The organism is Marinobacter fuscus (assembly GCF_003007675.1).
In the GTDB taxonomy this organism is placed as follows: Bacteria; Pseudomonadota; Gammaproteobacteria; order Pseudomonadales; family Oleiphilaceae; genus Marinobacter; species Marinobacter fuscus.
Map to the genome: position 1 here is coordinate 1 of NZ_PXNP01000020.1, position 115,343 is coordinate 115,343.

Here is a 115,343-nt window from a genome sequence, read left to right on the forward strand (position 1 = left end):
TTGATCTCTTTGTGCAACAGCACCTCGCCTTGCTGGTCGAGGATGCAAACGTACAGGCTGCGGGCGTGCAGGTCGATTCCACAATAGTGACGGTGAGTGCTATGGTAAAAGTTCATGAGTCTTCTCCCTTGTAGTGCTTGGTCGCCTTCCAGCTTAGCGGGTAACCGCCGGGCTGGGGAGAAGGCTCAATCAGTATCAAGCGGCTGTTGTCGGACGCGCCTGCGCTGCGCTCCGGCATGCCGCAAAGCCGGGCTAAATCAGTAGTGGTACCGGAGTTGGGCGATAAGTAAAGCGTCACCCGTGACTTTGTAAACTATTCGGTGTTCTTCATTAATTCGGCGAGACCAGTACCCGGCGAGGCTGTGTTTGAGTGGCTCAGGTTTACCAACACCTTCGAAAGGCTCTCGCTTAGTCTCTTTGATCAGTTTGTTGATTCGGTAAAGAATCTTTTTGTCGGCTTTCTGCCAGTACAGATAGTCTTCCCAGGCGTTCTCGGAGAAGATGAGTTTCATTCAAGAAGTTCCTTTTCTTGACCGTTGCCTTGCTCCAGCTCGGCAACGGATTCCAGCAAGCGCCGGGCGTTTTTTGGTGCGCGCAGAAGGTATGCGGTTTCTTGCAGCGCCTCGTAGTCCTCCAGGGAGATCATTACCACTGACTGCGACTTGTTCCGTGTGATGATGACTGGGGAATGGTCTTCACAGACCTGCTCCATGGTTTTTGCGAGATTGGTTCGGGCGGCAGTGTAGCTAATGGCATCCATAAGGTTGCTCCTGTACAGGATGTTGTTCATGGTCAGGATACCGTACGTTATCGAATTTAACAATTGGCTGCACAGCGACCGCTTTTCCACTGATTTGCAGCTCCAAACCGGCGCGTGACCGGGCGTTATGTGAGATTGACACCTGATACCTCTGCAGAGAGCTGGCTTTCTCAGCAGTCCCTACCTTGTTTCCTGCATCATAGTTTTCGCGGTGCTGGCGTTGCTGCTCCCGAAACGGTTTCCGTCTATTCTCGGGGGTATCATGCGCTGGTTTTCAAAATGCTAGAATGCGTCTTTGCATTAACCGTTGATGGAGACCTCCAGCATGAATACAGCCCCCGCAGCCTATCCCATTGGCACTCCGGGTGAACCCTGGGGCGACGCTGAACGTGCCGAGTGGTTGTCACGCCAGGTTCGCCAGCGTAGCTATCAGGCAGAAGTGCTGATGGCCATCGAGCGCCTGGATTCGCGTTTTGATCTGGAGCGTTATGGCGAGCTCCGTTACGGCGCCGATCAGTACCCGCTGATGGCCATTCGCAGCCGTGACTGGCAGGAAGAGCTACCAGTGGTGCTGGTGACCGGTGGAGTCCACGGTTATGAAACCAGCGGCGTGCATGGCGCGCTGCAGTTTCTGGACGAACACGCGGCAGACTACGAGGGGCAGGTGAATTTGTTGGTGGCGCCCTGTGTCAGCCCCTGGGCCTATGAGCGCATTCACCGCTGGAATGCCCACGCAATCGACCCGAACCGTTCGTTCCGGGCCGACAGCCCGGCGGAGGAAGCCGCTGCGTTAATGCGCCTGGTAGCGCCGTTGCGCGACCGGATTCTGATGCATATCGACTTGCACGAAACCACCGATACCGACGAAACCGAGTTTCGCCCGGCGCTGGCGGCGCGGGATGGTGAGCCGTTCGAGCCCGGTGATATTCCCGATGGTTTCTATCTGGTCGACGACAGCGAACGCCCAAGCCCCGGGTTTCAGCAGGCCATCATTCAGGCGGTGGAGAAGATCACCCACATCGCACCGGCCGATGCCCAGGGCAAGATCATCGGCTCGCCGATGGTGGCGCCTGGAGTGATCGAGTATCCCCTGCAATCACTGGGGCTCTGTGCCGGAATGACCGGCGCGCCTTTCACCACCACCACCGAGGTTTATCCCGACAGCCCTCGGGCCACACCCGAGCAGTGCAATGCAGCCCAGACGGCTGCGGTGTGTGCTGCCATCGATTACGCGCTGGCAAACGGCTAAAGACTGGAGGCATCGCCATGTCGAGCATTCACATTGGTTGTTTCACCACGCCTTGGGGCGAGATGCTTCTGGGCTCCTACGAGCAACAGCTGTGCCTGTGTGACTGGCGGGGCCGGGCAAAACGCCAGGCCGTTGATGCCCGGCTGATGAAAGGGCTGGGTGCCAGCTATGTGGAGCAGGAGGACGACCTGCTGAACCGGGCCCGGCAGCAACTGAATGAATACTTTGCGGGCCAGCGCAGAACCTTTGATCTTCCGCTGATGCTGGTGGGTACGCCGTTCCAGAAGCAAGTCTGGAGTGCCTTGCAGCAAATCCCCTACGGTACCACCGCCAGCTACCGGCAACTGGCGGAGCTCCTGGGCGAGCCCAAGGCGGTGCGGGCGGTGGCCGGTGCCAACGGTGCCAATGCCCTGTCGATTTTTGTGCCCTGTCATCGGGTGATTGGCAGTGATGGTAGACTGACGGGTTATGCCGGAGGTTTGGCCGCTAAAACTGCGCTGCTGAGCCTTGAGACTGAAATTGTTAACTGATTTAGAGGTGACTGATTATGACAAACCCCATCCGGGTGGGCATTGCCGGCTACGGCAATCTGGGCCGTGGTGTTGAAGCGGCGCTGTCGCAGAATCCCGATATGCAGTTGGTGGGGGTATTCAGCCGCCGCGATCCTGCCACGGTTGAACTGCTGGATAGCTCGGTACCGGTGTATGCCATGGCCGAGGTTGAAGGATTCCAGGACAAGGTAGACGTGATGATTTTGTGTGGAGGGTCGAAATCCGACTTGCCGGAACAGGGCCCCTACATGGCCCGTTTTTTCAATACCGTGGACAGCTTTGATACCCACGCCAAGGTGAACGAGTACCACGCTGCACTGGATGCACCGGCCCGTGAATCCGGCCACCTGGCCATGTTGTCCGGCGGCTGGGATCCGGGGCTGTTTTCCCTGAATCGGGTGTATGGCGAAACCATTTTGCCGGAAGGCGAAACCTATACCTTCTGGGGCAAGGGCCTGAGCCAGGGGCACTCCGATGCGGTGCGTCGGGTGCCAGGCGTGCAGCGCGGTGTGCAGTACACCCTGCCATCGGAGACCGCGATTGCCCGGGTTCGCAGTGGCGAGCAGCCGGAGCTGAGCACCCGCGAGAAACACACTCGGGAATGTTACGTGGTACTGGAAGCGGATGCCGATGCCGACACGGTGCGCCACAGCATTGTCACCATGCCGGATTATTTTGCGGACTACGACACCCAGGTGCATTTCATTGATGAAGCCACTTTCGAGCGGGATCATCAGAGCATGCCCCACGGTGGGTTTGTGATTCGCAGTGGCCTGACCGGCAACAATAACACCCAGACCATCGAGTATTCGCTGGCGCTTAACAGCAACCCGGAGTTTACCGCCAGTGTCCTGGTGGCCTACGCGCGGGCGGTGCATCGCCTGGCCGAGGCGGGCGAGGTGGGTGCCCGCACGGTGTTTGATATTGCCCCGGGGTTGCTGTCGCCCAAAGATCCGGCGCAGCTGCGTAAAGAGCTGCTCTGATTGACCACGGCCGGGCAGCTAGCCTGTCCGGCGTTGGGCCTGAAAGTTGGTTATTGTATAACCAATCGGTCTTAATGTTACGGGTGCCGCTGTCGTTAACTGATCTACCACTGTTTGCGTAGAGGAGAACGCCATGGTTAACCCCATTATTGGTCGCGGGCCGGATGTGCCCAACCGGGTGGCGGTCGGAACACCGGAAACCCGGCCTGCAGCCAGGGCTGCAGAGGCGTCGTCTGCCGGTGCTCAGGCCAGCATTCGCACCCCGGCTGATGCCATTAATATAATGCGTACCCGCCTGGAACAGCGGGTGCAGCAGGCCATGGGCGGACCAGCCAAACCGGCGGGGGCGTCCGAGCAATACGCCGCTCAGGCTCAGCCACCTACCGCGTCGGACGTGGCCAACACCATTCTCGGTTTTGTGCAGAACCGCTTGCAGCAGGAAGCCGACGCCGGTGCCGATGTGGAGCGGCTGACGGAACTGATGCAGCAGGCCCGTGCCGGTATTGAGCAGGGGTATGCCGAAGCCCGGGAGCAGATTGAGGCTCTGGGGATGATGAACGAGACCCTGTCGGCGGACATTGATGATGGTTTCAACCTGATTCAGGATGGCCTTCTGGAGTTTGAGCGGCTGTTTCTGGGGCAGGAACAGGAGCCGCAGCCTAAGCCGGAGTAACGCCCGGTTAGCGTACTTCGCCCGCATACCGTTTACGCTCGGCAGCCAACCCGGCTGCCAGCGCCACCCGTGTGATGACCGCGAGAAATACCCCCGCCACCTGTCAGTTTGAAATCGGACTTTGGTTTCTGTAGTCTTTATATTGATTGAACGTTCAATCAATAATGTTTCAGGGTGAGTGAACCGGCATGCCAAAAGTGGGAATGAAAGACGCCCGTCGTCAGCAACTGATTGATGCCACGATGGACTCCATCGCCGAACTGGGGATGCAAAACACCACGATTGTCAGCATCAGTAAGCGGGCGGGTATGTCTTCTGGAATCATCAGCCATTATTTCGGTGGCAAACAGGGCTTGATTGAAGCCGCCCTGCGCCATTTGCTGGACTTGCTGGGCACCGAGTTGCGTGAGCGCATGGCCCGCACCGGAAGCTCCCCGGCGCAAAGGCTGGATTGCATCATCGAGGCTAATTTCTCCGATTTCCAGCGCTCTGCACTGGCTGCCAAAACCTGGCTGAGTTTCTGGGCCCGCTCCATGCATGAGCCCGGTTTGCAGCGTTTGCAGCAAATCAACAAAGCCCGCCTTTACAGCAACCTGCGTTATTCCTTTGCTGAGGTGCTCCCGGCGTCACAGGCCACCACCGCCGCCCATCAGGCCGCCGCGATGATCGACGGTTTCTGGTTGCGCAGCGCCCTGAGCCAGGATCCGGCGGCCAGCTTCGAGGCCAGCGAGCATTTCTGCAAAGACTTTGTCCACAAGGTGCTGGCGGGCGCCAGCACCTGACCATCAATTCATTTCCGGCTATAAGGCCCGACACGATCATTCGAGGTGAATCACGCTTATGTCTGCAACTGTTCCTGTGGTTCAGAACTTTATCCACGGCCGCTTTTTGGCCAACGGCACCGGGCAAACCTTTCCGGTGGTCAATCCTGCCACCGGCCAGGTGATCTACCAGGTGGAGGTGGCGGATGCCTCGGTTCAACAGGCTGCCATCGAAAGCGCCCGGGCCGGTTTCCGCCAGTGGTCGGCCACCCCGATGATCGAACGCAGCCGGATTCTGCTCAAAGCGGTGGGGCTGTTACGCGAACGCAACGACGAGCTGGCGGCAATTGAAGTGCGCGATACCGGTAAACCCTGGCAGGAAGCCGAAGCGGTGGATGTGGTTACGGGCGCCGATGCCATCGAATTCTTTGCCGGGCTGGCACCGTCCATTGAAGGCAACCAGCAGGACCTGGGGGGTGACTTTTACTACACCCGCCGGGAACCGCTGGGTATCTGTGCCGGAATCGGCGCCTGGAACTATCCGCTCCAGATTGCCTGCTGGAAGTCAGCGCCAGCTTTGGCCTGCGGCAACGCCATGATTTTCAAGCCGTCGGAAGAAACCCCCATGGGCGCGGTGAAGCTGGCAGAAATCTTTATCGAAGCCGGGGTGCCCGCGGGCGTGTTCAACGTGGTGCAGGGTGCCGCCGAGGTAGGCCAGTGGCTGACCGGTCATCCGGCGATTGCCAAGGTGTCGTTCACCGGCGAGGTGGGCACCGGTAAGAAGGTGATGGCGGCGGCGGCTTCCAGCCTGAAAGATGTCACCATGGAGCTGGGCGGCAAATCCCCGCTGATTATCTTTGACGATGCCGACCTGGAGAACGCCATTTCTGCGGCCATGGTGGGCAATTTCTACACTCAGGGTGAAATCTGCACCAACGGCACCCGGGTGTTTGTTCACGAAGATCTGTACCCGGCGTTCATCGAACGCCTGTTGGAGCGCACCCGCAACAACATCAAAGCCGGGAACCCGATGCTCCCGGACACCAACTTCGGCGCGCTGATCTCGAAAAAGCATCAGGATCTGGTGCTGGACTACATCGCAAAAGGATTGGCCGAGGGCGCCACCCTCAGCCACGGCGGCCGGGCGTTCGAGCCGGAGAATTGCAAGGGTGGTTACTTTGTAGAACCGACCATCTTCACCGACTGCACCGACGACATGACCATCGTGCGGGAAGAGATTTTCGGCCCGGTGATGTCGGTACTGACCTTCCGCGACGAAGACGAAGTCATTGCCCGGGCCAACAACACCGAGACCGGCCTGGCCGCAGGCGTGTTCACCAACGATATCCGCCGGGCCCACCGGGTGATTCATCAGATTCAGGCGGGCATCTGCTGGATCAACAGTTATGGGGCTTCCCCGGCGGAAATGCCGGTAGGCGGGTACAAGCTGTCTGGCATTGGCCGGGAGAACGGCAGGGTAACCCTGGACTACTACACCCAGATCAAGTCGGTGTATGTCGGCATGCAGGATCTCGACGCCCCGTTCTGAGTGCGCTGTCCACAGAGGAGATATGGTATGAGCGATAACCGTTACGATTATATTATTGTGGGCGCGGGCTCGGCAGGTTGTGTACTGGCCAACCGGCTGACCGAAGATGGCCAGTACAAGGTGCTGTTGCTGGAAACCGGTGGCAGCGACAAGAGCATCTTTATCCAGATGCCCACGGCCCTGTCCATTCCCATGAACACCAAAAAATACGCCTGGCAGTTCGAAACCGAACCGGAGCCGTTCCTGGATAATCGCCGCATGCATTGCCCCCGAGGCAAGGTGCTCGGCGGTTCTTCGTCCATCAACGGTATGGTGTATGTGCGCGGCCACGCCCGGGATTTTGATGAGTGGGAATCGGAAGGTGCCGAGGGCTGGAACTATCAGCAGGTGCTGCCGTACTTCAAGAAGGCCGAAACCTGGGTCTTTGGTGGCGATGATTACCGGGGCGATTCCGGCCCGCTGGGCGTAAACAACGGCAATAACATGCGCAACCCGCTGTACAAGGCGTTTATCCGGGCCGGTGTGGATGCGGGCTACATGGAAACGGGCGATTACAATGGCGCGCAGCAGGAAGGCTTTGGTGCCATGCACATGACGGTGAAAAACGGCCGCCGCTGGTCCACCGCCAACGCCTACCTGCGCCCGGCCATGGCCCGGAGCAATCTGACGGTGGTCACCCATGCCCTGGTGCACAAGGTATTGATGGACGGCAAAACCGCCACCGGCGTGCGTTACGAGCAAAGTGGCAAGGTGAAGGAAGTGGCAGCCAGCCGCGAGGTGATTCTTGCTGCCGGTTCCATCGGTTCACCCCATCTGTTGCAGTTGTCTGGCATTGGCCGGCGCGATTTGCTGGAGAACGCGGGTATCGAGGTCAAACATGAACTGCCCGGCGTCGGCGAGAATCTGCAGGATCATCTGGAGTTCTATTTCCAGTTCCGCTGCAATCAGCCGGTGTCGCTTAACCGTAAGCTGGACTGGTGGAACAAGCTGAAAATCGGCGTGCGCTGGATTCTGCGCAAAGACGGCCTGGGCGCCACCAACCACTTTGAATCTTGCGGTTTTATCCGTTCCAAGGCGGGTGTGGAATGGCCGGATCTGCAGTACCACTTCCTGCCCGCCGCCATGCGCTACGATGGTCGTGAAGCCTTTGATGGCGATGGCTTCCAGCTGCACATTGGCCACAATAAACCGAAAAGCCGGGGTTTTGTGCATGTACAATCGGCCGACCCGAAACAGCCGCCGCGCATTCGCTTCAATTACCTGGAACACGAAGCCGACCGCGAAGGCTTCCGGGATTGCGTGCGGCTGACCCGTGAAATCATCAACCAGCCTTCCATGGACGAATACCGGGGCGCAGAAATTCAGCCGGGGGTTGATGTCCAGAGCGATGAGCAGATCGATGCCTTCGTTCGCCAGGCGGTGGAAAGTGCTTATCATCCATCCTGCTCCTGCAAAATGGGCACCGATCCGCTGGCAGTGGTGGATCCGGAAACCCGGGTACACGGTGTTCGGAACCTGCGGGTGGTGGATTCGTCAATTTTCCCGACCATCCCCAACGGTAACCTGAATGCGCCCACCATCATGGTGGCAGAGCGGGCCGCCGACCTGATTCTTGGCAAACCGCCCCTGGCCGCCCCGGATGCGTCGGTGGTAATGGATGCGCAGTGGCAGGCCCGGCAGCGCCCGGGGCAGGCGAAACGGCCGATGGCCTGAATGGGCAGCCGGTTGATCCCGGGTTCCGGCCATTGAAGTTGCGGACAAAGGCCCCATACTGAACCAGAGCCGGGGCAGTGCGGGATGCACTGCCCCGGCTGGCATCGCCAATCCAGGGTTTGGTTATAGGCGTTTGCTATTGCACGGTTGTAAATAATCAATTTTCACCGAGCGTAGTGAGCGCCTAGTATGGACAGCGTCTTCACTAATTCAGTGACTTGAATCAACAGGAGTTATGCACAAATGGGTATCGTTAACAGCGAAATCAAACCGTTCAACGCCACCGCTTTCAAACAGGGTGAGTTTGTCGAAATTTCTGAAGCCGACGTTAAAGGCAAGTGGGCCATCTTCTTCTTCTACCCGGCTGACTTCACCTTCGTTTGCCCGACCGAGCTGGGCGACGTAGCCGACAAATACGAAGAGCTGCAGAAGCTGGGCGTAGAAGTGTTCTCTGTGTCTACCGACACTCACTTCACCCACAAGGCGTGGCACGACACGTCTGAGACTATCGGTAAGATCAACTACTACATGGTTGGCGACCAGACCGGCACCATCACCAATAACTTCGGTGTGATGCGTGAAGGCCAGGGCCTGGCAGATCGCGCAACCTTCCTGATCGATCCGGACGGAATCATTCAGGCGGTTGAAATCACTGCCGAAGGCATTGGCCGCGACGCAGACGACCTGATGCGTAAAGTGAAAGCCGCTCAGTACGTTCGCAACCATCCCGGCGAAGTATGCCCGGCCAAGTGGAAAGAAGGTGAAGAGACTCTGGCTCCGTCTCTGGATCTGGTTGGCAAGATCTAAGTTTCCCGCCCACGGTGAAACTTGTAAAAAGGCCCGCATTGCGGGCCTTTTTTGATTATTTAATCGGTTTTCTTTAATTTTATAGAAGAAACCTATCACTCGGGTTGTGGCAATCAATTTGAGGATTCGTTAGGCAGGCTTTATCTTAGTTTCAAGATTAATAGCGAATCACTACTGAGTGCAGGCGATCACTTATCTTACGCCCGGCTCAGTCAGTTTCACATGACACAGGGGAACCTTTTATGTTGGACGCCAATATCAAGCAACAACTCAATGCCTACATGGACAAGCTGCAGCAGCCGATCGAGCTGGTGGCAGCCTACGACGACAGCAAGAAATCCCAGGAGCTCAAAGAGTTGCTGGAAGAGCTGGCGGGTATGTCAGAGAAGATCAGCCTGCGTACTGACGACGCGGCAGACGTGCGTCGGCCGTCGTTCGCCATCAACCGTACAGGCACGGATATTGGTGTTCGCTTTGCGGGTATTCCCATGGGCCACGAGTTTACTTCGCTGGTATTGGCCCTGCTGCAGGTGGGTGGTCACCCCTCCAAGGCCGCCCAGGATCTGATCCAGCAGATTCAGGAGCTGGACGGTGAGTTCGAGTTCGAAACCTATTTTTCCCTGTCCTGCCAGAATTGCCCGGACGTGGTGCAGGCGCTGAACCTGATGAGCGTACTGAACCCGAAGATCAAGCATACCTCCATTGACGGTGCTCTGTTCCAGGATGAAGTTGAACAGCGGGAAGTGATGGCGGTACCGAGCGTGTACCTGAACGGCCAGCCCTGGGGCCAGGGCCGGATGACGCTGGAAGAGATTGTGGCGAAGCTCGACACCAAGTCTGCCGAGAAAGAGGCTGAGAAAATCAACCAGAAAGACGCCTTCGAGGTACTGGTGATCGGCGGTGGTCCGGCGGGTTCCGCAGCGGCTATCTATGCGGCTCGTAAGGGCATTGCCACGGGCATTGCGGCCGAGCGCTTTGGTGGCCAGGTGGCGGATACCATGGGTATCGAAAACCTGATTTCCGTGCCCTATACCGAAGGCCCCAAACTGGTGGCGGCCATGGAGCAGCACGTTAACGAATACGACGTGGACATCATGAACATGCAGCTGGCAGAGAAGCTGATCCCGGCGGCGGAGAAGGGCGGTTTGCATGAGGTTCGTCTGGCCAACGGTGCATCGCTGAAGTCCCGTACCGTGGTTCTGTCCACCGGTGCCCGCTGGCGCCAGCTGGGCGTGCCCGGTGAGGCTGAGTACCGCAACAAGGGCGTGGCCTATTGCCCGCACTGTGATGGCCCGTTGTTCAAAGGCAAGCATGTGGCGGTGATCGGTGGCGGTAACTCTGGCGTGGAAGCGGCCATCGACCTGGCCGGAATCGTGGGCCACGTGACGCTGATCGAGTTTGGTGCCGAGATGCGCGCCGACGAGGTGCTGCAGAAGAAGCTGCGCAGCCTCAACAACGTCGACATCATCACCTCTGGCCAGACCACCGAAATTACCGGCGAGAATGGCAAGGTGAATGGCCTGACCTACACCGATCGCAACAGCGGCGAATCCCGCCATGTGGCGCTGGAGGGGGTGTTTGTCCAGATCGGCCTGGTGCCGAACACCGAGTGGCTGAAGGGCGACATCGAACTGAGCCAGCACGGCGAGATCGTGATCAATGATCGCAACGAAACCTCGATTCCGGGTGTGTTTGCGGCGGGCGATGCCACCACCGTGCCTTACAAGCAGATTGTGATTTCCATGGGTGAAGGTTCCAAGGCGGCGCTGAGCGCCTTCGACTTCCTGATCCGCAACTCGGCAGAGTAACCCGCTACCGATGGCCTGACGTGTTCAGGCTGACCCCGAAAGCCGGTGACCGCAGGACGTGGTGCACCGGCTTTTTTCGTAATCAGGCTTTGCCTTCAAAGCCCTGCATTACATTGACCGCGTTCACGCCGATGGCATCGACATCGTAGCCGCCTTCCATGGTGAAGACGGTGGGAAGCCCCAGTTGCTCAAGGCGCCTGCCCAGGGTGAGATAATCCCCGGAGGCCAGTTTGAAAAATGAAATCGGGTCGTCCTCAAATGTATCCACACCCAGGGCCACGATCAGAGCATCCGGCTGGAACTCGCCGATGCGCTGGCAGGCGGTTTCCAGGCCCTGGCTCCAGACATGGTAGGGTGTGCCGGGCGGGAAGGTCAGGTTGAGGTTATAACCCTCGCCGTCACCTTCGCCGGTTTCGTCTTCAAAGCCCAGGAAGTGAGGAAACACCAGATCCGGATCGCCGTGCAGGCTGATGGTGAGTACGTCTGCCCGGTGATAGAAGATGGCCTGGGTGCCATTGCCATGATGGAAGTCCACATCCAGTACCGCGACCCTGCTATAGCCCTGATCCCGGAACGCCTGGGCCGCAATGGCAGCATTGTTGAAGAAACAGTAGCCACCAAACAGGTCGGCATGGGCGTGATGTCCGGGTGGACGACACAGGGCAAACGCGGCCCGTTCGCCTTCAGCCACCAGCTTCTGGGCGGTCAGGGCAACGTTGGCGGAGGCGCGGGCGGCCTCCCAGGTGCCTTCGGAAATTGAAGTTTCGGCCGCAAAACTGTAATAGCCAAGCCTGCCATCAATGTCTTTCGGAACCCGATGGCGCATGCCCCGGCCCGCCCAGACCGCAGGAATAGCTTCCCCTGGCTTGCCCTCGGCCAGCCAGTCCTGCCAGCAGGTTTCCAGAAAGGCCACATAGTCTGCTGTATGTACCCGCTGAACAGGCCCAAGGCCGAACTCTTCCGGTTCCAGAACGTCACCCAGGGCCTGATCTTTCACCCGGGCCAGAATGGTTTCTGCCCGGGAGGGTTTTTCATGCGGCTCGATCAGCAGTCCGCCGTCCAGTTCGGTCTTCACCTGACGTCGACTGTGCAACGGCGAAAAAACGGTTTTCATGGCAAGGTTCCTCGGTGGTAAGCGGTAATGTGCAGCCCGGAGGACATTGGCCCGAATATCTTTGGGCGAGTCTTAGCGGGCCAATTTCCCAATGGCTTGCGCTGGGCTATTGTTGATGGCCAACAGTGTATTACAAAAAAAACGGACGCGAATCCGGGGAGCAGGCAATGACGGTACAGCATGTGGATGTTCTGATTATCGGGGCCGGGGTGTCGGGCATTGGCATGGCCTGCCATCTAAAGCGGGAATGCCCGGGTAAATCCATGGCGATTCTGGAAGGCCGGCAGGCCCTGGGTGGTACCTGGGATCTGTTTCGATATCCCGGTATCCGCTCGGATTCCGACATGTTTACGTTTGGCTATAACTTCCGGCCCTGGACCGGAGCACAGGTACTGGCCGATGGCGCATCTATCAAGCAGTATGTTTCCGATACCGCCCGCGAACACGGCGTGGATAAGCACATCCGCTTCGGCCGATCCGTAACAACGGCCGCCTGGTCGAGCCCCGATAAACACTGGACGATCACCGCCGAAAACGGGCAAACCGGCAGCGTAGAAACCTGGACAGCGAGCTTTCTTGTGGGTTGCACCGGTTACTACAATTACGACCATGGCTATACCCCCGACTTTCCGGGTGTACAGGATTTTCGGGGGCAGATCGTGCACCCCCAGCACTGGCCTGAGGGTCTGGACTATCACAACAAGCGCATTGTGGTGATTGGTAGCGGTGCCACCGCCATTACCCTGGTGCCCACCCTTGCGGAGCACGCGGCCCAGGTAACCATGCTTCAGCGCTCCCCCACTTACCTGATGCCGCTGCCATCCACCGACCAGCTCACCTTGCTGACTCAGAAGCTGTTTTCTCCCGGGCTCGCGTACTGCATCACCCGTGCAAGGAACATCTCCGTTGCCCGCTGGCTGTATAACCGCTCCCGCAAGAGTCCGCGTTTTATGCGCTGGCTGTTTCTGGCCATCATCAGGCGCCAGCTAAAGGGCTCGGCAGACATGCGCCACTTCACGCCGGATTATAATCCCTGGGATCAGCGGCTCTGCGTGGTCAAAGACGGCGATCTTTTTGAGGCCGTCAAATCCGGCAAGGCCGCCATTAAAACCGATCATATTGAGCGATTTACCGAAGCCGGTATACGGCTGAAGTCCGGTGAGGAGTTATCGGCCGATATCATCGTGCCCGCCACCGGTCTGGAATTGCAAATGCTGGGAGGAATCCGGCCGGTGATTGACGGAAAGCCGATGACGCTGAACGATAGGGTGGTTTACAAGAGCGTGATGATCGAAAACATGCCGAACGCAGGCATGGTGTTTGGATATACCAATCTGTCGTGGACGCTGAAAGTCGATATTGCCAGTGAGTACTTGTGCCGGCTGCTCAACCACATGGACAAGCACGGATACCGGGTGGCAGTGCCCCGAGATCACGGGAACAGTAAAGCGGATGAGACGGTGCTGGGTTCGCTGGATGCCGGATATACCAAGCGGGCCGCAGACCATCTGCCGCGGCAGGGCACCCATGGCCCCTGGAAAGCCGAACAGGATTACATGAAGGATGTAAAAACATTGCGTTTCGAGCCTATCGAAGATGGCTACCTGGAGTTTGATGGCCAGCTGAGCCAGGTCAGTGAGCAGGCTTCCAGAGGTGTACGTCGCCCCTGGCGTTCGGCCCTGTTTGGCGCCTGAACGTCAGCTCAGCGTTGCGGGGGCTGGATCTTCTCCAGGCCCCGGGCCAGGGTGGCCCGCGAAAGTTCGCCAAAGTGGGTGTCTACCAGTTCACCGGTGGCATTATAAAACAGGGTGGTGGGCAGGCCCTGGCTACCCACTGCACTGGCCATGGCCCCCCGGTTATCCAGGTATAGATTCTCCAGGGAAAGGTTCTGATTCCGGATAAAGTCGATCACGGTTTCCGGCTGTTCCCGCTGGTTTGCGAACACGATCCGGATATCCGGATTCTCCTTCTGGGCGGCTTCCAGCACCGGCATTTCCCGAATGCAGGGCGGGCACCAGGTAGCCCACAGGTTCACCACCATGGGCTGGCCATCGGGAATCCCGGCCAGGGCTACTGCTTCTCCCGAGAGGGAGTGCAGGGCAATGTCCGGCAAGCCCCGAGCCTGCTGTTCAATCAATTGGATGGTTCCGGCCGCACCCGCCCAGAACAGGGTACCGGCCAGCACCGCCATGGCCAGCGGTTTACGTACTCTGGCTCGCCGCCAGAGCAGGAAAAAGGTAAAAGCAAGCGCCCCCAGCACGCCCCAGAGCACATCGAAACCACCGTCGCGAATGTCGAAGATGCCCAGCAGATTGTCGCGGTAATGTTCGAAATAGCCCACCACAAAGCCCACTCGGGCAGCCACCATGGCAAACACAAAGACATCGGCCACTGACCCGGCTACCGGCACCCGGTAGCGGCGCCCCAGCAGGCCACCAACAACCAGGGCCAGCGCAAAGGCCAGCATCAGCAAAAGGTGGCCAATGGAAAGGCTCAGCGGGCCCAGGTTCACACTCAACATAGTCACGTCCTGTCTGTGGATAATGGCCTGGTGTGACGGTATTCACCCCGGCAAGTTCCCGGTAGCCCGACGGAGCACCAGACAAACACTTATAGCTATTTGCCGGATGACCTGTTACCGTGCGCCCATCCTGCCTCTAGGGATTCCGCAGTTTTCGGCCAACAAGCCGCCTTGCGAACCATTTCATACGACCTGTCAGAGGACGTCACCCCGTATCCGGCGCGTGACTGTAGTCGTCTTTTATTCCATGACTGTCATGGCAACTGCCCTCTGTCACCGGTTTCGGTGTTCGCAGGTGCAGATTTCATCAAGAGTGCATCGTTTATGAGTTTTTCTTCCCTCGGTTTGTCCGAGCAGCTGGTCCGTGCTACCTCCGATCAGGGTTATGAAACCCCGTCGCCCATCCAGCAACAAGCCATTCCGGCGGTTTTGTCCGGTAAGGATGTGATGGCGGCGGCCCAGACCGGCACCGGTAAAACCGCTGGCTTCACCCTGCCGCTGCTGCAGCGCCTGGCCGAGAAGCCGCGCACCGGCAAAGGCCCCAGGGCATTGATTCTGGCGCCCACCCGCGAACTGGCGGCCCAGGTTCACGACAGCGTGGCGCTGTACAGCAAGTATCTGCCTACCCGTTCGGCTGTGGTCTTCGGTGGCGTCAAGATTAACCCCCAGATGATGAAGCTGCGTAAGGGGCTGGATGTTCTGGTGGCCACGCCCGGGCGTTTGCTGGATCTGCACCAGCAGAACGCAGTGCGCTTTGACGAAGTGGAAATTCTGGTGCTGGACGAAGCCGACCGCATGCTCGACATGGGCTTTATCCGCGACATCCGCAAGGTGCTGGCGATGCTGCCGGCGAAACGCCAGAACCTGCTGTTCTCGGCCACCTTCTCCAGTGAAATCCGCACCCTGGCCCAGGGCCTGCTGAACAACCCGGTGCAGGTGGAAGTGGCGGCCCGTAATACCACAGCTGAAACCGTCAAGCAGTCGGTGTACCCGGTGGATCAGAGTCAGAAATCCGCCCTGCTGAGCAAACTGGTGCAGGACAACAGCTGGGACCAGGTGCTGGTGTTTACCCGCACCAAGCACGGCGCCAACCGGCTGACCCAGAAGCTGGAGAAAGACGGCATTACCGCTGCGGCGATTCATGGTAACAAATCCCAGGGTGCCCGCACCCGGGCACTGGCTAATTTCAAGGCCGGTGAAGTGCGCGTGCTGGTGGCCACCGACATTGCCGCCCGTGGCCTGGACATCAAACAGCTACCCCAGGTGGTGAACTTCGAGCTGCCCAACGTGCCGGAAGACTATGTGCACCGTATTGGCCGTACCGGCCGGGCAGGCGAGCGTGGCCATGCGTTGTCTCTGGTGAGTGCCGACGAGGGCAAGTTGCTGGCGGGCATCGAAAAGCTGATCAAGAAGCAGTTGCCGCGCAAGGAAGTGGAAGGCTTTGAGCCGAAGAACAACTTGCCTTTGAAGCCGAAAGCCAAGGCCGGCCCGAGCAAGGCCCGCAACAAGCGGCCACAGAATGGCAGTGGCAACGGTCGCAGCTTTGGCCCGAAGCCGGCGGGCCGGAACGGCGGCGGCCGTGGTCGCGGTGGTCAGAGTCAGGGCCAGAGCCGGAGCGGCCGTTCAGGCCAGCGCCAGAGCGCATGAACTTCTGAGCCTGAAACAAAAAAAGCGGGGCCGAAGCCCCGCACAGGAGAACACCTTCCGGTAGCCGACAGACCAATGGCGCTACCGGGGGGGGCGATCAGAACTTGTAGGTGAAACCGACCATGTACACCATCGGGTCGATTTCCACTTTTGTGGTGGCTTCGGCGACTTTGGTGTCGCCGGCAAACGCAGACACGGTGGCATCGGTGTTGATGTCCGCCCACCAGACCGCTGCGTTCAGACCAAAGTTATCGTTGAGCATGTAGTCCATGCCGATTTCGACCGCTACGCCAATGCTGTCGTCCAGATCCAGCTTGGTGTCAGACACAGTACCCAGCGGCGTTCCGTAGGCCGCATTCGCGGTGCTGTCGACGTACCCGGTCAGGGTGGCGTTGGTTTTCGATTCAAAGAAGGTGGTGTAGTTTACGCCCACGCCCGCATACGGCTGGAAGGCAGAGCTGCTTGCCAGTGGGAAGTACTGCAGGGTAATCGTGGGTGGCAGATGCTTGGTTTCACCCAGTTTTCCTGCCGCGTACAGAGAGCTCTCACCTTTGATGTTGTGCTTGAAGGGCGTTGCGCCGAGCACGCCAAGACCAATGTTACCGGTGACCATATAGGTGGCGCGAATGCCAACCTGGGTATTCGCGTCTACACCAACTTCGGTACCCGCCAGCAGATCCTGCTTACCGTCCAGAGGCCCGAACCCGGTTACCAGCAGGGGGTCGCTGGAATCGCCCGGTGCTACATGCACTGCACCGGCCCGCAGAATAAAATCACCCGCCTCAAAAGCCTGAGCCACCGGGGCCGCTGCCATTACCGCTGCCGCCAGAACACCCAATTTGAAACCACGAGACATAGCCATCTCCTTATCCATGAAAGATCAATGGCGCTAATGTAACGAGCGTGGCGAAGAGAAAGTTGATTTAGCGCAAGAAAGTTAAGCGGCTGTTCGGTGCGAAAACCGCACCTTGATGTAACTCAAAAAACGCGGCGGAATGTGGCCATCGCTGATAGTCAGGATGTTTGTTCTTCGCCAGTGCTTTGATCTGGAACGAATACATCCCGGATGCCCAGGGCATAGCCTTCGGTATTCTGAACGATCACCGGGCGAATGGGTTGGCCTGTATCGCGATCCCGCAGGTCGAGTGGCTGACCATCCGGTGCAGGGTTCCACTTGTCTCCCCACTGGCGCAGGGCCACCACCACCGGAAACAGATCCCGGCCCTTGTCGGTGAGCCTGTACTCGAAGCGGGAACCATGCTCGCCCACGTCCACCTTCTTCAACACCTGATTGTCCACCAGTTTGCCCAAGCGGTCGCAGAGAATGTTCTTGGCGATGCCCAGCTGTTGCTGGAAGTCCACGAAGCGGCGGGTGCCGTACATGGCCTGCAATACAATCAGCAGGGACCACCAGTCCCCCACTTCATTCAGGGCGCGGGCGACGGAGCAATTGGAATCGTCAAAACGTTTTCTGGCCATGTCCGTAAGTGTACTAAATGGGGTTGCATCCTGAAACCGAATTTAATAGGGTTGCGTTACGAAACCAAATTAACGAGGTTGTCCACCCATGAGTATGAATCTTGGTTCCCTGTTTGAACCTTTCGAATTGCTGAATCTGAAGCTGCGCAACCGTGTGGCCATGGCCCCGATGACCCGGAATTTCTCCCCGGGTGGCGTGCCGGGCGACAACGTTGTGGATTATTACCGTCGCCGGGCCGAAGCGGGCGTTGGCCTGATCATTACCGAGGGCACAACGGTGAATCATCCGGGAGCCAACGGTTACCCGAATGTACCGGCCTTTCATGGTGATGACGCGCTGGCAGGCTGGAAGCGGGTAGTGGATGCTGTGCATGAAGCCGGTGGGGCCATCTTCCCGCAGTTATGGCACGTGGGTGCGGTACGTAAAGAAGGCACCGAGCCGGATCCGTCGGAACCGGGCTACAGCCCGTCAGGCCTGTTTGCGCCGGGCAAGCCCAACGGCAAGGCGATGACCAAAGATGACATTCAGGATGTGATCAAAGCTTTTGGTGATGCCGCACAGGATGCCAAGGCCCTGGGCTTTGACGGCGTCGAGATTCACGGGGCCCACGGTTACTTGCTGGATCAGTTCCTGTGGGAAGGCACCAATCAGCGGGACGATGAATACGGCGGCAGCCTGGAAAACCGCTTGCGGTTTGTGGTGGAAATCGTTGAAGAGGTACGCCACCGGGTAGGCCCAGATTTCCCGATCATGCTGCGCTTCTCCCAGTGGAAGCAACAGGACTACGAAGCTCGCCTGGTTGACAGCCCCGAGCAACTGGAGCAGTTCCTGAAACCGCTGGTTGCGGCCGGTGTGGATATTTTCCACGCCTCCACCCGCCGTTTCTGGGAGCCGGAATTCGAGGGTTCTACCTTGAACCTGGCGGGCTGGACCCAGAAGCTTACCGGTAAACCCACTATGTCGGTAGGCAGTGTCGGCCTCACCGAAGACTTCATCAGTGGCACCTTTGCCAGTAAGCAAGAGGCGGTAGAGCAATCCGGCATTGATGAGCTGGTGGAGCGGATGAACAATGGCGAATTTGAATTGATTGCCGTTGGCCGGGCCCTGCTGCAGGATCCGGAGTGGCTGGTGAAAGTAAAGGAAGGCCGGTTGGATGAGGTGGAAGCATTCGCCAAGAAGTCCCTGGCGAAGCTTTACTGAGTTGATCAGACCCTGCCGCCAAAGCGGCGGCGGGTGTTTACATTTGACCGCTGTCTTCGTATTGCTGGTGCCAGCTCAGCGCTTCATTCAGCAGGTGGGGAGTGTGCATGCCCCGGCCGCTGGCACAGGCGCGCTCGAAATAATCGAGCAGGCGCGGGCGGAAATCCGGATGCGCACACTTCTCGATAATGTTCAGTGCCCTCTGGCGGGGTGGCAGGCCACGCAGATCCGCCAGGCCCTGCTCGGTGACCACAATCTGAACATCGTGTTCGGTATGGTCCACATGGGAGACCATGGGCACGATGGTGGAAATAGCGCCGCCTTTGGCGGTGGACGGAGTCATGAACACCGACAGGTAGCCGTTGCGGGCAAAGTCGCCGGAGCCACCGATGCCGTTCATGATGCGGGTGCCCATCACATGGGTGGAATTCACGTTGCCGTAGATGTCTGCTTCGATCATACCATTCATGGCGATGATGCCCAGGCGACGGATGACTTCCGGGTGGTTGCTGATCTCCTGACTGCGCAGAATGATCCGCTCCCGGTAGAAGTCGATGTTGTCCGCCAGCTCCTGGTTGGCGTCCGGGCTCAGGGAGAAGGCCGTCGCGGAGGCATTGGCCAGCTTGCCGGACTTCAACATGGCCAGCATGCCGTCCTGCAGTACTTCGGTGTAGGCGGTCAGGTTATCGAACGGCCCCTCGTTCAGGCCAGCCATCACCGCGTTGGCGATGTTGCCCACGCCAGACTGCAGCGGCAGCAGGTTGGCGGGCAGGCGCTTCTTCTCTACTTCACTGGCGAAGAACTCGAGCAGATGGTCGGCAATGCGCCGGGAGTTTTCGTCCGGATCGCTGAACCGGGAGTTGCGGTCCGGGGCATTGGTTTCCACTACCGCAATTACCTTCTCGGTAGGGCAGATCAAGTATTTTTCTCCGAATCGCTCGTCGGCCTGGGTCATCGGAATCGGCTTGCGGCGTGGCGGTAGGGCGGTGCCGTAATAGATGTCGTGCATACCTTCCAGGCCTGGGCTCTGGGCGTGGTTCACTTCCAGAATGACCTTGTCGGCCTGATCGATCCAGGTCTTGTTGTTGCCGATGGACGAAGAAGGAATCAGCCGGCCATCTTCGGTAATGCCCACCACTTCGATCACCGCGATGTTCAGCTCGCCGAAGAAGCCGGACCAGGCATGTTGGGCCACGTGCGACAGGTGGATGTCGATGTATTCCATTTTGCCGTCGTTGATCTTCTGGCGGCAGATGGGGTCGCTCTGGTAGGGCAGGCGCAGCTCAATGCCGTCCACTTCCGCCAGGGCGCCGTCCAGTTCCGGGGCGGTGGAGGCGCCGGTCCAGACGCTGATGCGGTAATTTTCGCCCTCGCCGCGGCGTTCCCGGATGTGCTCGGCCAGCGCCTGGGGCACCGCTTTGGGATAGCCTGCGCCGGTAAAACCGCTCATGCCTACGTTGACGCCGGAGGGGATCAGGCTGGCGGCGTCTTTGGCGCTCATAATGCGCTTGCTAAGCATGGGGCAACGAATTCTGGACTCGGTCGACATGATCCACCTCTTGTGATGCGGTTAACCCCTCTTTGGCAGTCTTGAAAGCCCGGGGGCGAAAATAAAAGCGTCGCATTCTAACAGCGAACCATGATGGTTTGCTTAATGATGCTGGTAAAACTACTTAATGCTTTAGTCTAATATTGGTGTAAGTTCTAGATAATATTAGGATAGTTTTGAAGTCGTTTGTTGCCTACCGGTTGCCGTCACAGCCACCCGGTGGGATGATGCCCGCACACGACCGAGCGATATCCCATTTCCAGGCATCCGGCAGGGCTTCATGAACACCAGAACCTCCACCCGACTGAATAAATACATCAGCGAGAGCGGCATGTGCTCGCGCCGGGATGCCGACCGTTATATTGAGCAGGGCAATGTTCACATCAATGGCCGCCGAGCGCAGGTGGGGGATCAGGTGCTGCCGGGTGATGTGGTCAAGGTGAACGGGCAGGTGGTGGAGCCCCGGGATGAAGAAGATCTGGTCTTTATCGCCCTGAACAAGCCTGTGGGTATTGTCAGCACCACTGATAGCGCCGAACGTGACAATATTCAGCGCTTTGTTGGCCACAGCGAGCGGATTTTCCCCATTGGTCGTTTGGATAAAGATTCCCAGGGCTTGATTTTCCTGACTAGCAACGGCGATCTGGTGAACAAGATCCTGCGGGCCGGTAACAACCACGAAAAGGAATACCTGGTGACGGTGGATAAGCCGGTCACCCGGGAATTCGTGGAAGGCATGAGTAGCGGCGTGCCGATTCTGGGTACCGTCACCAAGCGCTGCAAGGTAGAGCGGGTGTCCCGGTTTGTGTTTCGCATCGTGCTGGTGCAGGGCCTGAATCGCCAGATCCGCCGTATGGCCGAGCATTTTGGTTATGAGGTCACCAGGCTGGAGCGGGTGCGTATCATGAACGTCAGCCTGCAGGGCCTGCCGGTGGGAGCCTGGCGGGATTTGACCGAGAAGGAACTGGCGGTGCTGTTCGATGCCATTCGGGGGTCATCGTCTGAAGCCGCGCAGCCTGCGGGCAGCAAGGTTCGAAAGAAGCCCGCAGGTGCCAGAACGGGGCGGTCGGGGGCGGATGGCAAGCCTGCCCGCTCTGGCGCAAAACCCGGTGGCAAGCCACCGACCGGTAAAGGGCGCAAAGGCCCCAGTGCCGGGCCTGGCAAGCGGCCCGTGGGTAAAGCCGGGGGCGGCCCCAAACCGGGTGGTAGAGGCCCGGGGTCAAAGGGCAAACCTTCGAAACCCGGCAAGTCCCGTAAGCCGTCGATCAAGAAGCGCTGACCCCCCATAGGTTCTCTTCCTTACGGTAAAAAAGCCTGTCGGGGGCTATGCTTACCGGCTTTAAACCTGTGCCGGATTTGCCCGAATGATTGAAACGTTTTTCTCCACCTATCTCAGCAGCACCATCCGTTTTCTGTTCCTGTTGGCGCCGTTTTTCGTGGTGACCATGTTTCTGGCGCTCACTCGGGGGTTACCCGCCGTAGAAAAGGCGTCGATTATCCGTCGTGCCTGTATCTCAGCCTTTATTCTGGGGGTGATTCTGTTTTTCGCCGGCCCGCTGCTGTTCAGTGCCATTGGCATTACTCTGAACTCGTTCCGGATTGGCGCGGGCAGCCTGCTCTTCCTTACGGCCATCAGCCTGGTGAACAGTGGTACCCGCAACCACGCCACGGGTTTGCCCGACGAAAACCGAGATGACATTGCCGTGGTACCTCTGGCGATTCCGGTGATGATCGGCCCGGCCACCATTGGTGCTATTCTCGTTTACGGTGCCGAACTCAAGGCGGTGCCGGAAGTGATGGGCGGTTTGCTGGGGCTGGTGTCCAGCCTGCTGGCGCTGGCGGTGTTGTTGCGCTTGTCCGGTTATCTGGAAAAAGCGCTGGGTAAGACCGGCTTGAATATCATGTCAAAAATCAGCGGCTTGATTCTGTCTGCCATGGCGGCGGAGATTGTGCTGACCGGCATTGCCGGTTTTATTGCCAGCACGTCTCTGGGCTGACAGACTGCCAGGCCGTTTGTCAGTAAGGTTTCCGTATGTCGGCCAACACCATTGAGCACAACCGTCGCCGGTTCGATTTCGACGGTGTCGACGCCATCTGGCTGTTCGGTTATGGCTCACTGATCTACAAGGTGGACTTTCCGTTTCTGGAACGGCGCCCGGCGTCGATTCAAGGCTGGGCACGGCGGTTCTGGCAGGGCTCTCACGATCATCGGGGTACGCCGGAAGCGCCGGGCCGGGTGGTCACGCTGATTGAGCAGCCAGGTGCCCTGTGCAAGGGCATGGCCTACCGGGTGTCGCCGAACGTATTTGAGTACCTGGATGTACGGGAAAAGAACGGTTACCTGCGGTTTCGCACGCCCATGACCTTCGACAACGGCAGCCACGCTGAGGGCCTGGTCTACATCGCCACGGCGGACAACGAGGCGTATCTGGGCGAGGCACCTGAGCCTGCCATTGCCGCTCAGATTGCCGCCTCATCGGGGCCCAGTGGCCCCAATTCGGAATATCTGCTTCGGTTGGCGGACTCGTTGCGTCAGCTCGAAGCGGACTGCCCGCACACCTTTGCTATTGAGGTCTGCCTTCGCGGCTCGGCATCTTCTTGATACGCGGCCTGTTCTGCTGCCTGCTGCGCAGCGGCGTCGGCTTCCCGATCCCGGTTGGCCGGGTTAAAGCCCCGGGCCGGTGAGCGGCGCCGATGCTGTAATCCCAGCAGAACCAGCGGCACGATGATCATCAGGCTGCCTGCCAGAAACCACAGATCCGGCGCTTCACTGAACCAGATCCAGCCGATGGCGACGGCCCAGATCAGGCCGGTGTATTCGGCACTGGTGACCTGGTTGGCGTCGACGTGGCGGTAGGCCATCAATACGGTAATGTTGTAGCACAGGATGAACAGTGCAGAGCCAGCTGCGGTCAGCAGCAGTTCCGGTTCTATGCTGGCTCCCTCCCAGAGAGCCAGGGCACCTGCCGCTGGCAGGATCAGCAGGTAGTTCAAAAACAGTTTGTGGACGGTGCTCTGTTCTTTGGGCAGTTTGCGCACCATGACGGCGTTGATGGCGAGCGACAGCGCCGAGACCAGTGCGGCGATGGCCGCCCAGTTGAATTCCACCGGCCGCAGGATGAGTACGATGCCGGTGAAGCCGCTGAAGACGGCGATCACGCTGAGCGGGGTGAGTTTTTCCCGGAAGAACCAGGCGGATAGCACCATCACCAGGATGGGGGCGGCGTAGAACATGGCGTTGGCGGTGGCCAGCGGCAGGTTGCTGAGGGCCACGACCATGCACAGGATACCGGCGAGGTGCACGTGGGCCCGGATGGCGTGTACCTTGAAACCGCTGAACAGGTGCTGGCGATTGAGCTTTTTCATCAGCGGCAGCAGGAACAGCAGGGTCAGGGAGCTGCGTACGAAGGCGAACTGGAAGACGGGGGCGCCGGGTTCCAGCATTTTGATCATGACGTCGGAGAGGATGGCCATGGCGTTGCCGATGACCAGCAGAAGTATGGCGCTGTTGACGGTTTTGCCTGACATTTGTGTGCTTGCCTCTTGATCCCCGTGTGTCTGTGGTAAGTCTACGGAAGTGTTACTATCCGATAAAATGATGATTATTCCTGATCCATTAGAAATTTAGATAGCAGATATGAAGCTTCCTCCCCTCAAAGCCTTGCCGGTGTTTGAAGCCGTGGCCCGGCTGAACAGTTTCTCACTGGCCGCCGAGGAGCTGGCCATCACCCAGAGTGCGGTCAGTCATCAGATCAAGCAGCTGGAGACGTATCTGGGTGAGCAGCTGTTCTGGCGATCTGGTCGGGCGGTGACTCTGACCGATGATGGCCGCCAGTATTTTGATGCCATCGGCTCGGCGCTGCTGCAGATCGAGCGGGCCAGTGAGCAGTTGCTGGGGCATGAGGAGTCGCGGTTGCGGCTGTCGGTGTTTAGTTCGTTTGCGGTGCGCTGGCTGGTACCCAGGTTGCCGGAGTTGCAACGGTTGCATCCGCAGATTGATCTGGCGTTGGAGATGAGCACCGAGAACCCGGCGTTGTCAGACCGGGTGGCGGACTGTTTTATTGCCATTCACCAGAGTTCGCGGGCGTACAGTTATGAGCTGCTGTATGAGGAGCGGCTGTTTCCGGTGTGCAGTCAGGATTACTGGCAGCGTATTCGCCGGGAGCTGGGGCGGGATGACCGGCCGGAGGCGGTGGACGAGGCACCGCTTTCGCCGGAGGAGGTGGCCCGGTTTCCGTTGTTGTCGACCTACAGTATCTACGACAAGGCGGCGGGTGACTGGGAGGCCTGGTATCGGGATGTGAACCGGGCGCTGCCCGCCAGTACCCGGATTCAGCATTTCAGCCATATGCTGCTGGCGCTGGAGGCGGCCAGGTACCATCAGGGGGTGGCGCTCACCAATGACTATATGTTGAGCACGCGCAAGGATTCCGAGGAGTTTGTGCGGTTGCCGTGTCACGCGCTGGTGACCGGGGACAAGTTCTATTTTGCCTGGAAAACCAGCCGGCGCCGGGAGCGGGGGATTCAGACTCTGCGGCGCTGGCTGGTGGATGAGGCCATTCGGGGTGGCTTGCGGGGCGAGTGACCGCCCTCGGGTTTATTCCTTGGCGGGCCGTTCCACCACTTTGCGTTTGCCGGTGGCGTTTTTGGCCAGCTCTTTCAGGCCGTCGGCATCGAAGGCGTCTACCCGGATGACGTCGTACAGCGCGGTCAGGGCTTCTTCCAGTTTCGGGCATTCATCTGCGGTGACCACGCCTTCGGCGCAGGCCCAGTCCATCAGTTCCTTGCGCTGGTGGCCCATCAGCAGGGCGATGGCGTCCAGTTCGTCTTCGTTGCGGCTGCGAATGGCGGTGTGCAGGCGCTGGCGCATGTCGGCGGTGTCGTTGGCCAGCCGGTAGGCGTTGAGCACCCGCCCCAGTGGGTCGTTCGGATCGGTGTTGATGTAAGTGCCACGGCTGATGCGTTCACGCACCGGGGTGTCTTCAACGATGCTGGCGGCAACCCGTGCGCCCAGTTTGTCGTCCGGGCCATTCAGGCCGGTGGCGCCCAGCGGGAACACCAGCAGGCGCAGTGGCCAGCGCAAGGCCGGTACCGGAAAGTTGATGATGGCGTCGCGCATGGCCTGCTGCAGATCCTTCAGGCAGGTTTGCAGGCACCATTCCACCAGGTCGCGCTGGTCTTCCGGGTAGCCCTCTTCGTGCCATAGCTTGATCACGGCGGTGGCGTAATACAGGTGCACCAGGGAATCGGCCATGCGGCCAGACAACCGCTGGCGGGCTTTCAGGCCGCCGCCGATGGTGAGCAGGGTAACGTCGGTCATCAGCGCAAAGGCGGCTGAGAAGCGGCTGAGCTGGCGGTAATGGTGTTGGATGTCGCCCTGTCGCGGCGCGGTTTCCAGCCAGCCTTTACTTAGCCCCAGTACCAGGGCGCGCAGGGCGTTGCGGGTGGTGTGGGCCAGGTGGCGGTAGAAGATGCCGTCGAATTTCTGCGCGGCTTTGTCTTCGTCGTCCATGCCAGCGGCTTCGATTTCATCGACGATGAACGGGTGGCAGCGGATGGCGCCCTGGCCAAACACCATCAGGCTGCGGGTGAGGATGTTGGCGCCTTCAACGGTAATGCCAATGGGCACCGCCTGATAGGCCCGGGCCAGGAAGTTGCGGGGCCCGGTGATGACGCCGCGCCCGGCCACCACGTCCATGGCATGGTTAATGACTTCGCGCATCAGGTCGGTGTTGCGGTATTTCAGAACCGCCGACGGCACCGAGGGCCGCACACCCCGATCCAGCATACCGGCCGTCAGCAGGCGGGCGGCATCCATCATGTAGGTGTAGCCTGCCACCGGTTCCAGCGCTTCCTGTACCCCTTCGAACTGACTGATGGAGCGGCCGAACTGCTCCCGGGTATAGGCGTAGGCGCCGGTGGCCAGGCAGGCCAGTTTGCCAGCACCGGTACCCAGTGCAGGCAGTGAAATGGAGCGGCCGATGGACAGGCATTCCAGCAGCATGGTCCAGCCTTTGCCGAGCATGTCCTGGCCGCCGATCACCTGTGCCATGGGGATGAACACGTCGTTGCCCCAGGTCGGCCCGTTCATGAATACCGTGTTCATCGGCAGATGCCGGGCACCGGCGTGAACGCCCTCGGTCTCCCGGGGCACCAGTACGCAGGTCACGCCGACTTCTTCGTTCTCGCCCAGCAGCTGGTCCGGGTCGTATACCTTGATGGCCAGGCCGATCAGGCTGGCGACCGGCGCCAGGGTGATGTAGCGCTTATTCCAGGTGACTTTCAGTCCCAGCACTTCCTCACCGTTCCACTGGCCTTTGCACACAATGCCCTTGTCGGGAATGGCGCCAGCATCGGAGCCTGCCACGGGAGAGGTCAGGGCAAAGCAGGGTATCTCTTCGCCTTTGGCAAGGCGCGGCAGATAGTGCTGTTTCTGGTCGTCGGTGCCGTAATGCATCAACAGTTCACCCGGGCCGAGGGAGTTGGGCACCATGACGGTGACCGCTGCCGACACGCTGCGGGTGGATATTTTCATCACGATTTCGGAGTGGGCGGTGTTGGAGAAGCCCAGGCCGCCGTCTTCTTTGGGGATCACCAGGCCGAAGAAACCCTGCTCACGGATAAAGGCCCAGACATTGTCCGGCAGGTCGTAGTGTTCGTGGGTAATCTGCCAGTCGTCGAGCATGGCACACAGTTCTTCCACCGGACCATCCAGAAACGCCTGTTCTTCGCTGGTGAGGTGGGCCGGGGCGGCATCCAGCAGTTTTTCCCATCCCGGCTGGCCGGAGAAGAGTTCGCCATCCCAGTCCACCGAGCCGGATTTCAGGGCTTCCTGCTCGGTATCCGATAGCTTTGGCAGGCGCCCCCGTACCCAGCCCAGCAGTGGGCGGCTGAGTTTGTCCAGGCGTAGGTCGCCGGGGAGTGTGATGATCAGGGCCAGCGCCAGCAATACGCCGCCCGCCAGAAAACTGACCAGGTGCCAGTCGTCTTGGGCGACCCCGATCAGAGTCGCCGCAGACATGACGATAGCCGCGGTTTTTCCGCCGATGTGAAAATAAATCAGTACCAGAGCACTGATGGCCAGAAGCAGGACACTCATGAGCAGATCTCCATATCGTCATCACCAATGAAAACGGGCAAAAGTGCCCTTAACCTTCGGTCAAAGTTGGGTTTGTTGCAAGCGCACAGAGTGAGCCGGGTCAAGCGTTTGCGAACTTTGCGCGGGTTTATAGTGACAGGCCGATGGCCAGTAGCGCGAGCGTTGCCAGAAGCACGGCGACGTTGATGCCAAGTACCCGGTTCAATTCGCCAGGATGATTCAGGCTGTTCGGTAAGCGCCAGCCGATCCAGAGTGCCAGTGGCAGGGGCGCGAGGGCGATTAGAGCGCCTACGGGCAAGGCGGCCAGAATTGCGCCAAGAAACAAGGCAACATAGCTGGCCAGCAACAGCAGCGTCACCAGGCGGGCAGCTTTTTGCGGCCCCAGGGTGATCACCAGGTGGCGCCGCCCGACCTGTCGGTCGGCTTCGGCATCGGGGATCTGGTTAATCAGCAGCAGTTCGCTCACCAGCAGCAGGGCGACCAGGGCAGCGAGCAGGGCAGGGGTGTCCAGTTTGCCGCCCAAAGCCAGCACTGAGCCCAGCACCATGACCGGGCCAAAGCCGATGCCGGGCGCCAGCAGGCAGATGATTGGTGAGCGGGTAATCCAGCGGGTGTAGGTGACCACCAGAACAATGCCCGCCGCACCCAGAACCAGCATGGGCAAACCACGAAGCCAGAGGAAATACAGGCCGATGGCTATGACCAGCGACAGGGTGCCTGCCCCGGCGATCAACACCCGCCGGGCGGCAGAGGGGGCGTCGGGCAGAGCACCGCTGCCACCGGAAAATGGCGTTCGGCGGGTGATCATATCCAGCCCGGAACGGAAATCGTCGTATTCGTTCAGCAAATTGACCGAGGCGTGGGCCAGTATCGCCCCAAGGAAAATCAGCAGAGTGTGCAGCAGCGCGGGTTCCTGCCCTTGCTGCCAGACCACGGCAAATCCCAGCCCGGCACAGAGCGGGGCCAGAATCAGAAAGTTCGGGCGTGAGGCGCGGACAACCGCAGCAGCTTCTGACATTTATCAATTCTCCGTAATGTCGGAAAGCTTACACGTAGCCTGCGGTAAACACCAAGCCCAGCACAACGGGCATCACCACCAGACTGCCCAGGTTGCTCAGCAGCACCAGCGACGCCACCGCATGGGGTTCCTGTTGATACTGCTCGGCCACCATGTAATTGAGCACGGCCGGTGGCAGCGCCGCGAATACCCACAAACAGGCCACCTGCAAAGCGGGCAGATCCAGCAGGGCAATCATCGGCCAGGCCAGAATCAGGCCGGAGACCGGGCAGGCAATGGCGCCGATCAGGCCGAGCTTCCAGTCGCTGAAATCCACATCCAGCATGCGTACCCCCAGGGCGAACAACATCAGCGGGATGCACACACCGCCCAGCATGTTCAGGGTTTCCAGCAGCCAGCCCGGCAGTGCGACACCGCTGAGGTTGACTGCCAGCCCGGCGATGCTGGCAAACACAATGGGCAGTCGCAGCCGTTTGATGATGGAAGTGTGAGGATCCAGCATGTACAGGCCCACCGAAAAGTGCAGCAGCATTTCCACGATGAACAACACCACCGCCGCAGGCAGGGCGGCTTCGCCAAAGGCCAGCACGAGCAGTGGAATGCCCATATTGCCGGAGTTGTTGAACATCATTGGCGGCAGGAAGGTTTTCAGGTTCAGGTTCAGCAGCCTGGCCACCGGATACAGCACCAGGCCCGAGCCCAGCACCACCACGGTGGCGGCCAGGGCCAGCCAGCCGTAATCCTGCAGGGGTGCCTGTTGATCGGCCAGCACCGCAAAGACCAGCATGGGCACGAACAATTCCATGTTCAGCACGTTCAGACCCTGAATATCGGGGGTCCGGTACCGGCCATAGAGTGCGCCGCAACCGGCAATCAGGAACACCGGCAGCATGGTGGAGAGAATCTGGCCAATCATGGGACTGCTCCGAACGAAAATTCTGGAAAAAGGTAATCGATTAGGTTCGCAAGTACTCGAGGGTGTGGGCAAGTGAAAAAGCGCCTTCTTCGACCAAAGACGAGTGCCCCACCCGGTGCATGCTTTGATTTTTGTCTCGTCCGGTAATTTTCCCGGGTTGGCTATTGGTTGCCATGGCCCACCGGTGTCAACACAATAGCGGGCAGTCTCATCCATCAGCCGGAGTTTTATCATGACTGGCCGTTTTGACCAATCGATTACCCGGGAGCATACCTGTTCCGTCAAATTCGACGCCCGCCAGGCGGTGTTTGGCCGCGATGACGTTATTCCGGCCTGGGTGGCAGACATGGACTTTGCCGCACCGGAGGCGGTTACTGAAGCCCTGATGGTCCGGGCTCAGCATCCGGTATACGGTTACACGCTGTTCCCGGACAGCCTGTATCAGGCCATGACCGACTGGTTTCAGGTGCGCCATGGCTGGTCTATCGAGCGCGACTGGATCGTGATGGCGCCAGGGGTGGTGCCTTCTCTGCATGCGGCGTGCCTGGCCTTTGCCGGGCAGGGTGAGGGGGTGATTATCCAGCCCCCGGTGTATCCGCCGTTTTTCAGTTCAGCCCGGGACACGGGGCGTCAAGTGATCGAAAATCCGCTGCTGGAAGATCCGTCGGCACCGGCAGGCTACCGCATGGATCTGGAGCACCTGGAGCAATGTGCGGCCCGGCCGGAGGCCCGGCTGTTGCTGCTGTGTTCGCCCCACAACCCGGTGGGCCGAATCTGGACTGAAGACGAACTGGCTGGCGTTCTGGGCATCGCCCGCCGCCATGGACTGGTGGTGTTGTCGGATGAAATCCACTGCGACCTGAGCTTCCCGGACGCATCGGCCCACAGCGTAATGGCCACTCTGGCAGAGCCCGGGGATGCGCTGATTACCGCGGTGGCGCCCAGCAAAACCTTCAATATGCCTGGCCTGGGGCTGTCAGCGCTGGTGATTCCGGATGCAGAACTGCGCAAGGCGATGCAGGCCCAATTCCAGCGCCTGCACCTGCCCCAGTGCAACCCGTTCAGTATTGCCGGGTTCGAGGCCGGTTACCGCCATGGTGAAGCCTGGCTGGATGAGCTGCGGATGTACCTGCAGGGCAACCGGGATTATCTGCTGGCACAGATTTCCCAGCGGTGGCCGGGCATTCAGGCAGAAGCCCCGCAGGGCACCTATCTGATGTGGCTGGATTGCCGGGGGCTGGGGCTTAAGGATGCCGAACTCAAGCGTTTCTTCATACGCCAGGCCGGAGTCGGGCTGAACCCCGGGGTCACCTTCGGCGGGCCGGGCACAGGCTTTATGCGGCTGAATATCGGTTGCCCGAGAGCGATGCTCGAGCAGATTGTACTGCGCGTGGAGCGGGCTCTGGCCGAACTGGCGCAGGGCGATCAGGCCCCCAGGGCGCAGTGATCCGTAACCAACTCCCAGCGTTCCGGTGAGCTTTGCCCTGGCATGTCTCCCCGGGTTGACTGTGTTGCCCGCCAGACTTTTCCGCCATGGCTGGCTTCACTGCCTGCGCTGTAGCGTTTGGCGAACAGCCATTGGTCGGGCTTTTCACAGATTGGGTTAGTGCGGCTGGCAATAAGATTATCGGTGTTGCTCGCGCTGGTTGTTGCCGGCCGGGTATCTACAGCGGTGGGCCGGTTAGCACAGTCGGGCGCCGCATCCAGTTGCTTCCAGTCGAAGGTAATGCCGGGGTCCAGCCCCTGATGCAGTTCGCGGGATTCGTACCAGCTGCCCTGATGGAAAATAACCGCGCCTTCCGGGTACACCTGGTTTGGATTCCATTGGGCGTTGTCGGGGTTGCAGGGAGCCGCAGCAACCTGGAGCGAGAGCGCAGCCAGGGCAAGCCCTAGCAGCCGGAATGAATGGATTGAGACAAAAGACACTCTGGCCATAAACGGTCTCCTTGCTGGCGTTGGTGTGAGGATGAATCCGGAGTAACAACAGGGTTACTCACCCGGGATCTGGGCTTCAGTGCCGATGTGATAGGCAGCAAAGCCCGCCATAACCACCTGATCTACCGCCATGCCAATCACCCGGCCATCGGCGCCCGCGCGGATCGGGTGCTGTTCGTTGGTGATCGGATCGGCCACGTAGCCCAGAATCTGACCTTCCGACACGGTGGCCCCCAGTTTTACGTCGCTGAACAGAATGCCGCCGTGCTGGGTTCGTATCCAGGTGGAGTCGTAGTAGATCGGCTCGGGGCTACCCCAGACAAACATCCGGGAAATCATGCCGTGTTTTTCCATCAGACTGTTCAGGCTGTTCACCCCGGCTTCAATCTGATGCTCCTGAATGCGCAGGGACTCCCCGGCTTCCAGTGTCACCGAGCGGATTCCGGCGTTGGTGGCGGCGGTGCGCAGCATGCCGGGTGAGCCGGTGCTGTGAACAACCGCCATGCGGTCGAAGCCACGGGTGAATTCGGCCACGTCCGGGTTGTTCATGTCGGCTCGCAGTTGCGGCAGGTTAGTGCGCTTCAGCGATCCGGTGTGTATATCTACCAGCATGTCGCAATGGCGGATCACGCTGTTGAACAGGGAGTGGGCAATCCGGTCGGCCAGGGAACCGTCGGGGCTGCCCGGAAAATGCCGGTTCAGATCCCGGCGATCTGGCAGATAGCGGGTGCCCTGCTGAAAACCGGTCAGGTTGACGATGGGCACGCCAATCACCCGGCCGCTGAGTTTTTCCGGGTTCAGGTCGTACATAGAGCGGCGGATGATCTCGATTCCGTTCAGCTCATCACCATGGACCGCGCCGGTCAGGCACAGAGTTGGGCCCTGGAACTTGCCGTTCACCACCAGAACCGGGGTAATCTGGGACAAGCCCGCTATCTGAATGCCCGGTGACCAGGCCAGCCGGGTTGAGGTGGCGGGCAGAATCTCTTTGCCCAAAAGGGTGAAACTCTGTGCGGCAACGGGGCCAGTGGTTTCCGGTAACGGCCCGGTTTTGGTGGCTGGCTCGCCCCCGGCATCCGGAGTGCCGGTACCGGTGCTGTCAGGTTCGGGCGCTTCGTCAGGGCTTTGCTCTTCGGTCGCATCCGGGGCTGGCTCGGGTTCCGGCAGTGGTGCGACCTCTTTCAGGTCAATGTTGGGTGCAATGGCGCGGGGCGTTTCGGTGTTCTCCGGCTCTGCCGGTGGCGTGGGTGGTTCAGCCCCGGGCTGCTCCGAAGGCGGGTTGTCGCTGTTACCGGTTGGCTGCGTTCCGATCCCGCTGGCGTGGCGTGGCTCGGACTGCTCGACGTCTTCGACGTTTTCATCTTCTGCCAGTTCGGCCACCAGCCGGTCATTGCTGTCGTCCGGAGCAACAGCGTCTTGAGCTGACGCCCGCCCGGTACCCAGCAACATCATTGATACGAGGGCAACTGCAGTGGATTTCCTGACCCTGAAAAACGACATAAATCCTCGGGCAATGGTTTGATTAGTGCCCAAGGATAAAGCCGACCCCCTGCTTTGCCTACCGCTGTGACAGAGGTTTAATGCCGGTGTCATAAAGCCCCGTTTCAGGCGCTGTTCAGTCCGGTTTTACCGTGTGCCAGAGGTCGTCGGCCTGGAAGGCCCGGTGCTCGACCTCCAGCTTTAGCAGATGAGCCAGTGCCGACCGGGAGGCGACCCCGTGCAGCGCCGTCGGTACGTCATCGTAGGCCCGGGCGGTCAGGTCTTTCAGGCTGATTGGTGCGCCCGCCTCCAGTACCCGCCAGATTTTGTGCTCCCGGGACAGCCGGTGAGTGACCAGATAGTCAATCACCACCGGCGGCTCGGCCATCAGGAAACCATGGGCCGGGGCGATAAAGCGCATGGATTCGGACAACAGGTCGTGCATGGAGTCGATGTAGGCCTTCATGTCGCCATCGGGTGGGTTAATCACCACGGTGGAGCCCTGCATGATGTGGTCACCGGAGAACAGCAGTTCCTGCTCCAGCAGCAGATAGCACAGGTGGTTGGATGCGTGGCCCGGGGTGTGCAGCACCTTGAGAATGCCCGCTTCAGTCACAATCAGGTCGCCGTGTTTCGGCTGGTCGTCCGGGGCGAATGTGCGATCCTGGCTGGGGCCGCCCGGCGCCGGTAAGCCAAACACCCGGCAGCCGGTGCGGGCTTTCAGCTCGGCGGTGGCCGGGGAGTGGTCGGGGTGAGTATGGGTAACCACCACCTGATCGACAATGCCGCCGGTGAGTTCCAGAATCCGTTCGATGTGGCGGGCCTCAGCGGGCCCGGGGTCGAGCACGGTAAAACGCTCGTGGCCAAGAATATAGGTGTTGGTGCCCGGGCCGGTCATCATGCCGGGGTTGGGGGCGGTCAGGCGGATGACGCCAGCGGCGATCTCCACCGGTTCTCCCGGGGTAATTTCGGCGCGCACAAAGCCTTCGCCCTCCGGGTCCAGCTTAACGGCTTCGTCGTAGGCTGGCGCATTGGGCTCCAGCACCACCGGCTGGCCTTTGCGCAGCGCAGGCCAGGGCTGATCCGGGAACACCTCGGGCGGGTTGGCGTGGGCGTAACGCATCAGCTCGGCGGTATGGTTAAAGTCACTCAATACCCGCAATGTGCGGATGGTGGGCAGGCCCAGCAGCATGTCACCGTCGCGGTGGGCGGCCAGTGCCCGGGCGGGCGAAATCCACACCTGATCAATGGTTTCGATGCCGTCGTGGCGGGCCACCTGGCCTTCCGGAGCCACGGCAACAAAGAACCGGGTATCAAACCGCCGGGCCAGCCCCGGGGGAGTGACCCAGTGGCTCAGATAGGCCAGCCGATCCAGCGGTACCGACAGCTTGTGCTGTTCGCACAGCGCGGCGAGAGACACCTGCTCCCGGAACAAGGCCATGCGTTCGTTGTGAACCGGATGGGCCTGGTCGATGAGGGTGCCGTTGCTATCCTGGGCCAGGAAAATACCGGCTTCTTCAAAGCATTCGCGCACCGCCGCCAACATGTAATCGGCGCCTCCGGCGGTCAGGCTCATGATCTGGCTGATGGCGGAATCCCGGATGCCCACCACATGGGCCTGGGCGTCGGTTTCTTCGGCATTCACCGAGCCGCCCGGAAACACGAAATAGCCGGGCATGAACACGGCGTCCCAGGTTCGTTGCAGCAGCAGAACTTCCAGGCCGTTCTCGGTATCCCGGGTCAGAACCAGAGTGGCAGCAGGGCGAATGTCCATAGGTCTCTCAATATCTTGTTGGTCTGGTCGCAAGACTTTCAAGATACCCGATCCGGGGCAGGGATGAGAAGGGACAAAGGTCGGGGTATGATGGCGGCTCGATATTGCCACCCACACCAAGGACTCTTCATGGCCAGAATCCAGCTCGAATTCCCCGAATCCGCTTTTACCTTTGAAACTCGCATTCCGGTGCGGGTAACGGACATCAACGGCGCCAACCATCTGGGCAACGATGCCCTGATTTCAATGCTGTCGGAGGCCCGGGCCCAGTTTTTGGTGGAATACGGGGTTGAGGAAATCACCAGCGAAGGCGTGGGGATTATCATCAGTGATCTGGCCACCATGTACCAGAACGAATCCTTCTATCCGGATCTGCTGAAATTTGAAATCGGCGTGATGGATTTCAACAAGTACGGCGGGGATTTTGTCTTTCGGGTGACCAAGACCGAGACTGGCCAGCCGGTGGCGCTGGCCAAATACGGTTTCGTTTTCTTCAACTATCACGCCCGCAAGGTGGCACCGGTACCCGAGTCGTTCAGGGCGCGCTTCGCGTAGTTCTGTTGTTGAGGATGTTAGCGAATGGCTACGGCCGTTGCCGTAGCCGCGCCATGCCCTGCCGATACAGGCCGTAGGCCATCAGCCCGGCCAACAGGTTGCCGATCAGGGCGCCGGTCATCAGGCCGGTCAGCCCGCCCATCTGGCTGCCAAGCCAGAGCAGCGGCAGGTAGCAGGCAAACAGGCGCAGGGTGGAAATCAGCAGGGCGCGCAGCGACATGCCCAGGGCGTTGTTCACCGACACCATCAGAATACACACCCCTAACCCGCTGTAACTCAGCGGTACCCGCACCAGGTAGCTGGCCAGCACCTTCTGTACGTCGGCATCCGGGCTGAACAGTTCGGACACCATGCCCGAGGCCACCAGCCAGATCAGCCCCACCGCCAACTGCCAGCCAAGAATGAAGCGCACCGCAATTCGGACCAGTTTGCGGATGGTTTCAATGTCGCCTTTCCCCAGCAAGCGGCCGACCATGGGGGGCATGGACATGGTCAGTGCCAGCACCACCACGATCGAGAAAAACTCCAGCCGGGTGCCCAGGCCCCAGGCTGCCACGGCAGATGAGCCAAACCCGGCCACCAGAGCCGTGGCGAGCATGGCCGAAACCGGTGGCATCAGCTGGCTGACCATGGCCGGGGCCATGATGCCGCTGAGCTGGCGGATGGCTTTGCCCAGTTGCAGTTGCAGCAGGTCAAAGCGTAGCCACTGGCGGCGAATCAGGGTGGGGTAGACAATCAGTGCGCCCACGCTAAAGGCGGTGATGGTGGCCCAGGCGGCGCCGGGCAGGCCCCAGTCGAAGACGAAGATGTACAGCGGGTCGAGTGCGATGTTGAGCAGGCTGGTGGTGATCATCATGTAGCCGGGCAGGCGGGTGTCGCCGTTGGCCCGGCAGGTGGCGTAGCTGAAGTAGACCATGGCACCGGTCCAGGCAGACAGCAGCCAGGGCGCCCAGTATTCGCGAATGACCGGGCGCAGGGTGTCGGCGGCGCCGAGCAGATCCAGGATGAGGTTCTGGAGCAGCCAGACCGAGACACACAGAGTCAGGGCCAGGCTGGCGCCAATGGTGATGACCAGCCCGCCAAGGCGCTGGGCCCGCAGGTCTTCGCCCTGGCCCAGAGTGCGAGAGATGATGGCGGTGGTGGCGATGCCCAGGCCAACGTACATGCCGCTGACCAGCTGTTGCATGGGTACGGTAAAGCCCAGGGCGGCGAGCGGGTCGCGGCCGAGCTGGCCAACGAAGATACTGTCGGTGAGCTGGAAGGTCATCAGTGAGAGCACGCCGAACAGCATGGGCCAGGTCATGTGGTAAAGCTGGCGGCCCAGGGAGGCGTTTTGCAGGGTGTTTTGCACGTTAGCTCGGGGTTGTGGTGTTGAGTGTGGCGGGGATTCTAGCACTGCAGAAGGCGGTCGGGTGAGATCCCCGACCGCCTCGGTGTTCTGGAACTCGCCTCGACGACTCGGACTAGTCGTCTATGGGCAAATGGCAGTCGCTTGCGCGGTTCAGAGCGAGTTTAACGCCGCATCATAGTCCGGCTCGTTTTTGATTTCGCTGACCAGTTCGCTGTGGATAACTTTGTTGTTCTCGTCCAGTACGATCACGGCGCGGGCGCAAAGGCCGGCCAGGGGGCCGTTCTGGATGGCGACGCCGTAGTCCTGCTGGAAGCTGTAGTTGCGGAAGCTGGACAGGGTTTCGACGTTTTTCAGGCCTTCGGCTCCACAGAAGCGGGCGGCGGCGAAGGGCAGGTCGGCGGAGACCACCAGCACCACCGTGTTGTCCAGGCTACCGGCTTTTTCGTTAAATTTGCGGGTGCTGGCGGCGCAGACGCCGGTGTCGATGCTGGGGATAATGTTCAGGATCTTGCGTTTGCCTGCCCAGTTTTCGAGTTTGACGTCTTCCAGGCCGCTGGTGGTTAAAGTGAACGGCGGTACGTTGTCGCCGGTCTGGGGAAATTTTCCGCTGAGTTCGATGGGGTTGCCGTCCAGAGTGACGTTGCTCATGGTTTACTCCTTGTTTTCTGGTTATAAGTGTTCTGCAATCTACTCTGTGTAGCTTAATTTGGATGACATTTCATCCTTTCCTTTAGATAGATCAAGGCTGGCGACCGGATTTCCGGGGCGCCGGTTCTGTTTCAGGCTCCGGCGTTGCCGGTTTCGAAGGCTTTAGCGGGGTAGCGTTGTACCAGCAGCAGGTAGCTGGCCAGGGCCAGGCCTGCGCAGGCGGCGATGGCGGTGGCCATCACCAGCGGCGTGCCGTCGTGCAGGGCGCCAACGATGGCCCCGGCCACGGCGGCTGCGGCCATCTGCACGAAGCCGAACAGGGCAGAGGCAGAGCCCGCCATGGTGGGGTGGTTAGCCAGGGCGCCCGCCATGCACTGGGGTAATGCCAGGCCGGTGCCTGCCATGAACACGGCCTGGGGAATAACAACCGCCCAGGGGCTGTAGATCTGGTACCAGGCGAGCAGGGCCATGATGCCGCCACCGGCCATGGAGATGAGCAGGCCAACGATAAGGATCTGGTCGGGCATCAGGTAATTGGCAATCCGGATGGAGCCCAGGTTACCGATGATGTAACCAGCCACCATGGCGGCGAAGTACAGGCCAAAGTGTTCCGGTGCCACGCCCAGCACGTCGATCAGTACGAAGGAGGCACCGGAGAGGAAGGCGAACAGGCCGCCGTAGACCGCCGCGTTGGTCAGGGTGTAACCAATAAAGCTCGGGTCGGTGCTGATCCGGCGGTAGTTGCGGAACAGGTGGCCCAGGCGCAGGGGCTGTCGGTGTTCTGGCTTCAGGGGTTCCGGGATGCCGAAGGCGGTGACGCCCGCCATGATCAGGGCGTAGGCGCCGATAACGATGAAGATCCAGTGCCAGTCGAGGTTGGCGACCATGAATCCGCCGAGCGTCGGGGCGATGGCGGGTGCCAGGGCCATGATGCTGGCCAGCAGGGCGAGGATTTTGGCGGCGTCTCTGGGGGTGTAGATGTCGCGGACGATGGCGCGGCCGAGTACCGGGCCTGCGGAGCCACCGAGCGCTTGCAGGAAGCGGCACAGTTGCAGGGTTTCGATGTTGCTGGCCAGGGCGCAGCCGATGCTGGCGAGAGTAAAGACCAGGAAACCACCAATCATGATGGGTTTGCGGCCGTAGCGGTCGGCCAGCGGGCCGCAGATGAGCTGGGCGATGGCGAAGCCGGCCAGGTAGAGGCTGAGGGTGAGCTGTACCTGGTCGGTACCTGCGTTGAAGTCGGCGCCGATTTGCGGGAGCGCGGGCAGGTACATGTCCACGGCCAGTGGGCCGAGGGCGACGGCGGCGGCCAGTAAGATGGTTGTCCAGATACTTGTTAGCGCGAGCACAATATGATTAAACCCTGGTGGTTGTCAGGTTGGGGGTTGTTTAGGAGGGCAAGTCTAGAGCCTCACTCGCTGAATTTTAACGGCGGCGGCTTTCATGCAACGTATGAATGAAATTAATTGATTGGCGGTTAAGTCCGTTCATGGTGGCGGCCACTGAGTTTACCTGGTTGCGCACCCAGCGGTGGGCCGGGTCGTTCTGGTGTCGGCGGTGCCACAGCATCAACAGGGTGAAGGGCTTATAGTCAAAGGGCAGAGGTACCCAGGCGAAGTCTCGCATCAGGTGCTGGCTCATGCGCTCCGGTGCGGTGGCCAGCATGTCGGTACCGCGCAAAAATTCCGGCAGGCCGGAGAAGTTGGAGACGGTGACGGTGTTTTTGCGTTCCAGGCCTTTGGCGAGCAGGGTGCTTTCGAAGCCGACCCGCTCGCCGGGGGCGAACATCAGTACGATGTGGTCGGCTTTCAGGTAGCTGGCGAGGTCGGCGGGGGCGGCACGGTGTTCCGGGTCGTAGTAGACCACCATGCGGTCGGACATCAGGCCGCGCTGCATGATGTCGGTGGTTTCCGGCGCGTGCGGGCTGATGATCAGGTCGCAGGCGTCTTTGCGAAGCATGTCCGGGTTGGGAATGCCTGCGGGGATCACTTGCAGCCGGATACCGGGCGCCTGTTTTCGCAGGATGTGGGCCAGGCCTGGCAGCAGCAGGTCGCGCTGGTAGTCGTTGGCGGCAATGGTAAAGGTAAAGTCGGCGGTGCCTGGCTCGAACGGCGGGCCGGAGGGCAGGGTGCGCAGATCGTCCAGCAGCTGGCGGATGTGGGGGCCGGTGCGTTGGGCGTAGTCGGTGGGCACGATGCCCCGGCCGGATTTCACAAACAGGGGGTCGCCAAAGGCTTGCCGCAAGCGCTCCAGGGTATGGCTGACCGCCGATTGGGTCACACCCAGGCGCACCGCTGCCCGGGACACGCTGCCCTCGTCCAGCACGGCCACGAAGGTCATCAGAGAGCGCAGGTCGAGGCTTAACATATCAACAGGTTTCATGGATCAAAGTGTAAGATAGCCGGGGCCTCATGTCACCGCTGTCGGTTGCCGGGGATGGTTAATCGGAGCGGGGGGCGAGCCAGTCGGCCATTTCCAGCCAGGACGCGGCCGGGGCTTTGCTGCCCGCGAGTATGCCCATGTGGCCGCCAGGGATTACCCGGAAGGTTTTGTCGGTGGAGCCGACATGCTCCATGATTTTCTTGGCGGCGGCCGGGGTGACCAGCGTGTCCTCGCTGCCCGCTATGGCCAGCAGGTTTGCGCTTACCTGATCAAGGCAGGCGATGTGGTCGCCGATCTGGATGGTGCCCCCAGCCAGTTGGTTGTCGATCCACACCCGCACCAGTGTGTCCTGGATAACGCCGCCCGGGTAGGCCACCATGCGGTCGAGAAAGGCAGAGGTACTGGCGTGATTGCGGACGAATTCCCGGTCGCCAAGCCGCACAATCAGCTCCCAGTAGCCCATAGCGCTGCCAATCGGGTTGGTGAGTTTGAAGCCCAGGGTGTTGGCCCAGCCCGGGGTATGAAACCAGTGTGGCTGTACGTCGTGCAGGCGGAATCCGGTGCGTTTGCGGATAAACCCGGCAACGTCGGCCAGGCGCTGATTGAGCAGGCCGATCAGTCCCGAGGCGTGGCTGTCGATGGGAGAGCCCAGCACAATGGCGTTACGAATGTTCGGGTCCTGGCTGAGTGCGCTGTAAAACAGGGTAAACATGCCGCCCATGCTCCAGCCGTGCAGGCTCAGTTGCTGTTCGCCGCTGTGTTCCCGGACCCGTTCCAGGCAGGCGGGCAGAAATTCAGCCACGTAGGTGTGCAGGTTGAAGTGGCTGTGCTCCCGGGTGGGCATGCCCCAGTCGATCAGGTAGACGTTAAAGCCTTTGGCTCGAAGAAAACGCACCAGACTGCGTTGGGGCAGCAGGTCGTAAACCAGCATATTTACCGCCAGCGGCGGTATGATCACGACCGGCACGCGGTGGCTGTGTCGTTTCACCGGGATGACGGTGTCGTCCAGTTCAATAAAATCTTCCTGCAATGGTGGGTAGTGGCGCAGCTTTACCAGTCCATCGCTGTGCAGGGTTTGGTAAGGCGTTTGACCCGCCTGTACCAGGCTGGCAGCCCGGAACAGTCGGTCGAAAGCGTTGCCTGCGTAGTGGGCGCTCTGGCGGGCAACGCCGGAGGCGCGTGTGACGGTATTTCTGAAGGGTGTCCGCATGGTAATGCCCCGGGCTGCGTGTCTTGATCAGCCTGAAGCATAGGGTGTGAGGCTATGTGGCACCATGGCAAGATCGTCATTTATAACCGGCACCATGGTCACTTTGGGCCACTGCCCAATCGATTCCAGGGTTGTTATGATTGCCAGCTCTGGAAAACAACCATAACAGGATGACCATGCTCAGTTTTCTGCCCGCGCCACTGCTCGGCATTCTCAATTCGATTCTTCTTGGCATCAATACGCTGTTCTGGTGTTTGCTGCTCTATATCCCGGCGACTCTCAAGTTACTGGTGCCTCACAAAGGGTTTCGGGTGCTCTGTACCCGGGCCATCATCTGGGTGTCTGAATCCTGGGTGGCCTGTAACACCGGCTGGATGAAACTTACCCAGGGTACCCGCTGGCAGGTGGAAGGTGCCGATCAGCTCAAGCGGGAAAGCTGGTATCTGGTGCTCTGCAATCATCAGAGCTGGGTGGATATTCTGGCCATGCAGCGGGTCTTTAACCGCCAGGCGCCGTTTCTCAAATTCTTTCTGAAACAGCAACTGATCTGGGTGCCGGTGATTGGCCTGGCCTGGTGGGGGCTGGATTTCCCGTTCATGAAGCGGTATAGCCGGGAGTATCTGATCAAACACCCGGAAAAGCGGGGCGATGATCTGAAAGCTACCCGCAAAGCCTGCGAGAAGTTCCGCTACACACCGGTGAGCGTGATGAACTTTGTTGAGGGTACCCGCTTTACGCCTGCCAAGCATGACAAACAGAAGTCCCCCTACAACCACTTGTTGGTGCCGAAGGCGGGCGGGGTTGGCTTTGTGCTGGATGCCATGAGCGATTCGATCGACACCCTGGTGGATGTCACCATCGTCTATCCGGATGGCGCGCCGACCTTCTGGGATTTCCTGTGCGGCCGGGTAGCGGAGATTCGGATGGTGATCGAAATCCAGCCAATTCCGGAACATCTCAAGGGCAAGGACTACTCGTCAGATGGTGAGCATCGCCGCAACGTCAAGGAATGGCTTGCACAGTTGTGGAGTCAGAAAGACAAGCGTCTTGACCGGTTACTTCAGTCGGACTCGTCGTCGACCTGATCCGGGTGCTCTTTTTTAAATTTCTCCCACTCTTCCCAATCGTGCGGCGTTCCTGCGTGGGGGCGCCGAAGATGTTTGGCGTGGTCCAGAGCGTTCTTTCTCAGGCTGTGATCCCGTTCTTCTTCGTCTTTGTCAAAGCCGTATTTTCTGAGGAATTCCTGCGGGCTGATGGGCATAACACCTCCTGCGGCAATCTACCTGTCAGAAAATACGGTTTGACGGCCTGATCGGTTTTCAGGCGGTGGTACCGGTTACCACTTCTACCGCATCCAGTAACGCCAGATTGATCTGCTTTCGTTCTTCATCCACGCCCTGAATGCTAACAGTCACTTGCTGATCCAGCTGGAAGATACGGCCATTCTTGTTGTGGATAAGGCGCAGGGTGACCGGATCAAAGCTGAATTTGCCGTCGAGTGTTTTGCAGCTGACGAAGCCTTCCAGACCGTTGGCATTCAGCCGGACAAAGAACCCGGACGGTACTGTGCGGCTGATAACGCCCTCCATGGGGGTATCCGGCAGAGTTTTGGCAAAGTCGCTTTTCAGCCAGTTTTCCAGACTGTTGGCAGCCATGCGGGCACGGATCTGGGTATTCTGCAGACGTTCCAGTTGATCTTTGTCCAGTGCGCGAACCGGGCTGTTCCAAAGCGCGGCTTTGATCAGCCTGTGCACGTAAAGATCCGTAAATTTGCGCAGGGGCGAGGTAAAGGTGGTGTAGGCAGCGAGCCCCATACCATGGTGCGGGGCGGCGTTGAAGGCCAGCTCGGCCCGGGCCAGCTGGCGCGACAGTATGGCTTTGACTGGTACCTCTGCTTGAAGGATCTCGGTTTCTTTCATTAGCGATTTGAAGCCTTCGGCGCTGTGGGCGTCGAGCTCCACAAGGTGTGGCGCATAAGTTTCAAGCAGTTTCCGGATGTTGTCGGCCCGATCGTCCCGCAACCCGGGGTGCTGGATAAACAACCCCTGCGGCTGTTGCTGCAGAAAATCTGCGGCACACCGGTTGGCCGCAACCATGCACTCCTCCACCAGGCGATGGGCTTCGTTTTGTACCGAAGGTTCGATCAGGCGAATGCGCTTGTTTTCATCCAGGCGCAGGCGGAATTCCGGGCGGTCGCTGCTGGTCAGGGCGTGTTCGGTGCGCCATTTGCGCAACGCCGTAGACGCCTGGTGCAGTTGATCCAGGCTGTTGGCCACGGCCTCCGGCAGCGCGTTGATATCTTCGTCTTCACGGCCTTCAATCAGGTGTGACACCAGCTCATAGCTGAGTTTGCCCTGGGAGCGGATCACTGCCTGATGAAAACTGTAGTCGCCCAGGCTGCCGTCGTTGTTCACCTGTAGATCGCACACCAGAGCCAGGCGCGGAACCTCGGGCATTAGTGAGCAGAGCCGGGTGCTGATGCTGTCGGGCAACATGGGCAGCGGTTCGCCGGGAAAATAGATGGCGGTCGCCCGGTTGAACGCTTCTTCATCGGCCGGGCTGCCGGGCTCAATCATGGCAGAGGGGTCGGCAATGGCAATGGAGAGTGTCCAGCCGGTGGCATTTGGGGTGGCCATCAGGGCATCGTCCATGTCCTGGGTGCCCGGGCTGTCGATGGTCACATAAGGCTGCCCGGTGCGGTCTTCGCGGCCTTCGGTATACCCGGCCACCGACTCTTCGCTCAGGGCGTCTGCCTGGCTTTCGACTGGCGCTGGCCAGCGGTCGGCCAGATCAAAGCTGGCCAGGGTGAAGGCGCGTTCGATGCCCGGTTCACCGGTTTTGCCGATCACCCGCAGCACCCTGGCCTGGCCCTTGCCGTCTTTGATCGGGTGGCGGTGGATCTGGCAATACACGAAGTCGTCTGGCTGCGCGCCCTGGCGTTCTTTGGGAGGGATGAAAATCCAGCGGTTGATGCCTGGGGTTTCCGGCGCTACAAAATGCCCTTTGCCTTTCACCAGATAGCGACCCACGAAGGTGGTCAGAGAACTGTCGAGAAGTTCGTCTACCACACCCTGGGTTTTGCCTTTTTCAACCTCATGTTCGGTCACGTTTACCCGGTCTCCGGGCAGCACTTTCTGCATTTCTTCCGGTGGCAGGAACACATCCCGACCTTCATCGAGAGCGACAAAGCCGAAACGACCGTTGGTGGGCTTGACGGTACCGGCGAAGACCACCTTGTTTTCTTTGATATCGGTTTTCAGCTGGCGCAACTGATTGAGAGCGTCGGCATTGAGCATGGAAAAAACCCGGCGATAAAAATGGATGATGTGCGGAGTATAACGGTTATGCCAGTTGGAGTCAGATCTGACCGCTGGTGTTGGTGGCTTTTCCTTTGGCAGCGAGGATACGCACCCGGTTGCGGCCTGCGTCCTTGGCTTCGTAAAGGGCCTGGTCGGCGTTGCGCAACAGGGTGTCCAGAGTCTCGCCGGGTTGACAGAAATAACCGCCCACACTGATGGTGATTGCGGTACCGCTGCGCTGGCTTTCGGCTTCGACATTAGCGCGAATGCGTGCGGCGATCTGCTCCAGGGTTTCCAGATCGCAGGGCGATAGCAACACCACAAATTCATCGCCACCCCAGCGGCCGGGATGGTCGTAAGGGCGAACGGCGGCCCGCAGCCAGAGCGCCACCCGGCACAGAATATCGTCACCGGCCTGGTGTCCCAGCTGGTCATTGATTTCCTTGAAATGGTCAATGTCGAGCCAGAGCAGGCCAAAGCCAGTGTTTTCACGCTCGGCGCGCTGGATCTGTTCGTGAATGACTTCGTCCAGCCCGCGCCGGTTCTTCAGGCCGGTCAGGGCATCAACTCGGGCCAGCCGGTGCAGTTCTTCCGTGCGATCGGCGACTTTTTCTTCCAGTTCCCGGGTGGTGTCACGCAGAGTGGCCGACATCTTCTCAAAATGGTCGACCAGTCGACCAATCTCATTGTCTGGTCGCGGCAGATACGGGTGGTTGAAGTTACCGTCACGCAGCTGTTTGACCGCGCCCTCCAGGCCAATCACCGGGCGTAGGATGCGGGACTGAATAATCTGGTGAAACACCAGCAGAACGATCAGCAGGCTGACCAGAAACACGGCAATCAGGGGCCAGAGATAGCTTTGCGGAATCAGCGTTTCCAAATCCAGCAGAGTGATTTCGAACCAGCCAATGGCGGGCAGGAAGGCCACGCCCGCCAGGTGTTTGCGGCCGTCCACCGAGACAAAGCCGGTTTCCACGGCACCGCTCTCGCCGTTGCGCTGTTTGAGTAGTTGCAGCATACCCAGAATCTGCTGTTTGTCTTCTGGCTCATCGAACAACAGATCCACTGTATTTTTCTGGCCTTCGGGTTTGATCAGGCTGGCAAAGTCGATGTAATTGCGGTCGCGGTACAGCTGAATGGCCCCGTTATAATCCACAAACAGGGTGGTGATGCCTTTTTGACCGATGTCGACGATGTCCCTCAGAAACTCGTCCAGGTTCAGGCCGGTACCCACCATGCCGACAATGTTCTGCTGCTCGTCCCGCATGAGTACGTCGATCCACAGCTTGGTTACGCCCAGCTCGGTATCCGGGTTGACGTTCAGGTGAAAATCCCGGCCTTCTTCAATTAACTGGAAAAACCAGGCGTCGTCCGGTTTTTCGGCATTCAGTACATAGCGGAACTGTGCGCCAGCATAGGTATCTGCAGCGTCGTTGAAGTAATAGTGGTTGTTTTTGCGCAGCGCCACAAAGTAGCTATTGTCTTCAAAGTTGCTGCGAAAGCTTTCCATCTGGCGGATGGCTCTGTCGGTGAGCCCGGGGGTGTTCGGGTTTTTGGCCCACTGGATCAGGGTGGAGGACTGGGCCATCTGTCGGGCCAGACCGATTTCGCGTTCCAGGGATTGCAGCAGCCGGGCGCTGTCGTAACGCACCTGGATTTCTGCCACCTGCTCTCCCCAGCGTTCGATAATGCCTCTGGAGAGTTCCTGATAGGCGAGCCAGGAAGCCGTACCTGCGGCTACAAGCAGCAATGCTGCCAAGCCAAGAATGCGTGTTTTGAGGCTCAAAAGCTGTCCTGCCAATCGTCGTCTGGTGTCTGCCTTTCATGATAGAACACCCGACCCCCTTCGTGTAGAAAAAATAGGCAGAACATGGGCTGCCAGCCGCAACGGGCGTTGCGGCTGGTTGAGGCGATCAGTTGTGCTCGTTAAAGATTCGGGTCTGGCCCTGCTTGTTGAACAGAATCACCTTGTAGTGGTCTTTTCGGTCGCCCATTTCCATTCCGGGTGAGCCTGCAGGCATACCGGGCACGCTCAGGCCGGTCGCCATCGGGGCGTCGGCGAGCAGGCGTTTGATGTCGCTGGCGGGCACATGGCCTTCGATCACGTAACCGTCGACAAAGGCGGTGTGGCAACTGCCGAGGCCGGGCAGCAGGCCTGCTTCCGCTTTCACCCGGTTCATGTTCTGGACATCGGTGGATTCGACCTTGAAGCCGTTGTCTTCCAGGTGGTCAATCCAGTCGCCGCAGCAGCCACAGGTGGGGGATTTGTACACGTGGATGTTGGCTGCCGCGCCGCCCGCCAGGGCGGTGGTGCTGAAACCCAGGGCGGCCATCAGGCCAAAAGCCAGGGTGTGCTTTTTCATGGTGGTTTCCTCAGTGGTGTGAGTCGGTCGGGTTGCTGTCAGTGCCGGAAAGCCAGAACCACCAGACAATGGCGGCCATCAGGGCCAGGCCTGCGATATTGACCAGAAATGACATCATGGGTTCCGCTCCTTGTGGGTTTTGGGCATTTGATGGGGCTTGAACAGGCGCAGCCGGTTGGCGTTGCTGACCACAGTAACCGACGACAGCGACATGGCGGCACCGGCCAGAATCGGGCTCATCAGAATGCCCCAGACCGGGTACAGCAGCCCGGCGGCCACGGGAATGCCCAGGGAGTTGTAGATAAAGGCGCCAAACAGGTTCTGGTGAATGTTCTTCACCGTGGCCCGGGAGATCTCGATGGCATCGGGCACACCGTGCAGCGAGCCACGCATCAGGGTGATCGCGGCGCTTTCGATGGCCACATCGGTGCCAGTACCGATGGCAAAGCCCACGTCGGCGGCCGCCAGCGCCGGGGCATCGTTGATCCCGTCACCGACCATGGCCACGGAATAGCCCTGGCCGCGCATTTCACTGACCACCTGGGCCTTGTCCTCGGGCAGAACCTCGGCGCGGTAATCGTCGATACCGGTTTTGGCCGCAATAGCCCTGGCGGTGGCGTCGATATCGCCGGTCACCATCATCACTTTGATGCCCGACCGGTGCAGCCGCTCAATGGCGGCAGCGGAGTCTTCCTTGATGGCATCGGCTACCCCGATTACCCCCAGAACCTGGCTACCCAGCGCCAGAAACAGGGGGGTTCCGGCCTGTTCGATTATTTCGTCTGCAGCCTGGGATACCCGAGAGACCGACAATCCTTGGCTTTCCAGCCAGCGGCGGTTACCCAGGCGCAGGGGCTGGCCTTCGAACTCGCCTCGCACGCCTTTGCCGTTGAGGGCCTCAAAGCCACTGACTTTTGCGGGTGGGATGTCCTGCTCCCGGGCGTAGCTGACAATCGCCTCGGCCAGTGGGTGCTCGGAATGCTGCTCCAGACCCGCGGCCAGGCCGATCAGCTGGTGTTCACCCTGGCCTTCGGCGTGAACCCGAATCACCGTCGGGCGGCCCTCGGTAATGGTGCCGGTCTTGTCAAGAATCACCAGGTCCAGTTTGCCCGCGGTTTGCAGAGCATCGCCCTGGCGAATCAGGGCACCGTATTCTGCCGCCTTGCCCACGCCTACCATCACCGACATGGGTGTCGCCAGCCCCAGGGCGCAGGGGCAGGCAATGATCAGTACGGTGGTGGCGGCCACCATCATGTGTACCACGGCAGGCTCGGGGCCCAGGTTGTACCAGACCAGTGCCGCAGCCACGGCAATCAGCATCACCGAGGGCACGAACACGGAGGAAATCTTATCCGCCAGACGACCAATGGCCGGTTTCGAGCCCTGGGCCTTTTTCACCAGCCGGATAATCTGGGCCAGGGCGGTTTCGCTGCCCACCCGGGTGGCCCTGTAGATGATGGCACCATGGGTATTGAGGGTGCCTGCGGACACTTCATCCCCTTCGCCCTTGCTGACGGGCATGGGTTCGCCGGTCAGCATGCTCTCATCAATTCGCGTGTTGCCCTCGGTGATGACCCCATCCACCGGCAGCTTTTCACCGGGCCTTACCCGCAGGTGATCGCCCTGGCGAACCTGATCAATGGGCAGGTCCTGCTCTTCACCGTTACGGATCACCCGGGCGGTTTTGGCCTGCAAGTCGAGCAGTCGACGGACCGCTTCAGAGGTTTTGCCCTTGGCTCGCAGTTCCAGGGCCTGGCCCAGGTTGATCAGGCCGATGATCATCGCCGAGGCTTCAAAGTACACATGGCGTGCCATCTCGGGCAGGGCTTCGGGCACGCTGGCCACCACTATGGAATACAGCCAGGCGGTGCCGGTGCCCAGGGCGATCAGGGTGTCCATGTTGGCGTTGTGGTGGCGGAAAGCTTTCCAGGCACCGGTGTAGAAATGGCCACCGGTGGCGATCATCACCCCGAGGGTGAGAATGCCCAGGTTGATCCAGGTAAGCTGGTTGGCTTCGGTCACGGTCATGCTGCCGAAGCCCATGCCCCAGATCATCAGCGCCAGCCCCAGGCCAAGACTGATGGCCATTTTCACCAGCAGCACCCGGTACTGTTTCTTATCCTGCTGTTGTTTGTCCTGATCGGCCTGATCCGGGTCTTCGAGCACCCGGGCGCCATAACCGGCACTCTCAACTGCCTTGATCAGTGCATCCGGAGCCGCTTGCCCGTGAGCTGTGGCGGTGCCATCCGCCAGGTTCATGTGGGCGTGCTCAACCCCGGGCACCGAGTGCAGGGCCTTTTCGATGCTGTTGACACAAGAGGCGCAGGTGGCGCCCGTGACCGCCAGCACAATGGCGTCGCTCTGGCTGGGTACGGTATCCGGCGCAGCCGATGGCGCGTCATGTTTATTGGCACAGGCTGATGGTTGCTCCGGGGGTGGGTTAGTGGCCCCGGATGTTTTTGCCGCGCAACAGGCTTTTGGCTGTTCGGCTGCTTCAGCCATGACTTCGGCGGGATAGCCGGTGTCGGACACAATGCGCGCAGCTTCCGCCAGATCGGTTGATTCCGGCAGGGCAACGGTCTGCGCTTCCAGATTCACCTCCACCAGGTCCGTGTTGCCCACCAGGGGTTCCAGGGCATTGCGGATTTTTTTGGCGCAGCCCTGGCAGGAGGCCCCGGAAATACTCAGCGCGGTTTTCAGTACCGGTGTGTCTGTCATGGCTCAGGACTCCCCGCAACAGGATGACGCGGATGGGTCATCCCAGTGTTCAATCAATCGACAGATGGTGTGGCCGTCGGGCGTGCCATCGGGCATATCTTCCCAGGCCGAAAGCGCCGCCACCATGCGCTCGCGCAACTGTTGCAACTCGGCAATTTCCCGTTCCACGTCGGCCAATCGGCGCTGAAAGACATCCCGCACCATGGGGCAGGGGGAGTGGTGATCATCCGCCTGTTCCAGAATGCGGCGGACTTCCGGCAGTGAAAAGCCCAGCTGCCGGGCCTTGCGGGCAAAGCGCAGGCGGCGCAGGTCGTCGGCGTTATATTCCTGGTAGTTGTTGTCCGGGTTCCGGCCCGGGTGCAACAGGCCCTCTCGGGTGTAGAACCGGACGGTATCCGGACTAACGCCAGCGGCGGTGGCGATGTCTTTGACTTTCATAAGCGTTGCCCAAGCGGTTGCGATACAAGTGAGGCTCACAAACCTGGCTGGAGAGTTCCCGCACTCGTACGACAAACTCCAGCTCCGGACTATAGAGTAAAACCTGTGACCAACTCACAGGTCAAACCGTTTGGGGGGAATCAGGAGGGGGTATTGCGGGCGCGCAGAAAAACACCGCAGGATTTGCACTGGTCGGGCGCCATCAGTTTGGCCTGCCAGCCGATTTTTGCCTCACAGGCCGGGCACTTCAAACGCAATTGAAGAACCACGATCGGCGCCACCAGGGCCACCAGAATAAACCCCAGCGAGCCCCAGTCGTCGCCGGAGGAAAGCCCCAGCTGGCTGCTGAACACCAGCATCACGATAAGCGCGACAAAAGCAAAGACAAAATAGTTGCGGTTCCAGCGCTCCCAGCGCCGAAGCTGTGAGTCTTGGTCTGCAGTCAGATATCGGCCCGACATAGCTCTCTCTTTTGACAGTGACTTGGCCCCAAGTGTGGCGGGCGGCGCGTGCAATTACAATCGGGGCTGGGCGGGCAGTGCCGGTACCAGAATACCTTTGGCGATGGCCTGTTCCAGATCCGCCGCAATCAGTGGTTTGCTGATCAGGTAGCCTTGGGCAAAGTCGCACCGGTGGGAGGTCAGGAAACGCAGGTGAGCGTCGGTTTCCACACCCTCCGCCACCACCTGTATCCCCAGGTTATGGGCCAGGTTGATCACCGCACGGGTAATCACCGCGTTGTCGTGCCTGTCGGTGACATTGGTGATGAACGAGCGGTCGATTTTCAGTGAGCTTACCGGGAAGTCCCGCAGGTAGGCCAGGGATGAGTAGCCCACACCAAAATCATCGATGGCAAGGTTGATACCCAGGTTATTCAGTCGCTGCAGCTGGTTCAGGTTGTGTTCAATGTTTTGGATGAAGATTTCTTCGGTCAGTTCCACTTCCAGCTGTGCAGGTGAAATGCCTTCGGCCGTCAGGGTGGCCTGGATATCGTCGATTAGGGCGTCGTTGTCGAGTTCGCGCCCGGACAGGTTGACAGCGATTCGAAGGTGCTCGCAGGCTGTGCCTCGCCAGCGTGCCAGCGTGCCAGCTGCTGGCAGGCGGCCTGCATCACCCAGTGGCCGATTTCGGTAATCCGGCCACTTTCCTCCGCCAGCGGGATAAAGTCGATGGGTGGCAGCAGCCCCCGACGGGGGTGTTGCCAGCGAATCAGGGCTTCTACACTGGTGATTTCGCCGGTGTCCAGGTTGAGCTGGGGCTGGTAATGAAGTACGAATTCGTTATTGGCCAGGGCGCGGCTGAGATCCTGATCCAGCTCCAGGCGCAAGACTTCACGGTTCTGCATGCCTTCGGTGTAGAACTGGTAGCTGGCCCGGCCCTGCTCCTTGGCGCGGTAAAGGGCGATGTCGGCGTTGCGCAGCAGATTGTCGGCATCCAGGCCACTCTGGGGATAGACCGCCACGCCCATGGTCGCGGTAATGGTATGGCGGTTGCCCTGGACGTCAAACGGGTTTAGAAAACAGCCTTTAATCTGGCCCAGCAGGTGGATAACGTCGTCAATGTCGTCGACATGCTGCTGGCAGACCATGAATTCGTCACCGCCGGAGTAGGCCACCAGAATCCGTTCATTGCTGAGTTGATTCAGGCGCTCGGACACCCGAACCAGCAATTCATCTCCGAACTGATGGCCCAGGGAGTCGTTGAGCATCTGGAAGCGATCCAGGTCAATCATCACCAGTGCCAGCTGGCGCGATTGCCGCTCTGCCAGATTAATGGAGTGGGACAAGTCTTCCATAAAGAAGCGCCGATTAGCCAGGCCTGTCAACGGATCGTTGGATTCAAGGCGTTCCAGGTCCGACTGAATGGCAATGCGCTGTGCGATTTCCTGATCCAGTTCCTGCCGGGTTTTCAACAGCGCCTGTTTGCGCTTGAGCATAAGCTGAGCCAGCAGGATGGTAAGACTAGTCAGTATGCCCATAATCAACAGGGTGCTGAAGGTACGATTGGGCCAGTCACTGCGCTGACGCTCTACCCAGGCGGTGGTAGGGGCCAGGGTCAGCGACCAGAACAGCCGCGGTAACACCACGGGAACGGTGTATTCGAGATCCGGATCAATATCGGCCGAGGTATTCAGTCGGTACACCCGTTGCCCCTGCGGGATGATGGTCACCTGAAACTGCTCGAGCACCCGCTGGGTCAGGAGTTGCCGCGCCAGTACGTCGATTTGAAAAACCCCGGCCACAAAGCCATTGTTGTTTTCACCCTCGCCGACCGGCTGGTAGATTACGATGCCCTCGCCACCCTGAATCAGATCCAGGATGCCGGAGATATAGAACTGTCCGGATTCCGCCGCGCGCTGGAGTGCGGCGTGTGACTGCTCGGCGTCGGCCATGTTCCGGCCAAGGGCTTTGGGGTTACCGTTCATGGATTCCAGCCACCGGATCACATAATCTGTGTCGATCCAGTTGATGCTGTGGTAGCTGCCAAAGTCTGCCAGATAATTTTTTACGTCTCCGCGCCAGGCCGATTCCGTCATCGCCGGATTCAACAGCATGCGTTTGGCAATTCGCCCCACGGCCTCCACATGCAACATGAACTCCCGCTCCAGGGAATTGGCGAGTGCGAGGGCTTCGTTTTCCAGATTGGTTTGGATTTGCTGGTTGTCTTGCTGAATAAGACCGAACCGCAGACCGGTCGCCATGGCCAGGAACGCCAGGAAAACCAGCACAGTAAACGCATGGCTCATCAGCGCACGTATCACCGGCCGGGCTGGTGTGTCGGGCTGATCCAAAGTGCTCTCCCCCATAGCGTTAGCGTGTTTCTTCTAATGATTGTTATCGGGGAATTATGTCAGAGCAGCCGGACTGGTGACAGGTTTTATGTCAAAATGAGATCGATAATTTGACGTTTTCGGAGTACCGGCACCTGCCCCGCCGGTACGGGGCATTGGCGCCGCGGGGTTGTTCAGGCCCTGGCAGGCGTATTGATGCCCAGCTTCGGAATTTCCTGTTTGGGGCAGTGATCCATGACAACGGTAAGGCCGGCGGCTTCTGCACGTGCCGCACCGGTTTCGTTAATCACGCCAATCTGTAACCAGAGTGCCGGAATGTTGAGTTCGATGGCCTGATCAATGATGGCATCGGTGCGCTCGGGCGCCAGAAACAGTTCGGCCATGTCTACCGGCACGGGCACAGAGGCCAGGTCGGCGTAGACGGTTTCGCCCAGCACCTGTTGGCCTGCCAGCCGGGGATTCACCGGGATCATCCGGTAGCCCTGCTGTTGCAGGTATTCCATCACCTCGTGGGAGGGGCGGTTGGTTTTCTCGCTGGCGCCCACCAGGGCAATGGTGCGAACGCGTTCAAGTAGCTGGCGCATCTGATCCGGGCTGTTGGCTGGCATTGGGTAACGGCTCCTTCAGTCTGGGCGGGTGGATTCGAGCGTAACCGAAACTGATTCGGCGTAGCGTAACGCATGGGGCTTGTCGATTTCGACCCGGGCCCAGGTGACCGCCTGATGTTCCATCACGATGGCCAGTACTTCGTGAGTCAGTCGCTCCAGCAGCGCAAAACGCTGGCCATCAACGTGGCCGATGATCTGCTTGGTAATGGTGCGATAGTTCAGGGCCGCCGAAATCTCGTTGCGGTCAATAGCATCGGAGGCGTCGTAGGTCAGGCAGACATTGATCACGACGTCCTGCTGGTTGTTGATTTCTTCTTCCTTGATGCCGATGTAGGCACGCAGTAGCAGATTTTTGATGCGTACACGGGCCAGAGGGGCCTGGTGATCAGACATGACAGCTCCTGAAATATCGGGTATCAGCGATTGTTCGAGATCAGCGTAAGGAACTCGGTACGGGTGGCCTGGGACTTGCGGAACTGGCCCAGCATCATGGAGGTCTTCATTCGGGAGTTCTGTTTCTCGACACCCCGCATCATCATGCACATGTGCTGGGCTTCGATGACCACGGCCACACCGGCGGCCTGGGTAACGCTTTCTACCGCTTCGGCGATCTGCCGGGTAAGATTTTCTTGAATCTGCAGCCGCCGGGCATACATATCGACAATGCGGGCGAATTTAGATAGGCCCAACACCTTGCCCTGGGGCAAGTAGGCAATGTGGCACTTGCCGATGAACGGCAGCATGTGGTGTTCGCACAGGCTGTAGAGCTCGATGTCCTGAACCACCACCATTTCATCCATGGCCGATTCGAATACCGCGTTGTTCACCAGCTCTTCCAGGTTTTGCTGGTAGCCATGGGTGAGAAACTGCATGGCCTTGGCGGCTCGCTTGGGGGTGTCCTGAAGGCCTTCGCGCTGTGCGTTCTCGCCCAGCCCGGTGATTATGCTGCGGTAGTGGTCGGTCAGATCGTCAAGGGGTGCGTACATAGGGATTTCCGGTTTGGTGTTGCTGACAAAGGCCAAAGCTTAAGGGAAATGCACGGTTAACTCCAAACGATTACGCGATCCGGCGGTAAAAGGATCAGTGCGCTCAGGCAGGGGCGACCTCATCGGGGGCATTGTCACCCGGCCCCAGGAGAGGCTCGGCCTGCAACGCTGCGTCGGGCCGTGACGCATTGACCACCTGATTGCGGCCCAGGGCTTTGGCCTGGTACAGGGCCTGGTCTGCCCGGTTCAGCCACACCGACCAGGTTTCACCCTGGCTGACCTCGGCCACGCTGGCGCTGGCGGTCAGGGTAATGTCGTTCAAGAAGGGCCGGGCACTGATGCTGGTCAGAAGCTGGCGGGCCAGGCGGTCGGCGTCTTTGTGCCGGGTTTCCGGCAGTACGATCATGAACTCTTCGCCCCCGATGCGGAACAACTGGTCGCTTTCGCGCAGCCGTTTGCGAAGGCGTTGGGCCATTTCTTTCAGCACCTTGTCGCCCGCCAGGTGGCCCCAATGGTCGTTGATGCTTTTGAAGAAATCCAGGTCGATAAGCACCAGGCTGGACACCCGTTCATAGCGCTCGCGTATTTGTATCTGGGCATTCAGGATATCGGCCAGTTGTGAGCGGTTGAGACAGCCGGTGAGGGGGTCGGTGGTGGCGAGCCGGGTCAACTCGGCCTGCAGTCTGCCTACCAGCCAGGCAAAGATCATGGCAAACAGGCAGCTGAGCCCGAGCGAAAAAGTGATGCGCCAGAAATCCGCCTCGGGAAACTTGTAGAAGGCAACGACGGACATAATCGAGAGGAACAGGCTGTTGAAGACAATGGCTTCTTTCAGGGGTAACAGAAAAAACAGGGCGATGGCCGCGGGGTAGGCCCAATAAAGCCCGGAATGGCCATTGATGATGGTGGAATAGGTGGCACACACCACCGCAAGCAGCGGGAACAGGCGGCCCTTGAGAAAATAGGTGTCGCGCAGCCGGAGCAGGGCTATCACCACCAGGGCGTTGCCACAAAACAGAATCAGCAGGGCGGACAGTAACGGATGCCCTTGCTTCCACTGCACCAGTACCAGCGGTGCGACGGCGATAAACGCCCAGAAATGCAGGTGATACACCAGTTGGCGCTTGAAACCGATGACCGCCAGAGTCGGATTGGTGGCCGTCGTATTCGGCATGGCAAAAGGATTCACAATCCGCCCCCGGCAGGTACTGTCCGTAAATGAAATCAGTCTAGCATGAGGATGGCGCCTGCAAAGGAAAAACTGAATCATCGGTTCGCTTTTGCGCCGCTGGCCCGGCCATGATCAAAATTAGTTATCAACATGATGCAGCACTGTCATTGGCCTGTCGCCGTGCACTTCGATAAACTCCGGACACTTTTTTGGGGGACGTTTCATGGCAACTATTCTCAGCCGCTCCCCGGCGTTGACGATTAAAGCCGGGCGTAGGGCATTGCAGCGATTGCAGCAGAAATCTCTGGGGCCGGAAGATGTCCATGTGATTCCGGGGGCGGCCGGCGGCCCCAAAGCCCTGGGTATCTCCGGGCTCGACAAAGCGATCTTCGGCGACTGGTTGCCGCAGGTTCCCCAAGAGCGCGCGCTGATTGGCTCGTCGATCGGGAGCTGGCGGTTTGCTGCCATTGCCTCGTCTGATAACCCGAGAGCGCAGCTGAACCGGCTGGCGGAGTTATACACCAGCCAGCGCTTCAGCAAAGGGGTGCCGGCCGAAGAGGTTACCCGCAAAAGCGTGCTGTTTCTTGATGAGCTGCTGGGCGGCCGTGAAGAGGCCATTCTTGAGCACCCCTGGTACCGGTTGAATATTATGGTGGTGCGCAGCCTGGGGGCGCTGGCGCACGACACCCGCGGGCGTCTGGGTATGGGGCTGGCCCGGGCCATTAGTGCCAATATGGTGGGTCGGCAAAGGCTGGGCCGCTACATGGAGCGGGGCATTGTGTACGATGCCCGGCTGCCGACACCGGTGGCTGAATTGACGGATTTTCCCAGCCACCGGGTTGCCCTCAGCCGTGAAAACCTGTTGCCATCGCTGCTGGCCTCGGCGTCGATTCCTCTGGTCATGTCGGGTGTTCGAGACATTCCCGGGGCACCGGAAGGCGTTTACCGGGATGGCGGGCTGCTGGACTACCACCTGGATCTGCCTTACGAACAGCCCGGGGTGGTGTTGTATCCCCATTTCACCGACAAGGTGGTTCCGGGCTGGTTTGATAAGACACTGCCCTGGCGCAAGGGCGATGCCGAACGGCTCCAGGATGTCATTCTGGTGGCACCATCGGCGGGTTATCTCGCCAGCCTGCCGGATGGCAAGTTGCCGGATCGGAAAGACTTTGAGAAGTACCTGGGCGATGACGCCGGGCGGGAGCGGGCGTGGAAGTCCGCTATCGCCGAGAGCGAGCGCCTGGGTGATGAGTTTCTGGAGTTGCTGGCAACCGACCGGCTGCTGGATGTGGTTCAGCCTCTGTAGTCGGGCTCAGATGGGTTCAGTCTGGCGTGCTCCGCCGGATGGCGCTCAGGCGGAAGCCAGCAATTCCGGGCAGCGGGGTTTTGAGTGCCAGAACCCGGATAGTGACAGGCACTTCAGTGCCCTCGGTTTTGTGGTGCAGGGCCAGATCCGCTCTGGCGATAGCCGGTTCCTGGCGCGCGGTGCTCAGGAGTTCCCGGAAACGGTTCCGGTCGGCTTCTGTAACCAGGGTTTCGAAAGGCCAGTTCAGCAGATCCGCCGGTGCATAGCCCAGCATCTGGGCGGTTTCTGCAGAGATAAAACTGATCGTTTGCCGTTCATCCAGTTCGGCGATCAGGGCACCGCAAAGGCGCATCAGATCTCGGCTGCGGGTCTCACTGTCATTGAGCGCCTGTCTCAGGGCCGCCTTTTCTATCTGCAGATGCTCCAGTTGCTGGTTGCCCTGCGCCAGTGCCTGCTGCTGGCGCCTGTGTTGATGCCGGGTAAGGCCGAGTTTCCGGCACAGCCAGAGTGCCAGGCCGCCTGCGAGCAGCGACAGCCCGGTGCCAGCAATGAGAATACGCCAGTACATGCGCCCGGCGGGCTGGTGTATCTGCCCGGCAGTCGGTGTTGTGGTGATCATCCAGTGACGTTCGGGTAATCGGAGTTCGGTTCGCAGGGCCTCTGATAGCAGGGGCTGTTCAGCGCGCCCGGCAATCACCAGTGCGCGCTTGGTATGGCGGGCGAGGCTGTCGACACGGAGCTCTATGCCCGGCGGCAGATTCTCTGACAGTGTTCCGCTGACCCCGGCGGGCAGCGCGCTGCCCGGTTCGGACTGAACCCGTGCGGCCAGATTGGCGACCAGTGCCCGGTGGCTGGCCCGGTAGTTTTCCCGGCTGAGCTCCGTGAGCTGCTGGGCAACGGTGCCTGCCAGCAACAGGCTTGCCCCCCAACCGGCCAGGGTAACGACCAGTGGAATCCAAAGGGCAGGCCAAAAAGCCGGGCGGGCACGGCTCCGGCGTGTTGCGTGTTCAGTGGCGCCATCCATAGATCAGAGCGCTCCTGTTGGCGCGTTTACCATGGGTATGATGGCCTAACTTTAGTTCAGCCCGGTGGGAACGGAAAGCGATGCGCTGCCCGAACGCGGCTATTTTCGCGCACTCGCGTAAACCAGCAGAAACACGGCAAAGGCGGTGACCACCACGGACGGACCGGCGGGTGTATCCAGATGCCAGGACAGCGACAGACCGCCACCAACCGCAACCAGGCCGAACAGGATCGCCAGCAAGGTCATTTGTTCCGGGGTTCGGGCCAGGCGTCGGGCGGTGGCGGCAGGAATGATCAGCAAGGCGGTGATCAACAGAACGCCCACCATTTTCATGGCCACCGCAATCACCAGTGAGAACATCAGCATCAGCACCAGGCGCAGCCGTTCAACCGGAATGCCCTCAACCCTGGCCAGTTCTTCGTGGATGGTACTCATCAACAGGCCGCGCCAGAGCACGGCCAGCAAGGCGAGCACAAATACCGCACCGCTGTAGATCCACAGCAGATCTTGGCGGGTAACGGCCAGCAGATCTCCGAACAGCAGGCCGGTAAGATCCACCCGTACGTTCGGCATAAAGCTCAGCGCCACCAGACCAATGGCCAGCGCGCTGTGGGCGAGAATGCCGAGCAGGGTATCGGTGGCGAGTGTCCGGGTACGGGACAGTGCCACCAGCACCAGAGCCACCGACACACAGGTGATGACCACACCCAGGTTCAAGGGCAACCGGATCAGGAAACTCAGGGCGATGCCCAGCAATGCCGAGTGGGCCAGGGTGTCGCCGAAATAGGCCAGACGGCGCCAGACCACAAAGCATCCCAGGGGCCCGGCCACCAGGGCCACACCGGCACCAGCCAGAAGCGCCCGCCAGAAAAAATCCCCGAGAATGGCGTTAATGATGGTCATGCCCGCAGCCTCCGCCTGTGTCGCCTGCACCAACCACATCGCCGTGCAGATTGTGCCGGTGGTTGTGGTTGTGGTGATAAACCGCCAGGGATTCGGCAACCTGATGGCCAAAGGTTTCGATAAAGGCCGGGTCTTTGGAGATGTCTTCTGGAAACCCACTGCAACAGACATGCTGGTTCAGGCAAATAACCTTGTCGGTGGCCGCCATCACCAGGTGCAGGTCATGGGAGATCATGATCACGCCACAGTGAAGTTCGTCTCTGAGCTCGCGGATCAGTTCATAAAGGGTGGCCTGGCCGTTGATGTCGACCCCCTGGGCGGGCTCGTCGAGTACCAGAAGATCCGGTTTACGCACCAGCGCCCGGGCCAGCAGCAGGCGTTGTCTTTCCCCACCGGACAGATGATGAACCGACGCGCCGAGCAGATGGCTGACACCGGTGCGGCCGAGAGCCGAGGTACACTCGGCAAGGTTGTGGCCGCTCAACAGCATAAAGCGTTGCACGCTCAGGGGCAGCGTCGGCTCCAGGGTCAGGCGCTGAGGCACATAGCCGATCACCAGGTCGGCCGCCATCGCCAGTTGGCCACGGGTGGGCCTCTGGATGCCAAGAACGGTTTTGATCAGGGTGGTTTTGCCCGCGCCGTTCGGACCAATAACGGTAATGATGTCGCCCCGTTGCAGGCTCAGAGTTACACGGTCTACCACCGCCCTGCCATCAAATTCTACTGAGACCGAATCCAGTTTAACCAGTGCCTCAGTCATGGTGGTTTGCCTGTTGGCAGCCAGGGCAAAGACCGGCAATCTCGAGGGTAACCTCTTCCGGCTGGAAGGACTGATGCCGGGCTGCGGATTCGATAGCGTTGTTGAGTTCCGGACAAGCCAGCTCCAGGACTGTGCCGCAGTCACGGCAGATCAGGAAGCTGCCCCGGTGATACTCTCCGGCGTGGGCACACCCGATGAACGCGTTGAGCGACGCGATCCGATGCACAAGCCCGTGCTGCTGTAGAAAATCCAGTGCCCGGTAAACGGTGGGCGGCGCTGCGTTCTGGCCATCCTCACCGAGCCTGGCCAGCAATTCATAGGCACCCAGTGGTTTGTGGGCCTGCCAGATTAGCTCCAGAACCCGTTCGCGGATAGGCGTCAGGCGGGCGTTCTGTTTCCGGCAGATAGCCTGGGCATCGGCCAGGGCCTGGCTGACACAGGCATCGTGATTGTGCGGGCGGTAGGGCAGCGGGTGTTCCGGCATGGCATGACATCCTGCAAAATTTGAAACATTATAACATTAGCAGGGGGTGGTGCCAGCCGGGGTCGGTCAGGGCGAAACGGTCATCGCCAGTGATTCCAGAAACTCCAGGTTGGGAATCCACGCGGTTTCGCCGTCCACCTCTACCTGCATCAGGTCGGCAGGGCCGGTATCGCCATCGAGTTGCCGGACTTGTTCTTCGTTCAGCCGGGTCTGGCTCGGGATACCCTGGGTAACCAGTGCCATGAAGGGGTGTTGGCTGTGCTGCTGGCCGATGGTGTTGAGTACGATGATTCGCCCGCGGCTGTCGCCGGGCACAATGAGCTTGCCGCCATTGGCCGCATCGTAGGAGATTACGGGCAGAGCCAGACCCCGCCAGTCCAGAAAGCCGATCAGCCAGTCTGGTGTATTGGTGCCTGCGTCTGTGCTGCTGAAATCCACCACCTCGGCAATCGATACGTTAGGCAGCAGCAGCTGCCGATCCGAGACGGGGATCATCACGCAGGAGAGGGCTTGGCTGTTTTCGTTCATTGCATGCTACCTCAGACGGAATCCCGTTGTTGCCTGCTTCTGAGCAGACAGGTGTTCTCAATGGTTTTGACCAGTTCGGCCGCCAGCTGCTCCGGCGTGCCGGAAAAACTGCTGCACCCGGTTGCGGCGACGGACTCCGGCATTGAGCTGTTGCCGCAACTGTTGCTTTCCTGAACCCAGATCCGGCTGCCGTAGGCCTTGAGCATGGGGGCCGCGAGCGCACCGTCGTTGCCCATGCCGGAAAACAGAATGGCATGGCATTGTTTGCCGTAGGCGTCTGCTACGTTCAGCAGCACCTGGTCGATAGACGGGCCATAGGGGCCGGGCCAGGGTGTGTTTTTTTCGGCCAGTTTGCGTTGGCTGTCGAAAGCCCATTCCCGCTCTACCGGCAGCAGAACCACATCGCCGTTGCAAACCCGGTAGCCAGCCTCTGCCTTTTTCAGACTGTAGTGGGCGTGACGGCCCAGAACACGGGTCAGCACATCGGTAAAGTTTCCATCAATGTGCTGGGCGTAAACAAAGCCGACCGGTAAACCGGGCGGCAGGTGATCCAGAAATTTCTTGACCGCCGCCGGACCACCCAGTGACGCACCCAGAATCCAGACTTCCTCGGCCACCGAACCCGGGGCGGCCGGAGCAATCCATCGGGGCAGTGCTGGCGGCGTGATGGTGCCGTTGTCTTCCGGTTCGGCCAGTTCCTCAAGAGTGTCTGCCGAGTCCAGCTGTTCCAGATGCCCCAGCTGTTTTTCCAGCTTGTCGAGTAACCGGCGTTCCCAGCGGAAATACTCGGTACTGCCCGGCTTCGGTGCCTGATCCACCCCGAACAGCACCGGTGCTTCGGTGTTGTCCAGCAGGTGATCCAGCAGCGCCGGATGGTCGGCCTCATCCAGCAGAGTTACCAGCCACAAACCGGCATCCGGAAAGGCCGGGTAGGCCATCAACCGTTCCGGGTCACCGCTGAAGCAGGCGGCCAGGCCGAACCTGGCGCAGGCCTCCTGCAACCGGTGCCTTTGCAGCACGACATCCGATACGATCCCGATGCGCGGCCGTCCCTGGGCAGCGGTCATTACCGGTTACCGGTCAACCGTTTTATGGTATCGAGCAACTCGGTTTCCTGGAAGGGTTTGCCCAGGTATTCGTTGACGCCAATGGCCAGAGCCCGCTCCCGGTGCTTCTCGCCGGTTCGCGAGGTGATCATGCAGATTGGCGTATCTTTCAGGTTGTCGTCATGGCGCACAAAGCTGGCCACTTCAAAGCCGTCCATCCGCGGCATTTCGATGTCCAACAGAATGATATCCGGGCGATGATCCTGCAGCTGGGCGACTGCATCCAGGCCGTCTTTGGCGGTTACCACTTCCATGCCGTTCCGCTCCAGCAACCGTGACGTTACCTTGCGCACCGTGACCGAGTCGTCCACCACCATCACCGTTCGGGCGCTTTCCTGGTAGCGGCTGCCGTCGCGGGCTTTGTCCAAGTTGGCCAGGCGCTGGCGCTCGGACAGGATGTCGGAACGGATCATGGCTGGCAGGTCGAGAATCACCACCACGTTGCCATCACCCAGAATGGTGGCACCGGACACACCCCGCACCGAACTGAATTGCGGCCCCAGGGATTTTACGACGATTTCCCGGCTGCCCATCAGATGGTCTACCTGTAGCGCCATGGGCTGCTCGGCACCACGCACCAGGATCACCGGAAGCGGCAGGGCCTGACCCTGCAGCTTGGGCTGGTGATCACTGTTCAGCAAACTGCCCAGATACTGCAGGCGGTATTGCTGGCCCGCGTATTCGTACAGGGGAGCGTCTGGCTTGTAGTATTCCTCAAGCTCATAGGTGCTGACCCGGACAATACCTTCAATGGTGTTCAGAGGAATGGCATAGAAATCCTCACCGGTCGACACCATCAATGCGCGGTTCACCGATACGGTGAAGGGCAGGCGTACGGTAAAGGTACTGCCCCGGCCCGGTGACGAATCAATGTCGAGACTGCCGCCAAGTTGTTTGATCTCGCTGGCGACCACATCCATGCCCACACCACGGCCGGAGATTTGAGTGACCTGCTGGGCGGTGGAGAAGCCGGGCTGGAGAATGAACTGCAGAATCTCACGCTCAGACAGGCTCTCATCGGCGCGCATCAGCCCCCGGCGAATGGCCTTGTCGCGGATGACGTCTGACGGAATGCCCTTGCCGTCATCGATCATGCGCAAGACCACGTCACCACCCTCACGGGTCAGTGATAGAACTACTTCGCCGGTGGCCGGTTTGCCGGATTGCTTGCGCTCTTCCGGCAGCTCGATGCCGTGGTCGACGGCGTTGCGGAGCATATGCTCCAGCGGTGCCACCATGCGTTCCAGTACGTTGCGATCCATCTCGCCTTCGGCGTTGCGAACGTCGAACTCCACTTTCTTGCCGAGCTCACCACTGATCTGGCGGACAATACGGCGCAACCTTGGCACCATGGATGCGAACGGAATCATCCGGGTCTTCATCAGACCTTCCTGGAGCTCGGTGTTGATCCGGGACTGCTGCACCAGCAGTGTTTCGGTATCACGCACCCGGTCTGCCAGGGTTTCCCGCAGATCTGCCAAGTCCGATGTGGACTCGCTCAGGGCCCGGGACAACTGCTGGATGGACGAGTAACGATCCATTTCCAGCGGGTCGAAGTCGTCGCCATAGTCCGGCCCGTGCTCCTGCTCGGCCCGGAACAGAATCTGGGCCTCGGTTTCGATATCCATCCGGCGTAGCTGCTCCCGCAGACGCTCGATGGTGGCGGCCATTTCATCCAGGGTATAGCTGAAGTCACTGGACTGCTGTTCCAGACGACCCCGTGTAATACTGGTTTCACCCGCCAGGTTAACCAGTTCGTCAAGCAGGGGCGCAGAAACCCGGATGGTTTCCTGGGCAGCCCGCTGGGCGTCGAAGGCCTTGCGACGGGCTTTTGCCGGGGAACTGGCGGGTTTTGGTTCTGGCTGCAGTTGCGGCTCAGGAGTGCGCTCCGGTGCCTGGTCAACTGGACGTTCGGCGCTGGCAAGCGAGGCGGGTTCCGCCTTCGACTCCGGCTGTACAGGCGCGGGTGCCGTCACTTGTTCCTGGATCGAACCGGTTTCAAAGCCTTCGCGCACCTTGGCGACCAGTTCGATGATGGCGTCGTGATCTGCGGTGATGGCCTGCCACTGGCCATCGTCCGGTTTGTTGCCGCCCAGATCGATCAGGCGGGTTTCAAAGGCGTGGGCCTTGTCGCCCAGAGCCGTCAGCCGGGACAGTCGCGCGCCCCCTTTGAGGGTATGCAGTGCCCGCTGTGCCTCTCGGTTGAAGTGTTCGTTGCCGGGGTCGCGGCGCCAGTCGTCCAGCAGTTGTTCCAGCTGATCCATGATCTCGGCGGCTTCTTCCAGGAAGATTTCCAGCACTTCCGGGTCAATTTCCTCACCGTTGTCGTGGTTATCGGCGGCAGCCTCTGTAGAGGCTGTCGTTGCCTCCGACTTTCCGGCATGGCTGAACAGGCTGATCAGTTCCGCATCGCTGCGGGCCTGACCGCTTGCTTCAATGGCGCCCAGCATGGTGTTCAGTGCCAGGTTGGCACGGCCGCTGAGTTCAAGCAGGGTGTGCTGATCCCGCTCTCCGGCAACCAGTTGATCCAGGGCCTCGGCCCAGGCTTCGGCCAGATCCGCGATCGGATCGGCGTCGGACAGGCGGGCACCCCCTTTAAGGGTGTGCAGCTCCTGTTGCAGGCGGGCGACGCCGGTCAGCTGTTCCGGTTCATCACGCCACTGATCGAGACACTCGGTGATGGCCTCATGTATTTCATGGGCCTCATCCAGAAAGATTTCGGTCAGGTCGTCGAGGGCGTTGTAGTCGTCGTTATCAGCGCTCTGTGCTGTCTCAGCTTCCGTCTTCGGTTGCGGCTCCCGGTGTTCGATTTCGGAGTGCGCAGCTTCGGGCGATGTCAGTTCTTCCGCCGATGGCGATTCACCCCTCAGGGTGGCCTGAACCTGGTTGATCAGATCGTCAGCCGCGATGCAGGGCTTCTGTGCTGCTACGTCGTCAACCATCTGGGCCAGCCGGTCGTGGCAGGCGAACAGCAGGTTGATCATGTCGTCGCTGGCGGCGAGCTGGCCTTCGGCGACCTTTTCGAAGAGGTCTTCCAGAACGTGGGTCAGTTCGCCAATAGCATCGACCCCGGCCATCCGGGCGCCGCCCTTGAGGGTGTGCACATCACGCTGCAGTTCTGCGGCGATTGCGCGGTCCGAGGTGTTCTCGCTCCAGCTGTGCAGGGCACTGCCGGTGGAGTTGATCAGGTCGTAGGCCTCTTCCAGGAAGATGCCGACCAGCTCCGGGTCCAGGTGGGCCAGGCCCGCTGCCGGTACTGCCTGCTCTTCTGTTTGCGCGGGCTCCGGTGCGTCATCGCCCTCGATGGCAGACAGTTCGATGGTCTCTGCGTCGGCTTCGTCTGCGCCAGCTATATCGGTAACCGGGCGGATGCCGTTGGCGCCATCAATATAGCTGTGAATCTCTGCAATCAGATCCGGTGCGGGCCTGGGTGCTTCACGGGTCTCAAGGGCATCAACCATGCCTGCCAGCCGGTCGTGACAGCGGAACAGGATGTCCGAAAGCGCATCGGTAACGGCGAATTTCTGCTCAACCAGGCCTTCAAACAGGGTTTCCAGTTCGTGGGACAGGTCGCCTACGGCTTCAATATCCGCCAGTCGGGCACCGCCTTTGAGGGTATGCAAATCGCGCTGAAGCAGCCGCAAATGATCCAGGTTACCTGTGTCTTCGCTCCAGCTGTGCAGAGCCTCGGCGGTGCTGTCTACCAGATCCCTGGCTTCTTCCAGGAAAATCTCCGCCAGTTCTTCATCCATTGCCTGGTCGTCTTCCGATGTCTCAGGCAACGGCAGTTCGGTTTCTGCGGGCTGGATTTCCGGATGCTCATCAAGCTCGTCCATGTCGAGGCTGAGGTCGATTTCTTCCAGATCACCGGTAAATTGCTGCTCAAATTCTGTTGGTGCAGAGGGCAGAGCTGCGACTCTGTCCGCCAGGGCATCGAGTTGTTCGATCAGGCCTGCGCCCGGTTCGGTGGTCAGGCCAGCTGCTACCTGATCCATCATGTTGATCAGTTGTTCGTGGGCCGCTTGCAGGGTCTGGAATACGTCACTATCCAAAGGTTCACTTTGTTCGGGCACTGCATGGTACACCCGGGCCAGCGCAGCGGTCAGATCGGCCACGTCGGTCAGGCCAGCCTCCGAGGCGCCCCGGCAGAGCTGGTCGAGTTCTGCTCGGAGTGTCGGCAGGGGCGCGTGCTCTTCGGGGTGATGGGCCCAGCCGTCGAGGATGTGCTCGGCGTCGAGCACGATATCGATGCTTTCACCCAGGAACAATTGCACCAGCTGCGATGGCGGCTGTGCCACCGGCTGGGTGGAATCGGCTTCGGCTCTGGGCGCAAGAATACGGCGGCTGATGCTTTCCATACGCTCCAGGTAGGGCGTGGCTCCCGCCAGTGGTGCCTGCGGATTCTTCCGTATCTGCGACAGGCCATCGGTCAGAAAGCTTGCGGCTTCCTCGATGAGCGAGAGAACCTCGCGGTCTGCCCGTTTGTTCTGGGCCCTGGACTCCTTGACGAAGCGCTCCAGCGGCGTTATGACATCGGCAATGGGGGCAATGCCTGCGGTGTGTGCGCTGCCCTTGAGGGTGTGCAGTGCACGGGAAAGATCGTCGGTGTAGGCCGCGGTGATCTTGCCTTCGGACGCACTCAGATAAGCCCGGATGGTCTGCAGGTGAGTTTCGGTTTCGGTTTCGAAAATGTCCAGAAGTACTGGATCGATGCCCTCGTCGTCGCCCGGAACGGCATGGTCATCGGTGTCTGTGTCATGGTCAGACAGCGGCATGCTGGTTGCGTCCGGAATTTCACCGTTGGCCAGGGCGACGGCCCGGGCTTCCATGACAGAGGTGTCGAGGCTGGCAGGCTGGCGCTGCTCGAAGTCCTGAACCAGGGCAGGCACGGCCTCGGTTACGTCTTGCAGCAGGCTGGCGACGTCATCGTTCATGAAGATGCTGCCGTCGATCACCCGGTTGAGCATGTTCTCAACGGACCAGGCCAGCTCGCCAATGACCAGGGCACCCACCATCCGGCCGCTGCCTTTGAGTGTGTGGAACGCCCGGCGGACTTCGGCCAGGGCACTGCGGTCGTCATGCTGGCGCAGCAACATGGGCAGGTATTCACGGATGGTATCGAGTACCTCTCCCGCCTCTTCGACGAAAATCTCCAGAATTTCGTCGTCGATCAGGTCGTCGTTGTCGCCCTGGTCAGCGTTGTCCGGCGTGGTTTCCAGGGTTGGTACTGCATCGGCCGGTTGCGGAGCCGGTTGGTCACCAGCGGTGTCTGCCTGGGCCGTTGTGCTTTCGGGTTCTGCAGTTTCTGCACGCCGGGTCGTGGCCAGAGCTTCTGCTCTGGCGGTCAGGGCACTTACGTCGCCGTCGGCATTGCCGCTGCGGAACTCCTGTATCAGGTACGGAATGCGAAGATTGACCTGGTCAATCAGGGTAAACAGGTCGTCGGTGGCCTTGATGGTCTGGTCGATTACCCGGTTGAGCAGGTTCTCCACTGACCAGGCCAGTTCGCCGATGCTGGTTGCACCCACCATGCGGCCGCTGCCCTTGAGCGTGTGGAATGCCCGGCGGACTTCGGTCAGTGATTCCCGGTCGTCATGATCCTGACGCAGGCGCGGGAAATACTCATGAATGGTTTGCAGGACTTCTTCGGCTTCTTCAACGAAGATGGCCAGGATTTCGTCGTCCACCAGCTCCGTGTCTGACGCTTTGGTATCGCTGGCATCCGACTCTGCATCGGCTGTGCCGGTGGCTTCCGCGACCGCTTCCACCGTTGGAATCTGTGTTTCTTCCTGCTGCCAGGTTGGCTTCTGGCCAACCGGGAACCCAAGGCGGGCCAGGCTGTCTTCGGCGATGCTCAGAATGGCGTCGTTGTCGCTGATGCCTTCCGCCAGGCGCTCGAGGTAGTACTCGATACTGGTTACCGCATCGGCCAGAGTGTCGAGTTGCTTCCAGTCCGGTACCTGCTGACTGTTCAGCAGCACATCGGTGACATAGTGCTCTGCCGAGCCGATCATGGCCGCTACCCGCTCCAGGGGCACCAGTCCCAGGCCACCCTGGATACTGTGCAGCAGTTGGGGTACATGATCGATTTCGCGGGTATCCCACTGGGAGGCGATGAAGTTGACGATGGCCGACTTTACCTGTTCCAGGGTGTTCCTGGACTCTCTCAGCAACGCTTCATTGGCTTCGCCCAGTTCCCGGGAGCCCATCTTGATTGCTGCGGCTTCTTCTTCGGAACCGGCAGACTGTACCTGGCGCTTCTCGCTGTCGAGACCGGCCAGGCTGGCTTCTACGTAGAGCAGCGCACCGGCGATGTCCATCAGGGTGCCGTCGTCGACCGGGTCGTGCTGGCTGGCCAGTTTTTCGACCAGGTCGACCTGCTCGACCACGACTTTACGGGGAATGCCCAGGCCCAGCACGGCCAGAGTGTTGGCGACCTGGCGCAGGCCCGGCAGCAGCTCATTCAGTTCGTTGTTCTGGCGCAGCTCTGCCCGCACGAACAAGTCCAGCTGATCCTTTAGCCGGGTCAGTTCTTCATTGAGTGCGCTGACCACGGAGTGGATAGCATCACGGCCGGGGCCGGAAACCCGTGAGCGCGCCTGGTCGACGTCATCGTCGGAGGGCAGGGCATGATCCAGCTGATAGGCCTGGCGCAGTGCCTGAACCTGGGGCCGATCCAGTTCACGGCTTCTGGCAACATAGTACAAGAGATGCTTGAACAGGGCTTCCGGCACCGGTTGCTGCAGAATGTCGGCGTGCTCGTCGGTGAGGCGACGGATTTCCGAATCAAGCTCCCGGAGCAGGGATTTTACCGCAGTGTTGACCGGGTTTTCCCTGGCCTGAAGTGTTTCCACAAAGGCACTGGCAACCTTCCAGAGCTCACCCCGGGGGGTTCTCTGGCACAGCTTGGCCAGACGCTGGATGACTTTCTGGATGTAATCGAAATGGGCGTCCAGGTCGGCTTCGCGAATGACACCGGCCAGCGCGAACTGGTACATCTGGCGCAGTTTGCGCAGATGGCCCAATACTTTCGGATCCTGCAGGCGTTCAGACACCTTGCCGCTGACCGCCATCCGGGAGGGCGATAGATCCGGCTTGAACAGGGACGTGTCTGAAAGCAGGGAATCGCCGCGGGCTGCGCGAAGATCGTTCAGCAGCGGCAGCAGCACCATCGGGAAATCGTCATTGCTGCTGCCCAGGTGCTCCAGATACTGGGGTAACTGGAGAATGGCCTGCATCAGCACGTTGACAGCATCATCAACGCTGACCACGGTCTCATTGAGAACGGCCTGTGTCAGCTTCTCCATTTCTTCGGTGAGCAGTGCTGCACCGTAGAGCTCGACCATTTGCAGGGTGCCATGCACCTGGTGGAGATAATTCAGGCAGAAGCGCAGGCGGGCCGTATCGTCGCGGTTTTCGACGTAGGCTTCCAGTGCGTGCTGGCCTTGTGTCAGCGTGTCCTGTATTTCTCCCCGAACCCAGTCGAGGGCGATACTGTCATGGTGATTGCCCATAACCACTCCGGTTATTCTTCGTCGGACTGGCGTTTGATCCACGCCAGTACATGTTCCGAGGGTACCCTCTGCAGGCCTGGTGGCTGCCAGTCGGTCAGTTCACCCTGGCCAAGCACCAGTAACCCCCCCGGTGCCAGACGCTCTGCGAGCCGTTTGACGATTTCCCGTCGGCGCCAGCGACGGAAATAGATCAGCAGGTTCTGGCAGAAGATAATGTTCATGCCGTGCATGGGTGCGTCGTCCAGATCCAGTACATTGAGCCTGGTAAAGCACACCCGGTCACGGATGCTGTTCACAATTTCAACGGTGTTCCGCTCCGAGGGGCGGAAATACCGGGATTTCAGATCGTCATCCATTCCCTGCAGTTTTCGGGCATTGAACTGTCCAAGGCGTGCTTTCTCGATGGCCGGCTGGCTGATGTCCGAGCCGGTTACGCCATACAAGGGCTGCACTCCGAGCTGAGCCATACACTGGTTGAGCACCATGGCGAGGGTATAGGGCTCCTCGCCGGTTGAGCAACCAACGCTCCAGGCTTCAAGGGCCCGTTTTCTGAACTGTTCACGGGGGCGGGTCAGCACGTAATCAGCCACCAGCCTGAAGGCATCCGGATCCCGGAAAAAACGGGTCTCCTGCACGGTCAGGCGATCCACCAGGGTGGCCCATTCACGCACGGCATCGGGGCCGGATACGATTTTCTCGTAATAGGCCTGGTAGCTGCCGCATCCGATCTCTCGCATCCGGATACCCAAGTTGGTTTCCAGAAACGACCGTCGGCCTGCGGTAACCGTGATGCCGGTGCGATGCTCCAGCAACGTCTGCCACTGGTGGAATTGCGCCTCGTCCATATCCGGGAGTCGGCGCATCGACCAGAGACCTTCCTTGGGCGACGACTGGTTATGCGTGTACGACATAAACCGCTATTTGCCCGGTACCGGTGATCAGCTGATCACCGGTACGTCACTGTGTTCCGCTTCCTCGTGATCGGCGGTGTCTTCGTCTGGCAGCGTAAAGCCAGCTACCGACGATCTCAGCTCAGAGGCCATTTCCGCCAGGTTACCGATCGACTTGGCGGTTGCGTTGGTACCGGAAGACGTCTGCGAGGTGATTTCCTGGATAACGTTCATCGTGTTGGAAATGTGTGACGCAGAAGACGACTGCTGGCGTGCCGCGTTGGAGATGTTCTGGATCAGTTCCGCCAGAGACATGGATACGTTCTCGATTTCTTCGAGCGCGATACCCGCGTCCTGTGCCAGGCGGGCACCCCGAACCACCTCGGCGGTGGTGTGTTCCATCGAGATAACCGCTTCGTTGGTGTCAGACTGGATCGTCTTAACCAGCGCTTCAATCTGCTTGGTTGCCGCAGAGGAACGTTCAGCCAGTCGCTGAACTTCGTCGGCAACGACCGCAAAGCCTCGGCCTGCATCACCGGCCATAGAGGCTTGGATAGCGGCGTTCAGAGACAGTATGTTGGTCTGGTCGGCAATGTCGTTGATCAGAGATACGATGTCACCGATTTCCTGGGAGGATTCACCCAGGCGCTTGATCCGCTTGGAGGTTTCCTGGATCTGCTCACGGATGTTGTCCATACCGCGAATGGTGTTCTGTACCACTTCCGCGCCTTTCTTGGCGATCGCAACCGAGCGCTCCGCAACCGCAGAGGATTCGGCGGCGTTGGAGGACACCTGGTCGATGGATACTGCCATTTCATTCACCGCCGCAGAGGCGCCAGCAATTTCCTGAGCCTGGTGCTCAGAGGCGTCGGCCAGGTGCATGGCCGTAGACTGGGTTTCCTGGGCGGCACCGGCTACCCGTACTGCAGTACCACGAATGGACTGTACCAGCCCACGCATCTGGTCGATTGCGTAGTTGATGGAGTCGGCGATAGCACCGGTGAAGTCTTCGGTTACTGTGGCCTCGGTGGTCAGGTCACCATCCGCCAGGTCGGCGAGTTCGTCGAGCAGACGCAGGATCGCGTTCTGGTTCTGTTCATTCTGATCCTGGGTGGCTGCCAGGCGGGCCTGGGCGTCGCGGTACAGGGCCAGGCCGATGAAGACAACGATGGCGACCATGGCGGCCAAGATGGCGAAGGCCAGGGCGGGACTGACCAGTCGGGAGCTGGACTGGCGGGCAAAGCCTTCGGCCAGTGCCGACAGTTCAGCTAGCAGGTTTTCGGAGTTCTGGAAGATATCGCTGGCGGCGGTACGTACCTTGAAGAGGTCGGGAGAGGCTTCAAGGATGGCGTCAACGTTCTGGGAAACGAACTGGAACAGCTCATCAACCGCTTCCAGGCCGTAAATGGCATCTTCGTCAGCAACACGGGAAATGCCCATGGCTGGGTTGCCATTCAGCTGGCCATCGAGTACACGCCCGAACAGGCTGGCATCCCGGCCGAAACGGTCGGCGGCAATAACAGCGTCTTCATCACCGGAAAGTACGTTGTTGACCGAGCGCACAATCCGCTCCGCCAGCAGCGACTGGCGCTGGGCCAGGGAAATCTGTTCGGCGGGAGCGCCGTTATCCAGCAGGATCTGAACGATGTCGTCGTATTCCACCTGCAGCTGGGGAATGGTTTCGTTCAGGGTGCGGGCTACCTCGTGCAGGCCGAGCACCGCTTCGCGGGTGGACAGGATGCTGTCGGCGTTTTCACGGACGGTGTTCCAGTTGTCCTGTACGCCGCTTTGCTGTGCCAGCTCACTGGCAGGCAGGCCGGAGTTCGGGTTGCCCTCGGTTACCGTGGTCCAGAGCTGCTGGAACTCATCCCGGGAGCGACGAAGCTGGTCGAAGGCTTCGGCGGTACCGCCGGCAGCCTCGGTGGCGTTCTTCGCGATTTCCTGAGACAACACCCGCATTTCTGCGGTGTTGGCGATGTACTGCTGATCGTGCTGGCTGTCTCTGTTGATAATGAACAGCACTGCAACGAGCAGGACGGTGAGTGCAATCAGCGCTACGATCAGGCCAGCAACCAGTTTGTTGCCTCCCTGTCCCGTACTGAGTCTTCCGGCTCTGTTTTTCATGTTCTGGCTCCCGGCCTCTTTCTTCTGAAAACGGCAAGTATGTGTAGCGAGTTGGAGTTGGTCAGGGTGTGTGTCCTGCCAGTACTGCCACCCTTACCACTGTGCGACATCAAGAAAGCGTTCATCTTCCACCAGACTTGCAGCGGAAAACACTTTCCAGACTTCCTCATTGCGTTCATAACCGCCGGTTACAAACGAACGAATTTTTTCGGGTACTCCTTCCGGAGTGGCCCTGAAATTATCTTTGGCGAAATACTGCATGCCGAGCACGCTGTCGACCACCAGGCCACTGAAGACATCATCCTGTTCGATAATCAGCACCCGGCGCTCGCGCATGGAGCGTGAGGAGCGGGGCACGTCGAAAAAGGAAGCAAGATCGATTAGTGGCAGCAGGCGGCCCCGGACATTGGCGGCCCCCATCAGAAAAGGGCGAACCCCCGGCACATGGGTGAACCGGGGGACGTGGAGTATTTCGGTGACTTCGCCCATGGGGGCGACATAGCGCTCGCCAGCAAGAATAAATCCGATGCCATTCCATAGTTCAACGGCTTCTTGCTGTTCCGGCAGGCCAGCGGCCAAAGACCGGCTGCGTCGGGCGATATCCGTCAGAACGGCAAAAGGGGCGGCCTGGGCGGACATGCAGACTCCATTATTATTAAGCGATCAGGCTATTGATAGTCTTGATCAGGTCATCTTCGTTAACTGGCTTTACCAGATACCCTTTGGCCCCTTGACGGGTACCCCAAACGCGATCGGTTTCCTGATCCTTGGTGGTGACAATGACAACCGGGATGGAGGCGGTTTCCGGCGCGCGGGTCAGTTGACGAGTTGCCTGGAAGCCGTTCAGGCCGGGCATGACCACATCCATCAGTACCAGATCCGGCGTTTCTGCACGGGCCTTGGCAACGCCGTCGGCACCGTTGTCTGCGGTCAGTACCTCGTGCTTGTGTTTTTCCAGGATAGTGGAAATCTTTTTCACTTCGGTCGGAGAATCGTCAACAATCAGAATGCGAGCCATGGTTTCCTCGAGGGTTCTGTGTGTCTGCAGGACTTACTTTTCTGCCTGCGGCATGTACTGGCGGATGGTGTTGAGCAGTTCGTCTTTACTGAACGGTTTGGTCAGATACTGATCCGAACCAACGATCCGGCCTTTGGCTTTATCAAAAAGGCCGTCTTTACTCGACAGCATGATGACCGGCGTTTTTTTGAAAGAAGAATTATTCTTGATCAGAGCGCAGGTCTGATAGCCGTCCAGGCGGGGCATCATGATGTCAACAAAAATGATGTCCGGTTCGGAATCGGCTATTTTTGCCAGGGCGTCAAAACCGTCAGTCGCAGTGATGACTTCACAGCCCACTTTTTTCAGCAGGGTTTCGGCGGTGCGACGAATGGTCTTGCTGTCGTCGATCACCATAATCTTCAGATTTTCGAAGTTGTCATCCATTGTCCAACTGCCTTGCGCTCTAGCGATGTTCGCTGTGTTCAGTCGAGGGTTTTAACACAATCTCATACGGTGTTCTATCAAACCCGCCCATTTATAGAGTATCCATGGCTGGATAAAAAGTATTTGTTTGTGACCAAATGTACTTATGCCATTGTCATCACGTATTTTCCCGAGGATTTCTCCGGATGCAATCGCACCTCGGGTACAATACCATCTGCAACGTTCAGCATAGCACTTAATGACCGGTTCGCTCTGTAGACCGGTTCGTGTTTTCTTACCGACATTTCCAGGAGACTCTATGACCATCCGGCTCGGCATCGTGATGGATCCTATTCAGGACATCCACTTCAAGAAAGACAGCTCTCTGGCCATGCTGCATGCAGCCCAGAGCCGGGGCTGGGAAATCGAGTACATGGAGTTACCGGATCTGTACCTTGCCGGAGGCCAGGCCCGGGCCCACACCCGCAGCCTGACGGTGCACATGGACCCAGATAACTGGTTCAGCTTTGGCGCTAGCCAGGATCGTGCCCTGGGCGACCTGGACGTAATTCTGATGCGCCAGGATCCGCCGGTGGATCGGGAGTTTCTGATGGCGACCTATATTCTGGAGGCGGCCGAGCAACAGGGTGCCCTGGTGGTGAATCCGGCAGCCACCCTGCGGGATTGCAACGAGAAACTGTTTGCCACCCAGTTTGAAGACCTGACGCCGCCGCTGATCGTGACCCGCTCGGCCCGGCGGTTCCGGGAGTTTTACGCCGAGCATGGCGATATCATCATGAAGCCGGTAGACGGCATGGGTGGCCGCTCGATTTTCCGGGTGAAGCCGAATGATGCCAATCTCGGGGTGATTATCGAGACCCTGACCAATTATGGTGCCCATCAGGCCATGGCGCAAAAGTTCATCCCCGAGATTACCGATGGTGACAAGCGCATTTTGATGATCGAGGGCGAGCCGGTGCCTTACGCCCTGGCCCGGATTCCGTCCCAGGGTGAGAACCGGGGTAACCTGGCGGCCGGTGGCCGTGGCGAGGGCCGTGAGCTGACGGCAAGAGACCGCGAAATCTGCGCGCGGGTAGCGCCGGTGATCAAGGCCAAAGGTTTGATGTTTGTGGGCCTGGATGTGATTGGTGATTACCTTACCGAGATCAACGTGACCAGCCCGACCTGCATTCGTGAGCTCGACGCCGCCTACGGTATTGATATCTCCAGTCTGTTGATGGATGCCATTGAGCGCCGTCTGGCCGGGGCGTGATCGGCGCACAGAGACAGGAGACGCAGAGACTGTTATGGCAACCCAGGTAAGCGATTTCGACCGGTTTTCCTTCACCCTGTTCATGGCGCTGGCGGTTCATGCCATCGTGGTGCTGGGAATTACCTTTGCACCGGAGTCGCCGCAGTCGTCGGCACAGACGATGGAAATTACGCTGTCCCGGTTCGATGATGAGAAGGCCCCGGACAAGGCTGATTTTGTGGCCCAGACCAATCAGCAGGGCAGTGGTACCGAAGAAGAGGCCATGGAAATGACTTCTCCCAATCCGGCTGAGATCAGTCAGTCGGAAATGGTGCAGGTGCAGCCAGAGCCCCAGACTACGGTGCAGCCGCGGCCCCGGCAACAGACCGAGGTAATCCAGACGCAGAGCCAGGCCCGGCGCCAGGTGCCGGAGCCGGAACAGCGCACTGCCCCCGAACAGGAAAACCTGCCCCGCGCCGAAAAGCAGAGCCTGATGGAGCGCAGTCTCGAAATTGCCAGCCTGGAAGCCCGCTTTGATGCCCAGCAGCGGGCCTATGCCCGCAAGCCCAGGGTGATGCGGGTAACCGCAGCCTCTACCCTGAAGTCCAGCAATGCCTGGTATGTGCAGAATTGGGTTACCAAGGTCACCCGGGTGGGCAACATCAATTATCCGACCGAAGCGCGGCAGGCGGGCATTTACGGTACTTTGCGAATGCTGGTTTCCCTGCAGAAAGATGGCACAATCAAGGAAGTGGCGGTTCTTCAGTCTTCCGGAAGCCGGGTGCTGGACGATGCCGCTATCCGAATCGTGCGTATGGCAGCGCCCTTTGCGCCCTTCCCGGAAGAAATGCGTAAAGAGGTGGACGAGCTGGAGATCATACGCACCTGGTCGTTCCAGCAGCGGGGGCTAACATCCGGATGACAAAACAACAGGAAGCACCGGCCAGTTTGAGGCACCATTTTCTGGTGGCTTCACCCTGGCTGGAAGATCCGCGGTTTCACGGTGGTGTTATCTATCTGTGCGAGCACTCCGATGAAGGCGCTCTGGGGTTGATGATCAACCAGCCGCTGGACATTCATCTGGGGGAAATACTCGAGCAGTTGGACATGCACGGTGGCGAGCTGGATTTGCCGGTGTACTGCGGCGGCCCGGTGCAACCGGAGCGGGGGTTTGTGCTGCATTCGCCGGAACGGCAATGGCAGAATACTGCCCAGGTGACAGACGAGGTGTTGTTGACCACATCGCGGGATGTGCTGGAAAGCATCGGCCGGGACGAGGGGCCCGAGTCCTATATCGTGGCGCTGGGCTACTCCGGCTGGAGCGAGGGCCAGCTCGAAGACGAGTTGGGTAGCAACGCCTGGTTAACCTGCCCTGCCACCACCGACATTCTGTTCCGTACGCCGCCCGATAAACGTTACACCGCTGTGCTTGGTCTGATGGGCATTGATCTGAACCAATTGAGTGACTCTATAGGCCATGCCTGAACCTGGAAACCGGCGTATTCTGGCGTTTGATTTTGGTACCCGGCGCATGGGCGTGGCCACCGGGCAGGAGATGCTGGGCAGCGGGCAGCCGCTGGCCATGTTACCGGCCAGAGATGGCATCCCGGACTGGTCGGATATCCAGCAGTTGCTGGCAGAGTGGCAGCCTGATGTTGTGCTGGTGGGCCTGCCACTGAATATGGATGGCAGCGAGAACGACATGTGTGCCCGGGCCCGGAAATTCGGCAAGCGCCTGCACGGGCGCTACCACGTGGCGGTGGAGATGGTGGACGAGCGCCTGACTAGCTTCGAGGCAAAAGGCGATGTGCTCTCGGCCGGTGGCAGCCGGGATTTTGGCCGTGATGGCGTGGATGACCGCGCGGCGGTACTGATACTGGAAACCTGGTGCCGGGAACAAACCGGTGGATCTGCTTGATGAGGCTTCAATGACCGTATTGCTGGAGATGAATGAGCTGCTCGATACGCTGGAAGGCGGGCTGCGAGGTGTGCTGGAAGCACGGGGCATCGACAACCCGGTGCTGATCGGTATTCGTACCGGAGGTGTCTGGGTGGCAGAGGCTCTGGGCAAGCGGCTGGGGCTGAGCGAGCCCTATGGCGCGCTGGACATCTCGTTTTACCGGGATGATTTCAGCCGTATTGGCCTGAACCCGACCGTGACCCCGTCCAGCCTTCCGTTTGATACCGAAGGCCGGGATATTATTCTGGTCGATGACGTGATCATGAGCGGGCGTACCATCCGGGCCGCAATGAACGAATTGTTCGATTATGGCCGCCCGGCCAGTATCATACTGGCGACTCTGATTGACCTTGGCGCCCGGGAGTTGCCCATTCAGCCCGATGCGGCCGGTCAGACGCTGGCACTGGCCCCCCGCCAGCGGGTGAAATTGCGTGGCCCCGAGCCCCTGACCATCGAGCTGCAGGAATCCGGACAGTAAAATTTCCTAATTGAAAACAGGCGAACCATGACCGCAAATGACCCTTCCCCGACCCATCTGCAGCTGACCCGGGATGGTCAGCTGCGGCATTTCCTGACGCTTGATGGCCTGGAGCGGCCGCTGCTGACCGATATTCTTGATACTGCCGACTCTTTTATCGAGGTGGGCGAGCGCAGCATCAAGAAAGTTCCCCTGCTGCGTGGCCGAACCGTCGTTAACCTGTTCTTCGAATCCAGTACCCGCACACGAAGCACGTTTGAGCTGGCCGCCAAGCGCCTGTCGGCAGACGTGCTCAACCTCGATATTTCCACATCGGCTACGTCCAAGGGCGAGACCCTGTCTGACACCCTGCTTAACCTCGAGGCCATGGCCAGCGATATGTTTGTGGTTCGCCACTCGCAGAGCGGCGCTCCCCATTTCATTGCAGAGAGCGTGACCCCAGGTGTGGCCATTATCAACGCGGGTGACGGCCGCCACGCCCATCCCACCCAGGCGATGCTGGATATGCTGACCATTCGCCAGCGCAAGGGCCGGTTTGAAGGTTTGAAAGTGGCGATTGTTGGTGATGTGCTGCATTCCCGGGTGGCCCGTTCCCAGATCCGGGCGTTGAACGAACTGGGCGCGGAGGAGGTTCGGGTGATTGCGCCGGGAACCCTGTTACCCCTCGATGTGGAGGATCTGGGCTGTACTGTGGAATACGATATGGCCCGGGGGATGAAAGACTTGGATGTAGTGATCATGCTGCGTCTGCAGAAAGAGCGGATGGAGGGCGCCCTGCTGCCGAGCGAACGGGAATTTTACCGGCTCTACGGGTTGAGCCAGGAGAAATTGTCCCTGGCCAGGCCCGACTGCATTGTTATGCACCCGGGGCCAATCAACCGGGGGGTGGAGATTGAATCAGCAGTGGCCGACGGCCCCCAGTCAGTGATTCTGAATCAGGTAACCAACGGCATTGCTATTCGAATGGCGGTTATGTCCATGGCCATGGGTGGGCAGATGGCGGAGCGTCAGCAAAAGCTGGCTGGGCAACAGGAGGGGCGGGCATGAGCGCGAAAGAACAGCGGGCAGGTATTGCCCTGACGATAACCGGTGGCCAGCTTTACGACAGTGAGCGTGGTCTGGTTGACAACCCGGGCCTGCTGATCCGCGATGGCCGGATAGCCGCCTTGGGTGCGGGTATTCACGAGGCGGGCGACACTCTGGACGCTGGCGGCCAGATTATTGCGCCTGGTTTCATCGATCTTTGTTGCAATCTGCGGGAGCCGGGTAACGGCCAGAAGGGCAATATCAGGTCGGAAACCCGAGCAGCGGCCCGTGGAGGTTTTTCCACCGTGTGCGCATCGCCGGAAACGTCACCAGTAAACGATTCCAGCGCCGTCACCAATCTCATTCTGGACGGTGCAGAGGCCCGAGGTGCAGTGAGGGTTCTGCCTATCGGTGCCATCACCCGGGGGCTTGAGGGGGAACTCCTCAGCGATATGGCCGGGCTGAAAGCTTCGGGCTGCGTGGCCGTTGGCAATGGCTCCCGCGGCGTGCGCAACGCCCGGATTCTGCGCCGCTGCATGGCCTATGCGAAAACCTTTGATCTGACGGTGATGTTCAGCCCGGAGAACAGTTCCCTGGCGGCAGATGGTTACGCCCACGATGGACAGGTAACCACCCGGCTGGGCATGCTGGGCATTCCTGAAGTGGCAGAAACGGCTGCGGTTATGGAAATGCTGTTGCTGGCGGAGGAAACCGGTGTTCACCTCCACCTGAGCCAGATATCCTGCGCCCGAAGTGTCGATATGATTGCCAATGCCCGAGCGCGGGGTGTGCCGGTGACGGCTGATGTGGCCATGCACCAGTTGTGTTTCACCGAGTCGGCACTGGCTGGCTTCGACAGCCGTTTCCACGTGCGGCCACCGCTGCGATCCGAGGCCGACCGCCAGGCTCTGCTCGCCGGTGTTCGGGCAGGCACGATCGCGGCGATTGCCAGCCAGCATCTGCCCCATGATTCGGCTGCGAAACAAGCGCCGCTGCCCGCGACGGAGCCTGGGTTGTCGAGCATCGAGACGGTGCTCTCTCTCGGGCTGGAGCTGGTTCAGCGTGGTGAGTTGGCACTTGCTGACCTGTTGCGCTCCCTGACGTCTGGTCCGGCAGGCATTCTTGGCCGCGAGGCGGACATCCGGGAAGGCGCTCCGGCCGACCTGTGCCTTTTTGATCCGCAAGCGCGATGGCAACCGTCGGCGGAAAGCCTGTTGTCGGTGGGTAAGCATGCTCCGGTTATCGGCCGGGCATTACCCGGGGTGGTGACCCTGACCCTGGTAGAAGGGCAGCCCGCCTGGCGCAGTGCCTGAGCCAGCACAAAAATGCGGCAGGGGTTGTCCAACCCCTGTCGACATCATCACAGAATCCGCCCCTGGCACTGAAATTTCTTGAAAACCGGCACCTGAGCCAACGTATCCTGTCGTCTGAACCCTGAGTATTCAGGATCATCCCGGAACAACGGGGTATCGGTCGATCCTGTACAGTATCACCGGCCCGACAATAACAATCAGGAGCCATGCCGTGCCAACCATCCGCCTTCTCCGCCCGCTTACGCTGCTGGCCACACTTTGCGCCAGTCTGGTGTTACCTTCCGTGTCTGTTGCCCAGGGCGATATTCTGGAGCGCAGCTTTTGTGTGTTTGATCCGGTCGGTGCCAGCGGGCCGCTGTTCGCCATTACCCGGGAGTTTCAGCCAGTGGCCCTGAAACAGGGTATCAGGCTCGACTTGAGAGCGTATACCGATGAAAAAGTAGCCGCGGAGGATTTCAAGGCAGGGCAGTGTGATGCGGTACTGCTTACAGGGACACGGGCCAGGGAGTTCAATAAGTTTACCGGAAGCCTTGAAGCAATGGGCGCGGTGCCGGGCGAGCAGGAGATGCGACTGCTTTACAACACCCTGAGCCAGCCCAAGGCCCGGCCTTTTTTGATTGACGGCCCCTACGAAGTGGCGGGCGTGTTTCCGGCGGGTGCGATTTACCTCTATACCCGGGATCGGGCGATCGATTCTGTCGACAAGTTGCAGGGCAAGCGAATTGCCACGCTGGACTACGACAGTGCCTCGGTGCGTATGGTGCGCCATGTGGGGGCGTCTGTGGTGGGCTCCAACTCCGCCAATTTTGCCGGAAAGTTTAATAACGGCAGTGTGGATCTGGCTTACGCGCCTGCGGTCGCATATCAGCCTCTGGAGTTGTACAAGGGCGTGAATACCCGGGGTGGCGTGTTCAAATACGCCATTGCCTATATGAATTTCCAGGTGATTCTGCACCGGGATCGCTTTCCGGATGCCGCCGGGCAGATGGTTCGTGATGAATCCATCAAGCGCATCGATCAGGCATACGACATTATTGCCGAAGCCGAGGCTGGGATTCCGGAGAGCGTCTGGATGCATCCGCCCGGGGAGGATGTGGCCGAGTACGATAAAATGCTCCGCCAGGTTCGGTTGTCGCTGTTGGAAGAGGGCGTATACGACGAACGGGCCATACGGCTGATGAAAGCCACCCGATGCCGGACAGACGGCACCCGCCCGGAATGTGCATCCTGATGACCTTGCCGGCCTGCGTTCTGCAGACCGGCGGCTCGATCAGTCCAGCGCTTCCCTGAAAGCCTTGCCCGGCTTGAAGCCGACGGTTTTGCTGGCTGGAATTTGAATGGCAGCCCCGGTCTGGGGATTGCGCCCGCTTCGTGCTTCTCTGCTGCGAATGTTGAACGTTCCGAAGCCGATCAGGCTCACGTCTTCGCCACGGGCTGCGGCCGCGGATATCTGATCGGTGAAGGCGTTGATGATTTCTCCGGCTTTGTCCCGGCTGAGCCCGGTCTGGCTGGCTATGGCGGCGGCAAGTTCAGGTTTTCTCATGGGCTTACTCCCGATAGACGGTTCTGTTGTTATTCAGAGCCTGCCGCTGCGTGCGATATTCGGCCCTGGCATCCGGCACTGGCTCCAGCAATCTATAGTGGCTTTACTTCCGCAACGCAACCCGGACTGACACTGCCTTTGCGGGCGATGTCTCATAAACCTGAGCCCAAGTTGGCCATAATAGAGCCCGCTTACAAAAGGTAACATTCGGCCGCTGCGCCCGGCTGTTACCCCTCTACGACAACAAAAAACGGGTAAGACACTATGACAGGCTGGCGAGGAAACGCGCGCATCAGCTCAGGGCTTCGGGGCACTTTGGCAACGGTTTTTGCCAGTGTGGCACTGGCCGGTTGTGGCGCCATGAACCAGATGCTCTACAAAACAACAGGCGATGTGATGCAGGGTTTTTCCCGGGATCATACCGTGCCGTATCTGCTGCAGACCGACGATCTTGCCATGGGCTGTTCCATGAGTGAAGCCACCGCCCCCCTCCTGATGTCGTTCGGGCGGGTTACCAGCGAGCCCGACCAGTTGGCCGTTATGCTGTATCTCTCATCCGGCACCTGTGCCGAAGAGCAGGCCAGAGAGCACGAGTTGCAGGCGTTGTCGGCGATGCATGCCATGCAGGCAACCGCCGCAGAGGATGCATACATCCGGCAAAAGCGGGCCCATGCACTGGCAGCCCGCCGTTATCTGAAAGGCTGGCAGCATCACAACCGGTTTTACGGCAACCCTGATAGCAGCGAATGCCCGGATTTTGACGATGACCTGGACGAATTTATGTATATGGCGGGTCTGCTGTCCGGCTTGCAGGCGCTGAATGCTCAGATCCAGTCCACCAGTTCTGAAGGCGTTCCATTCAATACCGGGTCGGTGGTTGGTCGCGCTGCCCGTTGCCTCGACAACAAGAAGTGGTGGGGGGCTCCGATGGCGCTGAGAGCGGCAGTCTGGTCGATGGTGCCCGGCACCCAGCCTCAGGGTGAGGATGCGTTTGAGCGCCTGGATATTGCTGCTGGCCAGGGTAAGGCTGCGGGTGTGCGCCTTGGTCATGTGTTCCAGGCTATTGCCGCCCTGAACAAAAGTGATGAGCCTCTGGTGAAGTCGGTTATCCGGGATCACGCGGCGTCTCTGGATCAGCAACCTGCAGACCCGCAGTGGCGGTTCGTCGATGCCATGGCAACCAATATGCTGGTGGCCATATCCGACCGGCTCTGGGTGGAACATACCGGGCATAGAACGCCAATGGGTCAGTTCGGAAGCTTCTGGGATGACTCGCAGGCACCGGTTGAAACCATGGATCTGGACGATCTGTTGTAAATTCTCAGGCACTGGAGTATTGCCTCATGATTCAGGGTAGGGTGCATCGCACTGGCCTGGAGTGGTTGTCGTCTCTGCCAGCCTGCCTGTTGTTGCTGGCCGTGGTGTTGTTTTCCACCAGCAGTGACATCCATAACCAGATGCTACAGGCCGGAGAACAGCTCTGGAGTGGCTATTACAAGCTGCGAATGGATCCGGAGGTGCCGGAGTGCAATCCGAACCGGGATGTAGATGCAGAGGTTGCGCGTGAGTTGGCACTCGCGCCCCCGGCAAACGACCCCATGGCGGCGTTGTTGGGCGAGTACGATAAAGATCCGGCTGAAGTGCGGGTGGCTGTCGAGCGTGCGCTGGCAGATTGCCGGGCAGCCCATGTGGGTTATCAGCAATTGCAGGGCAGCCTGACGCCCGGAGTCAGGATCTATCGGTCTCTGGAGCTCTTTGTGGCCGACCTGATCTCATTTGGCTTGACGGCACAGCGATATCTGCTGGTGATCCTGGTTATGCTCTGTGCGGTGACGGCAACGCTGACGCGCCACCATATAGCCATGCGCGCCATGGAAACCCGTCTGGATCATGTGGTATCCCATACCCTGCAGACGATCGCCAATGCGATGTTGTTTGCTTCGTCGGTGATTTTCCGCCAGTCCAGTCTGGCGAGCAGCACCACGGTTTCGGCCGGGGAACTGCTGCTGCATAACTTCTGGATTACCGGGTTTGCATGTTTGACCCTGGCCAGCCTGTTTCGGCTGTTCCGGGCGCCAGCGGGGCTGAAAGCGGGCGGCAACCCTGCCCAAGCGCTCCTGGCTGTGCCTTTGTATACCGTTATGTGCCTGATATCCGGCACCTATTTTGCGCTGATTGGCCACTCGTCCGGCATTGGTATATATCTGGGCAAGATGATGGAGCTGTCTGACATGTTTCTCAATGTTGGCCTCTATGTCTGGGTTGGTATGATGCTGAAACAGACCCGGGTAGCGACCCTGGTCTTTAATGTTTTCCGCCCCTGGCGCATGCCGCCGGAGCTGCTGGCGGTGGTTGCGGTGCTGGTGGCGGCAGTGCCCACCGCCTATACCGGAGCATCCGGTATCTTTGTGATCGCGGCCGGGGCGGTGATTTACAGTGAGCTGCGGGCTGCCGGTGCCCGCCGGCATCTGGCGCTGGCGGCAACGGCGATGTCCGGATCTCTGGGTGTGGTATTGCGGCCTTGCCTGCTGGTGGTGGTGATTGCCTACCTGAACCGGGAGGTAACCACCGACGAGTTATTTGCCTGGGGCGGCTGGGTATTCGTGCTGACGGCTACCCTGTTTGCCGCTGTTGCCCTGGTGTGCAACCGCCAAAGCCCACTTAATCTGGCGCCTGCCGCTGAGGCCTTTCCCGCCTCGGTGCGGGCGCTTCGTCCATTAGCGCCCTATCTCGCGGTTGGTTTTGCCGTGGTACTGTTCTACCGCTATGCCCTTAACGTTGCGATGGATGAGTTTTCAGCACCCCGGTTATTGCCCGTAATCATGCTGGCGATTTTGTTATACGAACATATCAGCCTGCGCAAGGGCAAAGGCGGGGCGTCGGGTGAGCTGGACCATCCAGGGCTGGAGCAAAGCGTCCGCCGCGCCACCAATGATACGACGGCAGAAATTGGAGCGCTGTTGCTGTTGCTGGGATTGTCTGTAAGCCTGGGCGGTGTCATCGAGCGGGCTCATATCATGGATGCGTTCCCGCAGGCGTTCGACAGTGCCTGGACTGCCATGCTGCTGATGGTTCTGATCCTGGTGGTGCTGGGTATGATTATGGATGCGTTCGGGGCGGTGATCCTGGTTACTGCAACGGTAGCCGGTATTGCCTACGCCAGTGGCATTCATCCGATTCACTTCTGGATGGTCACCCTGGTGGCCTTCGAGCTGGGTTACCTGAGCCCGCCTGTTGCCCTCAACCACCTGCTTACCCGGCAGGTGGTGGGGGAGGCCGAGGTGCTTGCGGCCCAGCAGGAACCGGGCAACTTTTACCAGCGCCACGAACGGATCATCATGCCGCTGATTGCCATGGGGATGGCGCTGGTACTGGTTGCGTTCGGTCCCCTGCTGTTCTACGCGATGTAACCGTATGCCACGCCGGTAGCCCGGGCTTATCGCATCAGTACAGTGGCTCGCTTCAACAGGGGCTGCGCCCGGCTGGTGCGGTTTCTGGCGAGCAGGGTATCGGCCATGGCCAGATAGGATTCAGCCAGTCGCCGCTCTGCCGCCACGACTTCTTCGAACTCTTCCGGAAGCTGTTTTTTCAGTGCCTGAATGTCGTCGAATACCTTATCCAACTGTGAGCTGGAACGGGCGCCTTCGATGCTTTCCGACCACTGGCTGAATTTACGCGCGTAAAATGCCAGTGCCGCTTCTCTGGGGAAGGGTTGCAACCCATCTTCTTTGGCGGTTTCCCGGTACCGCGCCAGGGCGCTGGCTGCATCTTTGAGCTTTTCAAGCTCCAGGCGCTGTTCGTCGGTTTCTGTCACCTGGGCAAAAAACCGGTTGCCTATGGTTAGCAGGTGCGCTTGCCGGGGAGCATCGAATGCATCGAGTGCATTGCCAACCCGTTTCATGTAACCGGCGATGGCGGTGTCGGATGGCCGGGATAGCTGGCCGCCCAGAAATTCCAGATTCTGCGCCAGTTTCAGCAGTGTCCCGGATTCTTCCGCATTCGTGTAGTTGCCCTGTGTCAGGGTGGAGTTGATCTCTTTGTCCAGCGCCTGCTGCAAAGCGATCTGGCGATCTTCAATTCGGGCCTTCACCCTGCGCAGTTCTGCATCCCTGGGAAACAGGGTCAGCGCGCTACGGATGTCATCCAGAGCTTGGGGAATGTTTGGCAGGCCATTGTCTGCATCTGGCTTGAGTGCCTGGTCGATCTGGTTCAGGTAATGGCTCACCAGCGATTCCTGGCGGAGTTTCAGCAAGCCCGCCCGCTCGATTTCAGGCTGCTGCTGAACCTCTTGCAGCAGCTGTGCGGGGGGGACATCTTTCAGTGAAGCAAGGTATGCCTGCTGCTGTGAGAGGTCATTCATGGACTGCCTGGCCAGCCCGGCTTCGGCCAGGCTGCTTTGCCAGGCCATGGCAGCGGCAGAGAGCGCGCCTACCGTCAGCGTAATCTGGGCGGCTGTTGCCCAGGGCAGGGGGGTAATAGCCCGCTTGAACCGGTCGATAGACAGGGTGTTCTGGTTGCCCAACAGCTGTTGTTTCAGGCTCAGCCAGACTTTCAGAGGCATATTGCCGGGCCGCGACACGCGGGCTGCCTGCCGTTGCTCTTTGGTCAGTGATTGCCGGTTGAACGGATGCTGAGCGCTCAGCAGCTCATAGCAAATACAGGCCAGAGCAAAGACGTCCGCTTTGCTGGTGGGCTCTTTGTCGTCTGCCAGTTCCGGCAGGGAGTACGCCGGGGTATAGCCGTACACCGACGTTTCGTCCCGCGCCGGGCTGAGGAAGTCTTCCTGAAGCGGATCTGTGAGCACCCTTGACACGCCAAAATCCAGCAGTTTGATCTGCCCGGTGCGGGTAAAGAATATATTGGAGGGCTTGAGATCCGCGTGTACGACACTGTGCTTGTGGGCATAAGTCAGGGCGGCAAGAATTTGCTCGATGATTTCCCGAACCCCTTTCCACTTCAGCCCGTTTGGCCGCGAGCGCTGAATCATCCGGCTCAGGGGTTCGCCTTCCAGCAGCTCCATCACCATGAAGCAGGTGTCGCCATCTTGCTGCAGATCCAGCACCCGAATGATGTTGGGATGACTCAGCCTCCGGGTTTTGGCGACTTCCCGGGCCAGAACTCCCAGGGTTCCCTCCTGATTCAGCATGTCCGGCTTGAGAATTTTGATGGCTACCTGGCAGTCGCTGGCACCGGCGGACTCCAACTGGATATCCACCGCGCGATAGACATCGCTCATGCCCCCCGAGGCAATCAGCGCTTCGATCCGATAGCGATCATTGAGGATCTCGCCGATCCACTTATGCTTGCTCGCTTTTTCAGACATTATCAGCCCCCCACCAGCACGGTTGGGTTGCCGACAACGATCTCGCCACCGTGTTCGGTGAGGTCGCCCACCCGGGCAACCGGCAGTCCGTTGGCAAACACCGTGGCCGACCCCTGAACAATGGTGTCGGGAGGGCCAACACACACCAGCTTGTCAGTCATTCTGGCGACGGGTTGGCCACCGGTGAAAACGTTAGGAGAGGCTGCCAGAGTAGGGCCTCCAACGTGCGGCACAGGGCCGTTGAAGGCGGGGCAACGATGGAAGGCCCCGAGAAAAGCAATTGGCTTGCTCATGTGCAATGCGTCCCTGAAAAATCGGCTGTCCGTAGGTGTTACCGGGCAGAATGTTCTGCCATCCGACTAGTCAGGTCAACCCCTCGCTGTGGACGAAGTCTTAAATATTGACAATGTCGTTTGACGAAAATTGACAGTTCAGGGTTGCTTGCATAGTATCTTGCCCGAGATTGCTGACGCTCCGGAGAGGGGCATTTCCTCGGCAATTTCGGGTTTTCACACATTGAGTCCAGGGAACAGGAGAGTGGGATCGGCGTCGATTGCCCGGTTCCTGGCGCACAGGGAAGAGTATGGCAATGCTGCTAGAACTCAACATCACCAGTTACCAGAGGCTTTCGCCCAGTGTGTCGGGCCGTAAACTGATCGAGCCCGGTCAGGTGGTAACGGTGGGCCGTTCCCCGGATTGCCACTGGCACTTGCCGGATCCCTCCCGTGTTCTCTCCTCCAGCCATGCCGAGTTCCGGCTGGATGGTAATCGTTTCGTTGTAGCCGATACCTCAACCAATGGCTTGTTCCTGAACGGAAGCCAGACACCGGTTGGGCGCGACAATATGGCCGAACTTGCAGACGGCGACGTTCTGCGCTTGGGGGACTTCGAGCTTTCGGTCACTGTTCGATCAAGCCATGAATCACCCGCCTCTTCCGTGGCCGAATCTGCTTCAGTGGCCGACTCTGCACCCGACCTTCCGGCAGCGGGCCTGGCCCCAGTGGCGAGCCCGGCGATGATGAGCGAGCCGGTTCAGCCTGAAGCGGCAGCCATTCCGGAGTCACCGACAAGGGTGTCCGGTAACGACTTCCGGGATTTTCTTGGCGCCGGGCTCGGCGAGCGGGTGATGGAAGACAGTCATGTCTCGCTGCCAGAGCCTGAAATCCCCGGAGAATGGAACTGGGGAGCCCCCGTAGCACCTGCCGACCGACAGGAACCTCGCCATCCAACCTCTTATGCGGATCCGGTTATGCCGGAACAGGCAGCGGCCAGGGGCAGCGATACCGAGTTGCTATCGGCGATATTTGAAGGGCTTGGGCTGCATGCAGAACGAGTAGAAGATGCCGGGCCGGAATTCGGTCGTCAGCTCGGCGCGCTTACCCGTGTTCTGCTGGATCGTCTGTTGGACCTGATGCATGTCCGGGCACGGCAGAAACAGCAGCTCCGGGTTGCGCAGACGCTGTTTCAGCGCAGTGAGAACAATCCTCTGAAATTCTCCGCCACACCCCAGGATGCCATAGACAGCCTGTTACTGCGCCCCCATGGGGCAAACCTGGGGCCGATAGATTCGGTGAATCGCGCCTTCGACGATCTGTTCTCCCATGAGCAGGCGCTGCTCAAGGGTGTTGAAGCCGTGGTTCAGGACATTCTGGCGGATCCGCCGGAAGTAAAGGATGCAATTGGAGTGAAAGGTGTTTTCGGTCGCCGTAAAGCGATTGAAACAATGCAGCGGCATCGTTCCTGGCAGAAAGAACAATACGGCAGCAACGACCGAATGCTGAGAAGCGATGTCTTTATCGAAGCCTATGAAGAGGCTGCCGACGGCAACAGCGAATCCGGGGGAGCATGATCAGATGATTCGGGCAGTAGTAGCGTTAACGCTTGTGCTGATGTTGGGTGGCTGCGTGGTTGCAAACGCAATTGTTGACCCCTACACCGATCTTAACTTCAAAGCGTACGGCAATATCAATCCGGACGACAGTGGCCGTTCTTCGCCGCTGGTTGTGCGGGTGTACGAGCTGAATTCCGCTGCGGCCTTCAAAGATGCCGGTTTCTTCGAACTCTACGACAATGCTCCGGAGGTTCTCGGGGAAACGCTGCTGGGTACAACAGAGCTGATTGTTCGCCCGGGGCGCGGGCGTAATCAGATGATGCGCTTGCACCACAATACCACCCACCTGGGCATTATCGGAGCGTTCCGTGATATCGACAACGCCGAGTGGAAACTCACGCTGGTTGCGAACCCGCGCGACTACAAAAACCGTGATATCAGGATTGATAGCCGCTCAATTTCACGGGACGAGAGCTGACTCGGATAGCAACGTCATCTTGCCAGTTCATGAACAAGGGATGCAGTAAATCATGGATCGAATAGCCAAAGTTGCCTGGTCGGAAGGTATGTTGCTCCGGCCCCAGCACTTCCAGCAGCAGGACCGGTTCCTGTATCAGGCAGCGCGCAATCGTCATGCGCGAACCGCCATTCACGGTTACGGTATTTCCCACCTCGAACTGGATGCTCAGGCCCTGGGCCTGAGCCAGGTATCACTGGTGAAGGTGGCCGGTATCTTCCCGGATGGCATGCCCTTCAGCTTTGACCAGACCGAAAAGCTGGTTCTTGAGGTTCCGAAAGACGCCCGTGATGAGCTGGTGTATCTGGTGTTGCCCATGGAAAAACTGGCGGGCACCAATGTTGCCGCAGATGCGGGGACTCAGGGTGCCCGGTATCGTTTTGAGGAAGTCAGCCTGCTGGACGACTCGGCAGACGATGGTGAGGAAGAGCTGTTGGGGCTGGCCAACCTCAACCCCCGGCTCAAGCTGGGCCGCGATGATCTGGCAGGGTTCGTTTATCTGGCGGTCGCCAGAATTGTTGAGGTTGTGAATGAAAAAGAGGTCAAACTTGACCGTGGTTTCATTCCTCCAACCCTCGACGTTGATGCCATTGCCCCGCTCGCCTCGTTCCTGCGCGAAATACTGGGCATGGTTAAGCAGCGGGCCAAGGCACTGGCCGTGCGCATGCAAAAGGGCGCAGAGCAGTCCTCAACCCTGTTTGACGTGCTGATGCTGCAGACCCTGAATCGCTGGCAGCCCATGCTCGAGCACTTGAAAGCCTCGCCGCAGGTGCACCCCGAACGTTTTTACGAGCTTGCGGTTACCCTGACCGGAGAGCTGGCGTTGTTTACCCGGGCTGACAAGATGGTTCCTGATCTTCCCGGCTATCGTCATGACCAGCTTACCGAGACCTTCGGTGATCTGGCCGCTCTGTTGAGCCAGTCTCTCAGTACCGTGCTGGAGCAGACCGCGATTGCCCTGAAGCTGGAAAACGCCCAGTACGGCATCCGGGTTGCGCCGCTGCCCGACAGCAGTGTTCTGGAGTCATCCCAGTTCGTGCTGGCGGTCAAGGCGGATCTGCCAACCGAGGATATTCGCCGTCGCCTGCCTGCCCAGATCAAGCTTGGTGCCGTGGAACACATCCGGGATCTGGTCAACAACCACTTGCCCGGCATACCCGTCAGTGCCTTGCCGGTGGCGCCCCGGCAGATTCCTTATCACGCCGGGTATCACTACTTCCTGCTTGATGGAAGCAGTGAGCGTTGGCAGCACCTCCGGCAGAGTGGCGGGCTGGCAATTCATGTGTCCGGTAACTATCCGGGCCTGGAACTCGAGCTCTGGTCGGTGCGGCAATAGCCCGCCCGTGATACTGCAGGGATTGCATCATGAACGATAGCACCATTCTCAAACCCCGCCCCGGAGCGCGCCAGGCCGCTGGTCCGGCTCCCGCCGCATCACCCCGGCCAGTGGATCAGACCGTTGTGGCCTCGGCGCCGCAGGCAGCATCCGGATACAGCCGTTTCAAACTACCGGAAACCCGCCTTGGGCCGGTGTGTGACAATGCGTCGAAACTGCTGTCTCTTGCGGTTCGCCTGCCGGATGCCGAGCAGGTGGAGGATGTGGCTGAGCTGCGCCGGCAATGCGTGGAGCTGGTGCGAGAGTACCAGGCCAACCTTAAGGCTGCCGGGCAAACCTCCGAGACGGTTGAAACAGCGTCTTACTGCGTCTGCGCGTTGATTGATGAGATTGTACTCAACAGCAACTGGGGCGAGAGCGGCTACTGGGCGGCGCACTCTCTGTTGTCCGAGTTTCACTCCCAGACCTGGTCCGGCGCTTATTTCTTTGATCTGGTTGCGGCAGCCCGGCGCACAGCGCACACCGATGTTCTGATGCTTCAGTACCTGTGTTTGTCGCTGGGATTCAAAGGCAAGTACCGTGTTGAGGCCCGGGGCCAGGAAGATCTCGAAACCTTGCGGGATTGCCTCTATCACGAAATCAGCAGTGCGCGTGGCACCCTGGGTACGCCTTTCGAAAAGAGCTGGGAGCAGAAAATACTGTCGGGTCCCGGTGTTGCCCGGGGGTTGCCGGTCTGGGTGGGGGCAGCGGTTGCCGCCATGGTGTTGATGATCTTCTACATGGGCTTCTCTCACCGGCTGGATGCCAACGCGGAACCGGTACTCCGCGCCATGTCTGCGCTGGCGATGCCGGAAGTCCAGAAAGCCTCGGGTACGGCAGATCCCGGCCAGGCCAATTACCTTCGACGTGTGTTGCAAACCGAGATCGACAAAGGCCTGGTGGCGTTGGACACCACCGATGATGGCCGGGTGACGCTGAGCATCGGGAACGAATCCCTGTTCGGCTCCGGTGCGGCCCTTCTTCGGGAAGACATTCGCCCCCTGATGAGCAAGATTGCCCGGGCACTGGAGTCGACCACAGGCGCCATTATGGTGGTTGGCCATACCGACAGCCAGCCGATAGCGACCAGTCAGTACCCTTCCAACTGGCACCTGTCTCTGGCGCGGGCGACGTCGGTATCAGACGAATTGGCGGGTTCGGCGGCTTTGAAAGGCCGCTTGTGGCCGGAGGGCCGTGGCGATACCGAGCCGAGATTCGATAATTCATCTGCTGAGAATCGGGCCCGTAACCGGCGGGTCGAAATCAGCCTGATTCCCTGAAAACGGACTTACGAGTACTTGAGGTAAATACATGGCATGGATTCGCCGGATGCTGTCCCGGATTACATTGAGAGCCGTATTCGTTGTATTCGGGTTCGTTGCACTTGCCGTATTGGTCTGGTTCGGAGGGCCGTTCCTTGCCATCGCTGACTGGAAACCGCTGGCTTCGGGTATAGCGCGGGTCTCGTTTCTGCTGACCCTGATCATCGTGTATCTGGCACTGGAGCTCTGGCGGTCGCGTAAGGAGCGGCGGGATAACGAGCGGGTGGTCGAAGAAATGATGGCTACCGACGAAGGCGATGAGCTGCTTCAGGAAGAACTCGAGACCCAGCGAAGTAACATGCGCAAGGCACTTGCGCTGGTTAAGAAGTGGAAGTCTGGCCGTTTCAGTTCGGTGTATCAGTTGCCCTGGTACATGATTGTCGGCGCCCCTGGCTCCGGAAAATCGACAGCCCTGCTTAACTCCGGCCTGGAATTCCCCCTGAAAAGCGAGATGGGTCTTGATCCGGTTAAAGGCCTGGGAGGGACGCGCTATTGTGACTGGTGGTTCACCAATCGTGCGGTAATCATTGATACTGCCGGGCGTTATACCACCCAGGAAGCTGGCGACAAGCGCGATGCCAAGGGCTGGAACTCGTTTCTGGGGCTGCTCAAGAAGTATCGTTCCCGACAGCCGATCAATGGCGTTATTGTCGCGGTCAGCGTGGCAGATTTGCTGGAGCAGACGCCGACGGAGCAGGCGATACATGCAAGAGCCATCAAGCAACGGGTGCAGGAGCTTCGAAACCGGCTTGGGGTGGTGTTTCCTGTTTATGTCATGCTGACCAAATTCGACTTGCTGGAGGGTTTCGTTGATACCTTCGGTATGCTTTCAGAGCAGGAGCGTGAAGAGGTTCTGGGTATCACCTTTGACCTCGACACCGTGCGCGATGCAGAGAAACTGCCGAAGATCTTCGAGCAGGAATTCGATCAGCTGCTTAACCGTCTCAGCGGCTTCCTGCTGCACCGCTTGAAGCAGGAAAGGGCTCCCGCTACCCGGCACAGAATCTACGAGTTTCCTAAACAGGTGGCTTTGTTGCGAACGCCTCTGTGGAATCTGGTTAAAGACGTGTTCTTCCCTTCCGCGTACGAGGAAGTGCCGTTGCTCCGGGGGGTGTACCTGGTTTCGTCTGAGCAGGGGCAGGCGGGCTATGACAAAGTCTCCGGCATTGTCGACCAGCAATTCCGCTTGCGCTCCCCCAAAGCCTCCCGCGATACCCGGAGCCTGCCCAGTGGAGGGTTTTTCCAGCATAAACTCTTTGATCGGATCATTTTTTCCGAGCATGGCCTGGCCGTTACCGACAGTGGCAAGGCCCGCCAGCGGATGCTGGTTCGCCGGTTCGCGTTTTCTGCGATGGCGGTTCTGACGCTGGCGCTATCGGTGACCTGGTACACCGACTACGCCCGGGCCAGAGACCTGATTGCAGGTTTTGAAACCCGTGCGGACGGGCTCAGGGATACCCTGCAGCGGGTGCCAAAAGATGCAGACTGGCTGGCCATGGAAACGGTGCTTAATGAATCCTCGGAGCTTACTGGTGCGGCCCGGGAGCCCCGTCAGCATGGCATTTCCTCTCTTGGTTATTTCCAGCTGGAGGCCCTGCAGCAGGCGGCTTTGGGAGTGCATGGCCGGGTGTTGCAGTATCGCCTGGCAACCACACTTCAGGACACCCTGGAAGCCGATATCCAGCAACACCTGGATAACCCCGAGTATCTGTATGAAGCACTGAAAAGTTACCTGATGTTGGGTGACCGGAGCCGCTTCGACAGGGATCAGGTAACGCTGTGGCTCTCGTTCATGCTACAGAACCAGCTTCCCGGTGAAATCAACCGGCCGCAGAGGGAATCTCTGCTGGGGCACCTCGAGAGTTATCTCGCGCTTGAACAGCCCCTGCGAGTTACCCCGGGGCTGGTTGAAGTGGCACGCAATGAGCTGACCTCTGTCCCCTTGTCCGAGCGCGCCTATCAGCGCATTCGCCTGGATGCCCAGGCGGCGGGCCTGCCGGAATTCCGGCTACCCATGGTTCTGGGAACGGTCGCGGCAGAAGTGTTTGAACGCCGTTCTGGCCGGAGCCTGCACGATGGCATTCCCGCACTGTATACCAAAGCTGGCTATCAAGGGGTGTTCGAGCCCGAGCGTGACCAGATCGTCAGTCATCTTCTGGAAGATTCCTGGGTTTACGGGGAAGATTCGGCGGCTTACCGCAACCTCGATGAAGAGCGCATCAAGGCGTTGGTCGAGGATCATTATTTCCGTGACTATGTGCATGCCTGGGATTCGTTAATGTCGGATCTCAAGATCCGCTCATTCCAGAGCCCGGATCAGGGGCGTTATCTGACCAGCCTGATCAGCGGGCCGGATGCGCCTCTGAACCGCCTGGTGTCTGCTGTTAAATACAATACCCAACTGGCAGTGGCACCAGACAAGACCTCAGAAGCCGCTGATGCGGCCAAAGGCCAGGCAGTGCGGGAGGTGACTCGGAACAGCCGTGCGCTGGATCGCCTGAACCGCATTCTTCCACTGGCCGGGGAGGAGCCGGTAGAGACCACCATGGTGGACGATGCGTTCAAGGTGCTGCACAACATCAAGGAAGAAACTTTCCAATCGTTGCAGGACAGCGCACGAATCATGTCCCGGTATTTTGCCGAGCAGTCGGGTGGTAGCAATCGGTTCCAGACTGTATCCCGAAGCGACTTCAACACTGCTGTAACCAGCTTCTATGCCACTGTGGGTAATACCCAGTCGGATCACCTGGATTCGATTGTGGCTGACTTTGCGCGCGAATCCCGAGGTCTGGTGCGATCTTCTGCAACTCAGAAAATTAATGGTTTGTGGCGCAATCAGGTTTACCGTGAGTTTCAATCTGCGCTGGCCGGACTTTACCCTCTTGACCCGGAAGCCAGCGAGGAAGTGGGGCTGGCGGATTTCAGCCAGTTCTTTGGCCATGGCGGCACCATTGATACCTTTTTCAATAGCTATCTGGCCGATCACGTTGATACCTCCACCAACCCCTGGAAACTGTCAACGGATCTCAATATCCGCCGTGACAGCCTGAGGTTTTTCCAGAGAGCCAACCGAATCCGAAATGCCTTCTTCGAGGACGGCACCAAGAATCTGAAGGTGTCTTACGCGGTGCAGCCGGTATACCTGGATAACCGTGTGACCCAGTTCAGCGTGGAAGCCGGTGGTTCTGAAATGGTGTATCGCCATGGGCCTGCGCGCAAACACCACTTTGAGTGGCCCGGTGAAAACCCGGGCCTGGTGCGAATTGCCGTGAACCCGGGCTCCACCACCGATGCAGTGGTTCAGCGTAACTTTCCGGGTGACTGGGGGCTGTTCAGAATGCTGAAAGCCTACGATGGCGTACAGGGAGATGGCCGTGACCTTACCCTGGAAATCATGCTCAGTGACTATCTGGCCCGTTTGCGCATCGAGCCTGCCTCAGTGCGGCATCCGTTCGCAGAAGGTCTGATCGAAAACTTCACCCTGCCGGCCAGGCTGTAATCAGGAGACAAGGTCATGTGGGGTTATATGGGCAAGGTGCCCGCCAGAGGAGACTTTGTGGCTGCGGATATACGGCCGGAAGTGCGCGATCTGTTTTTCGAGTGGTTTCAGGGTGCCCTGGCGGTCAGCCGGGATCAGCTTGCGGACGCGTGGATGGACGCTTACCTGACATCTCCGATCTGGCATTTCTCTGCCTCACCGGGCGGCATTCTTGATACGGGCCTGGTGGGCACGTTGATTCCGTCTGTGGATCGGGTAGGCCGGCACTTTCCGTTTCTGGTGGTCAGGGAGTTTGGCGGGCAGGGACTGGATGGCTGGCGCGACCCTCAGTGGGCGTCCGCTATGGAAGACTGCATTCTGGCGGTACTCGAAGATGACTGGCGCGAAGAAACCTGGCGTCAGCAACTGATGGCTTTGCAGGCACCAGAGCCCACCCGTGCACGTATGCACTGGCCCAAGGCCGACGGCAATCTGGTGCTGTCGACCGCCAGTAGCGAAGCCGATTGGCTGGAGGCCATGCTTCGCAAGGACAATCGCACTGTTATCTGGTGGACCCAGGGCTCTGCCTTTGTGGAGCCGGTCACTCTGCTAACCGAGGGGCTACCGAAGATCGGGCAGTTTGTGTCCATGATGGTTGGCCAGTGGAGTAATCACGGCTGGCTCGAGGCAGCGGTTGTCGGGGAGCAGGCTTGATATGCGCTTTTCATCCGCAGAGTTTACAGACATCGGAGCTGTTCGGGATCACAACGAAGACGCCTTCCTGGCCTTTCCTGAGGGCGCACTTTGGGTTGTGGCCGACGGCATGGGTGGGCACCAGGCTGGTGAAGTTGCCAGTGCCCTGATCTGTGACACCGTCAGTTCGGAGTGGCACCGTTACGGGGGGAGTCTGGATAACCTCCAGCTTCGGGCAGCTTTCGAGCTTGCCAACCGCCGCATTCGACAATATGGCGAAGAAACGTTGCCGGGGGCCACGCTGGGCTCGACCATGGTCGCGCTGAATATTACCGATGGCCGCTATTGCGTGCACTGGATCGGTGACAGCCGTGCCTACCTTTTGCGAAACGGCCGGTTGCGATGCTTATCCAGAGATCACAGCCAGGTGGCAGAGTTGGTTGAGCAGGGTCTGTTGTCGGAGGAAGAGGCTGAGACACACCCGTTGTCGAATGTGATTACCCGTGCGCTTGGTGTCGAGGCGGAACCCCGGATCGACCAGGTGGAGGGGAACGTTGAGCCCGGTGACCGGTTCTTGTTGTGCAGTGATGGCATCAGCCGCGAATTCGCCCTGCGCGAACTGGAAGTGTTGCTGTCGGATGAGCCGATCGAGGATATCAGCAGGGCCCTGCGGCATGCCGCGCTGGTCAAGGGCTGCCGTGACAATATCACATCGGTCATTGTACAGATTGATCAGGCCGCCGCCGGGCAAGTCCGGGGCAGTAGCGATTCAACTCTTCCGGTGCGGCAATGGGTTCAGTAATGGAAGCAATCGGAGACGTTATGAGTGAGGAGTACAGCAGCCAGTTGCCTATGGATCGGTTGCTGGCGGATATCTCGGAATCTTCCCCGTGTGGAGATGATACCCGTGAGGATGCTTCGCCTGCCTCGCCCTACTTCACACTCAAGGATCTCAGAAACCAGGCCCGGGCGCAGGAGCGCCAGGTATTCTCGGACGAGGAGCCGCCGCAGATACCCCAGTGGCGCCAGCTTCTGGAAGAGATTCCAGGCGTACTTGAAAGCCGTTCCAAAGACCTGGAATTTGTGGCCTGGCTGATTGAAGCCTTGTGCCGGGAACGGGGATTCGATGGTTTGACTGACGGCTTTGATCTGGCCCGGGCTCTGATCGAGACCTTCTGGGATCAGATCTACCCGCTGCCGGACGAAGAGGGCCTGGAAACCCGCATTGCGCCTTTGGTTGGGCTGAACGGGCTGGACGGCGAGGGTACGCTGATCAAACCGATCATTTCGGTGCCCCTGTTCTTTGATGGCGACGGCTCTACATCCTATGCAACCTGGCACGCGGAGCAGGCTACCGAAGTCGCACGGCTGGATTCGGCACGGGCCGAAGCGCGTATCCGGAGCGGCGCCATGTCGCTTGAGGTTCTTGAAAAGGCTGTGCGGGAAACCCCCACGGAACACCTGGCCGACATGCGCCTGTCAATTGAACGGTGCAAAACCGCATTTGCCGCGCTGTCAGACACCATGGATCAGGCCATGGAGGGAGACCCGCAGCCCACCTCCAATATCCGCAAGGCTCTGGAGCGTTGCCAGCTGACGCTGAACCACCATGCCGGCCAGCGGATTGATGACTACCTGGCTGCGCAGGCCCAGTCCCGCGAAGCGGATGAGGCGGACGCAGCCGCCGGGCTGGAGGAGGCTCCCGGAGTCGCTCAGGCCGCGCGGGGAGCCCGGGTCGACCCGGTAAAAGTAGCCATAGAAAGCCGCAAGGATGCCCTGGTTCAGTTGAGAAAGCTGTCGGAATTTTTTCTCAGTACAGAGCCTCATTCACCGGTTTCCTATGCGATTTTACGGGCAGTTCGATGGAGTGAGCTGTCATTGCCGGAACTTATGGATGAGTTGATATCCGATAACGGAGCCCGGGACGGGTTCTTCAAACTAACCGGTGTGCCTGCCCCCGAGCAGCAGGAATGACCACTGGCAAATCAACAGTGACGCTCAAAAGGAGACAGTAATATGGAAAGCATCCACAACAAACTGTCCCGGGTTCGCAAGCCCCGGGTGCATATAACTTACGATGTGGAAACAGAGGGAGCTCTGGTCAAAAAGGAGTTGCCTTTTGTGGTTGGGGTGATGGGGGATTTCACCGGTAACAACAATACCGACCTGAAGCCTCTGAAGGATCGCCGGTTTATTCAGATTGACCGGGATAACTTCGGTGATGTTATGCGCCGGATGAGCCCCAGCCTGCGCCTGAAAGTGGACAACAAACTGGCGGATGACGGTTCTCAGATGTCGGTGGAACTGGCCTTCAATTCGATGGATGACTTTGAGCCCGCCGCGATTGTCAATCAGGTGGAGCCGCTTCGTAACTTGATGGAAACCCGCAACAAATTGAGGGATTTGCTGACCAAGGTGGATCGTTCTGAAGAACTGGAAGAGTTGCTGGAGCGGGTACTGAACAATTCGGACGATCTGCAGGCATTGAACGCAGAACTGACCAGTGCAGAGGAGGACAAGGAATGAGTCTTGAAACCCAAATGGAAGGTGCCGTACTCGAGCAGGAATCCGGCGCTGCCAGCCTGCTTGATCAAGCCATTGGCGCAACCAAGCAAACGGAAAGCAGTCGTGCAGAAGAACTGATTCGTACGCTGGCCGAAGAAGCCATGAAAGGCACGGTGACCTGGAACAAGAACCTGTCAATTACCTTCAACCAGGCCATTGCCCGCCTTGACCAGATGATCTCCGGCCAGCTGGCGGAAATCATGCACCAGGAAGACTTCCAGAAACTGGAGGGCTCCTGGCGGGGTATGCACCACCTGATCATGAACTCCGAGACCAGTGCCACGCTGAAGATCCGGATGCTGAACCTCAGCAAGACCGAGCTTCACAAGGATCTGTCGAAAGCGGTTGAGTTCGATCAGAGCCAGATTTTCAAGAAGGTGTACGAGTCTGAATTCGGCACTCCGGGCGGCGAGCCCTACGGTGCTCTGATCGGTGACTACGAGTTCAGCAGCCACCCGAATGATGTGGAAACACTCACCCTGATGTCGAACGTGGCAGCTGCTGGCTTCTGTCCGTTCATTTCGGCCGGTGCCTCCGGCATGTTCGGTTTTGACGAGTGGACCGAGCTTTCGAAGCCCCGTGACCTTGAAAAGATCTTTGAATCCATCGAGTACACCAAATGGCGCTCGTTCCGGGAAAGCGAGGACTCCCGTTTTGTCACCCTGACCATGCCACGGGTGCTGGCCCGGTTGCCGTATGGAGTGGCAACCAAGCCGGTAGAGGAGTTCCGTTTCGAAGAGTTCGAGGTGGATTCGGAAACCGGTATGGCGGTAAAGCCGAAGCATGATGACTACTGCTGGATGAATGCGTCTTACGTGTTGGGCAGCCGTCTGACTAACGCCTTCTCCAAATACGGTTTCTGTACCGCTATCCGTGGTGCTGAGGGCGGCGGCAAGGTTGAGGGGCTCCCCGCCCATATCTTCCGCAGTGATGATGGAGACCCGGATCTCAAATGCCCGACCGAGATCGGCATTACCGACCGCCGTGAAGCAGAGTTGAGCAAGCTGGGCTTTTTGCCGCTGTGTCACTACAAGAATACGGACTACGCGGTGTTCTTTGGTGCCCAGACCTGCCAGAAACCCGCCATCTACGACAACCCGGACGCAACGGCAAACGCCGCCATTTCAGCGCGCCTGCCGTACCTGATGGCCACCTCGAGATTCGCCCATTACCTGAAGGTTATGGCGCGTGACAAGATCGGCTCGTTTATGGAAGCCGAAGACGTTGAGAGCTGGCTGAACCGCTGGATTCTGAGCTACGTGAACGCCGCTGAGGGCGGTGGTCAGGAGATCCGTGCCAAGTTCCCGCTGGCCGATGCCAAAGTGCAGGTACGTGAAGTGCCGGGTAGCCCGGGTTCCTACAATGCCATTGCCTGGATGCGCCCCTGGTTGCAGATGGAAGAACTGACAACCTCCCTGCGCCTTGTTGCCAAGATTCCAGAAGTTGGCAACTAATCCCCGCTTGTCGGGTGCCCGGTAGACCATGGATGCAGGTATGAATTCCGCATTGGCGTTTGTTGATCAGGACTACATCCGCCGCCGGCATCAGAGCGCCGGCCAGCCACCTGTGCGCGCTTTGCACAGAGGGCTGGCCGAGCGGCTGATTGCCGAGGCCGATGAACTCCAGGCTCTGATGCTGTTTCTGAGCCAGTATCCGGGCCGCTCGAAATGGACGCGGAATCAGATCCGGGCGGTGTTGTGCGACAACATTCTGCGCCTCGACCGGCTGCTTAATGCCCAGCTCAACGCCATTCTGCACCATCACGATCTGAAAGATCTGGAAGCCAACTGGCGCGGCGTTGCATTGCTGGTGGATCAGGCTGCCCAGGATGACCATCAGGAACAGGTGCGGGTCAAGGTGTTGGATGCGTCCTGGGAGGTTATCTCGGCAGACCTGGCCCGAGCGATCGAGTTCGACCAGTCCCGGCTGTTTGCGAAGGTCTACTCGGATGAATTCGGCACGCCCGGCGGCGAGCCGTTCGGGTTACTGTTGGGCACCTATTCTATCAGCCACCGCACACAGGGTGGTGCCGCCAATCTGGATACCCTGAAAGAACTTTCGCAGGTTGCGGCAGCCGCGTTTGCGCCCCTTATCCTGAATGCGGCCCCCAGTTTCTTCGGGGTTGACCACTATTCGGAACTGACCGGTGTCCGGGAGCTGGAAAGCCATTTTTCCCAGGTGGAACTGGCGCCCTGGCGTTCGGTTCGGGAAGTGGAGGATGCCCGATTTCTCGGGTTAGCCGTGCCGCGTATGCTGATGCGGCCACCTCACCGGGAACTGGGAGAAGGCGCCGAGTCCTTTGGCTTTCTGGAGCGGCGGGAAGTCACCGACCGTGATTATCTGTGGGGGCCTGCCTGCTTTGCTTTTGGCACGGTGGCGATCCGGGCCTTCTGTGAGTCTGGCTGGTTTTCCAGGATCCGGGGTTATAAGCCGGGCCGGGTGGCCCATGGCACTGTAGACAATATGCCGGATATTGCCGGTATGAACCCGAGTGGCAAGCTGCACCCGACACGCCAGGCGGTGGACTGGCAGATCAGCGACCGTATGGAAAAGGCGTTGTCCGAGGAGGGTTTTCTGCCGCTGGTGCCGTTGCCGAATACGCCGATGTTGGCGTTTCATTCCGTGCCCTCGGTGCAGCAGCCCAAGCGGTACGACAAAACAGCAGCCGATGTCAGTGCCAGATTGTCATCGATGTTGCACTACATACTCTGTGTGTCCCGGTTTGCGCACTATATGAAAGTGATGGGGCGTGACCGAATTGGGGGTTACCGTACCCCGGAAGAGTGCGAGGCGGTTCTGCAACGCTGGATTCACGGTTACACCACAGCCACAGAAGGCGGTTCTGAGGATCTGATCTCGAGATTCCCGCTCCGCGACGCAAAAGTGACCGTTCGTGCGCGGGCAGGCGAGCCGGGAAAATATTATTCGGTTATGCATCTGCAGCCGCATTTCCAGCTTGACCAGCTGGTAACAGGGCTGAGACTGGTTACTGAACTTTCACCGGTAGATGGTGCCTGAGCCTATCTGCCTGAACAATTTAAATGGAGGAGTCGGGAATGGATGCCATCAAGCAGCATCTTGTTAGCGGTAGTCTGGACAAGGCGATTAATGATGCAGGGCAGCAGGTTCGGAGCAGGCCAGGCGATGCAGAGGCAAGAGCGTCGCTGATTGAACTGTTGTGCGTGGCCGGTGACCTGGAGCGTGCCGATGAGATGCTGGGGGCACTGGCCAGGCACCATCCGGACTGGTTGGCAGGCGCCGCTAATCTGCGGCAACTGATGCGGGCACAGCAGGCGAGAGCGGCGTTTCATCAAGGGCAATTGGCGGAGGATGTGGTTGCCGGTGAGGGTGACGACTTGCAGGCGCTGCTGGCACTCATGCTTGCCAGGGCCGAAGGCGATCTCGACGCAGCCGAAGCGGCTGCACAGAGCCTGGAGGAGCATCGCGAGAAAGCCAGCTTCCGGCTGGGCGATGTAGAAGGCGATATCCGTGATTGCGACGACAGCCTGTGCGGATTTATTGAAGCGCTGGGCACAGACGGTAAGTTTTATCTCTGGCGGTGGTCGGAGATTGAAGCCATCGATTTCCACCCGCCAGGCTCGCCGGTCGAACTGGCATGGCGCAGGGCGGATGTCGAGCTGACCTCCGGGCAGCAGGGCGAAGTTTTTGTGCCCCTGATCTACCAGGCCAGCACCACCGACCAGGAAAAGCTGGGCCGGGTAACCGATTGGCAGGAACACTCGGCCGGGCTGGTGACCGGCGTGGGGCTGAAGCAGTTTCTGGTCGGCGACGATGTGGTCGGGCTCGAGAGCGTATCGCGTGTCGAGCGTCTGGTGGCGGCGAATGCCTAACGAGCGCATCCAGATGAACCTGCTGGATCGGCTGGCCGCAGACTCGAGTACCCGGGCAACGGTTGCCACCATGCGCCAGTCGGTGCGTCGTGATCTCGAGGCGTTACTGAATACCCGCCGCTCCTGGCTGATGCTGCCGCCGGAACTTCGGGAGCTGCGGCAGTCCGTGCTCGGCTTCGGGTTGCCGGATTTCACCGTAATGGATCTGGGTACCGAGGAAGCCAGGCAGTGGCTGTGTGACGAAGTCAGGGAAACCATCGTGCGCTTTGAACCCAGGCTGACCAGAGTGTCGGTGGTCTCCGACGAGAGTGACACGCCGCTGGACAGAACCATGCGCCTGCGCATCGACGCAATCCTGCTGGTCGACCCGGTACCGGAAGCCGTGGCATTCCGCTCGGATCTTGAGCCTGTAAATCTGTCCATGACCCTTCAGGAGTGCGCCTGATGAGTGATGAACTCCTTCAGTATTATAATCGGGAACTGGCTTACCTTCGGCGCCAGGGCGCCGAGTTTGCCAAGGCCTACCCCAAGGTGGCCGGCAACCTCCGGGTCAGTGATGAGTCGGTCGAGGATCCTCATGTTTCGCGATTGCTTGAGGGGGTGGCTTTCCTTACCGCACAGATCCGGCGGCGCCTCGACGGGCACTTCCCGGAGTTGACCAATATCCTGATGGGCAACCTGTACCCGGATTATCTGGCCCCGATCCCATCCATGACCATTCTTCAGCTCAGTGCCGGAGCGTCCCAGACCCACTGTGCGACTCTGGACAAACAGCAGCGATACGAAACCCTGGTTGAGGGGTTGCCTACGTGCGAGTACCGGTCACCGGCCCATCAGCACCTGGCCCCGGTTGAGGTGGTGTCTGCCAGCTTCGAGAACGCCCCGTTTGATGCTCCCAGGCCGGAGGGCACAGAGGGCTCGCGAAGCCTGATCAAGCTACGGCTTCGGTCAACGTTGCCGTTCAGTGAAATAGACCTGCCCTCGCTAAGATTCTACCTGCATGGCCAGACACACCTCAGCAACGAACTTTATGACCTGATTCACCGATCCGGAATCGGTTTCGCGGTGGCTCCCACCAACGATGCCCGACAGTTGCGTTTCTATCCCCGAACACACATCAACCCGGTCGGATTTTCACCGGATGATGCGCTGGTGCCCTACAGCAAGCGTAGTTTCGATGGATTCCGTCTTCTGGTGGAGTTTTTTCTGTTTCAGGAGAAGTTCCTGTTTGCCGAACTCGATGGGCTGGAAGGACAGTGGCCGGAACACACCGAGGTCGACCTGTTTGTGTACCTGGGGGAAAGCTCGAACGAGCAGGAAAAGAGCTTCGTACCGGAGCATATGCGCCTTTGGTGTGTCCCGGCGGTAAACCTGTTCGACGAATCCCTGGAGCCGGTCGCCAACGATGGTTCCAGCCATGAGCACCGGTTGGTCTCGCGCTTTCGGGGTGCCGATACCTATGAGGTTGTCAGCGTTGAATCCGCCAGTCTGGTCGAGAACGAGAACGTGCGCGAAATGGCGCCCTTTTATGGCTTGGGGCACCCCCGCTGGCAGTCCGGGCTGGACGTGTTCTGGCACCTTGAACGGCGCGAAACCACCTGGGCAGGAGGGCAATACGAGCCGGGTTTTGAAACCTGCCTGACTCTGGTGGACCGGCGTTTTAACCCGAGATCCGCCGAGGACCTGCCGCAAGGTGAGATCCTTATGGTGAATGCCTGGTGCTGCAACCGCAATATCCCGGAGCGCTTGCCTTTCGGAGGCGGAGAGCCGCGTTTCAGAGCGGTCGGGGAACCTCTGGTGGAAGACGCGGTAGCGCTGCTTCCGCCTACCCCAACCACCCGTCCGGATCTTTCGGATGGGGCACGCTGGGAGTTCATCCAGCAACTGAATCTTGAGCATTTTACAGGCAACGACGCTCTGGATCGGCTGAAGTCTGTGCTCAAACTGCATGATTTCCGCCATACCCCGGAAACCGAAGCACTGATTGAGGGTATTGAGAAAGTGGTCAGCCGTCGTATTGCTGCCCGTATTGGCAAAGGTGTGCACAGCGGAGTGTGCCAGGGCACCGAAATTTGTATCACCTTTTCACGGCCAAGTTATGCGGGTACCAGTATCTATTTGTTCTCCGCCATTCTTGACCGTTTTTTCGCGCAGTTTGCCCAAATCAACACCTTCACCCGTGTCCGCATACGCCTGAGCGGTCATCATCGGGACTATTGCCTGTGGCCAGCCAGATCCGGTGAGCGGGAGTTGTTGTAATGGGCACCCCAACCACGCTCTTCCGTACTGTCTGGGCCGCTGAACGCCAGCTGATCAACCGCCATCCGACGTACCACCGGGTTGGCCACGACGGCTGGCCAGACAAGGAAGTGGTGCGTTTCCGTTCCAGCCAGAACCTGGGTTTTGCGGGCCAGGATATCGTGCGAATGACAAGCCGGCGTAACGACGACGGGGCAGTTCTGCATGATCTGCTGATTGATGTAATGGGCCTGACCGGCGCCCGTGGTGCCTTGCCGGCGTGCTTTACCGAGAGGGTTTTAGAACAGGTTCGAGAGAAGTCTCCCGCCACCCGTGACTTCCTGGATCTGTTCAACCATCGGTTGATCTCCCTGTTCTACCGCAGCTGGGAGAAAACGCAGCCGGCGGTGCAGCAGGAGCGCACCGGCGAAGATGATTTCACCCGTATTCTCAAAGCGCTGACAGGTTGTGAACAAAGTTGGCAGCTGTATTACGGTGCCGCGTTTGCGCGGCGCTCCCGCTCCGCCAGCACCTTGCGGTCGTTGCTGGAGGACATTACCGGAATGTCGGTGCAGATTCGCACCCTGCGTGGCGAATGGGCTCCGCTGGCCGACGAGGATCAGTCGCAGCTTCCGGATGCGTCGCAGCCGATGGGGCAGCACGCCAGGCTTGGCAGTGCCATGCTTGGCAGCAGGGTCTGGATGGCAGACAAGGGGCTGGATGTGGTGTTCAGCCCGAAATCGCAGTCTGCGCTGGTTTCCGTGTTACCCGGTGGCGCGTTCAGTAACACCGTTTCAGCCATTACCCAGCGGCTGGTCAGTGGCCACATGCGAGTGCGATATCGCCTGTCGGCCCGTGCCGCGCACCTTACTCACACTGTTCTCGGGCGCCAGGGGCGCCTGGGAGCAGACAGCTTTATCGGGGCCCGGCCAGAATCTTCCAGGATGGTCGAGGTCAGTTTCAAACCCAGCCAAGGAAAGGATTGATTGCATGTCGTCAATGACACTCAAGTCTCTGGTCGAGAAGTTGAATGATGCCAGTAAAGAAGCTCTGGAAACCGCCGTTGGTCTCTGTTTTCAGCGAACACACCACACCGTTGAGCCGGAGCATTTGCTGAAAAGCATGATTCGCACTGAAGATCCGGATCTTGCGGGTATTTTTTCATTCTATAACCTCGATATCGCGCGACTGGACAGCCAGCTTGAGCAGGGGCTGGAAACTTTCCGTACCGGCAGTGGTGCCACGCCAAGCCTGGCCCCGCGGCTGGTGGATTTGTTCCGCCAGTGCTGGCTGGATACCTCCATCGAGTTTGCCGAGCCCGCGATGCGCGGTGCAACCCTCCTGTACAGCATGCTCAGCGACCCTGCCATGGCTGCGCTGGTAACCCGCCATGCCGGAGAACTGAACGGCCTGGATCCCGCCGGTTTGCTGGCCAACTGGCAGACGATTCGTGAAACGCTTGAGGTGGCACCGGCGGTATCGAGCGGGCCCGCTAAAACAAAACCCGGCAAAGAGCAGCACCTGGCCAAGTACACCATTGATCTGACCGCCCAGGCCGAATCCGGAGTACTCGACCCGGTTATCGGTCGCGATGACGAAATCCGGCAGGTTATTGATATCCTTAGCCGTCGACGCCAGAACAACCCGATCCTGACGGGCGAGGCCGGTGTGGGCAAAACGGCAGTGGTTGAAGGCCTGGCCCGGCGAATTGCCGAAGGCAATGTGCCGGAGGCATTGAAACCGGCGCGCCTGTTAACGCTGGATCTTGCGTTATTGCAGGCGGGAGCCGGTGTGAAGGGTGAATTCGAAAACCGTCTCAAAGGTGTTATTGACGAGGTTAAATCGTCGCCACGACCGGTTATTCTGTTTATCGATGAGGCCCACAACATGGTGGGAGCTGGCGGTCAGGCTGGCCAGAATGATGCCGCCAACCTTCTGAAGCCAGCACTGGCGCGGGGTGAGTTGCGCACCATTGCCGCAACCACCTGGGCCGAATACCGGAAATTTTTTGAAAAAGACGCCGCGCTTACCCGCCGCTTTCAGGTGGTGAAAGTTGATGAACCAGATGAAAAAACAGCCATTCAGATCCTGCGGGGGCTGGTGCCGACGCTCGAAGCCCACCACGGCGTACAGATTGCCGATGAAGCGTTGAAGACCGCTGTTGTGCTGTCGACACGCTTTCTGGCAAGCCGTCAGCTACCCGATAAAGCCGTTGCCCTGCTGGATACGGCCTGTGCTCGTGTTGCCATGAGCCAGGCAAGCGTGCCGTCGCAGGTAGAGCGGCTCAGGGCGGAAGTTGAGGGTCTGGAGCAAGAGCTGGCGCTGTTGTCGCGGGAGTCCCGCGTCGGTCTGGAGCACGCTTCCCGCCAGGATGAGCTGAACACCCGGTTGCACCTGGCACAAGAAGAGCAGCAACAGCTTGAAGCCGAGTGGGCTACGGAAAGAGAACGGGTACAGGAAGCGGCAGGCATCAGTCGCGCCTTACTGGAAGCTGAAAACGAGGCCGACAAGCAGCGCCTGAATGCTATTCGCACCACACTGTCAGAGCGTGAGCAGGTGATGGTGCATTGGCAGGTAGACACCCAGTTGGTTTCTGAGGTGCTGTCTGATTGGACCGGTATTCCTCTTGGGCGCATGCAGTCCAATGAGGTGGCGGGTATTCTCAGCCTGGCACAAACCCTGAAAGAGCGGGTCACCGGCCAGGATCATGCGCTGGATGAAATCGCCCGTACCATCAAGGTCGCCCGAGCCGAACTGGCGGATGAAAAGAAGCCACTGGGGGTGTTCCTGCTGGTAGGGCCGAGTGGCGTGGGCAAGACCGAAACCGCCATGGCGCTAGCGGAGCAGGTGTATGGCAGCGAGCAGAACATGACGGTCATAAACATGTCCGAGTTCAAGGAGGAGCATAAGGTATCACAGCTGGTGGGTTCGCCCCCGGGCTATGTGGGCTATGGCGAGGGCGGGGTTCTTACCGAAGCGGTTCGCCGCAAGCCCTACAGTGTCATCCTGCTTGATGAAATGGAAAAGGCGCATCCGGGTGTGCAGGACATCTTCTATCAAGTGTTCGATAAAGGTTCTTTGCGGGACGGAGAAGGCCGTGATGTTGACTTCCGCAATACGGTTTTGCTGATGACCTCGAATGCAGCATCTGAACATATTTCAGATCTGTACGTTGATGAGCTGACCGCTCCGGAGCCGACGGCACTCAAAGAGGCAATTTGGGACGACCTGCTGGCAACCTTCAAGCCAGCGTTTCTCGGCCGGACAGTGGTGCTTCCCTATCGACCGCTGGGCCAGGAGCAGCTCCGCTCGATTGCGCGCATGCAACTGGATCGGGTGTGCCAGCGGATGCAGCGTCAACACGGTTTGGAACTGGCATACGATGACAGTGTGATCGATAAGATTGCTGACAGCGGTCACCAGGCAAGTACCGGCGCCCGCAATATTCAGCAGGTTATTCAGCGCGACATATTGCCGATGCTGTCGGATATGTTGCTTGAAGCGATATCTGTTAATGAAAAGCCGACACGAATTCATGTTGGTGTAACAAATAACCAGTTTACGATTGCGGATTGACTGGTACCCGGAGGCCTGGAATGAAAATAACGGTGTGGTCTGAAACGATTGAGAAAATTTGTTGCGCCATACCGTTTAAAATTCTGCCACTGCTGGTAATATTGGCTTCCGGATGTGCAAGTCATGATAAAAGGGACACTTTATATGACACGTATGGTTTGTATTCACATAAAGTGCAGAGTCGCGACTATCAATATGTTGTCGAGGACTTGCTAACCCGCTCGATGAGAAGTCGGGAAATCAAACATTATTCCGATTTCCCGGACTATTTCCCGATTTTGTCAGATTTGCCAGATATATTGATAAGGCAAGAAAACCATTTCGAGCTTCGTGACGGTAACTTCGGTTGTCTCACGCTGAATGGATTTGATCGATTTGATAGACCAGCTGTTATCAAGATGGAGTTTGGAAGGGAGCAGGAACGCTGGAAGTTGGATTATGTTTCAGTCGATTATCTCGAATCACCGGCAGAGTTCATCAAGGCTGCTGTGTGTCCGAAGCGGCGTACATAATGCCAGGGACTGCAACGAGTAAAATAACAACCCCCCTTTGTATAGCTGTCTGGACAGTTGGGTATACCCCAAGAATCCAAGGTTCTGGTTTGAGGCCGGGGCCGGGATAACCATGTCCTCGTTACAGGACGTAACTAAAAACGCAAGGAGATACACATGCAAGCGAATACCTACCTGGATTACGAAGGTATCAAGGGTGAAGCCACCGCAGATCAGTTCAAGGATATGATTACTGTTCTGACCATGGACTTTAACGTTCACCGTGAAATCACCTCTTACACCGGTACCGCAATGGACCGTGAGGCCTCAGCAACCCGTCTTGGCGATGTTACCATCACCAAACTGCAGGATAACGCTTCTTCAGACCTGTTCAAGGAAGCCACTATCGGCAAGGGTAAGAAGGCGACCTTCTACATCACCAAACAGGGCGACGCTGTTGAAGAAATCATGAAGATCGAACTGACCGATGCCATGATTTCCAACTACTCCGTGTCTGTCTCCGGTGACCGCCCGGTAGAGTCCATCACCATTTCTTACACCGAAATGATGATGACTGTGACCCCAACCGACGACAAAAACAGCATCACCGGGCCGAAGTCCTACGGCTACAGTGGTGTCAAAGGCCAGCAGTTCTAAGAATTGGCCTGAAACCCGCAGAGGGAACCCGAGCGGTTTCCTCTGTCATTCTTTATTACCGAAACCAGGAAGGCGCGGCGATTCATGGGCAAGGAACTTCAGCACCATTTTCTTCAGATTCACAGCTCCCTCGGCAAAGACGCACTGGTACTGGAGCGTCTGAACGTTCGGGAAGGCATGTCCCGTCTTTTCGAAGTGCGTGTCGGCTTTACCGCCAACCAGCGTATTCCAGACATGAAAAAGCACATTGGCGAGGGTGTGACTGTCAGCCTGAAGGTGGGCTCGAAAGACGGTGGTGGTGAAAAGCATTTCCACGGCCATTTTCTGAGCATATGGGAGCTGGGCAAGCCTTTGCACAACAGTGATGGACAGCGCTATGAAGCGATCATTGTTCCTCGTGCCTGGTCTGCGGCCAACCGCACCAATTGTCGGATATTCCAGGACAAAACGGTCAAGAAGATTGTTGAGACCATACTGGGCGAACATGGCGTCGCGTTCAGCTGGAAGCTGAAAAAAGGTCTGTATACCTATCGATACTGCGTGCAGTACAACGAGACCGACTGGGACTTTGTATGCCGCCTGCTGGCCCACGAAGGCTTGTGTTTCTATTTCCTGCATTCCAGTGGCTCTCATACCATGGTGATCACCGATCATGAGAAGGCCTGGACCAAAGCCGTTGAAGGTTCTGTTGTCTTCTGTTCACGGCCAACGGGCACTGCGCATATCTCCAGTTGGTATGCCGGTTTCAAGGCGACCGCCAACTCAATTATCGAGCATGGTTTCGATTTTGAAGTTCCGAAGCAGAAAATCAAGGACAGCAGCAGCGAAAAGGTGCCTGGCGGCCCGTTTGGTTCCCGGGAGCTGTTCGGGTATTTCGGTGAAGATCGCCCTATCAAAGATGGTGCCAGCCTGGCTGCATTGCATCTGAAAGGTATTGCCCAGGAATCGGAGAGTTATCGTGCCGTGTCGGACTACCGATCCTTTGGTGTCGGGCACACCTTTTCATTCAAAGAACACGAAGATGAGATTCCACCCCACAACGAGTTTGTGATCACCGAGATTTCCATTGAAGCGTCGGTGCCGCTGAATGCGGATAACCAGCCTTCCATGGGCAACTATTTTTACACCAACAGTTTCCGTTGCATTCCAACCGACGCACCCTATGTCCCCCGAAAACTGCCCAAACCGATGGTTCCGGGGTTGCAGACTGCCACAGTTACCTGTGCACCCGGTGAAGAGATTTACGTGGATGAACACGGGCGGATAAAAGTTCAGTTCCATTGGGATCGCGAAGGAAAGTACGACCAGAAAAGCTCTTGCTGGATCCGGGTTGCCCAGTCCTGGGCGGGGGAGCAGTGGGGAGCCCAGTTCATCCCCCGGGAAGGTCAGGAAGTGTTGGTTGAGTTCCTCAGCGGGGACCCCGATCTGCCGCTGATTACGGGCTCGGTTTATAACGGCAAGAACAAGATGCCGTATGAGCCGCTGTCGAAGAAGAATATTTCCGGGTTCAAGACACGCTCGACCACCAAGGGTGGCGGTGCCAATTACAACGAGATCAGCTTTGACGACACCATCGGCAAAGAGCTGTTCCTGATGCATGCGGAAAAAGACCACACCCTGACGGTCGAACACGACCAGACAGATGACGTCAAGAACGACCGCACCACCACCATCGGCAACGACGACACCCTTACAGTCAAGAATAACCAGACTGATGACGTTAAGAATGACCGAACCACCACGGTTGGCAACAACGATACGCTGACGGTCAAAAACAACCAGACCATCAATGTTACCGGTAACCAGGCAACCACCGCTGGCAAGGCGATCACGATTGACGCAGGGCAGAGCATCACCCTGAAAACAGGCGCCGCCAGCATAACCATGGAAGCCTCCGGTGCGATCTCGATCAAGGGCACCAGCATCAGTGTGCAGGGCACAACCATCGACCTGAAAGCGGCGAAGATCAGTTTGAACTGAGGCATGCCGGTTTCAGGGGTGAGGGAACATGCTTGAGGAGTTGCTTAACCAGCGCAAGGCATTGCTCGACAATCCTTCATTGCCGCTGGCCTTGCTGCGACAGCAAGACCGGCGACTGATTTTGTGGTGCGAGCAGTATCCGGATGCGCTGGCAGCGCAGGCGTGGACGGCCCTGTCGGAGCACTGGAGCAAAACGCTGCAACTGGAGCTGGCAACAAGACTGAATGTAACCAACGTGGTTGAGGAGCTTCTGGTCGAAGGCACTGCCCAGACAGCCTGCTGGCGGCTTGCCGCACAGTTTACCGAAGCGGCGTTGCCAGGTGAGTTTCCGGATGACGCAGAAGCTCAGGTATGGGTGGCTATGGCGATGGCCCGAAGGGGGCGAGCCAACGCGTTACCCGCCGAGTGGCAGGCCTGGTTGCAGGTTCAGGGAGGTGGCAGCCACACAGAGCAGAGTCTTCGCGCTCTGCTGGATGCGCTCTGGCAGAGTCGCCGGGATGGATGGCGAGCGTGGTTCTACCCGATGATGCTGAACCTGCCAGACGCGCATCACCCCGGCATGATCAATTGGCTGGCCGGAAACGTTGATAGCAAAGCCTTGGTGGAAGCCATGGGAATGTCCGGGGCAGAGCGATTCAGGCCCTGGCTGCAGGAGTTAGCGGTGCAGGGTGATGATCACAGTGAGCCGGCCGGACAAGCGCTGCAGCAGAGTAAAAACGAGCGGGAACAGATACAGGCGAGAATACGCCATTGGTTACCTCGCTGGCGGCTGCTGGAAGGCGCGCCCTGGTCACTCTTTGGCGGGTATTGGCAATGATGGAAACCGGGCAGGCTGCTGGTTGGCAGATGGTATCGCTGGCTGGTCGGATAGCCGGGCAGGAGTTGACGGCCTATTTCGATCAGGGGTTTGCCCCGTTTGAGCCGCCTGCAACACCATGCGAGGCCACCGTAAAGCTCTCGCCGGAACAGATCAGGCCGTTTCTGGCCACGGATTGCGCAGTCTGGGTGATTCTGCCAAGCACAGAGCTGCGCCATAAAGACAGGTGGCAGTCTGCGTTCGAAGGTCTTGATGTGCAGTTTGGGTTCGGGCGCGCCGGTCTGGCGTTGGCGATGGCGGGCATTCAGCGTGCCGGTGTCCCTGCCCAGATTCTGGCGGTAGAGAGTGGCTCCGATCTCCAGTTTCTGGCACTGGCACTGGCGCCGGGTTCCGGGCCGCAGGTTTGTTTCAGTGCCCTGGATGGCCGAACTGACGGCGTTAATGATCTGGGTGAGCTGCTGGAGCGGGCACAGCAAGCGGTTCCGGCTATCGACGTGTTGGTTTGCCCGGACTACCCCCGGGATTCCGGCCTGGATCGTTTGATGCCCTTCCTCGGAAGGCTCAGCCAATGGAACCAGCCGCAGTTGCGTTGGGAGTTTCCAGAGTCGCTATTGCCTTCTTCCGGGGTTCTGGGCGGTTTGTGGGGATTGTATTGGCTACTGGACGGGTATCGGCTCGGTGACTGGAGTTTGCCGGGCGCATTGCTGTTGCTGGACAGAGACAGCGCGTTGGCAGGGGTTATTGCAGTTTCTCAGAAAAGCACGGGGCGATCCTGGCAAATAAACGACAAGCCGGTGATTGAGCCAATCAGGAACAACAGGGAGTTGGATGAATGAACTTGCAGCTGACTGGCAGTGTTGGCCGTGGCGGCGCGAATCGGGCCGCTGATGTAAAACTGGTACGAGCCTTGTTGAACGTGCACCGGCGCCAGCAGTCGTTGCCTGTTTTGCCAATAGACAGCAGCCCGGGGGCCGAGCTGGAAGCAGCCATCGCCCGGTTCCAGAACGACCGGGGAGTGAAGGTTGCTACCGGGCTGGTGGCGGCTGGCAGTCAAACCTGGCGCTGGCTGCAAGAGACACTTGGCAGTGCAAGAACCCGGGTTGCGATTCTGCCTCCTGCAGAGGGGCGGCTAACCTGGGAAGCCGAAGGGCAGGAAGGCGGGCGCTACCACAGCCGCATTCTGCATGTGCCATCAGCCTCGTCTGGCCTGACCGTGGGCCGGGGCTACGATCTGAAGGAGCGGTCCCGCGCCGAGGTTACCCGACACCTTGCGGCTGCGGGCTTGCCAGCTAACCAGGCGACAACCATTGCAGGCGCCGCGCGTTTGAAGGGCGCTGCGGCTGAACAGTTCATCATCGACAACGATCTGCTGGATTTCGAGATAAGCGCCAGCGTGCAACTGCAATTGTTCGAAACGGTTTATGCCGCCATGGCACAGGATGTGATCCGCATTTGCGGCAAACAGGATGTTCTGGAGCGTTATGGCAGTACTGACTGGCCAGCCCTGGATTCCCGTATTCGAGATACTTTGGTGGATTTGCGTTTTCGGGGCGATTACACCGGAACAACCCGGCGACAGGTTCAGCCGCCTGTGGTGGCCAATGATCTGAACGCGTTCCGCCAGGTTATCGGCAATGCCGGGCTTTGGGCGTCGGTGCCCGGCGACCGGTTCCAGCGGCGCGTACGTTACCTTCAATAACTGTTCGGTACACCAACGGAAAACGAATCAATGAAACGCCCTATTGTTGCACTCCGATGGATCTTGTCTGTACTGGTCGGCAGCCTGTCGTTTTGGGTTTTCGCAGGTGGCCCGCCGGAGCAGTCGGCGCCGGAAGTGGATAGCCGTGCCATGGAGGTTCGGGTTGCACGGCATGGAGCAACACTCTGGCGCTACACGCGCTTCAATGCCGAGAGCGATTATCCGTGCTTGCGGTTTGAAGCCATCCGGCCCGGTGAGAACTGGCGGGTGATTGATCGGCAGGATGTGTGTGATCTGGTTTTGCCAGACGGGCAACTGCTGGTATTCGAGAACACGGCTTACACCGGTTTTACCGGTGTCCGTTTCAGCCCGGAGGAACCGGCGTTCAAGTTTGGTGTTGAATATATTCGGAAAACGGCGGCCGGAGAGATTAGGCTGGAGTGTCGGTTGCCAGTGTCCGACAGTCACCTGGGCGCGGTTGCGTGCCGGTAAAGGTAGTACCCGAACCGCTTTCGATAGCAGGTCATCGGACAACATCAGGGCAAGGATTGCGCAGATATGGCGAGTCAGATACAGATTAACGGTGCGGACGGATACCGATACATCATTGTACAGCCGGACACCTACGAAGGCCCCGGTGCGCCGGAGAACCCGTCAGACAACGAGAACTGGGCACAATGGCTGCGGAGCCGTTTCAGTTCAGGCTTTGCTACGGAAAACCCCCAGTGGCTGGGCATTCTTCAGGCCCATGGCGTATCGCTGCATGTTGCCAACAACAGCGATCTGCTGTTTCGCCACGTTGCGCAGATGCTCCGTGAAGGCCAGCTGGCGATTTACCGTGTCCCGGTTGACAAGTTGCCGCCGGGTGAGGGCGGTGGCGGCGGGGCTGGCGGTGGCAGTGACAGCGCGCGAACGGGCCAGGCTGGTGCGTCTGCAAGCTCTTCTGCCGCAGCGGCTGATTCCGCGCCAAAAGCAGCGGATACCGGTGACCCGGGAGCCAATACCGATGATATGCAGTGTCAGGGTGACCCGGTAGCCCCGGTTTCCGGTGAAGAAATCCTCGATATTGAAGACTTTGCTATTCAAGGCGCGATGCCCCTGCACTGGGTGCGGCGTTACCGCTCTGGCTATTGTGACCGTCAGCTGGGCCTGGGTGCCGGTTGGGCGATGACCGGGTTGCGCCGGGTTGTGCTGGAGGATGATCGGCTTTGGATTGTCGATGGCGATGCCCGTTCACTGGTTATGGACGCCCTGAAGCCGGGGGAAGTTACCTGGCAGCTGCATACCGGCTTACGGGTAGAACGGCGCCGCGATAACCAGATGGTGCTTACTGAGGCCGATGGCCGCGCCTGGATATTGGCCACCATGGACAGCCGCACCTGGTTGCCAGTGAGTGTTCAGAACCTGCTGGGGCAGCAGTGGCGATTCCACTACGATGCGGGCGCCCGCCTGGTCGGCATTCAGTTGAGTGCCGGAATCAGCCTGGAGCTGGGCTACCACAAACACCACCCGGATCTGGTTCAAACGATTTCCCTGAATGAGGGAGGCGAGAACAAGCGCTCGCTGGCCCGGTACAGTTATGATGAGCAGGGCAACCTGCTGCGCGCCGAAAGCGACCACGGCACCGAGCAGTACCAGTATCAAGGCCACCTGCTCACCTACCGGGAGCTGCCTACCGGCTACACGTTCCGCTTCGAATGGCAAGGCCATGGCCCGGATGCACGCTGCCTGCGTAGCCGCGGTGAACAGGGCCATCATGATTTTCGGTTCGAGTACCAGCCAGAGCGCTTCCTCACCCGAGTGCACGACGCTCACGGCAACACCCAAGTGTTTCACTACGACAATAGCGGCCGCATTGTCGCCCGGCAGGACCCGGATGGTGCGCTCTGGCAATGGGCCTACGATGGCCTGGGCCGGTTGGTGCAGGAGACTCGCCCTGATGGTGCCCAGACGCACCATCATTACGACGAGAAAGGCCGCAAAGTCGAAACCGTTGAACCCGATGGCCGCAGACACCGGTGGCAATACAACGAGCTGGGATTCTGTACCAAAGAGACGTTTCCGGACGGGCGGATGCACCAGCGCCGGGTTGATCTGGCGGGCCGTTTGCTCGGCGAGATTCGCCCCGATGGCAGCCAGTGGCAGTACCGGTACGATGCCGAAGGCTGGCCCACCCAGGCTATCAGCAGC

101 protein-coding genes and 1 pseudogene (1 of these 102 running past the window's edge) are annotated in these 115,343 nt (G+C 59.3%); 54 read left to right on the forward strand and 48 right to left on the reverse strand.

Features of this window, described 5'->3' with window-relative positions:
• From C7H09_RS20155 to C7H09_RS05350, 3 genes and pseudogenes are all read right to left on the reverse strand, one after another.
• Positions 1-116 (reverse strand): annotated as a pseudogene (locus C7H09_RS20155) (IS110 family transposase); the annotation flags it as partial.
• Positions 117-257: 141 nt separating this feature from the next.
• Positions 258-512: a Txe/YoeB family addiction module toxin gene (locus C7H09_RS05345; protein ID WP_106761577.1), complete on the reverse strand. Its 255-nt coding sequence runs from the start codon at positions 510-512 to the stop codon at positions 258-260.
• On the reverse strand, positions 509-760 hold the full coding sequence (locus tag C7H09_RS05350) for a type II toxin-antitoxin system Phd/YefM family antitoxin (RefSeq protein ID WP_106761578.1): 252 nt from the start codon (positions 758-760) through the stop codon (positions 509-511). Before C7H09_RS05350 ends, C7H09_RS05345 begins: the two co-directional genes overlap by 4 nt.
• 325 nt (positions 761-1,085) lie before the next feature.
• On the opposite strand from C7H09_RS05350, the gene C7H09_RS05355 reads away from it, so the two are divergent.
• The 9 genes from C7H09_RS05355 to ahpF all read left to right on the forward strand — a co-directional run bounded on the left by C7H09_RS05355 (position 1,086) and on the right by ahpF (position 10,854).
• Positions 1,086-2,009: a M14 family metallopeptidase gene (locus C7H09_RS05355; RefSeq protein WP_106761579.1), complete on the forward strand. Its 924-nt coding sequence runs from the start codon at positions 1,086-1,088 to the stop codon at positions 2,007-2,009.
• Positions 2,010-2,026: 17 nt separating this feature from the next.
• On the forward strand, positions 2,027-2,539 hold the full coding sequence (locus tag C7H09_RS05360) for a methylated-DNA--[protein]-cysteine S-methyltransferase (protein ID WP_106761580.1): 513 nt from the start codon (positions 2,027-2,029) through the stop codon (positions 2,537-2,539).
• Between the two features lie 17 nt (positions 2,540-2,556).
• Complete coding sequence (locus C7H09_RS05365; protein WP_106761581.1) at positions 2,557-3,543, forward strand: diaminopimelate dehydrogenase; 987 nt, start codon at positions 2,557-2,559, stop codon at positions 3,541-3,543.
• A gap of 133 nt (positions 3,544-3,676) precedes the next feature.
• Positions 3,677-4,216, forward strand: a complete 540-nt coding sequence (locus C7H09_RS05370) for a DUF5610 domain-containing protein (RefSeq protein WP_106761582.1) — start codon at positions 3,677-3,679, stop codon at positions 4,214-4,216.
• A 188-nt stretch (positions 4,217-4,404) separates the two neighbouring features.
• Entirely contained in the window at positions 4,405-4,998 is a 594-nt protein-coding gene (gene betI / locus C7H09_RS05375) for a transcriptional regulator BetI (protein WP_106761583.1), read from the forward strand.
• Between the two features lie 58 nt (positions 4,999-5,056).
• Positions 5,057-6,526: a betaine-aldehyde dehydrogenase gene (betB, locus tag C7H09_RS05380; RefSeq protein WP_106761584.1), complete on the forward strand. Its 1,470-nt coding sequence runs from the start codon at positions 5,057-5,059 to the stop codon at positions 6,524-6,526.
• A 27-nt stretch (positions 6,527-6,553) separates the two neighbouring features.
• Positions 6,554-8,239, forward strand: a complete 1,686-nt coding sequence (gene betA, locus C7H09_RS05385; RefSeq protein WP_106761585.1) for a choline dehydrogenase — start codon at positions 6,554-6,556, stop codon at positions 8,237-8,239.
• A 243-nt stretch (positions 8,240-8,482) separates the two neighbouring features.
• Entirely contained in the window at positions 8,483-9,046 is a 564-nt protein-coding gene (ahpC, locus tag C7H09_RS05390; protein WP_106761586.1) for an alkyl hydroperoxide reductase subunit C, read from the forward strand.
• A 242-nt stretch (positions 9,047-9,288) separates the two neighbouring features.
• Positions 9,289-10,854, forward strand: a complete 1,566-nt coding sequence (ahpF, locus tag C7H09_RS05395) for an alkyl hydroperoxide reductase subunit F (protein ID WP_106761587.1) — start codon at positions 9,289-9,291, stop codon at positions 10,852-10,854.
• 82 nt (positions 10,855-10,936) lie between these two features.
• Here the strand turns inward: ahpF and C7H09_RS05400 are convergent, their stop codons facing one another.
• Positions 10,937-11,968: a histone deacetylase family protein gene (locus C7H09_RS05400; protein WP_106761588.1), complete on the reverse strand. Its 1,032-nt coding sequence runs from the start codon at positions 11,966-11,968 to the stop codon at positions 10,937-10,939.
• Between the two features lie 167 nt (positions 11,969-12,135).
• On the opposite strand from C7H09_RS05400, the gene C7H09_RS05405 reads away from it, so the two are divergent.
• Positions 12,136-13,662, forward strand: coding sequence for a flavin-containing monooxygenase (locus C7H09_RS05405; protein WP_106761589.1), 1,527 nt, complete (start codon positions 12,136-12,138; stop codon positions 13,660-13,662).
• A gap of 8 nt (positions 13,663-13,670) precedes the next feature.
• Here the strand turns inward: C7H09_RS05405 and C7H09_RS05410 are convergent, their stop codons facing one another.
• On the reverse strand, positions 13,671-14,489 hold the full coding sequence (locus C7H09_RS05410; RefSeq protein WP_106761590.1) for a TlpA disulfide reductase family protein: 819 nt from the start codon (positions 14,487-14,489) through the stop codon (positions 13,671-13,673).
• A 324-nt stretch (positions 14,490-14,813) separates the two neighbouring features.
• Here C7H09_RS05410 and C7H09_RS05415 point away from each other — a divergent pair, with 324 nt between their 5' ends.
• Positions 14,814-16,136, forward strand: a complete 1,323-nt coding sequence (locus C7H09_RS05415; RefSeq protein ID WP_106761591.1) for a DEAD/DEAH box helicase — start codon at positions 14,814-14,816, stop codon at positions 16,134-16,136.
• 97 nt (positions 16,137-16,233) lie between these two features.
• Here C7H09_RS05415 and C7H09_RS05420 read toward each other — a convergent pair whose 3' ends face one another.
• Together C7H09_RS05420 and C7H09_RS05425 are read right to left on the reverse strand one after the other, a co-directional pair.
• Positions 16,234-16,992 (reverse strand): OmpW/AlkL family protein, encoded by a 759-nt coding sequence (locus tag C7H09_RS05420; RefSeq protein ID WP_106761592.1) that lies wholly within the window; start codon positions 16,990-16,992, stop codon positions 16,234-16,236.
• Between the two features lie 158 nt (positions 16,993-17,150).
• Entirely contained in the window at positions 17,151-17,615 is a 465-nt protein-coding gene (locus C7H09_RS05425; RefSeq protein ID WP_106761593.1) for a winged helix-turn-helix transcriptional regulator, read from the reverse strand.
• An 88-nt stretch (positions 17,616-17,703) separates the two neighbouring features.
• Between C7H09_RS05425 and C7H09_RS05430 the strand changes: the two genes are divergently transcribed.
• Positions 17,704-18,816 (forward strand): NADH:flavin oxidoreductase, encoded by a 1,113-nt coding sequence (locus tag C7H09_RS05430; RefSeq protein WP_106761594.1) that lies wholly within the window; start codon positions 17,704-17,706, stop codon positions 18,814-18,816.
• A gap of 37 nt (positions 18,817-18,853) precedes the next feature.
• On the opposite strand, the gene C7H09_RS05435 is transcribed toward C7H09_RS05430, so the two are convergent.
• Positions 18,854-20,365 (reverse strand): acetyl-CoA hydrolase/transferase family protein, encoded by a 1,512-nt coding sequence (locus C7H09_RS05435; protein WP_106761595.1) that lies wholly within the window; start codon positions 20,363-20,365, stop codon positions 18,854-18,856.
• 280 nt (positions 20,366-20,645) lie between these two features.
• On the opposite strand from C7H09_RS05435, the gene rluF reads away from it, so the two are divergent.
• The 3 genes from rluF to C7H09_RS05450 all read left to right on the forward strand — a co-directional run bounded on the left by rluF (position 20,646) and on the right by C7H09_RS05450 (position 22,967).
• Complete coding sequence (gene rluF / locus C7H09_RS05440) at positions 20,646-21,644, forward strand: 23S rRNA pseudouridine(2604) synthase RluF (RefSeq protein ID WP_106761596.1); 999 nt, start codon at positions 20,646-20,648, stop codon at positions 21,642-21,644.
• A gap of 85 nt (positions 21,645-21,729) precedes the next feature.
• Entirely contained in the window at positions 21,730-22,362 is a 633-nt protein-coding gene (locus tag C7H09_RS05445; RefSeq protein ID WP_106761597.1) for a MarC family protein, read from the forward strand.
• 35 nt (positions 22,363-22,397) lie between these two features.
• On the forward strand, positions 22,398-22,967 hold the full coding sequence (locus tag C7H09_RS05450; RefSeq protein ID WP_106761598.1) for a gamma-glutamylcyclotransferase: 570 nt from the start codon (positions 22,398-22,400) through the stop codon (positions 22,965-22,967).
• Here C7H09_RS05450 and C7H09_RS05455 read toward each other — a convergent pair.
• Positions 22,898-23,893: a DMT family transporter gene (locus C7H09_RS05455; protein WP_106761599.1), complete on the reverse strand. Its 996-nt coding sequence runs from the start codon at positions 23,891-23,893 to the stop codon at positions 22,898-22,900. The two genes, C7H09_RS05450 and C7H09_RS05455, sit on opposite strands and share 70 nt — an antisense overlap.
• 109 nt (positions 23,894-24,002) lie before the next feature.
• Between C7H09_RS05455 and C7H09_RS05460 the strand changes: the two genes are divergently transcribed.
• Positions 24,003-24,950, forward strand: a complete 948-nt coding sequence (locus C7H09_RS05460; RefSeq protein WP_106761600.1) for a LysR substrate-binding domain-containing protein — start codon at positions 24,003-24,005, stop codon at positions 24,948-24,950.
• Between the two features lie 12 nt (positions 24,951-24,962).
• On the opposite strand, the gene C7H09_RS05465 is transcribed toward C7H09_RS05460, so the two are convergent.
• The 3 genes from C7H09_RS05465 to C7H09_RS05475 all read right to left on the reverse strand — a co-directional run bounded on the left by C7H09_RS05465 (position 24,963) and on the right by C7H09_RS05475 (position 29,398).
• Complete coding sequence (locus C7H09_RS05465) at positions 24,963-27,464, reverse strand: acyl-CoA dehydrogenase (RefSeq protein WP_106761601.1); 2,502 nt, start codon at positions 27,462-27,464, stop codon at positions 24,963-24,965.
• Between the two features lie 127 nt (positions 27,465-27,591).
• The gene (locus tag C7H09_RS05470; RefSeq protein WP_106761602.1) at positions 27,592-28,482 is read right to left on the reverse strand and encodes a prenyltransferase; all 891 of its coding nucleotides are present in this window, start codon (positions 28,480-28,482) and stop codon (positions 27,592-27,594) included.
• A gap of 28 nt (positions 28,483-28,510) precedes the next feature.
• On the reverse strand, positions 28,511-29,398 hold the full coding sequence (locus tag C7H09_RS05475; RefSeq protein ID WP_106761603.1) for an AEC family transporter: 888 nt from the start codon (positions 29,396-29,398) through the stop codon (positions 28,511-28,513).
• Positions 29,399-29,630: 232 nt separating this feature from the next.
• Between C7H09_RS05475 and C7H09_RS05480 the strand changes: the two genes are divergently transcribed.
• Positions 29,631-30,845 (forward strand): MalY/PatB family protein, encoded by a 1,215-nt coding sequence (locus tag C7H09_RS05480; protein WP_106761604.1) that lies wholly within the window; start codon positions 29,631-29,633, stop codon positions 30,843-30,845.
• Here the strand turns inward: C7H09_RS05480 and C7H09_RS05485 are convergent.
• The 3 genes from C7H09_RS05485 to C7H09_RS05495 all read right to left on the reverse strand — a co-directional run bounded on the left by C7H09_RS05485 (position 30,824) and on the right by C7H09_RS05495 (position 34,586).
• On the reverse strand, positions 30,824-31,333 hold the full coding sequence (locus C7H09_RS05485; protein WP_106761605.1) for a carbohydrate-binding protein: 510 nt from the start codon (positions 31,331-31,333) through the stop codon (positions 30,824-30,826). The two genes, C7H09_RS05480 and C7H09_RS05485, sit on opposite strands and share 22 nt — an antisense overlap.
• A 54-nt stretch (positions 31,334-31,387) precedes the next feature.
• Positions 31,388-32,833, reverse strand: coding sequence for a succinylglutamate desuccinylase/aspartoacylase family protein (locus C7H09_RS05490; protein ID WP_106761606.1), 1,446 nt, complete (start codon positions 32,831-32,833; stop codon positions 31,388-31,390).
• 115 nt (positions 32,834-32,948) lie between these two features.
• Positions 32,949-34,586, reverse strand: coding sequence for an MBL fold metallo-hydrolase (locus C7H09_RS05495; protein WP_106761607.1), 1,638 nt, complete (start codon positions 34,584-34,586; stop codon positions 32,949-32,951).
• Between the two features lie 129 nt (positions 34,587-34,715).
• Here C7H09_RS05495 and C7H09_RS05500 point away from each other — a divergent pair, with 129 nt between their 5' ends.
• A complete protein-coding gene (locus C7H09_RS05500) occupies positions 34,716-35,141 on the forward strand; it encodes a thioesterase family protein (RefSeq protein ID WP_106761608.1) in 426 nt (141 codons plus the stop codon).
• A 28-nt stretch (positions 35,142-35,169) separates the two neighbouring features.
• Here C7H09_RS05500 and C7H09_RS05505 read toward each other — a convergent pair whose 3' ends face one another.
• The 5 genes from C7H09_RS05505 to C7H09_RS05525 all read right to left on the reverse strand — a co-directional run bounded on the left by C7H09_RS05505 (position 35,170) and on the right by C7H09_RS05525 (position 40,732).
• Positions 35,170-36,492 carry an MATE family efflux transporter gene (locus tag C7H09_RS05505; protein WP_240616508.1) on the reverse strand — a complete coding sequence of 441 codons (1,323 nt, stop codon included), beginning with the start codon at positions 36,490-36,492 and terminating at the stop codon, positions 35,170-35,172.
• A gap of 150 nt (positions 36,493-36,642) precedes the next feature.
• On the reverse strand, positions 36,643-37,140 hold the full coding sequence (gene tpx, locus C7H09_RS05510) for a thiol peroxidase (protein WP_106761609.1): 498 nt from the start codon (positions 37,138-37,140) through the stop codon (positions 36,643-36,645).
• Between the two features lie 131 nt (positions 37,141-37,271).
• The gene (locus C7H09_RS05515) at positions 37,272-38,489 is read right to left on the reverse strand and encodes a Bcr/CflA family multidrug efflux MFS transporter (protein WP_106761610.1); all 1,218 of its coding nucleotides are present in this window, start codon (positions 38,487-38,489) and stop codon (positions 37,272-37,274) included.
• A 76-nt stretch (positions 38,490-38,565) separates the two neighbouring features.
• Positions 38,566-39,522, reverse strand: coding sequence for a LysR family transcriptional regulator (locus C7H09_RS05520; protein WP_106761611.1), 957 nt, complete (start codon positions 39,520-39,522; stop codon positions 38,566-38,568).
• A gap of 58 nt (positions 39,523-39,580) precedes the next feature.
• Positions 39,581-40,732, reverse strand: a complete 1,152-nt coding sequence (locus C7H09_RS05525; protein WP_106761612.1) for an alpha/beta fold hydrolase — start codon at positions 40,730-40,732, stop codon at positions 39,581-39,583.
• Between the two features lie 176 nt (positions 40,733-40,908).
• Between C7H09_RS05525 and C7H09_RS05530 the strand changes: the two genes are divergently transcribed.
• Complete coding sequence (locus C7H09_RS05530; RefSeq protein ID WP_106761613.1) at positions 40,909-41,817, forward strand: acyltransferase; 909 nt, start codon at positions 40,909-40,911, stop codon at positions 41,815-41,817.
• On the opposite strand, the gene C7H09_RS05535 is transcribed toward C7H09_RS05530, so the two are convergent.
• The 13 genes from C7H09_RS05535 to C7H09_RS05590 form a co-directional block, all read right to left on the reverse strand.
• The gene (locus C7H09_RS05535) at positions 41,793-41,993 is read right to left on the reverse strand and encodes a hypothetical protein (protein WP_106761614.1); all 201 of its coding nucleotides are present in this window, start codon (positions 41,991-41,993) and stop codon (positions 41,793-41,795) included. The genes C7H09_RS05530 and C7H09_RS05535 overlap by 25 nt on opposite strands.
• A 58-nt stretch (positions 41,994-42,051) precedes the next feature.
• Entirely contained in the window at positions 42,052-44,028 is a 1,977-nt protein-coding gene (locus C7H09_RS05540; RefSeq protein WP_106761615.1) for a ribonuclease R family protein, read from the reverse strand.
• A gap of 61 nt (positions 44,029-44,089) precedes the next feature.
• On the reverse strand, positions 44,090-45,817 hold the full coding sequence (locus tag C7H09_RS05545) for a diguanylate cyclase domain-containing protein (protein ID WP_106761616.1): 1,728 nt from the start codon (positions 45,815-45,817) through the stop codon (positions 44,090-44,092).
• A gap of 127 nt (positions 45,818-45,944) precedes the next feature.
• Positions 45,945-46,394 carry a DUF411 domain-containing protein gene (locus C7H09_RS05550; protein WP_106761617.1) on the reverse strand — a complete coding sequence of 150 codons (450 nt, stop codon included), beginning with the start codon at positions 46,392-46,394 and terminating at the stop codon, positions 45,945-45,947.
• 114 nt (positions 46,395-46,508) lie between these two features.
• Positions 46,509-49,112 (reverse strand): heavy metal translocating P-type ATPase, encoded by a 2,604-nt coding sequence (locus tag C7H09_RS05555; RefSeq protein ID WP_106761618.1) that lies wholly within the window; start codon positions 49,110-49,112, stop codon positions 46,509-46,511.
• A 3-nt stretch (positions 49,113-49,115) separates the two neighbouring features.
• Positions 49,116-49,550, reverse strand: coding sequence for a MerR family transcriptional regulator (locus C7H09_RS05560; RefSeq protein ID WP_106761619.1), 435 nt, complete (start codon positions 49,548-49,550; stop codon positions 49,116-49,118).
• A gap of 140 nt (positions 49,551-49,690) precedes the next feature.
• A complete protein-coding gene (locus tag C7H09_RS05565; protein ID WP_106761620.1) occupies positions 49,691-50,011 on the reverse strand; it encodes a hypothetical protein in 321 nt (106 codons plus the stop codon).
• A gap of 54 nt (positions 50,012-50,065) precedes the next feature.
• Positions 50,066-50,650, reverse strand: a complete 585-nt coding sequence (locus C7H09_RS20160; RefSeq protein ID WP_338064024.1) for an EAL domain-containing protein — start codon at positions 50,648-50,650, stop codon at positions 50,066-50,068.
• The gene (locus tag C7H09_RS05570) at positions 50,548-52,341 is read right to left on the reverse strand and encodes a bifunctional diguanylate cyclase/phosphodiesterase (RefSeq protein WP_240616509.1); all 1,794 of its coding nucleotides are present in this window, start codon (positions 52,339-52,341) and stop codon (positions 50,548-50,550) included. The genes C7H09_RS20160 and C7H09_RS05570 overlap by 103 nt, the downstream gene beginning before the upstream one ends.
• A 173-nt stretch (positions 52,342-52,514) precedes the next feature.
• Complete coding sequence (locus C7H09_RS05575) at positions 52,515-52,949, reverse strand: CoA-binding protein (RefSeq protein WP_106761621.1); 435 nt, start codon at positions 52,947-52,949, stop codon at positions 52,515-52,517.
• Between the two features lie 15 nt (positions 52,950-52,964).
• Positions 52,965-53,342, reverse strand: a complete 378-nt coding sequence (gene folX / locus C7H09_RS05580; protein ID WP_106761622.1) for a dihydroneopterin triphosphate 2'-epimerase — start codon at positions 53,340-53,342, stop codon at positions 52,965-52,967.
• Positions 53,343-53,365: 23 nt separating this feature from the next.
• Positions 53,366-53,935: a GTP cyclohydrolase I FolE gene (folE, locus tag C7H09_RS05585; RefSeq protein WP_106761623.1), complete on the reverse strand. Its 570-nt coding sequence runs from the start codon at positions 53,933-53,935 to the stop codon at positions 53,366-53,368.
• 103 nt (positions 53,936-54,038) lie between these two features.
• Positions 54,039-55,124 carry a GGDEF domain-containing protein gene (locus C7H09_RS05590; RefSeq protein ID WP_240616510.1) on the reverse strand — a complete coding sequence of 362 codons (1,086 nt, stop codon included), beginning with the start codon at positions 55,122-55,124 and terminating at the stop codon, positions 54,039-54,041.
• A gap of 205 nt (positions 55,125-55,329) precedes the next feature.
• On the opposite strand from C7H09_RS05590, the gene C7H09_RS05595 reads away from it, so the two are divergent.
• The gene (locus C7H09_RS05595; protein WP_106761624.1) at positions 55,330-56,412 is read left to right on the forward strand and encodes a patatin-like phospholipase family protein; all 1,083 of its coding nucleotides are present in this window, start codon (positions 55,330-55,332) and stop codon (positions 56,410-56,412) included.
• A 16-nt stretch (positions 56,413-56,428) separates the two neighbouring features.
• On the opposite strand, the gene C7H09_RS05600 is transcribed toward C7H09_RS05595, so the two are convergent.
• From C7H09_RS05600 to pilG, 12 genes are all read right to left on the reverse strand, one after another.
• Positions 56,429-57,436: a PAS domain-containing protein gene (locus C7H09_RS05600; protein ID WP_106761625.1), complete on the reverse strand. Its 1,008-nt coding sequence runs from the start codon at positions 57,434-57,436 to the stop codon at positions 56,429-56,431.
• Between the two features lie 99 nt (positions 57,437-57,535).
• Entirely contained in the window at positions 57,536-58,339 is an 804-nt protein-coding gene (gene znuB, locus C7H09_RS05605; protein WP_106761626.1) for a zinc ABC transporter permease subunit ZnuB, read from the reverse strand.
• Entirely contained in the window at positions 58,326-59,099 is a 774-nt protein-coding gene (gene znuC, locus C7H09_RS05610; RefSeq protein WP_106761627.1) for a zinc ABC transporter ATP-binding protein ZnuC, read from the reverse strand. Before znuC ends, znuB begins: the two co-directional genes overlap by 14 nt.
• On the reverse strand, positions 59,092-59,583 hold the full coding sequence (locus C7H09_RS05615) for a Fur family transcriptional regulator (RefSeq protein ID WP_106761628.1): 492 nt from the start codon (positions 59,581-59,583) through the stop codon (positions 59,092-59,094). The genes znuC and C7H09_RS05615 overlap by 8 nt, the downstream gene beginning before the upstream one ends.
• A gap of 66 nt (positions 59,584-59,649) precedes the next feature.
• Positions 59,650-60,111: a chemotaxis protein CheW gene (locus C7H09_RS05620; protein WP_106761629.1), complete on the reverse strand. Its 462-nt coding sequence runs from the start codon at positions 60,109-60,111 to the stop codon at positions 59,650-59,652.
• An 11-nt stretch (positions 60,112-60,122) separates the two neighbouring features.
• Entirely contained in the window at positions 60,123-61,178 is a 1,056-nt protein-coding gene (locus C7H09_RS05625) for a chemotaxis protein CheB (RefSeq protein WP_106761630.1), read from the reverse strand.
• Entirely contained in the window at positions 61,178-68,731 is a 7,554-nt protein-coding gene (locus C7H09_RS05630; RefSeq protein ID WP_106761631.1) for an Hpt domain-containing protein, read from the reverse strand. Before C7H09_RS05630 ends, C7H09_RS05625 begins: the two co-directional genes overlap by 1 nt.
• An 11-nt stretch (positions 68,732-68,742) precedes the next feature.
• Entirely contained in the window at positions 68,743-69,642 is a 900-nt protein-coding gene (locus C7H09_RS05635) for a CheR family methyltransferase (RefSeq protein WP_106761632.1), read from the reverse strand.
• Between the two features lie 27 nt (positions 69,643-69,669).
• A complete protein-coding gene (locus C7H09_RS05640; RefSeq protein WP_106761633.1) occupies positions 69,670-71,745 on the reverse strand; it encodes a methyl-accepting chemotaxis protein in 2,076 nt (691 codons plus the stop codon).
• A 93-nt stretch (positions 71,746-71,838) separates the two neighbouring features.
• Positions 71,839-72,384: a chemotaxis protein CheW gene (locus C7H09_RS05645; RefSeq protein ID WP_106761634.1), complete on the reverse strand. Its 546-nt coding sequence runs from the start codon at positions 72,382-72,384 to the stop codon at positions 71,839-71,841.
• Between the two features lie 16 nt (positions 72,385-72,400).
• A complete protein-coding gene (pilH, locus tag C7H09_RS05650) occupies positions 72,401-72,763 on the reverse strand; it encodes a twitching motility response regulator PilH (protein WP_011787171.1) in 363 nt (120 codons plus the stop codon).
• Between the two features lie 33 nt (positions 72,764-72,796).
• Entirely contained in the window at positions 72,797-73,189 is a 393-nt protein-coding gene (gene pilG, locus C7H09_RS05655) for a twitching motility response regulator PilG (protein ID WP_106761635.1), read from the reverse strand.
• Between the two features lie 298 nt (positions 73,190-73,487).
• Between pilG and gshB the strand changes: the two genes are divergently transcribed.
• The 8 genes from gshB (at position 73,488) to C7H09_RS05695 (ending at position 80,428) form a co-directional block, all read left to right on the forward strand.
• Positions 73,488-74,441: a glutathione synthase gene (gene gshB, locus C7H09_RS05660; protein WP_106761636.1), complete on the forward strand. Its 954-nt coding sequence runs from the start codon at positions 73,488-73,490 to the stop codon at positions 74,439-74,441.
• Between the two features lie 34 nt (positions 74,442-74,475).
• Positions 74,476-75,342 carry an energy transducer TonB gene (locus tag C7H09_RS05665; protein WP_106761637.1) on the forward strand — a complete coding sequence of 289 codons (867 nt, stop codon included), beginning with the start codon at positions 74,476-74,478 and terminating at the stop codon, positions 75,340-75,342.
• A complete protein-coding gene (locus C7H09_RS05670; RefSeq protein WP_206074276.1) occupies positions 75,339-75,905 on the forward strand; it encodes a YqgE/AlgH family protein in 567 nt (188 codons plus the stop codon). Before C7H09_RS05665 ends, C7H09_RS05670 begins: the two co-directional genes overlap by 4 nt.
• Complete coding sequence (ruvX, locus tag C7H09_RS05675) at positions 75,898-76,338, forward strand: Holliday junction resolvase RuvX (protein ID WP_106761638.1); 441 nt, start codon at positions 75,898-75,900, stop codon at positions 76,336-76,338. Before C7H09_RS05670 ends, ruvX begins: the two co-directional genes overlap by 8 nt.
• A gap of 10 nt (positions 76,339-76,348) precedes the next feature.
• On the forward strand, positions 76,349-76,858 hold the full coding sequence (pyrR, locus tag C7H09_RS05680; protein ID WP_106761672.1) for a bifunctional pyr operon transcriptional regulator/uracil phosphoribosyltransferase PyrR: 510 nt from the start codon (positions 76,349-76,351) through the stop codon (positions 76,856-76,858).
• 27 nt (positions 76,859-76,885) lie between these two features.
• On the forward strand, positions 76,886-77,905 hold the full coding sequence (locus C7H09_RS05685; RefSeq protein ID WP_106761639.1) for an aspartate carbamoyltransferase catalytic subunit: 1,020 nt from the start codon (positions 76,886-76,888) through the stop codon (positions 77,903-77,905).
• Positions 77,902-79,197, forward strand: coding sequence for a dihydroorotase (locus tag C7H09_RS05690; RefSeq protein WP_106761640.1), 1,296 nt, complete (start codon positions 77,902-77,904; stop codon positions 79,195-79,197). The genes C7H09_RS05685 and C7H09_RS05690 overlap by 4 nt, the downstream gene beginning before the upstream one ends.
• A gap of 211 nt (positions 79,198-79,408) precedes the next feature.
• Positions 79,409-80,428, forward strand: coding sequence for a putative solute-binding protein (locus tag C7H09_RS05695; RefSeq protein WP_106761641.1), 1,020 nt, complete (start codon positions 79,409-79,411; stop codon positions 80,426-80,428).
• A gap of 39 nt (positions 80,429-80,467) precedes the next feature.
• Here C7H09_RS05695 and C7H09_RS05700 read toward each other — a convergent pair whose 3' ends face one another.
• Positions 80,468-80,740, reverse strand: a complete 273-nt coding sequence (locus tag C7H09_RS05700; protein ID WP_106761642.1) for an HU family DNA-binding protein — start codon at positions 80,738-80,740, stop codon at positions 80,468-80,470.
• Positions 80,741-81,004: 264 nt separating this feature from the next.
• Here C7H09_RS05700 and C7H09_RS05705 point away from each other — a divergent pair, with 264 nt between their 5' ends.
• Positions 81,005-82,057 carry a hypothetical protein gene (locus C7H09_RS05705; protein ID WP_106761643.1) on the forward strand — a complete coding sequence of 351 codons (1,053 nt, stop codon included), beginning with the start codon at positions 81,005-81,007 and terminating at the stop codon, positions 82,055-82,057.
• Between the two features lie 26 nt (positions 82,058-82,083).
• Positions 82,084-84,150, forward strand: a complete 2,067-nt coding sequence (locus tag C7H09_RS05710; protein WP_106761644.1) for a TRAP transporter large permease subunit — start codon at positions 82,084-82,086, stop codon at positions 84,148-84,150.
• Between the two features lie 26 nt (positions 84,151-84,176).
• Here the strand turns inward: C7H09_RS05710 and C7H09_RS05715 are convergent, their stop codons facing one another.
• Both C7H09_RS05715 and C7H09_RS05720 read right to left on the reverse strand, forming a co-directional pair.
• A complete protein-coding gene (locus C7H09_RS05715) occupies positions 84,177-86,063 on the reverse strand; it encodes a serine/threonine-protein kinase (protein WP_106761645.1) in 1,887 nt (628 codons plus the stop codon).
• A gap of 2 nt (positions 86,064-86,065) precedes the next feature.
• Positions 86,066-86,356: a PAAR domain-containing protein gene (locus tag C7H09_RS05720; RefSeq protein ID WP_106761646.1), complete on the reverse strand. Its 291-nt coding sequence runs from the start codon at positions 86,354-86,356 to the stop codon at positions 86,066-86,068.
• Positions 86,357-86,646: 290 nt separating this feature from the next.
• Between C7H09_RS05720 and tagH the strand changes: the two genes are divergently transcribed.
• The 24 genes from tagH to C7H09_RS05840 form a co-directional block, all read left to right on the forward strand.
• Positions 86,647-87,912, forward strand: a complete 1,266-nt coding sequence (gene tagH, locus C7H09_RS05725; protein ID WP_106761647.1) for a type VI secretion system-associated FHA domain protein TagH — start codon at positions 86,647-86,649, stop codon at positions 87,910-87,912.
• A gap of 4 nt (positions 87,913-87,916) precedes the next feature.
• Positions 87,917-88,372, forward strand: a complete 456-nt coding sequence (gene tssJ / locus C7H09_RS05730; RefSeq protein ID WP_165794791.1) for a type VI secretion system lipoprotein TssJ — start codon at positions 87,917-87,919, stop codon at positions 88,370-88,372.
• A gap of 52 nt (positions 88,373-88,424) precedes the next feature.
• Positions 88,425-89,747 carry a type VI secretion system baseplate subunit TssK gene (gene tssK, locus C7H09_RS05735; protein WP_106761649.1) on the forward strand — a complete coding sequence of 441 codons (1,323 nt, stop codon included), beginning with the start codon at positions 88,425-88,427 and terminating at the stop codon, positions 89,745-89,747.
• 29 nt (positions 89,748-89,776) lie between these two features.
• Entirely contained in the window at positions 89,777-91,066 is a 1,290-nt protein-coding gene (tssL, locus tag C7H09_RS05740; RefSeq protein ID WP_106761650.1) for a type VI secretion system protein TssL, long form, read from the forward strand.
• Positions 91,067-91,097: 31 nt separating this feature from the next.
• Positions 91,098-94,607: a type VI secretion system membrane subunit TssM gene (gene tssM, locus C7H09_RS05745; protein ID WP_106761651.1), complete on the forward strand. Its 3,510-nt coding sequence runs from the start codon at positions 91,098-91,100 to the stop codon at positions 94,605-94,607.
• Between the two features lie 15 nt (positions 94,608-94,622).
• Positions 94,623-95,300 carry a type VI secretion system-associated protein TagF gene (gene tagF / locus C7H09_RS05750; RefSeq protein ID WP_106761652.1) on the forward strand — a complete coding sequence of 226 codons (678 nt, stop codon included), beginning with the start codon at positions 94,623-94,625 and terminating at the stop codon, positions 95,298-95,300.
• 1 nt (position 95,301) lies between these two features.
• Positions 95,302-96,081, forward strand: coding sequence for a PP2C family protein-serine/threonine phosphatase (locus C7H09_RS05755; protein ID WP_106761653.1), 780 nt, complete (start codon positions 95,302-95,304; stop codon positions 96,079-96,081).
• A gap of 20 nt (positions 96,082-96,101) precedes the next feature.
• Entirely contained in the window at positions 96,102-97,253 is a 1,152-nt protein-coding gene (tssA, locus tag C7H09_RS05760) for a type VI secretion system protein TssA (RefSeq protein ID WP_165794792.1), read from the forward strand.
• A gap of 42 nt (positions 97,254-97,295) precedes the next feature.
• On the forward strand, positions 97,296-97,805 hold the full coding sequence (tssB, locus tag C7H09_RS05765) for a type VI secretion system contractile sheath small subunit (RefSeq protein ID WP_106761655.1): 510 nt from the start codon (positions 97,296-97,298) through the stop codon (positions 97,803-97,805).
• Positions 97,802-99,298 (forward strand): type VI secretion system contractile sheath large subunit, encoded by a 1,497-nt coding sequence (gene tssC, locus C7H09_RS05770; protein WP_206074277.1) that lies wholly within the window; start codon positions 97,802-97,804, stop codon positions 99,296-99,298. The genes tssB and tssC (C7H09_RS05770) overlap by 4 nt, the downstream gene beginning before the upstream one ends.
• Positions 99,299-99,338: 40 nt before the next feature.
• The gene (tssC, locus tag C7H09_RS05775; RefSeq protein WP_165794793.1) at positions 99,339-100,862 is read left to right on the forward strand and encodes a type VI secretion system contractile sheath large subunit; all 1,524 of its coding nucleotides are present in this window, start codon (positions 99,339-99,341) and stop codon (positions 100,860-100,862) included.
• Between the two features lie 38 nt (positions 100,863-100,900).
• Positions 100,901-101,695, forward strand: a complete 795-nt coding sequence (locus tag C7H09_RS05780) for a type VI secretion system accessory protein TagJ (RefSeq protein ID WP_165794794.1) — start codon at positions 100,901-100,903, stop codon at positions 101,693-101,695.
• Complete coding sequence (gene tssE, locus C7H09_RS05785) at positions 101,688-102,140, forward strand: type VI secretion system baseplate subunit TssE (RefSeq protein ID WP_165794795.1); 453 nt, start codon at positions 101,688-101,690, stop codon at positions 102,138-102,140. The genes C7H09_RS05780 and tssE overlap by 8 nt, the downstream gene beginning before the upstream one ends.
• Positions 102,140-103,954 (forward strand): type VI secretion system baseplate subunit TssF, encoded by a 1,815-nt coding sequence (gene tssF / locus C7H09_RS05790; protein ID WP_106761659.1) that lies wholly within the window; start codon positions 102,140-102,142, stop codon positions 103,952-103,954. The genes tssE and tssF overlap by 1 nt, the downstream gene beginning before the upstream one ends.
• Positions 103,954-104,919, forward strand: a complete 966-nt coding sequence (gene tssG, locus C7H09_RS05795) for a type VI secretion system baseplate subunit TssG (RefSeq protein WP_106761660.1) — start codon at positions 103,954-103,956, stop codon at positions 104,917-104,919. The genes tssF and tssG overlap by 1 nt, the downstream gene beginning before the upstream one ends.
• Before the next feature lie 13 nt (positions 104,920-104,932).
• The gene (gene tssH / locus C7H09_RS05800) at positions 104,933-107,509 is read left to right on the forward strand and encodes a type VI secretion system ATPase TssH (RefSeq protein ID WP_420844178.1); all 2,577 of its coding nucleotides are present in this window, start codon (positions 104,933-104,935) and stop codon (positions 107,507-107,509) included.
• A gap of 20 nt (positions 107,510-107,529) precedes the next feature.
• Positions 107,530-108,021, forward strand: coding sequence for a hypothetical protein (locus tag C7H09_RS05805; RefSeq protein WP_106761662.1), 492 nt, complete (start codon positions 107,530-107,532; stop codon positions 108,019-108,021).
• A gap of 156 nt (positions 108,022-108,177) precedes the next feature.
• Entirely contained in the window at positions 108,178-108,657 is a 480-nt protein-coding gene (locus C7H09_RS05810; RefSeq protein WP_106761663.1) for an Hcp family type VI secretion system effector, read from the forward strand.
• Positions 108,658-108,741: 84 nt separating this feature from the next.
• Positions 108,742-110,637 (forward strand): type VI secretion system Vgr family protein, encoded by a 1,896-nt coding sequence (locus C7H09_RS05815; RefSeq protein WP_106761664.1) that lies wholly within the window; start codon positions 108,742-108,744, stop codon positions 110,635-110,637.
• 28 nt (positions 110,638-110,665) lie between these two features.
• Positions 110,666-111,454, forward strand: a complete 789-nt coding sequence (locus tag C7H09_RS05820; protein WP_106761665.1) for a hypothetical protein — start codon at positions 110,666-110,668, stop codon at positions 111,452-111,454.
• Positions 111,451-112,290 (forward strand): hypothetical protein, encoded by an 840-nt coding sequence (locus tag C7H09_RS05825; RefSeq protein WP_106761666.1) that lies wholly within the window; start codon positions 111,451-111,453, stop codon positions 112,288-112,290. Before C7H09_RS05820 ends, C7H09_RS05825 begins: the two co-directional genes overlap by 4 nt.
• On the forward strand, positions 112,287-113,153 hold the full coding sequence (locus C7H09_RS05830) for a lysozyme family protein (protein ID WP_106761667.1): 867 nt from the start codon (positions 112,287-112,289) through the stop codon (positions 113,151-113,153). The genes C7H09_RS05825 and C7H09_RS05830 overlap by 4 nt, the downstream gene beginning before the upstream one ends.
• Before the next feature lie 30 nt (positions 113,154-113,183).
• On the forward strand, positions 113,184-113,645 hold the full coding sequence (locus tag C7H09_RS05835; protein ID WP_106761668.1) for a hypothetical protein: 462 nt from the start codon (positions 113,184-113,186) through the stop codon (positions 113,643-113,645).
• Between the two features lie 66 nt (positions 113,646-113,711).
• Positions 113,712-115,343, forward strand: part of the annotated coding region (locus C7H09_RS05840) for an RHS repeat-associated core domain-containing protein (protein WP_133166206.1) (this coding region is incomplete at its 3' end). The annotated region continues 2,188 nt past the right edge of the window; 1,632 of its 3,820 annotated nt are in view.

What these genes read in the sequence shown, in the direction of transcription:
- C7H09_RS05345 (WP_106761577.1), bottom strand. Translation starts at nt 512, where the DNA reads ATGAAACTCATCTTCTCCGAGAACGCCTGGGAAGACTATCTGTACTGG.
- C7H09_RS05350 (WP_106761578.1), bottom strand. Translation starts at nt 760, where the DNA reads ATGGATGCCATTAGCTACACTGCCGCCCGAACCAATCTCGCAAAAACC.
- C7H09_RS05355 (WP_106761579.1), top strand. Translation starts at nt 1,086, where the DNA reads ATGAATACAGCCCCCGCAGCCTATCCCATTGGCACTCCGGGTGAACCC.
- C7H09_RS05360 (WP_106761580.1), top strand. Translation starts at nt 2,027, where the DNA reads ATGTCGAGCATTCACATTGGTTGTTTCACCACGCCTTGGGGCGAGATG.
- C7H09_RS05365 (WP_106761581.1), top strand. Translation starts at nt 2,557, where the DNA reads ATGACAAACCCCATCCGGGTGGGCATTGCCGGCTACGGCAATCTGGGC.
- C7H09_RS05370 (WP_106761582.1), top strand. Translation starts at nt 3,677, where the DNA reads ATGGTTAACCCCATTATTGGTCGCGGGCCGGATGTGCCCAACCGGGTG.
- betI (WP_106761583.1), top strand. Translation starts at nt 4,405, where the DNA reads ATGCCAAAAGTGGGAATGAAAGACGCCCGTCGTCAGCAACTGATTGAT.
- betB (WP_106761584.1), top strand. Translation starts at nt 5,057, where the DNA reads ATGTCTGCAACTGTTCCTGTGGTTCAGAACTTTATCCACGGCCGCTTT.
- betA (WP_106761585.1), top strand. Translation starts at nt 6,554, where the DNA reads ATGAGCGATAACCGTTACGATTATATTATTGTGGGCGCGGGCTCGGCA.
- ahpC (WP_106761586.1), top strand. Translation starts at nt 8,483, where the DNA reads ATGGGTATCGTTAACAGCGAAATCAAACCGTTCAACGCCACCGCTTTC.
- ahpF (WP_106761587.1), top strand. Translation starts at nt 9,289, where the DNA reads ATGTTGGACGCCAATATCAAGCAACAACTCAATGCCTACATGGACAAG.
- C7H09_RS05400 (WP_106761588.1), bottom strand. Translation starts at nt 11,968, where the DNA reads ATGAAAACCGTTTTTTCGCCGTTGCACAGTCGACGTCAGGTGAAGACC.
- C7H09_RS05405 (WP_106761589.1), top strand. Translation starts at nt 12,136, where the DNA reads ATGACGGTACAGCATGTGGATGTTCTGATTATCGGGGCCGGGGTGTCG.
- C7H09_RS05410 (WP_106761590.1), bottom strand. Translation starts at nt 14,489, where the DNA reads ATGTTGAGTGTGAACCTGGGCCCGCTGAGCCTTTCCATTGGCCACCTT.
- C7H09_RS05415 (WP_106761591.1), top strand. Translation starts at nt 14,814, where the DNA reads ATGAGTTTTTCTTCCCTCGGTTTGTCCGAGCAGCTGGTCCGTGCTACC.
- C7H09_RS05420 (WP_106761592.1), bottom strand. Translation starts at nt 16,992, where the DNA reads ATGTCTCGTGGTTTCAAATTGGGTGTTCTGGCGGCAGCGGTAATGGCA.
- C7H09_RS05425 (WP_106761593.1), bottom strand. Translation starts at nt 17,615, where the DNA reads ATGGCCAGAAAACGTTTTGACGATTCCAATTGCTCCGTCGCCCGCGCC.
- C7H09_RS05430 (WP_106761594.1), top strand. Translation starts at nt 17,704, where the DNA reads ATGAGTATGAATCTTGGTTCCCTGTTTGAACCTTTCGAATTGCTGAAT.
- C7H09_RS05435 (WP_106761595.1), bottom strand. Translation starts at nt 20,365, where the DNA reads ATGTCGACCGAGTCCAGAATTCGTTGCCCCATGCTTAGCAAGCGCATT.
- rluF (WP_106761596.1), top strand. Translation starts at nt 20,646, where the DNA reads ATGAACACCAGAACCTCCACCCGACTGAATAAATACATCAGCGAGAGC.
- C7H09_RS05445 (WP_106761597.1), top strand. Translation starts at nt 21,730, where the DNA reads ATGATTGAAACGTTTTTCTCCACCTATCTCAGCAGCACCATCCGTTTT.
- C7H09_RS05450 (WP_106761598.1), top strand. Translation starts at nt 22,398, where the DNA reads ATGTCGGCCAACACCATTGAGCACAACCGTCGCCGGTTCGATTTCGAC.
- C7H09_RS05455 (WP_106761599.1), bottom strand. Translation starts at nt 23,893, where the DNA reads ATGTCAGGCAAAACCGTCAACAGCGCCATACTTCTGCTGGTCATCGGC.
- C7H09_RS05460 (WP_106761600.1), top strand. Translation starts at nt 24,003, where the DNA reads ATGAAGCTTCCTCCCCTCAAAGCCTTGCCGGTGTTTGAAGCCGTGGCC.
- C7H09_RS05465 (WP_106761601.1), bottom strand. Translation starts at nt 27,464, where the DNA reads ATGAGTGTCCTGCTTCTGGCCATCAGTGCTCTGGTACTGATTTATTTT.
- C7H09_RS05470 (WP_106761602.1), bottom strand. Translation starts at nt 28,482, where the DNA reads ATGTCAGAAGCTGCTGCGGTTGTCCGCGCCTCACGCCCGAACTTTCTG.
- C7H09_RS05475 (WP_106761603.1), bottom strand. Translation starts at nt 29,398, where the DNA reads ATGATTGGCCAGATTCTCTCCACCATGCTGCCGGTGTTCCTGATTGCC.
- C7H09_RS05480 (WP_106761604.1), top strand. Translation starts at nt 29,631, where the DNA reads ATGACTGGCCGTTTTGACCAATCGATTACCCGGGAGCATACCTGTTCC.
- C7H09_RS05485 (WP_106761605.1), bottom strand. Translation starts at nt 31,333, where the DNA reads ATGGCCAGAGTGTCTTTTGTCTCAATCCATTCATTCCGGCTGCTAGGG.
- C7H09_RS05490 (WP_106761606.1), bottom strand. Translation starts at nt 32,833, where the DNA reads ATGTCGTTTTTCAGGGTCAGGAAATCCACTGCAGTTGCCCTCGTATCA.
- C7H09_RS05495 (WP_106761607.1), bottom strand. Translation starts at nt 34,586, where the DNA reads ATGGACATTCGCCCTGCTGCCACTCTGGTTCTGACCCGGGATACCGAG.
- C7H09_RS05500 (WP_106761608.1), top strand. Translation starts at nt 34,716, where the DNA reads ATGGCCAGAATCCAGCTCGAATTCCCCGAATCCGCTTTTACCTTTGAA.
- tpx (WP_106761609.1), bottom strand. Translation starts at nt 37,140, where the DNA reads ATGAGCAACGTCACTCTGGACGGCAACCCCATCGAACTCAGCGGAAAA.
- C7H09_RS05520 (WP_106761611.1), bottom strand. Translation starts at nt 39,522, where the DNA reads ATGAAACCTGTTGATATGTTAAGCCTCGACCTGCGCTCTCTGATGACC.
- C7H09_RS05525 (WP_106761612.1), bottom strand. Translation starts at nt 40,732, where the DNA reads ATGCGGACACCCTTCAGAAATACCGTCACACGCGCCTCCGGCGTTGCC.
- C7H09_RS05530 (WP_106761613.1), top strand. Translation starts at nt 40,909, where the DNA reads ATGCTCAGTTTTCTGCCCGCGCCACTGCTCGGCATTCTCAATTCGATT.
- C7H09_RS05535 (WP_106761614.1), bottom strand. Translation starts at nt 41,993, where the DNA reads ATGCCCATCAGCCCGCAGGAATTCCTCAGAAAATACGGCTTTGACAAA.
- C7H09_RS05540 (WP_106761615.1), bottom strand. Translation starts at nt 44,028, where the DNA reads ATGCTCAATGCCGACGCTCTCAATCAGTTGCGCCAGCTGAAAACCGAT.
- C7H09_RS05550 (WP_106761617.1), bottom strand. Translation starts at nt 46,394, where the DNA reads ATGAAAAAGCACACCCTGGCTTTTGGCCTGATGGCCGCCCTGGGTTTC.
- C7H09_RS05555 (WP_106761618.1), bottom strand. Translation starts at nt 49,112, where the DNA reads ATGACAGACACACCGGTACTGAAAACCGCGCTGAGTATTTCCGGGGCC.
- C7H09_RS05560 (WP_106761619.1), bottom strand. Translation starts at nt 49,550, where the DNA reads ATGAAAGTCAAAGACATCGCCACCGCCGCTGGCGTTAGTCCGGATACC.
- C7H09_RS05565 (WP_106761620.1), bottom strand. Translation starts at nt 50,011, where the DNA reads ATGTCGGGCCGATATCTGACTGCAGACCAAGACTCACAGCTTCGGCGC.
- C7H09_RS05575 (WP_106761621.1), bottom strand. Translation starts at nt 52,949, where the DNA reads ATGCCAGCCAACAGCCCGGATCAGATGCGCCAGCTACTTGAACGCGTT.
- folX (WP_106761622.1), bottom strand. Translation starts at nt 53,342, where the DNA reads ATGTCTGATCACCAGGCCCCTCTGGCCCGTGTACGCATCAAAAATCTG.
- folE (WP_106761623.1), bottom strand. Translation starts at nt 53,935, where the DNA reads ATGTACGCACCCCTTGACGATCTGACCGACCACTACCGCAGCATAATC.
- C7H09_RS05595 (WP_106761624.1), top strand. Translation starts at nt 55,330, where the DNA reads ATGGCAACTATTCTCAGCCGCTCCCCGGCGTTGACGATTAAAGCCGGG.
- C7H09_RS05600 (WP_106761625.1), bottom strand. Translation starts at nt 57,436, where the DNA reads ATGGATGGCGCCACTGAACACGCAACACGCCGGAGCCGTGCCCGCCCG.
- znuB (WP_106761626.1), bottom strand. Translation starts at nt 58,339, where the DNA reads ATGACCATCATTAACGCCATTCTCGGGGATTTTTTCTGGCGGGCGCTT.
- znuC (WP_106761627.1), bottom strand. Translation starts at nt 59,099, where the DNA reads ATGACTGAGGCACTGGTTAAACTGGATTCGGTCTCAGTAGAATTTGAT.
- C7H09_RS05615 (WP_106761628.1), bottom strand. Translation starts at nt 59,583, where the DNA reads ATGCCGGAACACCCGCTGCCCTACCGCCCGCACAATCACGATGCCTGT.
- C7H09_RS05620 (WP_106761629.1), bottom strand. Translation starts at nt 60,111, where the DNA reads ATGAACGAAAACAGCCAAGCCCTCTCCTGCGTGATGATCCCCGTCTCG.
- C7H09_RS05625 (WP_106761630.1), bottom strand. Translation starts at nt 61,178, where the DNA reads ATGACCGCTGCCCAGGGACGGCCGCGCATCGGGATCGTATCGGATGTC.
- C7H09_RS05630 (WP_106761631.1), bottom strand. Translation starts at nt 68,731, where the DNA reads ATGGGCAATCACCATGACAGTATCGCCCTCGACTGGGTTCGGGGAGAA.
- C7H09_RS05635 (WP_106761632.1), bottom strand. Translation starts at nt 69,642, where the DNA reads ATGTCGTACACGCATAACCAGTCGTCGCCCAAGGAAGGTCTCTGGTCG.
- C7H09_RS05640 (WP_106761633.1), bottom strand. Translation starts at nt 71,745, where the DNA reads ATGAAAAACAGAGCCGGAAGACTCAGTACGGGACAGGGAGGCAACAAA.
- C7H09_RS05645 (WP_106761634.1), bottom strand. Translation starts at nt 72,384, where the DNA reads ATGTCCGCCCAGGCCGCCCCTTTTGCCGTTCTGACGGATATCGCCCGA.
- pilH (WP_011787171.1), bottom strand. Translation starts at nt 72,763, where the DNA reads ATGGCTCGCATTCTGATTGTTGACGATTCTCCGACCGAAGTGAAAAAG.
- pilG (WP_106761635.1), bottom strand. Translation starts at nt 73,189, where the DNA reads ATGGATGACAACTTCGAAAATCTGAAGATTATGGTGATCGACGACAGC.
- gshB (WP_106761636.1), top strand. Translation starts at nt 73,488, where the DNA reads ATGACCATCCGGCTCGGCATCGTGATGGATCCTATTCAGGACATCCAC.
- C7H09_RS05665 (WP_106761637.1), top strand. Translation starts at nt 74,476, where the DNA reads ATGGCAACCCAGGTAAGCGATTTCGACCGGTTTTCCTTCACCCTGTTC.
- C7H09_RS05670 (WP_206074276.1), top strand. Translation starts at nt 75,339, where the DNA reads ATGACAAAACAACAGGAAGCACCGGCCAGTTTGAGGCACCATTTTCTG.
- ruvX (WP_106761638.1), top strand. Translation starts at nt 75,898, where the DNA reads ATGCCTGAACCTGGAAACCGGCGTATTCTGGCGTTTGATTTTGGTACC.
- pyrR (WP_106761672.1), top strand. Translation starts at nt 76,349, where the DNA reads ATGACCGTATTGCTGGAGATGAATGAGCTGCTCGATACGCTGGAAGGC.
- C7H09_RS05685 (WP_106761639.1), top strand. Translation starts at nt 76,886, where the DNA reads ATGACCGCAAATGACCCTTCCCCGACCCATCTGCAGCTGACCCGGGAT.
- C7H09_RS05690 (WP_106761640.1), top strand. Translation starts at nt 77,902, where the DNA reads ATGAGCGCGAAAGAACAGCGGGCAGGTATTGCCCTGACGATAACCGGT.
- C7H09_RS05700 (WP_106761642.1), bottom strand. Translation starts at nt 80,740, where the DNA reads ATGAGAAAACCTGAACTTGCCGCCGCCATAGCCAGCCAGACCGGGCTC.
- C7H09_RS05705 (WP_106761643.1), top strand. Translation starts at nt 81,005, where the DNA reads ATGACAGGCTGGCGAGGAAACGCGCGCATCAGCTCAGGGCTTCGGGGC.
- C7H09_RS05710 (WP_106761644.1), top strand. Translation starts at nt 82,084, where the DNA reads ATGATTCAGGGTAGGGTGCATCGCACTGGCCTGGAGTGGTTGTCGTCT.
- C7H09_RS05715 (WP_106761645.1), bottom strand. Translation starts at nt 86,063, where the DNA reads ATGTCTGAAAAAGCGAGCAAGCATAAGTGGATCGGCGAGATCCTCAAT.
- C7H09_RS05720 (WP_106761646.1), bottom strand. Translation starts at nt 86,356, where the DNA reads ATGAGCAAGCCAATTGCTTTTCTCGGGGCCTTCCATCGTTGCCCCGCC.
- tagH (WP_106761647.1), top strand. Translation starts at nt 86,647, where the DNA reads ATGGCAATGCTGCTAGAACTCAACATCACCAGTTACCAGAGGCTTTCG.
- tssJ (WP_165794791.1), top strand. Translation starts at nt 87,917, where the DNA reads ATGATTCGGGCAGTAGTAGCGTTAACGCTTGTGCTGATGTTGGGTGGC.
- tssK (WP_106761649.1), top strand. Translation starts at nt 88,425, where the DNA reads ATGGATCGAATAGCCAAAGTTGCCTGGTCGGAAGGTATGTTGCTCCGG.
- tssL (WP_106761650.1), top strand. Translation starts at nt 89,777, where the DNA reads ATGAACGATAGCACCATTCTCAAACCCCGCCCCGGAGCGCGCCAGGCC.
- tssM (WP_106761651.1), top strand. Translation starts at nt 91,098, where the DNA reads ATGGCATGGATTCGCCGGATGCTGTCCCGGATTACATTGAGAGCCGTA.
- tagF (WP_106761652.1), top strand. Translation starts at nt 94,623, where the DNA reads ATGTGGGGTTATATGGGCAAGGTGCCCGCCAGAGGAGACTTTGTGGCT.
- C7H09_RS05755 (WP_106761653.1), top strand. Translation starts at nt 95,302, where the DNA reads ATGCGCTTTTCATCCGCAGAGTTTACAGACATCGGAGCTGTTCGGGAT.
- tssA (WP_165794792.1), top strand. Translation starts at nt 96,102, where the DNA reads ATGAGTGAGGAGTACAGCAGCCAGTTGCCTATGGATCGGTTGCTGGCG.
- tssB (WP_106761655.1), top strand. Translation starts at nt 97,296, where the DNA reads ATGGAAAGCATCCACAACAAACTGTCCCGGGTTCGCAAGCCCCGGGTG.
- tssC (WP_206074277.1), top strand. Translation starts at nt 97,802, where the DNA reads ATGAGTCTTGAAACCCAAATGGAAGGTGCCGTACTCGAGCAGGAATCC.
- tssC (WP_165794793.1), top strand. Translation starts at nt 99,339, where the DNA reads ATGAATTCCGCATTGGCGTTTGTTGATCAGGACTACATCCGCCGCCGG.
- C7H09_RS05780 (WP_165794794.1), top strand. Translation starts at nt 100,901, where the DNA reads ATGGATGCCATCAAGCAGCATCTTGTTAGCGGTAGTCTGGACAAGGCG.
- tssE (WP_165794795.1), top strand. Translation starts at nt 101,688, where the DNA reads ATGCCTAACGAGCGCATCCAGATGAACCTGCTGGATCGGCTGGCCGCA.
- tssF (WP_106761659.1), top strand. Translation starts at nt 102,140, where the DNA reads ATGAGTGATGAACTCCTTCAGTATTATAATCGGGAACTGGCTTACCTT.
- tssG (WP_106761660.1), top strand. Translation starts at nt 103,954, where the DNA reads ATGGGCACCCCAACCACGCTCTTCCGTACTGTCTGGGCCGCTGAACGC.
- tssH (WP_420844178.1), top strand. Translation starts at nt 104,933, where the DNA reads ATGACACTCAAGTCTCTGGTCGAGAAGTTGAATGATGCCAGTAAAGAA.
- C7H09_RS05805 (WP_106761662.1), top strand. Translation starts at nt 107,530, where the DNA reads ATGAAAATAACGGTGTGGTCTGAAACGATTGAGAAAATTTGTTGCGCC.
- C7H09_RS05810 (WP_106761663.1), top strand. Translation starts at nt 108,178, where the DNA reads ATGCAAGCGAATACCTACCTGGATTACGAAGGTATCAAGGGTGAAGCC.
- C7H09_RS05815 (WP_106761664.1), top strand. Translation starts at nt 108,742, where the DNA reads ATGGGCAAGGAACTTCAGCACCATTTTCTTCAGATTCACAGCTCCCTC.
- C7H09_RS05820 (WP_106761665.1), top strand. Translation starts at nt 110,666, where the DNA reads ATGCTTGAGGAGTTGCTTAACCAGCGCAAGGCATTGCTCGACAATCCT.
- C7H09_RS05825 (WP_106761666.1), top strand. Translation starts at nt 111,451, where the DNA reads ATGATGGAAACCGGGCAGGCTGCTGGTTGGCAGATGGTATCGCTGGCT.
- C7H09_RS05830 (WP_106761667.1), top strand. Translation starts at nt 112,287, where the DNA reads ATGAACTTGCAGCTGACTGGCAGTGTTGGCCGTGGCGGCGCGAATCGG.
- C7H09_RS05835 (WP_106761668.1), top strand. Translation starts at nt 113,184, where the DNA reads ATGAAACGCCCTATTGTTGCACTCCGATGGATCTTGTCTGTACTGGTC.